This is a genomic window from Kribbella pratensis (assembly GCF_004366075.1).
GTDB lineage: Bacteria > Actinomycetota > Actinomycetes > Propionibacteriales > Kribbellaceae > Kribbella > Kribbella pratensis.
Window position 1 is genome coordinate 1,549,251 of sequence record NZ_SODU01000001.1, and the last position, 115,343, is coordinate 1,664,593.

Annotated in this window: 103 protein-coding genes (1 of these 103 only partly in view); 44 read left to right on the forward strand and 59 right to left on the reverse strand. The window is 68.9% G+C overall.

Features of this window, described 5'->3' with window-relative positions; genetic code table 11:
• A partial coding sequence (locus tag EV137_RS40425; protein ID WP_202870834.1) for a hypothetical protein occupies window positions 1-372 on the forward strand: 372 nt, incomplete at its 5' end.
• 158 nt (window positions 373-530) lie between these two features.
• Here the strand turns inward: EV137_RS40425 and EV137_RS07410 are convergent.
• The 3 genes from EV137_RS07410 to EV137_RS07415 all read right to left on the reverse strand — a co-directional run bounded on the left by EV137_RS07410 (window position 531) and on the right by EV137_RS07415 (window position 3,183).
• A complete protein-coding gene (locus EV137_RS07410) occupies window positions 531-1,964 on the reverse strand; it encodes an MFS transporter (protein ID WP_238175150.1) in 1,434 nt (477 codons plus the stop codon).
• A gap of 326 nt (window positions 1,965-2,290) precedes the next feature.
• Window positions 2,291-2,452, reverse strand: coding sequence for a hypothetical protein (locus EV137_RS40430; protein WP_166679729.1), 162 nt, complete (start codon window positions 2,450-2,452; stop codon window positions 2,291-2,293).
• Window positions 2,453-2,472: 20 nt separating this feature from the next.
• Window positions 2,473-3,183: a TetR/AcrR family transcriptional regulator gene (locus EV137_RS07415; RefSeq protein ID WP_134127369.1), complete on the reverse strand. Its 711-nt coding sequence runs from the start codon at window positions 3,181-3,183 to the stop codon at window positions 2,473-2,475.
• Between the two features lie 117 nt (window positions 3,184-3,300).
• Between EV137_RS07415 and EV137_RS07420 the strand changes: the two genes are divergently transcribed.
• Window positions 3,301-4,752 carry a DHA2 family efflux MFS transporter permease subunit gene (locus tag EV137_RS07420; protein ID WP_134127371.1) on the forward strand — a complete coding sequence of 484 codons (1,452 nt, stop codon included), beginning with the start codon at window positions 3,301-3,303 and terminating at the stop codon, window positions 4,750-4,752.
• Here the strand turns inward: EV137_RS07420 and EV137_RS40435 are convergent.
• From EV137_RS40435 to EV137_RS07430, 3 genes are all read right to left on the reverse strand, one after another.
• Complete coding sequence (locus tag EV137_RS40435; protein WP_166679730.1) at window positions 4,739-4,885, reverse strand: hypothetical protein; 147 nt, start codon at window positions 4,883-4,885, stop codon at window positions 4,739-4,741. The genes EV137_RS07420 and EV137_RS40435 overlap by 14 nt on opposite strands.
• A gap of 81 nt (window positions 4,886-4,966) precedes the next feature.
• The gene (locus EV137_RS07425) at window positions 4,967-5,323 is read right to left on the reverse strand and encodes a HesB/IscA family protein (protein ID WP_130446795.1); all 357 of its coding nucleotides are present in this window, start codon (window positions 5,321-5,323) and stop codon (window positions 4,967-4,969) included.
• Between the two features lie 148 nt (window positions 5,324-5,471).
• Complete coding sequence (locus EV137_RS07430) at window positions 5,472-6,566, reverse strand: glycerate kinase family protein (protein ID WP_134127373.1); 1,095 nt, start codon at window positions 6,564-6,566, stop codon at window positions 5,472-5,474.
• A gap of 219 nt (window positions 6,567-6,785) precedes the next feature.
• Here EV137_RS07430 and EV137_RS07435 point away from each other — a divergent pair, with 219 nt between their 5' ends.
• Both EV137_RS07435 and nfi read left to right on the forward strand, forming a co-directional pair.
• On the forward strand, window positions 6,786-7,187 hold the full coding sequence (locus EV137_RS07435) for a VOC family protein (RefSeq protein WP_134127375.1): 402 nt from the start codon (window positions 6,786-6,788) through the stop codon (window positions 7,185-7,187).
• Window positions 7,184-7,834 carry a deoxyribonuclease V gene (gene nfi, locus EV137_RS07440; RefSeq protein WP_134127377.1) on the forward strand — a complete coding sequence of 217 codons (651 nt, stop codon included), beginning with the start codon at window positions 7,184-7,186 and terminating at the stop codon, window positions 7,832-7,834. Before EV137_RS07435 ends, nfi begins: the two co-directional genes overlap by 4 nt.
• Window positions 7,835-7,840: 6 nt before the next feature.
• Here the strand turns inward: nfi and EV137_RS07445 are convergent, their stop codons facing one another.
• The 8 genes from EV137_RS07445 to EV137_RS07480 all read right to left on the reverse strand — a co-directional run bounded on the left by EV137_RS07445 (window position 7,841) and on the right by EV137_RS07480 (window position 16,092).
• Entirely contained in the window at window positions 7,841-8,476 is a 636-nt protein-coding gene (locus tag EV137_RS07445) for an SRPBCC family protein (protein WP_134127379.1), read from the reverse strand.
• Window positions 8,473-9,327 (reverse strand): FAD binding domain-containing protein, encoded by an 855-nt coding sequence (locus EV137_RS07450; RefSeq protein WP_134127381.1) that lies wholly within the window; start codon window positions 9,325-9,327, stop codon window positions 8,473-8,475. The genes EV137_RS07445 and EV137_RS07450 overlap by 4 nt, the downstream gene beginning before the upstream one ends.
• The gene (locus EV137_RS07455; protein ID WP_134127383.1) at window positions 9,324-11,735 is read right to left on the reverse strand and encodes a xanthine dehydrogenase family protein molybdopterin-binding subunit; all 2,412 of its coding nucleotides are present in this window, start codon (window positions 11,733-11,735) and stop codon (window positions 9,324-9,326) included. The genes EV137_RS07450 and EV137_RS07455 overlap by 4 nt, the downstream gene beginning before the upstream one ends.
• The gene (locus tag EV137_RS07460; RefSeq protein ID WP_134127384.1) at window positions 11,732-12,241 is read right to left on the reverse strand and encodes a (2Fe-2S)-binding protein; all 510 of its coding nucleotides are present in this window, start codon (window positions 12,239-12,241) and stop codon (window positions 11,732-11,734) included. Before EV137_RS07460 ends, EV137_RS07455 begins: the two co-directional genes overlap by 4 nt.
• 85 nt (window positions 12,242-12,326) lie before the next feature.
• Entirely contained in the window at window positions 12,327-13,514 is a 1,188-nt protein-coding gene (locus tag EV137_RS07465) for an XdhC family protein (protein ID WP_134127386.1), read from the reverse strand.
• Entirely contained in the window at window positions 13,507-14,595 is a 1,089-nt protein-coding gene (locus tag EV137_RS07470) for a vWA domain-containing protein (protein ID WP_134127388.1), read from the reverse strand. Before EV137_RS07470 ends, EV137_RS07465 begins: the two co-directional genes overlap by 8 nt.
• Before the next feature lie 7 nt (window positions 14,596-14,602).
• Complete coding sequence (locus tag EV137_RS07475; protein WP_133999108.1) at window positions 14,603-15,478, reverse strand: AAA family ATPase; 876 nt, start codon at window positions 15,476-15,478, stop codon at window positions 14,603-14,605.
• Window positions 15,479-15,516: 38 nt separating this feature from the next.
• Window positions 15,517-16,092, reverse strand: coding sequence for a nucleotidyltransferase family protein (locus EV137_RS07480; RefSeq protein WP_166679793.1), 576 nt, complete (start codon window positions 16,090-16,092; stop codon window positions 15,517-15,519).
• An 82-nt stretch (window positions 16,093-16,174) separates the two neighbouring features.
• On the opposite strand from EV137_RS07480, the gene nadA reads away from it, so the two are divergent.
• On the forward strand, window positions 16,175-17,356 hold the full coding sequence (nadA, locus tag EV137_RS07485) for a quinolinate synthase NadA (RefSeq protein WP_134127391.1): 1,182 nt from the start codon (window positions 16,175-16,177) through the stop codon (window positions 17,354-17,356).
• Window positions 17,357-17,635: 279 nt separating this feature from the next.
• Here nadA and EV137_RS07490 read toward each other — a convergent pair whose 3' ends face one another.
• The 5 genes from EV137_RS07490 to EV137_RS07510 all read right to left on the reverse strand — a co-directional run bounded on the left by EV137_RS07490 (window position 17,636) and on the right by EV137_RS07510 (window position 21,665).
• A complete protein-coding gene (locus EV137_RS07490) occupies window positions 17,636-18,823 on the reverse strand; it encodes a glycosyltransferase family 4 protein (protein WP_134127393.1) in 1,188 nt (395 codons plus the stop codon).
• Window positions 18,823-19,239: an FAD synthase family protein gene (locus EV137_RS07495; RefSeq protein ID WP_133999116.1), complete on the reverse strand. Its 417-nt coding sequence runs from the start codon at window positions 19,237-19,239 to the stop codon at window positions 18,823-18,825. The genes EV137_RS07490 and EV137_RS07495 overlap by 1 nt, the downstream gene beginning before the upstream one ends.
• The gene (locus EV137_RS07500; protein ID WP_133999119.1) at window positions 19,239-19,964 is read right to left on the reverse strand and encodes a CDP-alcohol phosphatidyltransferase family protein; all 726 of its coding nucleotides are present in this window, start codon (window positions 19,962-19,964) and stop codon (window positions 19,239-19,241) included. Before EV137_RS07500 ends, EV137_RS07495 begins: the two co-directional genes overlap by 1 nt.
• Window positions 19,961-20,398, reverse strand: a complete 438-nt coding sequence (locus tag EV137_RS07505; protein WP_238175151.1) for an adenylyltransferase/cytidyltransferase family protein — start codon at window positions 20,396-20,398, stop codon at window positions 19,961-19,963. Before EV137_RS07505 ends, EV137_RS07500 begins: the two co-directional genes overlap by 4 nt.
• 61 nt (window positions 20,399-20,459) lie before the next feature.
• Window positions 20,460-21,665, reverse strand: a complete 1,206-nt coding sequence (locus EV137_RS07510; RefSeq protein WP_134127397.1) for a glycosyltransferase — start codon at window positions 21,663-21,665, stop codon at window positions 20,460-20,462.
• Window positions 21,666-21,725: 60 nt separating this feature from the next.
• Between EV137_RS07510 and EV137_RS07515 the strand changes: the two genes are divergently transcribed.
• Window positions 21,726-23,429 (forward strand): right-handed parallel beta-helix repeat-containing protein, encoded by a 1,704-nt coding sequence (locus EV137_RS07515; protein ID WP_238175152.1) that lies wholly within the window; start codon window positions 21,726-21,728, stop codon window positions 23,427-23,429.
• Window positions 23,430-23,558: 129 nt separating this feature from the next.
• A complete protein-coding gene (locus EV137_RS07520; RefSeq protein WP_238175153.1) occupies window positions 23,559-25,145 on the forward strand; it encodes a right-handed parallel beta-helix repeat-containing protein in 1,587 nt (528 codons plus the stop codon).
• Window positions 25,146-25,251: 106 nt separating this feature from the next.
• Here EV137_RS07520 and EV137_RS07525 read toward each other — a convergent pair whose 3' ends face one another.
• From EV137_RS07525 to EV137_RS07550, 6 genes are read right to left on the reverse strand one after another with little or no spacing between them, the layout of a single operon-like run.
• Window positions 25,252-26,634: a mannitol dehydrogenase family protein gene (locus EV137_RS07525; RefSeq protein ID WP_134127402.1), complete on the reverse strand. Its 1,383-nt coding sequence runs from the start codon at window positions 26,632-26,634 to the stop codon at window positions 25,252-25,254.
• Complete coding sequence (locus EV137_RS07530) at window positions 26,631-27,476, reverse strand: ABC transporter permease (protein ID WP_134127404.1); 846 nt, start codon at window positions 27,474-27,476, stop codon at window positions 26,631-26,633. The genes EV137_RS07525 and EV137_RS07530 overlap by 4 nt, the downstream gene beginning before the upstream one ends.
• Window positions 27,473-28,351: an ABC transporter permease gene (locus tag EV137_RS07535; RefSeq protein ID WP_134127406.1), complete on the reverse strand. Its 879-nt coding sequence runs from the start codon at window positions 28,349-28,351 to the stop codon at window positions 27,473-27,475. The genes EV137_RS07530 and EV137_RS07535 overlap by 4 nt, the downstream gene beginning before the upstream one ends.
• On the reverse strand, window positions 28,348-29,442 hold the full coding sequence (locus EV137_RS07540) for an ABC transporter ATP-binding protein (protein WP_134127408.1): 1,095 nt from the start codon (window positions 29,440-29,442) through the stop codon (window positions 28,348-28,350). Before EV137_RS07540 ends, EV137_RS07535 begins: the two co-directional genes overlap by 4 nt.
• Window positions 29,439-30,656, reverse strand: a complete 1,218-nt coding sequence (locus tag EV137_RS07545; RefSeq protein ID WP_134127410.1) for an ABC transporter substrate-binding protein — start codon at window positions 30,654-30,656, stop codon at window positions 29,439-29,441. The genes EV137_RS07540 and EV137_RS07545 overlap by 4 nt, the downstream gene beginning before the upstream one ends.
• A gap of 57 nt (window positions 30,657-30,713) precedes the next feature.
• Window positions 30,714-31,709: a LacI family DNA-binding transcriptional regulator gene (locus EV137_RS07550; RefSeq protein ID WP_133781896.1), complete on the reverse strand. Its 996-nt coding sequence runs from the start codon at window positions 31,707-31,709 to the stop codon at window positions 30,714-30,716.
• A gap of 142 nt (window positions 31,710-31,851) precedes the next feature.
• Between EV137_RS07550 and uxaC the strand changes: the two genes are divergently transcribed.
• Together uxaC and EV137_RS07560 are read left to right on the forward strand one after the other, a co-directional pair.
• Entirely contained in the window at window positions 31,852-33,264 is a 1,413-nt protein-coding gene (gene uxaC / locus EV137_RS07555; RefSeq protein ID WP_134127412.1) for a glucuronate isomerase, read from the forward strand.
• A gap of 152 nt (window positions 33,265-33,416) precedes the next feature.
• The gene (locus EV137_RS07560) at window positions 33,417-34,838 is read left to right on the forward strand and encodes a right-handed parallel beta-helix repeat-containing protein (protein WP_238175154.1); all 1,422 of its coding nucleotides are present in this window, start codon (window positions 33,417-33,419) and stop codon (window positions 34,836-34,838) included.
• On the opposite strand, the gene EV137_RS07565 is transcribed toward EV137_RS07560, so the two are convergent.
• Together EV137_RS07565 and EV137_RS07570 are read right to left on the reverse strand one after the other, a co-directional pair.
• A complete protein-coding gene (locus tag EV137_RS07565; protein ID WP_238175155.1) occupies window positions 34,824-36,110 on the reverse strand; it encodes an O-antigen ligase family protein in 1,287 nt (428 codons plus the stop codon). The genes EV137_RS07560 and EV137_RS07565 overlap by 15 nt on opposite strands.
• A complete protein-coding gene (locus EV137_RS07570) occupies window positions 36,110-37,735 on the reverse strand; it encodes a Wzz/FepE/Etk N-terminal domain-containing protein (protein ID WP_133999149.1) in 1,626 nt (541 codons plus the stop codon). The genes EV137_RS07565 and EV137_RS07570 overlap by 1 nt, the downstream gene beginning before the upstream one ends.
• A 176-nt stretch (window positions 37,736-37,911) precedes the next feature.
• Here EV137_RS07570 and EV137_RS07575 point away from each other — a divergent pair, with 176 nt between their 5' ends.
• The 3 genes from EV137_RS07575 (at window position 37,912) to EV137_RS07585 (ending at window position 43,369) form a co-directional block, all read left to right on the forward strand.
• Window positions 37,912-40,143, forward strand: a complete 2,232-nt coding sequence (locus tag EV137_RS07575) for a LamG-like jellyroll fold domain-containing protein (protein WP_134127416.1) — start codon at window positions 37,912-37,914, stop codon at window positions 40,141-40,143.
• Between the two features lie 144 nt (window positions 40,144-40,287).
• Window positions 40,288-41,817 carry a WD40 repeat domain-containing protein gene (locus EV137_RS07580; protein WP_134127418.1) on the forward strand — a complete coding sequence of 510 codons (1,530 nt, stop codon included), beginning with the start codon at window positions 40,288-40,290 and terminating at the stop codon, window positions 41,815-41,817.
• Window positions 41,818-41,917: 100 nt separating this feature from the next.
• The gene (locus EV137_RS07585) at window positions 41,918-43,369 is read left to right on the forward strand and encodes a fibronectin type III domain-containing protein (RefSeq protein ID WP_238175156.1); all 1,452 of its coding nucleotides are present in this window, start codon (window positions 41,918-41,920) and stop codon (window positions 43,367-43,369) included.
• Here EV137_RS07585 and EV137_RS07590 read toward each other — a convergent pair.
• From EV137_RS07590 to EV137_RS07665, 16 genes are all read right to left on the reverse strand, one after another.
• A complete protein-coding gene (locus EV137_RS07590) occupies window positions 43,356-44,624 on the reverse strand; it encodes an MATE family efflux transporter (protein ID WP_133999158.1) in 1,269 nt (422 codons plus the stop codon). The genes EV137_RS07585 and EV137_RS07590 overlap by 14 nt on opposite strands.
• A 9-nt stretch (window positions 44,625-44,633) precedes the next feature.
• Window positions 44,634-45,380: a WecB/TagA/CpsF family glycosyltransferase gene (locus tag EV137_RS07595; protein WP_134127420.1), complete on the reverse strand. Its 747-nt coding sequence runs from the start codon at window positions 45,378-45,380 to the stop codon at window positions 44,634-44,636.
• Complete coding sequence (gene gmd / locus EV137_RS07600) at window positions 45,377-46,375, reverse strand: GDP-mannose 4,6-dehydratase (protein ID WP_133999164.1); 999 nt, start codon at window positions 46,373-46,375, stop codon at window positions 45,377-45,379. The genes EV137_RS07595 and gmd overlap by 4 nt, the downstream gene beginning before the upstream one ends.
• The gene (locus EV137_RS07605) at window positions 46,372-47,313 is read right to left on the reverse strand and encodes a GDP-L-fucose synthase family protein (protein ID WP_133999167.1); all 942 of its coding nucleotides are present in this window, start codon (window positions 47,311-47,313) and stop codon (window positions 46,372-46,374) included. The genes gmd and EV137_RS07605 overlap by 4 nt, the downstream gene beginning before the upstream one ends.
• A complete protein-coding gene (locus tag EV137_RS07610) occupies window positions 47,313-48,809 on the reverse strand; it encodes a sugar transferase (RefSeq protein WP_238175157.1) in 1,497 nt (498 codons plus the stop codon). The genes EV137_RS07605 and EV137_RS07610 overlap by 1 nt, the downstream gene beginning before the upstream one ends.
• A 159-nt stretch (window positions 48,810-48,968) precedes the next feature.
• Window positions 48,969-50,180 (reverse strand): glycosyltransferase family 4 protein, encoded by a 1,212-nt coding sequence (locus EV137_RS07615; RefSeq protein ID WP_133999173.1) that lies wholly within the window; start codon window positions 50,178-50,180, stop codon window positions 48,969-48,971.
• A complete protein-coding gene (locus EV137_RS07620) occupies window positions 50,177-51,496 on the reverse strand; it encodes an MATE family efflux transporter (protein ID WP_134127422.1) in 1,320 nt (439 codons plus the stop codon). The genes EV137_RS07615 and EV137_RS07620 overlap by 4 nt, the downstream gene beginning before the upstream one ends.
• Entirely contained in the window at window positions 51,493-52,716 is a 1,224-nt protein-coding gene (locus EV137_RS07625; protein WP_134127424.1) for a polysaccharide pyruvyl transferase family protein, read from the reverse strand. The genes EV137_RS07620 and EV137_RS07625 overlap by 4 nt, the downstream gene beginning before the upstream one ends.
• Entirely contained in the window at window positions 52,713-53,684 is a 972-nt protein-coding gene (locus EV137_RS07630; protein WP_133999182.1) for a glycosyltransferase family 2 protein, read from the reverse strand. Before EV137_RS07630 ends, EV137_RS07625 begins: the two co-directional genes overlap by 4 nt.
• Before the next feature lie 12 nt (window positions 53,685-53,696).
• Window positions 53,697-55,013, reverse strand: coding sequence for a glutamate-1-semialdehyde 2,1-aminomutase (locus EV137_RS07635; protein WP_133999186.1), 1,317 nt, complete (start codon window positions 55,011-55,013; stop codon window positions 53,697-53,699).
• A complete protein-coding gene (locus EV137_RS07640) occupies window positions 55,010-55,558 on the reverse strand; it encodes a dTDP-4-dehydrorhamnose 3,5-epimerase family protein (RefSeq protein WP_133999189.1) in 549 nt (182 codons plus the stop codon). The genes EV137_RS07635 and EV137_RS07640 overlap by 4 nt, the downstream gene beginning before the upstream one ends.
• Window position 55,559: 1 nt before the next feature.
• Window positions 55,560-56,681, reverse strand: coding sequence for a class I SAM-dependent methyltransferase (locus EV137_RS07645; protein WP_166679794.1), 1,122 nt, complete (start codon window positions 56,679-56,681; stop codon window positions 55,560-55,562).
• 14 nt (window positions 56,682-56,695) lie between these two features.
• On the reverse strand, window positions 56,696-57,355 hold the full coding sequence (locus EV137_RS07650) for a PIG-L deacetylase family protein (protein WP_134127428.1): 660 nt from the start codon (window positions 57,353-57,355) through the stop codon (window positions 56,696-56,698).
• Window positions 57,355-58,188, reverse strand: a complete 834-nt coding sequence (locus EV137_RS07655; RefSeq protein WP_133999197.1) for a sugar phosphate nucleotidyltransferase — start codon at window positions 58,186-58,188, stop codon at window positions 57,355-57,357. The genes EV137_RS07650 and EV137_RS07655 overlap by 1 nt, the downstream gene beginning before the upstream one ends.
• Before the next feature lie 25 nt (window positions 58,189-58,213).
• Window positions 58,214-59,458 carry a class I SAM-dependent methyltransferase gene (locus EV137_RS07660; RefSeq protein WP_133999200.1) on the reverse strand — a complete coding sequence of 415 codons (1,245 nt, stop codon included), beginning with the start codon at window positions 59,456-59,458 and terminating at the stop codon, window positions 58,214-58,216.
• Window positions 59,455-60,519 carry an NAD-dependent epimerase/dehydratase family protein gene (locus tag EV137_RS07665; protein ID WP_134127430.1) on the reverse strand — a complete coding sequence of 355 codons (1,065 nt, stop codon included), beginning with the start codon at window positions 60,517-60,519 and terminating at the stop codon, window positions 59,455-59,457. Before EV137_RS07665 ends, EV137_RS07660 begins: the two co-directional genes overlap by 4 nt.
• A gap of 239 nt (window positions 60,520-60,758) precedes the next feature.
• On the opposite strand from EV137_RS07665, the gene EV137_RS41325 reads away from it, so the two are divergent.
• Window positions 60,759-61,376 (forward strand): helix-turn-helix domain-containing protein, encoded by a 618-nt coding sequence (locus tag EV137_RS41325; RefSeq protein WP_238175158.1) that lies wholly within the window; start codon window positions 60,759-60,761, stop codon window positions 61,374-61,376.
• A 13-nt stretch (window positions 61,377-61,389) separates the two neighbouring features.
• On the opposite strand, the gene EV137_RS07680 is transcribed toward EV137_RS41325, so the two are convergent.
• Together EV137_RS07680 and EV137_RS07685 are read right to left on the reverse strand one after the other, a co-directional pair.
• Window positions 61,390-62,064 carry a hypothetical protein gene (locus EV137_RS07680; RefSeq protein ID WP_134127434.1) on the reverse strand — a complete coding sequence of 225 codons (675 nt, stop codon included), beginning with the start codon at window positions 62,062-62,064 and terminating at the stop codon, window positions 61,390-61,392.
• Entirely contained in the window at window positions 62,061-62,417 is a 357-nt protein-coding gene (locus EV137_RS07685) for a hypothetical protein (protein ID WP_134127436.1), read from the reverse strand. The genes EV137_RS07680 and EV137_RS07685 overlap by 4 nt, the downstream gene beginning before the upstream one ends.
• Window positions 62,418-62,583: 166 nt before the next feature.
• On the opposite strand from EV137_RS07685, the gene EV137_RS07690 reads away from it, so the two are divergent.
• From EV137_RS07690 to EV137_RS07740, 11 genes are all read left to right on the forward strand, one after another.
• A complete protein-coding gene (locus EV137_RS07690; RefSeq protein WP_133999206.1) occupies window positions 62,584-63,906 on the forward strand; it encodes a UDP-glucose dehydrogenase family protein in 1,323 nt (440 codons plus the stop codon).
• Window positions 63,903-65,141 (forward strand): glycosyltransferase family 4 protein, encoded by a 1,239-nt coding sequence (locus EV137_RS07695; RefSeq protein WP_202870835.1) that lies wholly within the window; start codon window positions 63,903-63,905, stop codon window positions 65,139-65,141. The genes EV137_RS07690 and EV137_RS07695 overlap by 4 nt, the downstream gene beginning before the upstream one ends.
• A gap of 2 nt (window positions 65,142-65,143) precedes the next feature.
• Window positions 65,144-67,063 carry an asparagine synthase (glutamine-hydrolyzing) gene (gene asnB / locus EV137_RS07700; protein WP_133999209.1) on the forward strand — a complete coding sequence of 640 codons (1,920 nt, stop codon included), beginning with the start codon at window positions 65,144-65,146 and terminating at the stop codon, window positions 67,061-67,063.
• A gap of 27 nt (window positions 67,064-67,090) precedes the next feature.
• Window positions 67,091-69,241, forward strand: a complete 2,151-nt coding sequence (locus tag EV137_RS07705; protein WP_134127440.1) for a bi-domain-containing oxidoreductase — start codon at window positions 67,091-67,093, stop codon at window positions 69,239-69,241.
• The gene (locus EV137_RS07710; protein ID WP_202870836.1) at window positions 69,238-71,175 is read left to right on the forward strand and encodes a heparinase II/III family protein; all 1,938 of its coding nucleotides are present in this window, start codon (window positions 69,238-69,240) and stop codon (window positions 71,173-71,175) included. The genes EV137_RS07705 and EV137_RS07710 overlap by 4 nt, the downstream gene beginning before the upstream one ends.
• A 68-nt stretch (window positions 71,176-71,243) precedes the next feature.
• On the forward strand, window positions 71,244-72,494 hold the full coding sequence (locus EV137_RS07715) for a Wzz/FepE/Etk N-terminal domain-containing protein (RefSeq protein ID WP_133999215.1): 1,251 nt from the start codon (window positions 71,244-71,246) through the stop codon (window positions 72,492-72,494).
• Window positions 72,491-74,209 (forward strand): Wzz/FepE/Etk N-terminal domain-containing protein, encoded by a 1,719-nt coding sequence (locus tag EV137_RS07720; protein WP_134127442.1) that lies wholly within the window; start codon window positions 72,491-72,493, stop codon window positions 74,207-74,209. Before EV137_RS07715 ends, EV137_RS07720 begins: the two co-directional genes overlap by 4 nt.
• Window positions 74,206-75,426, forward strand: coding sequence for an O-antigen ligase family protein (locus tag EV137_RS07725; RefSeq protein ID WP_134127444.1), 1,221 nt, complete (start codon window positions 74,206-74,208; stop codon window positions 75,424-75,426). The genes EV137_RS07720 and EV137_RS07725 overlap by 4 nt, the downstream gene beginning before the upstream one ends.
• The gene (locus tag EV137_RS07730) at window positions 75,423-76,631 is read left to right on the forward strand and encodes a glycosyltransferase (protein ID WP_134127446.1); all 1,209 of its coding nucleotides are present in this window, start codon (window positions 75,423-75,425) and stop codon (window positions 76,629-76,631) included. The genes EV137_RS07725 and EV137_RS07730 overlap by 4 nt, the downstream gene beginning before the upstream one ends.
• A complete protein-coding gene (locus EV137_RS07735) occupies window positions 76,628-78,247 on the forward strand; it encodes a right-handed parallel beta-helix repeat-containing protein (RefSeq protein WP_134127448.1) in 1,620 nt (539 codons plus the stop codon). Before EV137_RS07730 ends, EV137_RS07735 begins: the two co-directional genes overlap by 4 nt.
• A 4-nt stretch (window positions 78,248-78,251) precedes the next feature.
• The gene (locus EV137_RS07740) at window positions 78,252-78,605 is read left to right on the forward strand and encodes a hypothetical protein (RefSeq protein WP_134127450.1); all 354 of its coding nucleotides are present in this window, start codon (window positions 78,252-78,254) and stop codon (window positions 78,603-78,605) included.
• Window positions 78,606-78,647: 42 nt separating this feature from the next.
• On the opposite strand, the gene EV137_RS07745 is transcribed toward EV137_RS07740, so the two are convergent.
• The 4 genes from EV137_RS07745 to EV137_RS07760 all read right to left on the reverse strand — a co-directional run bounded on the left by EV137_RS07745 (window position 78,648) and on the right by EV137_RS07760 (window position 82,107).
• Window positions 78,648-79,163 (reverse strand): RNA polymerase sigma factor, encoded by a 516-nt coding sequence (locus tag EV137_RS07745; protein ID WP_166679795.1) that lies wholly within the window; start codon window positions 79,161-79,163, stop codon window positions 78,648-78,650.
• A 94-nt stretch (window positions 79,164-79,257) separates the two neighbouring features.
• A complete protein-coding gene (locus EV137_RS07750; RefSeq protein ID WP_238175159.1) occupies window positions 79,258-80,784 on the reverse strand; it encodes a sugar transferase in 1,527 nt (508 codons plus the stop codon).
• A gap of 232 nt (window positions 80,785-81,016) precedes the next feature.
• Window positions 81,017-81,292, reverse strand: coding sequence for a PspA-associated protein PspAA (pspAA, locus tag EV137_RS07755; RefSeq protein WP_133999236.1), 276 nt, complete (start codon window positions 81,290-81,292; stop codon window positions 81,017-81,019).
• Window positions 81,289-82,107 carry a PspA/IM30 family protein gene (locus EV137_RS07760; RefSeq protein WP_131462562.1) on the reverse strand — a complete coding sequence of 273 codons (819 nt, stop codon included), beginning with the start codon at window positions 82,105-82,107 and terminating at the stop codon, window positions 81,289-81,291. The genes pspAA and EV137_RS07760 overlap by 4 nt, the downstream gene beginning before the upstream one ends.
• A gap of 166 nt (window positions 82,108-82,273) precedes the next feature.
• Here EV137_RS07760 and EV137_RS07765 point away from each other — a divergent pair, with 166 nt between their 5' ends.
• The 13 genes from EV137_RS07765 to EV137_RS07825 all read left to right on the forward strand — a co-directional run bounded on the left by EV137_RS07765 (window position 82,274) and on the right by EV137_RS07825 (window position 94,704).
• On the forward strand, window positions 82,274-82,861 hold the full coding sequence (locus tag EV137_RS07765) for a DUF3043 domain-containing protein (RefSeq protein WP_133999239.1): 588 nt from the start codon (window positions 82,274-82,276) through the stop codon (window positions 82,859-82,861).
• A gap of 20 nt (window positions 82,862-82,881) precedes the next feature.
• Complete coding sequence (locus tag EV137_RS07770) at window positions 82,882-83,892, forward strand: aldo/keto reductase family protein (RefSeq protein WP_133781818.1); 1,011 nt, start codon at window positions 82,882-82,884, stop codon at window positions 83,890-83,892.
• On the forward strand, window positions 83,889-84,098 hold the full coding sequence (locus EV137_RS07775) for a hypothetical protein (RefSeq protein WP_133999242.1): 210 nt from the start codon (window positions 83,889-83,891) through the stop codon (window positions 84,096-84,098). The genes EV137_RS07770 and EV137_RS07775 overlap by 4 nt, the downstream gene beginning before the upstream one ends.
• Before the next feature lie 264 nt (window positions 84,099-84,362).
• A complete protein-coding gene (locus tag EV137_RS07780; protein ID WP_134127454.1) occupies window positions 84,363-85,079 on the forward strand; it encodes an SCO2322 family protein in 717 nt (238 codons plus the stop codon).
• The gene (locus EV137_RS07785) at window positions 85,080-86,177 is read left to right on the forward strand and encodes an energy-coupling factor transporter transmembrane component T (RefSeq protein WP_133999248.1); all 1,098 of its coding nucleotides are present in this window, start codon (window positions 85,080-85,082) and stop codon (window positions 86,175-86,177) included.
• Window positions 86,174-87,784 (forward strand): ABC transporter ATP-binding protein, encoded by a 1,611-nt coding sequence (locus EV137_RS07790; RefSeq protein WP_134127457.1) that lies wholly within the window; start codon window positions 86,174-86,176, stop codon window positions 87,782-87,784. Before EV137_RS07785 ends, EV137_RS07790 begins: the two co-directional genes overlap by 4 nt.
• The gene (locus EV137_RS07795; RefSeq protein WP_134127459.1) at window positions 87,781-88,626 is read left to right on the forward strand and encodes an ECF transporter S component family protein; all 846 of its coding nucleotides are present in this window, start codon (window positions 87,781-87,783) and stop codon (window positions 88,624-88,626) included. Before EV137_RS07790 ends, EV137_RS07795 begins: the two co-directional genes overlap by 4 nt.
• Window positions 88,619-89,146, forward strand: a complete 528-nt coding sequence (locus EV137_RS07800) for a bifunctional adenosylcobinamide kinase/adenosylcobinamide-phosphate guanylyltransferase (RefSeq protein ID WP_134127461.1) — start codon at window positions 88,619-88,621, stop codon at window positions 89,144-89,146. Before EV137_RS07795 ends, EV137_RS07800 begins: the two co-directional genes overlap by 8 nt.
• On the forward strand, window positions 89,143-89,982 hold the full coding sequence (cobS, locus tag EV137_RS07805) for an adenosylcobinamide-GDP ribazoletransferase (RefSeq protein ID WP_134127463.1): 840 nt from the start codon (window positions 89,143-89,145) through the stop codon (window positions 89,980-89,982). Before EV137_RS07800 ends, cobS begins: the two co-directional genes overlap by 4 nt.
• A 150-nt stretch (window positions 89,983-90,132) precedes the next feature.
• Window positions 90,133-91,308, forward strand: coding sequence for an ROK family transcriptional regulator (locus EV137_RS07810; protein WP_134127465.1), 1,176 nt, complete (start codon window positions 90,133-90,135; stop codon window positions 91,306-91,308).
• Between the two features lie 80 nt (window positions 91,309-91,388).
• The gene (locus tag EV137_RS07815; RefSeq protein ID WP_134127467.1) at window positions 91,389-92,474 is read left to right on the forward strand and encodes a substrate-binding domain-containing protein; all 1,086 of its coding nucleotides are present in this window, start codon (window positions 91,389-91,391) and stop codon (window positions 92,472-92,474) included.
• Between the two features lie 113 nt (window positions 92,475-92,587).
• Window positions 92,588-93,403 carry an ATP-binding cassette domain-containing protein gene (locus tag EV137_RS07820; RefSeq protein WP_202870837.1) on the forward strand — a complete coding sequence of 272 codons (816 nt, stop codon included), beginning with the start codon at window positions 92,588-92,590 and terminating at the stop codon, window positions 93,401-93,403.
• On the forward strand, window positions 93,400-94,704 hold the full coding sequence (locus EV137_RS07825; RefSeq protein ID WP_133999270.1) for a sugar ABC transporter permease: 1,305 nt from the start codon (window positions 93,400-93,402) through the stop codon (window positions 94,702-94,704). The genes EV137_RS07820 and EV137_RS07825 overlap by 4 nt, the downstream gene beginning before the upstream one ends.
• A gap of 57 nt (window positions 94,705-94,761) precedes the next feature.
• Here EV137_RS07825 and EV137_RS07830 read toward each other — a convergent pair whose 3' ends face one another.
• The 6 genes from EV137_RS07830 to gcvT all read right to left on the reverse strand — a co-directional run bounded on the left by EV137_RS07830 (window position 94,762) and on the right by gcvT (window position 102,327).
• Entirely contained in the window at window positions 94,762-95,781 is a 1,020-nt protein-coding gene (locus EV137_RS07830; protein ID WP_134127469.1) for an ABC transporter ATP-binding protein, read from the reverse strand.
• A 20-nt stretch (window positions 95,782-95,801) separates the two neighbouring features.
• Window positions 95,802-96,965: an ABC transporter ATP-binding protein gene (locus EV137_RS07835; protein ID WP_133999276.1), complete on the reverse strand. Its 1,164-nt coding sequence runs from the start codon at window positions 96,963-96,965 to the stop codon at window positions 95,802-95,804.
• Window positions 96,962-97,954, reverse strand: a complete 993-nt coding sequence (locus EV137_RS07840) for an ABC transporter permease (RefSeq protein WP_133781794.1) — start codon at window positions 97,952-97,954, stop codon at window positions 96,962-96,964. The genes EV137_RS07835 and EV137_RS07840 overlap by 4 nt, the downstream gene beginning before the upstream one ends.
• 103 nt (window positions 97,955-98,057) lie before the next feature.
• A complete protein-coding gene (locus EV137_RS07845) occupies window positions 98,058-99,815 on the reverse strand; it encodes an ABC transporter substrate-binding protein (RefSeq protein WP_133999279.1) in 1,758 nt (585 codons plus the stop codon).
• 40 nt (window positions 99,816-99,855) lie between these two features.
• The gene (locus EV137_RS07850) at window positions 99,856-100,863 is read right to left on the reverse strand and encodes an ABC transporter permease (protein ID WP_133999282.1); all 1,008 of its coding nucleotides are present in this window, start codon (window positions 100,861-100,863) and stop codon (window positions 99,856-99,858) included.
• A 351-nt stretch (window positions 100,864-101,214) separates the two neighbouring features.
• Window positions 101,215-102,327, reverse strand: coding sequence for a glycine cleavage system aminomethyltransferase GcvT (gene gcvT, locus EV137_RS07855; RefSeq protein ID WP_133999285.1), 1,113 nt, complete (start codon window positions 102,325-102,327; stop codon window positions 101,215-101,217).
• A 97-nt stretch (window positions 102,328-102,424) separates the two neighbouring features.
• Between gcvT and EV137_RS07860 the strand changes: the two genes are divergently transcribed.
• On the forward strand, window positions 102,425-103,930 hold the full coding sequence (locus EV137_RS07860; RefSeq protein ID WP_133999288.1) for a leucyl aminopeptidase: 1,506 nt from the start codon (window positions 102,425-102,427) through the stop codon (window positions 103,928-103,930).
• Window positions 103,931-104,034: 104 nt separating this feature from the next.
• On the opposite strand, the gene EV137_RS07865 is transcribed toward EV137_RS07860, so the two are convergent.
• Window positions 104,035-104,352: a hypothetical protein gene (locus tag EV137_RS07865; RefSeq protein WP_130380319.1), complete on the reverse strand. Its 318-nt coding sequence runs from the start codon at window positions 104,350-104,352 to the stop codon at window positions 104,035-104,037.
• A gap of 184 nt (window positions 104,353-104,536) precedes the next feature.
• Here EV137_RS07865 and lpdA point away from each other — a divergent pair, with 184 nt between their 5' ends.
• From lpdA to EV137_RS07885, 4 genes are all read left to right on the forward strand, one after another.
• Window positions 104,537-105,928: a dihydrolipoyl dehydrogenase gene (lpdA, locus tag EV137_RS07870; protein WP_134127471.1), complete on the forward strand. Its 1,392-nt coding sequence runs from the start codon at window positions 104,537-104,539 to the stop codon at window positions 105,926-105,928.
• A 128-nt stretch (window positions 105,929-106,056) separates the two neighbouring features.
• On the forward strand, window positions 106,057-108,018 hold the full coding sequence (gene sucB, locus EV137_RS07875; protein WP_134127473.1) for a 2-oxoglutarate dehydrogenase, E2 component, dihydrolipoamide succinyltransferase: 1,962 nt from the start codon (window positions 106,057-106,059) through the stop codon (window positions 108,016-108,018).
• Window positions 108,019-108,126: 108 nt separating this feature from the next.
• A complete protein-coding gene (locus EV137_RS07880; protein WP_134127475.1) occupies window positions 108,127-109,014 on the forward strand; it encodes a TIGR01777 family oxidoreductase in 888 nt (295 codons plus the stop codon).
• Between the two features lie 4 nt (window positions 109,015-109,018).
• Window positions 109,019-109,702, forward strand: a complete 684-nt coding sequence (locus tag EV137_RS07885; RefSeq protein WP_134127477.1) for a class I SAM-dependent methyltransferase — start codon at window positions 109,019-109,021, stop codon at window positions 109,700-109,702.
• Window positions 109,703-109,779: 77 nt separating this feature from the next.
• Here the strand turns inward: EV137_RS07885 and EV137_RS07890 are convergent, their stop codons facing one another.
• Window positions 109,780-111,408, reverse strand: a complete 1,629-nt coding sequence (locus tag EV137_RS07890; protein ID WP_134127479.1) for a protein kinase domain-containing protein — start codon at window positions 111,406-111,408, stop codon at window positions 109,780-109,782.
• 94 nt (window positions 111,409-111,502) lie between these two features.
• Between EV137_RS07890 and lipB the strand changes: the two genes are divergently transcribed.
• A complete protein-coding gene (lipB, locus tag EV137_RS07895; protein ID WP_238175161.1) occupies window positions 111,503-112,219 on the forward strand; it encodes a lipoyl(octanoyl) transferase LipB in 717 nt (238 codons plus the stop codon).
• On the opposite strand, the gene EV137_RS07900 is transcribed toward lipB, so the two are convergent.
• Window positions 112,201-113,580 (reverse strand): sulfatase family protein, encoded by a 1,380-nt coding sequence (locus EV137_RS07900; protein WP_134127481.1) that lies wholly within the window; start codon window positions 113,578-113,580, stop codon window positions 112,201-112,203. The two genes, lipB and EV137_RS07900, sit on opposite strands and share 19 nt — an antisense overlap.
• A gap of 151 nt (window positions 113,581-113,731) precedes the next feature.
• On the opposite strand from EV137_RS07900, the gene EV137_RS07905 reads away from it, so the two are divergent.
• Window positions 113,732-114,877 (forward strand): MFS transporter, encoded by a 1,146-nt coding sequence (locus EV137_RS07905; protein WP_134127483.1) that lies wholly within the window; start codon window positions 113,732-113,734, stop codon window positions 114,875-114,877.
• Window positions 114,878-114,880: 3 nt separating this feature from the next.
• Here the strand turns inward: EV137_RS07905 and EV137_RS07910 are convergent, their stop codons facing one another.
• Window positions 114,881-115,343, reverse strand: partial view of a LysR family transcriptional regulator gene (locus EV137_RS07910; RefSeq protein WP_133999317.1) — the final stretch only. Its footprint extends 506 nt past the window's final position; the window shows 463 of its 969 coding nt (coding positions 507-969); the start codon falls outside the window, past its right edge — the gene reads right to left on this strand; the stop codon is at window positions 114,881-114,883.

The window sequence follows — 115,343 nt, forward strand, 5'->3', positions numbered from 1 at the left end:
GGTCAGGTCGTCGGACGGGTCGCCGGTCAGGTCGTCCGACGGGTCGCCGGTCAGGTCGTCGGCCGGTCGGTCGTCGGTCGGTCGGTCGGTCGTCGGTCGGTCGTCGGTCGGTCGGTCGTCGGTCGGTCGGTCGTCGGTCGGTCGGTCGTCGGTCGAGTCGCCGGTCAGGTCGTCGGACGGGTCGCCGGTCAGGTCGTCCGACGGGTCGCCGGTCAGGTCGTCGGCCGGTCGGTCGTCGGTCGGTCGGTCGGTCGTCGGCCGGTCGGTCGTCGGTCGGTCGGTCGGTCGTCGGTCGGTCGTCGGTCGGTCGGTCGTCGGTCGGTCGGTCGTCGGTCGGTCGTCGGTCAGGTCGCCGGTCAGGTCGTCGGCTGAGCCGTCGGACGGGTCGTCGGACGGGTCATCGGGCGAGTCATCGGGCGGGTCATCGGTTGAATGGCCGGCTGCTGGGTTTGGCGGGGTCGGATCCGCGCTTTCCGGAAACTTTTTCGCGCTGGGTGGCGAATTGTTTCCGGAGAGCGCGGATCCGCGGGTCAGGCCTTGGCGTGGGCCGGTTCGAGGGCGACCGGCGGCGGGGCGTCCTCGGTGCCCGGGATCTCGGTGCCGTTGAGCGGGCACCGTGACGTCTCGGGGACCTTGGCGAGCGCGAGCGCACCCACGACGCAGGCCGTCATCATGTAGTACGCCGGCACCAGCGAGTCACCCAGCTTCGACGTCAGCCAGTCGTTGACCGCGGGCGCCGTACCGCCGAACAGCGACGTCGACACGTTGTACGCGATCGCGAATCCGGCGTACCGGACATGCGTCGGGAACATCGCCGGGAACGTCGCGGAGATCGTCGCGAGCTGCGGCACGTACAGCAGTCCAAGAACCGCGAAGCCGATGATCGCGCCCGCGACGTTCGTCCCCATCAGCAGGAACATCGGGACGCCGAACACGAACAGGCCGCCCAGCGACGCCCACCACAGTGGCTTGCGGCCGAGCCGGTCCGACGCGCGCCCGGCGAACGGGACGAAGATCATCATTGTCAACATTCCGATGATCGGCACGATCAGCGATTCGTCCGCGCTCAGCCCGATCTCTTTCTCGAGGTACGTCGGCATGTACGTGAGCAGCGTGTAGTTCACGACGTTCAACGCGATGACCATGCCGCCGAGCCTCAGGATCGGGGCCCAGTAGACGGCGAGCAGGTCCTTGAACTGGGTCGTCGTCTCCTGCTCCTTCTGACCCTTCGCCTCGAGCTCACGGAACACCGGCGTGTCCTCCAGCCGCGACCGGAGGTAGACGCCGACCAGACCGAGCGGTGCGGCGACCAGGAAGGGCAGCCGCCAGCCCCAGGCGTGCATCGCGTCGTCGCCGAGCACCAGCGAGAAGCCGAGCATCAGCAGCGCGCCGAGCGAGAAGCCGGCCAGCGTCCCGAACTCCAGGAAGCTCCCGAGGAACCCGCGCTTGCGGCTCGGCGCGTACTCGGCCATGAAGGTCGCAGCGCCGCCGTACTCGCCACCGGTCGAGAAGCCCTGGATCATCCGCAGCAGGACGAGCAGGATCGGCGCCCAGAGCCCGATCGAGTCGTACGAGGGGACCAGACCGGCGAGCAGTGTCGCGCCGGACATCATCAGGATCGTGATCGCCAGCACGTGCTTGCGGCCGAGCCGGTCGCCGAGCGGGCCCCAGACCAGGCCGCCGAGCGGGCGGACCAGGAACGAGACGGCGAACGTCATCAGCGCCAGCAGGGTCTGGCTCTCGGTGTCGCCCGGGAAGATCGCGGCCGAGATGTACGTCACGCCGTAGGCGTAGATGCCGTAGTCGAACCACTCGGTCGCGTTCCCGATCGCCGAGGCGGCGATCGCTTTCCTGAGCACTCCGGGCGGCTGCTCCTGTTCGGTCGTGGTCACAGGCGGCCGGTCCTGGGCGCGTTCACCCTGCGGAGGCTCGGCGCTCGCAGGCGGCGGGATCTCGGAGTCCACGGTTTCCTCCTGTCGTCATACGGCCTGACCCGAGTGCCCACCCGCAGACAATCCACACGCCCCACGGGATCAGGTCGTAGTTTTGTTGACAATCCGAAGGTTAGCCATGTGCAATCGTGAACCACAAGCGATCACTACCGCTCGATCACGCCAAATCGTTCAAGCCCGCTTCAACGCCGCACCAACTCCATTGACCGCCACTCGGGGCCGCTCGGTCCGTTAGTGCCGGAGTCCCTCGGCGTCGCTCGGTGCCGCTCGGTCCGTTCAGCGCCGGAGTCCCTCGGCGCCGCTCAGTTCCATTCAGCACCGAAGCCCCTCGGCGCCACTCAGCCCTCGGTGCCACTCAGCCCCTCGGTGCCACTCAGCCCCTCGGCGCGGCTCAGCCCCTCGGCGCGGCTCAGCCCCTCGGCGCGGCTCAGCCCCTCGGCGCCGCTCAGCCCCTCGGTGTCATTCAGTTCCGCTCGGCGCCGCTCAGCCGCTCGGTTCATTCGGTGCTGTTCGGTGCCGTTCAGTGCAGCTCGGCGAGTGAGGCGAGGCCGGCTGTGATCACCGCAATGCCGAACTCGAACCGGTCATCGCCCGCAGCGCCGGCCGTCAATGGGCCTGCGAGCGCCATCGTGAGCGGGAACCGGTCGGCCGGCAGCGAGGCGAAGTAGGACCGCAACCCGTCGAGGAACCGCTCGATATCCTCGGGGCTCCACTCGTCCGCCCGTTGCACGTTCTCCTCGAACGCCACAGCAGTCACGTACAGCGGGATCAGGTCGACCGCCCAAGCGACGGCCTGATCCGGCAGCCCGCCGGCCTTGAGGATGCCGAGCAGACACTCGGTGGTACGCAGCGCGGCCTCCCCCAGCGGCACGGCTCCGATCGCGGCCCGCGCCACACCGGGCATCGTCCGCATCGCGCGCAGCATCTCGCGCATCGCTTCCTTCAGCTGCTCCTGCCAGCGCTCGGGATCCGGCGGCGAGGGCAGGTTCATCGCCTGGGCGGCGCGGTCTACCAGGAGCTGATCGAGCTCCTTCTTGTTCGCGACATGCGCGTACAGCGAGGCGGGACCGGTGTGCAGTTCCTGCGCAATCTTGCGCATCGAAACCGCCTCGTACCCCTGGTCGACCATCACCCGCAGGGCAGTGTCGACAATCCGCTCCCGGTTCAGCGGCTCCTTGGCCGGACGCACGGGCTTGGAGGGACTGATCGGCTGCCACGGCGATTGGGTCATACGAACCACTGTAGCGAACGCCGTACTTGACGGGAACACCGTTCGAGCATAGAACAGTGTTCGTCAACGAACACCGTTCGCCAAATCAAGACCTCAGTTGACCCAAAGGAGCCACCTATGAGCGCCACCGCCGTACAGACCTCACCCGACACCACGCCCACCCCACGCGGTACGCCGTACCGCTGGCGCTGGCTCGTGGTCGCCACCATCCTCGTCGCCGAGATCATGGATCTTGTCGACGCGACGATTGTCAACATTGCTGCTCCGTCGATCCGGGCGGACCTCGGCGGCTCCGAATCGGCCATGCAGTGGATGCTGGCCGGCTACACGCTGGCCTTTGCGATCGGGCTGGTCACCTTCGGCCGGCTCGGAGACCTGGTCGGCCGCCGGCGGCTGTTCGTGATCGGCGCCCTCGGGTTCACGATCGCGTCCGCGGTCTGCGGGCTGGCCACCAGCCCGGAGTTGCTGATCGGCAGCCGGGTCGCGCAGGGCCTCCTCGGCGCGGTGATGATCCCGCAGGGCTTCGCGATCCTGAAGTCGATCTTCCCGCCGGACGAGATCGGCAAGGCGTTCGCGATGTTCGGCCCGGTGATGGGACTGTCCGCAGTCGCCGGCCCGATCCTGGCCGGCGTACTGATCGACGCGAACTGGTTCGACGCCGGCTGGCGGACGATCTTCTTCATCAACGTCCCGATCGGGATCGCCGCCCTGGCGGGCGCGCTGCGCTTCATGCCCGAGGTCAAGACCCCCGGAGCGTCCCGGCTGGACGCCATCGGCGTGATCCTGGTCAGCCTCGCCTCCGGCCTGCTGATCTACCCGCTGGTGCAAGGTCGCGAGCTCGGCTGGCCGTTGTGGACAATCCTGATGTTGACCTCCTCGGTCGCGGTCTTCGCGCTGTTCGGCTGGCGGGAGCGCCGGTCCGGCAACCCGGTCATCGACCCGTCGCTGTTCCGCAACCGCGGGTACGTCGCCGGCCTCGGCGTCATCACCACGTTCTTCCTCGCGATGAACGGCTTCATGTTGGTCTTCAACCTGTTCACCCAGCTCGGCCTGCACTACAGCCCGCTGAAGGCGGGCCTCGCGATGGTGCCGTTCTCGCTCGGGATCGCGATCGGCGCGCCGCTGTCCGCGGGCCTGCTCGCCCCGAAGCTCGGCCGCAAGGCGCTGCAGCTCGGCATCGCGGTGATGACGGTCGCGATGGTCGGCGTGTGGTTCACCCTGCACACGCACGGCGACGCGACCACGATCTGGAACCTGGTCCCGGCAACGCTGGCCACCGGCATCGGCGCCGGCATGGTGTTCGCGCCGCTGTTCGACATCATCCTGGCCTCGATCGACGACCAGGCCGCGGGATCGGCGTCCGGCGTATTGACCGCCATGCAGCAGTACGGCGGTGCGATCGGAGTCGCCGTGATCGGCACTGTGTTCTTTCAACTGCTGCCGACCCACGCCTTCCTGGGTGCGACCAAAGCCTCGGTCCTGGTCGCGATCGGGCTGTTCGTCGTCAGCCTCGCGGTGTCGTACCTACTCCCGAGGCGCGCCCGGGAGGAGAGCGTCAGTCACGGCTGACGAACCCCTCCTTCACCAACCAGTCCATGGCGACGTCGGCGGGCACACGTCCGTCGACGTCGACCTGCGCGTTGAGGTCGATCAGCACCTTCCCACACGGGGCCGATCCGTACCCAACAAGCGTTGGATTCACACATTGGAACGATCGCTACGGAAGTCTGGACATGCCGAAGCCCCTGGTCGCCTGCCGGCGGCCAGGGGCTTCGGGGTCAGCTCAGTTGAACGAGTCGCCGCAGGCGCAGGAGCCGGTGGCGTTCGGGTTGTCGATGGTGAAACCCTGCTTCTCGATGGTGTCGACGAAGTCGATCGACGCACCCTTGAGGTACGGAGCGCTCATCCGGTCGGTGACGACACTCACACCACCGAAGTCGGCCACCACGTCGCCGTCGAGCTGACGCTCGTCGAAGAACAGCTGGTACCGCAGCCCGGAGCACCCACCCGGCTGCACGGCGACCCGGAGCGCGAGGTCGTCGCGGCCTTCCTGGTCGAGCAGCGCCTTCACCTTGGCGGCGGCCCCGTCGGTGAGGAGAACACCCGTGGCAACGGCCTGCTCGGTCTGCGCTTCAGTCATTCCTGACTCCAGTCATCTGCTCAAGTGCCGACGTACAGCTGCGTCGGCACGGAAGTCTCTTGTCAACACAGGCCAACATCACCCGACCCGCGCTCATTCCCATGGTCGCACACCAATTTCGCAGATCAACTACCCCGTCAGAGGGTGGTCACCGGGCCCAGGTGCGGGCGACACGCTCCGCGACCGCGGCCAGTGAGCCGTGCGGATCCGCGAACGCCTGGTCCTCGCCGACCGCGTCGACCAGCGCGTACGCCGACTCGACACCCATCGAACGCATCTCCCGGGAGCCGATCAGGACCTTGCCCGCGAGTACGACGCAGGGGCGCATCGCGTCGTTCGCGATCTTCGCAACGCCCGCGATCACCTTGCCGTCGCGGGACTGGAAGTCGAAGGCCCCTTCACCGCTGATGACCAGATCGACCTGCGACGCCTTCTGCTTGAGCCCGGTCAGTTCCGCGACCAGATCGATCCCGGAGACCCGCTCGGCGCCGAGCAGCAGCAGCGCGTACCCGAGCCCGCCCGCGGCACCCGCACCCTTCTTGTCCGCGGTCTTCCGGTCGGCCAGCTCCGCGAAGTGCGTCAGCCAACCGTCGACCTCCGGCTTGCGCTCGTCCGAGATCCCCTTCTGCGACCCGAACACATTCGTCGCACCCCGCAACCCCAGCATCGGGTTCTCCACATCACTGGCCGCAACGAACTCGACCCCCGCGACCCGCTCCCGAGCCGGCCCCAGATCCACGGACCCCAGCCCAGCCAGGCCCGCGGCTCCGCTGTCCAGCTGACCGGACTCCGCGGTCGCACCGAGCGCGGCGAGCAGACCTGCGCCGGCATCGTTTGTTCCCGAGCCTCCGAGGCCGAGGATGATCCGCTTCGCTCCGGCGTCCACGGCTGCTGTGATCAGCTGCCCGACCCCGTACGTGCTGGCCTCCTCAGGACGCCGCTGCTTCGGCTCCACCAGGTGCAGCCCGCACGCCTGCGCGGTCTCGATGTACGCCGTCTCCCCTGCCAGCAGCACCGTCGCCGGAGTCTCCTCGCCGAGTGGACCGCGCACAGTGACCGACAGCAGCTTCCCGTCGACCACCGCGGACAGTACGTCGATGAACCCTGGACCACCGTCGGCCATCGGCGCGACCAGGACCTCAGCACCCGGGTCCCGGCGCCGCCACCCTTCCTCGATGGCCGCCGCAGCCTCCACAGCCGTGAGCGTCCCCGCGAACTTGTCCGGCGCAATCAGAATCCGCATGCGCACATCCTCCCTCACAGCACCTGCCGGTCGGGCGCCCCGTCCAAGTCCGCCAGCGTGCTTGGCGGGCCTAACGACAGGACGTAGTCATATACGTACACCGCACCGCCCGTCTGAGCAGCCCGCAAACCCCCTGCGATCACCGGACACCTCCTGTCGTTAGCGCTCAGGGAGCACGCGGATTGACGGGGCCTGGAGAGGACAGTTGGATCGTTCGGCATGAAGACAATCCTGTTCGCGCTGCGCGTGACCGACCTCGAGCGTTCACTCGCCTTCTACGACGGGGTCGGGTACGTCAAGCTCGCCACGATCCCGTTCGAGGACGGCTCCAGCCTGGTCTGGCTCCGCTTGCCGGACGAGCCGTCCGTGTCGCTCGAACTCGTCCACCGCCCCGCGGACGGCCCGGTCGAGGTGGGTGGGTTCGCGCACTTCGCGATCGAGGTCGAGTCACTCGCCGACACCCTCACCCGCCTCATGGCGGCAGGTCTGCACCCCGGCGCCGCCGAACTTCCGGGCGGTCCCGACGGCCCGAAAACCTCTTGGCTGCTCGACCCGGACGGCTACCGCATCGAGCTCGTCGAGTGGCCGCCCGGCGGCGCTCCCACCCCGGACAACCCGTGACCGAGTGGCCGGCCACACCGGCCGAGGCGATCGCCGTACAGGAGAAGCTGCGGGGGCTTGTCGAACCCACGGACGCCGGCAAGACACCGCGGTACGTCGCCGGCCTCGACGTCGCGTACGACGGTGACCGGCTGGCGGCCGCTGTCGTGGTACTGGATCGGGAGACGCTCGCGGAGGTTGATCGCGCGGTCGTGAATGGTGTGACGACGTTCCCGTATGTGCCGGGCTTGTTCGCGTTCCGCGAGGTGCCCGCCTTGCTCGCCGCGCTGGAACAGCTCACGATCACGCCGGAACTGCTGGTGTGCGACGGGCACGGGATCGCGCATCCGCGGCGGTTCGGTCTGGCGTGTCACCTCGGCGTACTCACGAAGCTGCCGGCGATCGGTGCCGCGAAGACGACGTTCGTCGGGACGCATCGCGAGCTCGCGGAGGAGCGCGGCGCGTGGGCTGAGCTGGTCGATGGCGGGGAGGTTGTCGGTGCTGCGGTGCGGACGCAGGACGGGGTGAAGCCGGTGTATGTGTCGGTGGGGCATCGAGTGCGGTTGGAGACCGCGATCGATCACGTGCTGCGACTGGCGCCGCGTTATCGGTTGCCGGAGACGACGCGGCGCGCGGACCGGGCGTGCCGCGAAGGGCTGCTCGGCTGACTCCCGTCAGCGGCGGAGCAGGCGGCGGAGGAGTAGGGCCAGGGTGGCTCCGATCAGGTAGGGGGCTGCGCGGCGCGCCAGGGCGGGGACGAGTGTGGTGCCGAGGTCCAGCGGGACAGCGTCGGTGTCCGGTGGGGCGCTGGTTGGCGATGACTGCTGTGCGGAAGGCTCGGTTGCCGCCGGGGGTTCTTCGGCAGCCGTGCTCAGCTTGGTGGTCAGGCAGGCGGTGAACTGGGCCAGGAGTTTGTCGGACACGTCCTGGATCAGTCCGCGGCCGAACTGGGCCGGGCGGCCGGTGATCGTGAGGTCTGTGTCGACGGCGACCTCGGTGACCCCGGAGTCCGTGCCGGTCAGGCGGGCGGTGACCCGAGCCGTCGCCGTACCGTTGCCGCGCTTGTCCTTGCCCTTGGCCTCGATCACGGCGTGATGGTCGGACTCGTCCCGCTCGAGGAACGTGCCGGTGCCGTTGTACTGCAGCGACACCGGCCCGAGCTTGACCTTGCACGAGCCGGTGAATTCGTCACCCTCGTGCGTCGCCAGGGTGGCGCCGGGGAAACACGGCACCACCCGTTCGAGGTCGTTGAACGCGGCCCAGGTCTCCTCCACGGGCGCCGGTACGACGAACCTGTGCTCGAGCTTCACGCCGTACCTGCCGCGGCCAGGACCGCCCGCCGGGTGAGCACCGTGGCGAGATGTCGCCGGTAGTCCGCGTCACCGTTGAGGTCGCTCCCCGGTGACGTCCCGTCCGCCGCCCGCGCCGCAGCCTCGCGAACGGCCTCCGCGGTCGCGGGCTGCCCCACCAGCGCAGCCTCGACCGCAGTCGCCCGGACCGGGGCCGGGCCCATGTTGCCGAGACCGACCCGCGCTTCCGCGATCGAGTCGCCGTCCAGCCGTACCGCGGCCGCGACCGAGACGATCGACCAGGCCTGCGCGACCCGGTTGAACTTCTCGTAGTGCGCGCCCCACCCGGTGTACTTCGGCACCCGGACCTCGACCAGCAACTCGTCCTCGCCGACCGCCGTACTGAACATGCCCTGGAAGAACTCCGTGGCGGGCACCGTACGCCGGCCGTCCGCCCCGGCGATCACGAACGACGCGTCCAGCGCGACCGCGACCGCGGGCAGGTCCGCCGCCGGATCCGCATGCGCCAGCGACCCGCCGAACGTCCCGCGGTGCCGGACCTGCGGATCCCCGACCGTTGCCGTGGCCAACGAAATCAGCCGAGCGTGCTCACTGACCAGCGGATCCGACTGCACCGTACTGTGCGGAGTCATCGCGCCGATCACCAGCGCGTCGCCGTCGTCCCGCACGCCGTGCAGCTCGTCGATCTTCTGAATGTCGACAATCACCTCAGGGGCCGCCAGCCGCAACCGCAGCGCCGGCATCAGGCTCTGCCCGCCCGCCAGCACCTTCGCGTCGTCGTGCTCGCGCAGCAACCCGAGCGCCTCGTCCACGCTCGTCGGGCTGAAGTACTCGAACGCCGCCGGAATCATGACCGCGCCTCCTTCTGCTGGGCACCTTCCTGGGCACCTTGCTGGATCGCCTTCCAGACCCGGTACGGAGTACACGGCATCTGCACATCCGTGACCCCGAGCGGCCGCAACGCGTCGACAATCGCATTGACGACAGCCGGCGTCGACGCGATGGTCCCGGCCTCGCCGACGCCCTTCACGCCCAACTGGTTCGTCGTCGCGGGCGTCTCGGTCCGCGCCGTCTCGAACGCCGGTAGATCCGGCGCCCCCGGCACCAGGTACTGGTCGAACGACCCGGTGACCAGCGTCCCGCCCTCGTCGTGCACCGCCTCCTCGAACAGCGCTTGCGCGATGCCCTGTGCGAGACCGCCGTGCACCTGCCCCTCGACGATCATCGGGTTCACCACCACGCCGACATCGTCGACGCAGACGTACGAGCGGATCTTCGTCGCACCGGTCTCGGTGTCGACCTCGACCGCGCACAGATGCGTGCCGTGCGGGAACGAGAAGTCGTCCGGGTCGAGAGTCGCGTCGGCGTCCAGGCACGCTTCGGCCGAGCCGTCCAGCTTGTGCCCCTGGAAGACCGCGAACGCGAGCTCGGCCATCGTCATCCCGGCGTCGGTCCCGCGCACGCCGTACCGTCCGCCGCTGAAGTCGAGGTCGTCCGCGTTCGCCTCCAGCAGCTGCGCCGCGATCGGCTTCGCCTTCTCGATCACCTTGTCCGCGGCGGCCAGCACCGCCATGCCGCCGACGGCCAGCGACCGCGACCCGTACGTGTCCAGCCCGCGTACGGCGACCTGCGTGTCTCCGTGCAGTACCTCGACATCCTCGAACGCCACGCCCAGCCGGTCCGCGACCAGCTGGCTCCACGCGGTCTCGTGTCCCTGGCCGTGCGGACTCGTCCCGGTGACGACCTCGACCTTCCCGGTCGGCAGCATCCGTACCGCGGCGTGCTCCCAGCCACCGCCGACGTACCCCATCGAACCGAGCCACCGCGACGGGGCCAGGCCGCACATCTCGGTGAACGTCGAGATGCCGATCCCGAGCTGCACCGGGTCGCCGGACTCGCGCCGCTTGCGTTGCTCGGCCCGCAGGTCGTCGTACCCGAACAGCTGGCGCGCCTTCGCGGTCGCGGCCTCGTAGTTGCCGGAGTCGTACCGCAGCCCGGACACCGTCGAGAACGGGAACTCCTCGTGCTTGATCCAGTTCCGCTCGCGGATCTCGAGAGCGTCGACGCCGACCCGGGCGGCGAGCTCGTCCATCAGCCGCTCGATCGCGTACGTCGCCTCGGGGCGGCCGGCGCCGCGGTACGCATCGGTCCACGTCTTGTTCGTGAACACGTTGGTGATGCCCAGGTGGTACGCCGGGAACTTGTAGATCCCGTTGTACATGAAGGCCCCGAGCAGCGGGATCGCCGACGTGACCAGGCCGAGGTACGCGCCCATGTCGGCGATCAGCTCGACCTTCAGCCCGGTGACCGTGCCGTCGGCGTTCGCGGCCAGCGTGACCTGCTGCCACTGGTCCCGGCCGTGGTGCGCGACCATCAACGACTCGGACCTGGTTTCGGTGTATTTACAGGGCTTCCCGGTACGCCGGGCCGCGATGACCGTGAGTACTTCCTCCGGGGTGAACTGCAGCTTGCCGCCGAAACCGCCGCCGACGTCCGGTGCGATCACCCGGATCTTGCTCTCGGGGATGCCGAGCACGAGCGCGATGAAGATCTTCACGAAATGCGGTACCTGGGTCGATGACCAGACGGTCATCTGTTCAGTTGTCGGATCGACGACAATCGACCGCGGCTCCATGAACGCCGGGATCAGGCGCTGCTGGCGGAACTCCTTCTCGATCACGATGCCGCCGTCGCGGGCGGCCCCGATCGCCGCCTCGACGTCGCCACCGGTGCCCGACTCGGCCGAGTCGTACGACCACACCGCGGACACGTTCGTCCCGAGGTCCGGATGCGCGATCACCTCGTCGCGGGCGGCCGCCTTGAGTTCGAGGGCTGGTTCGAGCTCCTCGTAGTCGACGTCGACGAGGTCGGCGGCGTCGTTCGCCTCGGCCGCAGTACGGGCGATGACCATCGCGACGATCTCACCGGCGAACGCGACGTGGTCGACCGCCATCGACGGATGCACGGGCGCCTTCTGGTCGGGGATGACGGCCCACGCGTTCGGCAGCGCGCCCTGCTCGTCGGCGATGTCGGCACCGGTGATCACGGCAACGACACCGGACGCCGCCTTGGCCGCCTCGGTGTCGATCGCCGTGATCCGGGCGTGCGCGAACGGGCTGCGCACCATCGCGAGGTGCTGCAGGCCGGGCAGCACGATGTTGTCGGTCCAGCGGGTCCGGCCGGTGATCAGCCGGGCGTCCTCCTTGCGCCGGCGCGAGGCGCCGATCTCGGTCGCCGGGCGTTCCTCGGTGGCGGTCATTGCGCACCTCCGACCGCGCTGTGCTGGGCTGCTGCGGGTGCTGCGGGTGCCGCAGCTGCTGCCGCCTGGACGGCCTTGACGATGTTCTGGTAGCCGGTGCAGCGGCAGAGGTTGCCCTCGAGCCCGTGCCGGATGTCCTCGTCGCTCGGATTCGGATTGTCTGCAATCAGATCGATGGATTGCATGATCATGCCTGGCGTGCAGTATCCGCACTGCAAGGCGTGGTTCTCGTGGAAGGCCTGCTGCATCGGGTGCAGCTCGCCGTTCGTCGCGAGCCCTTCGATGGTGGTGATCTCATGACCGTCGGCCTGGACCGCGAGCAACGAGCAGGACTTCACACTCCGCCCGTCCAGGTGAACCGTGCAGGCGCCGCAGTTGCCGGTGTCGCAGCCGACCACAGTGCCCGTCTTCCCCAGTTGCTCGCGCAGATACAGCACGAGCAGCGTGCGCGGCTCCACCTCGTCGGTGAAGCTGCTTCCGTCGACCTTGACCGTGATCCGGGTCATCGCCCCGCCTCCAGATGTCAGCAATCGCCGTACTTTTGATCCTGCTCCTGTTGTGATGTGGACCACAAGAGTCGGTCAGTGCTGATCAGTGGTGGATCGGCCCCGCTGCCGCGGAGAGTCGTTGCCCGGCGCCACCCCACCGCTGGGCGATGATCTCGGCGGCGATGCTCACCGCGGTCTCCTCCGGTGTCCGCGCGCCGAGGTCCAGACCGATCGGGCTCGCGAGTCGCGCCACCTCTTCCTCGGTCAGCCCGGCCTCCCGCAACCGCTTCAGCCGGTCGTCGTGCGTACGCCGCGATCCCATCGCGCCGATGTAGGCGACCTGCGGCAGCCGCAACGCGACCTCCAGCAGCGGTACGTCGAACTTCGGGTCATGCGTCAGTACGCAGATCACCGTCCGGTCGTCGATCCGGCCGGCCGCCACCTCACCGGACAGGTACCGGTGCGGCCAGTCCACGACCACGTCGTCCGCGGACGGGAACCGCGACGCGGTGGCGAACACCGCCCGCGCGTCGCACACGGTCACGCGGTACCCGAGGAACGACCCGAGCCGCGCGACCGCCGCCGCGAAGTCGATCGCCCCGAACACCAGCATCCGCGGCACCGGCGCGTACGACGACACGAAGACCCGCATCCCTTCTCCCCGCCGCTGCCCGTCCGGCCCGTACTCCAACGTCTCCGATCGTCCGTTTGCCAACAATCCACGCGCATCATCTAGCACCGCATCATCAGCCCGATCCGACCCAAGACTTCCCCGCGCCGCCGCACCCGCCCCAGCGCCGCTCGCCTCCGCGCTAGCAGTGCTAGCTCTCGGCGTCGGGGTCTCGGTGGTCGGCTCTGGACGGATGATCAGGCGGCGGCCGACCCTCTTCGGGTCGGGATGTGCGACGACCGTCGCGACCGCGACCGGGCGGCCGTCGGCGATGTCCGCTGCGACCTCCGCCAGTTCCGGGAACGTCGTACGGTCAACCTTCTCGACGAACACGTCGATGATGCCGCCGCAGGTGAGTCCGACCGCGAACGCCGACTCGTCGCTCACGCCGTACCGCTGCAGCACGGGCTCGCCCGACTCGAGGATCTCCTCGCCGAGCTGGTACACCGCGCCCTCGACGCACCCGCCCGACACGCTGCCGACCACCTCCAGCTCAGGGCCGACCAGCATCACCGCACCCGGCGGCCGGGGTGCCGAGTCGAACGTCGCGACAACGGTGCCAACGGCAACCGATTCGCCGGCCTGCCACCACGCCAGCAACTTGTCGAGCACGTCACGCATCCGCCACCACCTCCAGGAGTTCGGCGAAGCTGGCCAAGCTGTGCCCGGCAACGAGGTCGTCCAGGTGCGGCAGTACGGCGACGATCCCGGCCTGCACCGGCTCGTATCCCCGCTTGCCGCGATGCGGATTCAGCCACACCACCCGATGCGCCAACCCGGCCAGCCGCTGCAGTTGCGCACCGAGCAGCGACGCGTCGCCGCGCTCCCACCCGTCACTGCACACCACGACGACGGCCCGTCGCGCCGTACCGCGTTGACCCCAGCGATCCAGGAACACCTTCAGCACCTCCCCCAGCCGTGTCCCACCCGACCAGTCCGGTACGACGTCCCCCGCCAACCGCAACGCGAACTCAGGATCGCGGCGCCGCAGGGCCGGGGTGACGCGGGTGAGCCGCGTGCCGATCGTGAAGACCTCGACCGACCGCGGCGCCTGCTGGACCATCACGTGCGCGAGCCGCAGCAGACTGTCGGCGTACGGGCGCATGGAGCCGGAGACATCGATCAGTACGACGACGCGCCGCGGCCGGACGCTCCGGCGGCGGTAGCGGACACGGCCCGGTTCGCCGACCTGGCGCAGTTGGGCACGCAACGTGCGGCGCGGGTCGATCTCGCCGCGATGGGACGGGCGGCGACGATTCGCGCGGCGCATCGGGGTCTGCGGGCGGAGGGTCCCGAAGAGGCGGGCGAGTTCGGCGCGGTCGGCGGCCGACAGTTCGGCGACGTCGCGGTGCCTGAGGACTTCCGTCGTACTGGCGGAGACGTTGAGAGTGTGGTCGCCCTCGGTCTCGTCGGCGCCTTCGCCGAGGTTGGCCTGAACGGAGGGCTGTGGGGTGCGGCTCGGGACGACGCCGCGCGATCGGTCGCCGGTGAACCAGGCCGCGAACACCTCGTCGTACCTCGCGGTGTCGTCGGGGCCGCTGCAGAGTGCGGCGCGGCCGGCCCAGTACACGTCCGCGGTCAGGGTGGCGTCGAGAGAAGCAACGGCTTGCAGGAAGAGGTGCACCCGATCGGCCGTGACCGCAAGTCCGGCGTGCCGAAGCGCAGTAGCAAACCCTGCAAGCGCCAGATCTGGAGCTGCCATTGGGGTCTCAGCTCGCCAGCAGGCGGTCGAGGGATTCGCGGACGCGGTCGGTGTCCTCGCGGTACTTGAGGACCGCCCCGAGGGTCGCGGCTGCCGTCTCGACATCGAGTACATCGGCGCCGAGCGCATCGAGCGCGCGCGCCCAGTCGAGCGTTTCCGCGACACCGGGCGGCTTGAGCAGATCGAGCTCACGCATCCGCTGCACCGATCGAGTGACCTGCTCGGCAAGCCGCGCGGACACCGCAGGCAGCCGGGTCCGGACGATCTCGATCTCGCGTGCCAGACCCGGATGGTCGATCCAGTGGTACAGGCACCGTCGCTTGAGCGCGTCATGCACCTCGCGGGTCCGGTTCGAGGTCAGCACGACGATCGGCGGCACCTCAGCGGTGATCGTGCCGAGCTCCGGAATCGTCACCTCGTACGTCGAAAGCACCTCGAGCAGGAACGCCTCGAACTCGTCGTCGGCACGGTCGATCTCGTCGACGAGCAGTACGGCTGGACTTTCGCGGAGGGCCCGCAGTACCGGACGGGACAGCAGGAACCGTTCGTCGAAAAGGCTCTTCTCGACCTCTTCGACCGCCGCGTCGGAACTGGTCGCCTCGACGGTGCGCAGATGCAGGATCTGGCGCGGAAAGTCCCAGTCGTAGAGCGCCTGCGAGGCGTCGATGCCCTCGTAGCACTGCAGCCGGATCAGGTCCAGGTCGAGCGCCTCGGCGATGGCGCCCGCGAGCGAGGTCTTGCCGGTGCCCGGCTCGCCTTCCAGCAGCAACGGGCGATGCAGCGCGAGCGCGAGATACCCGACCGTGGCCAAGCCCTCTCCGGCTAGATACCCGGTCGCCCGCAGACACTCGGCAAGCTCAGCCGCCGAGCCGACGGCACTCACTCCTTCAGCATTCACCCACTTCCCACGGTTGCCAACCCTCACCCGTGCCCCGGCGGGAGCTCCCCGACCGTGTCGACGTCCTCCCCGTCACCCACATCCCCGCACTCGACCAGGACCACCTCGTGTTCCCGCAGGTAGCCCCGAGCCCCCTCGTCGCCCCGCGCCGACGCGATCACCCCGTCCCAATGCGCCCGCCCGATCAGCACCGGATGCCCCGGCACACCCCGGTACGTCGCCCGCACCAGAGCGTCCTCGCCGACGCGGTCCGCAACCCGCCGTACAGCGGCCGCCGTCAGCCCCGGCACGTCCACCGTCGCCACGAGTACCGCGTCCGACAACGTGTCAGTTGAGCGAAGGCCCGCACGGAGGGACGCCCCCATCCCCTCGTCCCAATCGGTTGCCTCGACAACCTCGACCGGCTCGTCGGACAGTTCCGCGCGCACCTGATCCGCGGACGCTCCCACGACCACGACAACGGGCGAGCAGCCGGCCTCGGTGAGTAGACGGGACGTACGGACCACCCACGTCACCCCGTCAGCGTCCCGGACGAGCGCTTTCGGCGTACCCATCCGCCGCCCGGCCCCCGCGGCGAGCACCAGCCCCGCGATCTTCACACCAGGACTGTACTGATTTCACACTCTGAGCAGTGACGTGCCCCACGCGGCGCACCGCGATCGGCGTGCGACGATATCTGACGTGACGACGATCGCAGACGGCTCGAAGTCCCTTCCGTTGCTGTTCCTCGGGCAGAACACCGACCCGCACTCCGAGCGCGGTGTCGAGTGCCCGGGCGCGCTCCCGCCGGCGTCCGACCCGGACCTGGTCGAGCGGGCGCTGAAGGCGAAGGCGGCGCTCGGTGACCAGGTGTTCGTGCTCGGGCACCACTACCAGCGCGACGAGGTGATCCAGTTCGCGGACGTCACCGGTGACTCGTTCAAGCTCGCCCGCGACGCGGCGGCCCGCCCGGACGCGCCGTACATCGTGTTCTGCGGTGTGCACTTCATGGCGGAGTCCGCGGACATCCTCACCAACGACGAGCAGACGGTGATCCTGCCGGACCTCGCGGCCGGCTGCTCGATGGCGGACATGGCGCGCATCCAGCAGGTCGAGGCCGCGTGGGACGCGCTCGCCGACGCCGGCGTCGCGGACGTGACGGTGCCGGTCACCTACATGAACTCCAGCGCCGACATCAAGGCGTTCTGCGGCCGCAACGGCGGCGTCGTGTGTACGTCGAGCAACGCGGAGACCGCGCTCAACTGGGCGTTCGAGCAGGGCGAGAAGGTGCTCTTCCTCCCGGATCAGCACCTCGGCCGCAACACCGCCGTACTGCAGCTGGGACTGTCGCTCGACGACTGCGTGGTCTACGACCCGCACAAGCCGAACGGCGGCCTCACGAACGAGCAGCTCGCGGCCGCGAAGATGATCCTGTGGCGCGGGCACTGCTCGGTGCACGGCCGGTTCACCCCCGAATCGGTCGACGACGTCCGCTCGCGGGTCCCCGGCGTGAACGTGATCGTCCACCCCGAGTGCCGCCACGAGGTGGTCACGAAGGCGGATCAGGTCGGCTCCACGGAGTACATCATCAATGCCCTGGAAACCGCCGAACCCGGTACGTCGTGGGCCGTCGGCACCGAGCTCAACCTGGTCCAGCGCCTCGCGAAGCAGCACACCGACAAGAACATCGTCTTCCTCGACAAGACGGTCTGCTACTGCGCCACGATGAACCGCATCGACCTCCCGCACTTCGTCTGGGCCCTGGAGAACCTCGTAGCCGGTCACGTCGTCAACCCCATCAAGGTGGACGCCGACACCCAGCACTACGCCAAGGTTGCCCTCGACCGAATGCTCGCCCTCCCCGGCAAAACCGCCCGCGACTGAGCTTCACCCCCTCCCGCGTTCCGGTCGGCGTCAGGCGGCCTGGCCGGACTGGGCGAACGCTTGCCGGAGGCTCGTTGCGAGCCGCACTGGACGGTCGAGCTGTGATGCTTCCGGGCCAGAACTCGGTCAGTTCCAGCAGACGACGTACCCCCTCCTCACCCGTCCGCTCGGAGTGCCGCGTCGATGCTCACGACAGCCTGCTCGAACGACGTCGTACAGGCGGACTCGACCGCCGCACGGGACGCGCTCGTTGCCAACCGGGCGCCTGCGGGGGTGGGGTTAGCGGGAGACGAGGGCGGGGGTGTACCAGTCGGCCAGGAGGTCGGGGAGGCGGTCGGGGCCCCAGCGGTCTACTGGGGTGATTCGGCCGCGTAGGGAGGCGAGGCCCTTCGCGAGTTCGCCTACTACGTCGCCTTGCCAGGGGACGGTGACGCCTTCGTCGGGGCCGACGATGACGGCGGGGCCGCCGCGGTTCACGCAGACCACGGGGCAGCCGGAGGCGAGGGCCTCGGTGACGGCCCAGCCGGCGGCTTCGCGGAACGCGGGGGCAAGGAGGGCGTCGGCGCGGAACATGGCCGCCAGCACCTCCTCGCGAGGCAGGGCGCCCATGAACTCGACACGATCGCGAACACCGAGCTGCCAGGCCAGGCTCTCCGCGCGTCCCCAATCGGGACCGTCGCCGATGATCCGCAGCTCCCAGTTGGCCGCCTCTGGACGGGCGAGCGCGCTGATCGCGAGCAGCACGCCCTTCCACGGGATCAGCCGCCCGACGAACAGCGCCGTCTTCACACCGGGAGCACCGAACGGCTCATAAGGACCGGACGCGGTGAAGCGCCGGATCGCCACGTTGGGCTGGACCACGATCTCGCGAGCGTACGGCGCGAACGCCTCCGCCACATCGTTGTTCTGGGCAACCATGAGGTCGGCGGTCCGCGCCATTCGCCGCCCGGTCGCGCGGCGCCGGAGCCCGGTGTACGCACGGCGTACCAGCTCCCCCACCACACCGCGCGCGCCGAGCCAGTGCGCCATCGACAGCGGCGCGCTCGTCGACCCGCCGACCGGTCCCCAGATCACCTTGGCGGACGACGGTTCGACCACGCCGGCGCCCATCCAGTCCACCGCGAAGGTCAGGTGATGGATCACGTCGAACGACTGCTCCGCATGCAGGCGCCGCGCCGTACGCCGAGCCAGTCCCTGCCACAGCGGGTAGTACCAGTACACGTCCGAGGGCCGTCGCCGCAGCCGCAGAATCCAGCGAGGCAGCTCGAGCGGTACGACGGTCAGACCGGGCACCGGCCGCGCCGCGAGCTCTTCCTCGATCTCGTGCACGAACTTGCCCCGGGTCAGCAGCCAGACGTCGTGGTCCCGCGCCGCCGCCTTGGCCCACGCCCACCCGGCGCCCGGCTCGGAGCCGCCCGTCGGCCGGCAGGCGTACGCGCTGAGCAGTACCTTCGGCCGGCCGTACATCAGCTCATCCCCTCCAGGAGCCTGCGCAGATCCGTGCTCGAGGTGGAGGCGGTGTACGGGAAATAGTGCACCTGTGCGCCGACCTCACCCAGCAGTCTTTCCAGTCTCTTCCCCTTTTCCGTTCCCTTCCAGTCATCGCCCTTGAAGAGAACGTCGTACCGCAGCTGCTGCCACATCTCGAACTTGTCGCTCGACCAGTCGCTGACCACCTCGTCGACAAGGTCGAGCGCCCGGATGACATCCATCCGTTCCTGGTGCGGAACCACCGGCGGCCGGCCCTTGATCCGGGTGACGACATCGTCCTCGACGACCCCCGCGATCAGGTGGTCGCAGTACTCGCGGGCGCGGCGCAGGATGTTCAGGTGCCCGATGTGGAACATGTCGTACACCCCGGGTGCGTACCCGACGATCGCCATCAGGCGCGCACCCCCAGCGCGGCCATCTCCCGGTACCACTTCCGGACCGCGGCCGCGAGGAACAGGACGTTCAGCACCAGCAGAGCGCCGTACAGCACGACGAACAACGACGGCGTACCGAAGGCGAGGAAGACCAGGCACAGTACGCCGTAGTCGGTCGGTGCGATGAGCAACGACTTCACCACGGAATCGCCGCGCACGTTGGGTTTCGAGGAGGCGTCGTGCCGCCGGCGGAGCTGGTCGATCAGGATCAGCCCGAAGAACAGCACCGACGACACGCAGACGTACGCGAGCGGGACCAGCAGCACCAGATCGTTGTCAAAGGCATCGAAACGGTAGAACGAGATCAGTACGGCGCTGTGCAGCAGCACGATCTTGACCGCGTCGATCATGTGGTCGAGCCACTCCCCCAGCGGGGACCCGCCGCCGCGCAGCCGGGCCAGCTGCCCGTCCGCGGAGTCCAGCCCGTACCCGAGCACGAGCAACAACGTCACCGCCAGCGCCAGGCCGAGTGACGGGCGCACGCAGGCCAGCAGCAGGATCCCGACGAGCGAGCAGAACCCGGACGCGAGGCTCACCTGGTTCGGCGTCCGCCTCCCGAGGAACGCGGCGGCCGCGAACACGCGCCCGATCCGCCGGTTCACGAATCGTGAGTACGCCGGCGTACCGGCCGACGGCTTCTGCGCCCGGGACAGCTGCGCGACGGTGTCTCGCAGCCCACTCATGCGACGTTCGAACTGCGGGACTGCCGCTGGTCGATCGCGGCACGCAGGATCGGGCTGCGCGAGCCGCGGCCGGCGGGCAGGACGGTGATCAGCCCGGCCGGAATCCCGTCGAGCTCGTCCACCCCCAGCACGCCGTCCGTGGCGCCGGCAGCGAACACGGTCTGTACTCCCAGTACGCCGGTCAGCCAGTCGGACCGTACGTCGTCCACGGCAACCACCTCGTCGACGCAGCGCAGGTGCTCGAGGATCTGTGCCCGCTCGAGCAGCGGCACGAACGGCCGCCCGCCCCACGCGTCCAGCGCCCAGTCGTCGGACAGCACCGCCACGACGAGCCGGTCGCAGTGCCGCCGCGCCCGCTCGAGCACGTCGACATGGCCTACGTGAAACAGGTCGAAGACTCCAGCGACGCAGCCGACCCGGGGCACACTGCCCACAGTTACATCCCCCAACGCGAACTCCTGAATTCCGTCTGGAACGACGCTGCCCCCTGCGTCTTCATACCCGTGGTTCCGTGCGCGCCCGGCCGCTGGCGGAGTGCCGGGCGATCGCATCGGTGTAGATCCTTTCCATGGCCACCAGGTCACGCTCCGGTGTGAAGCGCTCCAAATAGACCTGACGGGCTCGTTCGCCGAAGGCTATCGAAGTCTCGGGATCAGCCACCAACCCGATCGCCTTCCGCAATCCTTCCGGATCGCGGGGCGCGGTCAGTACACCGGATTCGCCGTCGTCGACGAGCTCCGCGAGCGCCCCGAGCCGGGACGCGACCACGGGCACCCCGTGCGCGAAGGCCTCCACCACCACGAGCCCGAAACTCTCATACGAACGGGCCGGTACGACGGCGGCGCGCGCAGACCGCAGCTGGTCCATGCCGTCCGCCCAGGGCAGTTGACCAAGCACCTGAATCGACAGGTCTTTCCGGGCGCGTTCCTCGGCCCCCGCCCGCAGCGGACCATCGCCCACCACCACCAATCGGCCGAGCGACGCGTCCCACGCCTGCAGGAGATCCGCGAACCCCTTGTCCTCGCTCAACCTTCCGAGAAACACCACCGCGTCCCCCGCGCCGCTGCGTACCGCACCCGAATGCGGTACGGCGTGCGGCTTCACCACGAACCGCTCCGGATCGAACCCGGCCGCGGCGTACCGGTCCCGCACGAGCTCGGACGGTACGACGAACGTCCCGACGTACCGCTGCCACGTGTGCAAGGCGTTGTGCACGCCGATGCTCGTCGCCAGCGGCAACGTCTGCACCCGCGAATCGCGGTAACAACCGTGCTTCACGGCCGCCAGCGGCACCTTCCCGATGCACGACTCACACGGCCCGCCGTCACGCTGCAGGACACCGTTCGCACACAGCAGCCGGAAGTTGTGCAGCGTTGCCACGACCGGGAGGTCCAGCCGGTACGCCGCCCGCAGCACTGAAGGGCTGAACAACGGGAAAGTGTTGTGCACATGCACCACATCGGGCCGCTGCGCCTGCAATAGCTGTGTTAAATCGCGTTCCGCCGAAAATGACCAAACGGAGCGAAACGGTAACAGAGCGCGATCTTTTCGCCCCATCTCGGCGATGTCGTCGCTGTTTCGGGCGTAAAGGTCGACTTCATGTCCTGAGTTACGCAACAAATCAACCGTTTGCGCGACAACCGTGTTCTCACCGCTGGGTTGACCGGTCCGGTAACGGTTGTGCAACATGGCGACCCGCATGGCACTACCTTAAGTCCCCGAGTAACTACGCCTGGTCTCGCCCGCTCCCAGGAGAGTGCATTGAGGAAGTTGTGGTTCGCAGCGCTCATCGCTGCGGCGGCGGCCGTCGTCACGGTCGCGGTGCCGGTCATCGCAGGAGAGAACAAGGCGACGACCGCGGCGAAGTCCGAGCAGGCCGCGTCTCGCGTGCTGCCCTCGCACAGCCCGGGTAAGACCACCACGGCGAAGCCCGGTACGAGCCGGCCGAAGACCACAGCTACGACCGTGCCACCGAAGAAGCCAGGTACGACGCCGCATCCGACCCGCAAGCCGACCACGTCGGCGGCGCCGAGCAAGCCGGTCGAGCCCAAGCTCCCGAAGCCGCCCGGCGTGGACTCCGACGAGGCCGGCCCGGCCGTCGCCGGGCCGTGCGTCGGCACGGTGATCAAGCCCGGTCAGAACGCCCAGTCGATCGTGAACTCCAAGCCGGCCGGTACGACGTTCTGCTTCGCGGCAGGCCTGCACCGGATCACCGACACGATCCGCCCGAAGGCGAACCAGGTGCTGGCGAGCGCGCAGCGCGCCGTACTCACCGGGTCGGTGCCGCTGAGCGGGTGGGCCAAGTCCGGGTCCGTCTGGGTTGTGCGGGGTGCGCTGCCGTCGGCGTACGGCAAGAGCGGTGAGTGCGAGGACAACAAGGCGAACATCTGCTACTTGCGGGAGCAGTTGTTCCTCGACGACACGCACCTGACGCGGGTCGCGAGTGTCGCGGCGGTCAAGGCCGGCAAGTTCTACGCCGACTACGCGGCGAACGCGATCTACCTCGGCAGCAACCCGACCGGTCACGACATCGAGATGTCGAAGACGGCGACGGCGATCGAGTCGGGCGCGAGCGGCGTGGCCGTGCGCGGCCTCACCATCGAGCACTTCGCCAGCGCACCGCAGGCCGGGGCGCTCGTCTCCGGGCCCGGCTGGAAGGTGACGGCCAACGACGTCCGCTGGAACCACGCGGTCGGTGTGATGCTGGTGAAGGCGAACAGCACCAAGGTCGACAAGAACCTGATCCACCACAACGGCCAGCTCGGCCTCGGGCAGTACAGCTCGGCCGCGGCCGCCGTCACCCGGAACGTGATCAGCTCCAACAACACCGACGGCTTCTGGATCGCCGACTGGGAGTCCGGCGGCATCAAGTCCACCCGCTCCTCGGGCACCGTCAGCGGCAACGTGATCAAGTCCAACCTGGGCATCGGGATGTGGGCCGACGTCGCCGACGACGGCCGGGTGATCAGCGACAACCAGATCGTCGGCAATGCGGCGGACGGCATCCGGTACGAGATCAGCCGCAACGGCACGATCGAAGGCAACACGGTGACCGGCAACGGCTTCGGCACCGGCCGCGGATCCGGTACCTCGCTGTGGGACGGGGGCGGGATCAACGTGAACACCTCGGCCGGGGTCACCATCAAGGGCAACCGGGTGTCGGGCAACGTGAACGGCGTGACGATCCAGTCCCGGACCCGCGGCAGCGGCCCGTGGGGCACCTACCTGCTGCGCGACGTCCGGGTCAGCGGGAACACGATCGAGATGACCGGCGGGACCCAGGCCACCGGCATGGTCCAGAACTCCGGCGCCACGGTGCCGGCCGGTGAAGTGGTCTTCAGTGGCAACAAGTACGTCCTCGACGACCTCGGCACCCAGCGGTTCGCCCGGTTCGGCACCAAGCTCACCGCCGCCGGCTGGCAGGACGCCGGCCTGGACACAGTCGGCAGCTTTCTCGCGAATTGACCGCTTGCCTTTCGCAACATGTTTGTGCGCTACGTATTGCCATGACTACGTGACGTAGGGGTAATCTGCGTACGAAGCCGCGCCATGGGGGGTGCGCTCAGGGCTACCTGTGCCACCGGAGGCTCCGCTATGAGAACAGCAGTCGTTGCAGTTGTTGCAGTCGGCACCAGTCTGGTTGCCGTCAGCCCCCTGCCTGCGCAGGGCGCCCTCACTCCACCTGCAACCATTCCACCTACCGCCGCTCCGTCCGCCACCGTTCCGCCGGCCGATGGCACGTTCCGGACCGGTCCCGCGGTGGCGCCCGCCTGCAGCGGTGTGCCGATCCGTACCAGCGACAACGCCGCCCGGATCGTCGAGGACGCCCCGACCGGGACGACGTTCTGCTTCACACGCGGCTGGCACCGGATCACCGAGACGATCCACCCGAAGGCGGACCAGGTGCTCGCCGGCAACGACGGCGCCGTACTCACGGGATCGATCAGACTCACCAAATGGACGCCGAACAACGGCGACTGGGTGACCACCGGAGCTCTGCCACCGGCGTACCCGCAGACCGGGCAATGCGAGGACAACACGGCGAACACCTGCTACCTGGGCGAGCAGCTGTTCCGGGACAGCAAGCACCTGACCCGGGTGGCAACCCGCGACAAGGTTGCCCCTGGCACCTTCTACGCCGACTACGCGGCGAACGCGATCTACCTGGGCAGCGACCCGGCCGGGCACTCGATCGAGATGTCGAAGACGCAGACCGCGATCGAGTCCGGCGCGACCAATGTGACCGTCCGCGGGCTGACGATCGAGCACTTCGCCACCCCGCCGCAGGGCGGTGCGGTGGTGCTCGGCCTGGGCTGGAAGGTGATCGCCAACGACATCCGCTGGAACCACGGGGTCGGCGCGATGCTGGTGAACGCGGACGGCGCCGTACTCGAGAGGAACCACATCCACTCGAACGGCCAGCTCGGCATCGGCCAGTACAGCACGCTGAAGGCAACCATTGCCGCCAACGAGGTCAGCTACAACAACACCGACGGCTTCTGGATCGCGGACTGGGAGTCCGGCGGGATCAAGACCACCTGGTCCAGCGGCGGCTGGGTGAGCGGCAACCTGATCCAGTACAACCGCGGCGTCGGGCTGTGGAGCGACGCGTACGACGACAGCCGCACCTTCAGCAGCAACCAGATCCTCGACAACGCGGCGGACGGGATCCGCTACGAGATCGGCCGCAACGGCGTCATCGAGGACAACGTGGTGAGCGGCAACGGCTTCGGCACCGGCCGCGGATCCGGTACGTCGCTGTGGGACGGCGGCGGGATCAACGTGAACACGTCGTCGAACGTCCAGGTCCGCGACAACGTGGTGGCGAACAACGTCAACGGGATCGCGATCCAGTCCCGCACCCGCGGCTCGGGCCCGTGGGGCACCAACCAGCTCCGCGACATCGTTGTCTCCGGCAACCAGGTGACGATGCGCGGCGGCACCACCGCGACCGGCATGGTGCAGAACGCCGGCGCGGTCATCCCGCCCGGCGAGGTCACCCTGAACGACAACACCTACATCCTCGACAGCCTCGCCGCCGAACGCTTCCAGAAGACCGGTGAGTGGTACACGGCGAAGGCGTGGCGCACCACCGGCCAGGACACCACCAGCGCCTTCACCCTGGGCAAAGCAATCCTCGACGCCACCGGCATCCTCACCATCCTCCCCACAACCAACTGACCCACTCACAGCCGGATAACGCCTCGTCTGCTCGACGCGGGGCCGGCGGACGACGGTGCCTCTGATCGGGCTGATCCCCACCCCACTCGTCGGACAGGAGAGCCGGTTAGTGGGCCAGGCTGCTGACGTGGTCAATGAGGAGGTCGCGGAAGAGCTGTGAGTCGCGGAGGTCGGGGGTGAAGATGGTGTCCACCGCGAGGAGGGCGTCTACCAGTTTGGTGGGGTCGGTGATGCCTGCGACTGCGGACTTGAGGCGTTCGGACTGGGGGTCGTCGAGCTCCGGGGTCCGTTGGACGTAGACCATCCACGCGGCGACGGCGAGTGCGATCATGCGGGGCTCGGCGCCGGCTGTCAGGCGGTCGCGGACTGTGCCGAGCATCCGGACCGGGAGCTTCACCGAGCCGTCCATCGCGACCTGGCGGGTGCGGTGCTTCAGCGCCGGGTTCTCGAACCGTTCCAGCACGGTCGCGCCGTACGCCGCCAGGTCCAGCCCGTCGGGCGGCGTGAGGGTCGGTACGACGTCGTCGGTCATCAACTGCCGCGCGAGCCCACCCAGCTCCTCGTCGCGGACCGCCTCGGCGATCGTCTCGTACCCGCGCAGCGCACCGAGGTACGCGAGCATCGAGTGCGTGGCGTTGAGCATCCGCAACTTGGCCTGCTCCCACGGCGCGACATCACCGGTGAGTACGGCGCCACCACGCTCCCAGGCGGGACGTGCACCCGCGAAATCGTCCTCGATCACCCATTGCAGGAAGGGTTCCGCGACGACCACGGCCTCGTCCCGTACGCCGAGCAGCCGAGCGGCCTCGTCACGGTCCGCGTCGGTCGTCGCCGGCACGATCCGGTCCACCATGCTCGCCGGGAACCGCGTCCCCTCGAACGACGAGGGAACCTTGCCCAGCGCATCGAAGTACTCCGTCACCAGTGTGCGCAGGAAGGGCCCGTTGGCCACCAGGTTGTCGCAGGAGACGATCGTCAACGGCTCTTCGCGACGGGCGATCGCCGCCGCCAGCTGGCCGACGACCGTGCGCGGCGGGCGGCCGGTCAGGTCGGCCTGGATCTCGGGGTCGTCCAGGTTCAGCCCGGCGCCGGCGGCCCGGTACCCCTTCTCGGTGACGGTCAGCGTCACCACTGACACCGCCGGGTCCGCGATCCGCGCGACCACCGCCTCCGGGTCCTCGGGCACGGTCAGTACCTCGCGGACGCTGCCGATCACCTGAACCGACGGCTCACCGAGACCACGCTCGAGGACGGAGTACAGCCCGTCCTGCGGCGCCAACTGGTCCCGGACCGTGGTGGAGCGCTGGCTCACGCCGGTGATACCCCACCGCGTCTCGCCGGTTTCGACCGCCGCCCGTTCGGTGACGACGGCCTGGTGGGCGCGGTGGAACGCACCGATCCCGAGATGGACGATGCCGACCGACAACGCCTTCGGGTCGACCGCGGGGGCGACGGGGAGGTTGGTGAGACTCAGCCTGCTCGAACTCATTCGGAGGGTTCTTCCTTCACTCGGGCGACCAATTGGGTCGGGTTGACGAAGCGCAGTGCCACCACCAGAAGTACCAGCATCATCGCGGTGTAGATCACGGCCATCGCATCGACGGACTGTTGCGCCCGGATCCCGGCCGCGGACATCGAGTAGTACAACGCGACCACGAGCGTCTGGGAGTCCGGCCCGGCGGTGAGGAACGTCAACTCGAACATTCCGACGGTCCGGACCAGCACCAGGATCGCCGAGGCCAGCAGGCCGGGGACGAGCAGCGGCGCGAGGATCTTCAGGAACACCGCGCGGGTCCCGGCGCCGAGCATCCGGGCCGCGTCCTCGATCCGTGGGTCGACCTGCTCGATGAACGGCGTCATCGTGAGGATCACGAACGGCACCGACGGCACCAGGTTCGCCAGCACGACACCGGACAGGTGCCCCGCGAAACCGAACTTGTAGAGCACGGTCGCGAGTGGGATGCCGTACGTGATCGGAGGCATCAGGATCGGCAGCAGGAACGTCAGGTACACCAGCCGCTTGCCGGGAAAGTTCTTCCGGGCCAGCACGTACGCCGCGGGGGCGCCGACGAGCACCGACAGTACGACGACCAACGCGGACACGAGCAGTGTGACGACGATGACGTGGAACAACGTGAACTCTCGCCACGCGTCGCCGTACCACTGGGTGGTGAAACCGCTCGGGAACCACGTGTCGAACCACTTCTTGCCGAACGAGCTGACCAGCACCGACAGCACGACGCCGGCGAGGTTGACGAAGAAGAACACGACGACGGCCCAGATCACCCAGCCCAACGGGGTGGCGCGAACAGGCCCGAACTTCCGGCTCATCCCTTGCCTCCCGTCGATCCGGTGTAGAGCCGCGACCGCCACACCAGCACGATCGCCACGACGACCAGCTCGACCGCGCCCATCACCATCGCGATCGCCGACGCGTAGGAGTAGTCGTACTGCTCGTATGCCGCCTGGTATGCCGCCAGCGAGATGACACGGGTGGATCCGGCCGGGTTGCCGACCAGCACCGCGGACGGGAACACCGAGAACGCGAGTACGAATGTCAACAAAAAGGTTGTCGCCAATCCGGGTGCCAACAGCGGCAGGGTGATCCGCCGGAACCGCTGCGCGCGGGAGGCGCCGAGAGTCGCCGCGGCCCGTTCGAGCGTCGGGTCGATCCCGGACAGGTACGACAGCACGAGCAGGAACGCGAACGGGAACCCGGTGATGACGAGCGAGAAGAACACGCCCCAGTAGTTGTTCGTCAGGCGGATCGGATTGTCAACAATGTGCAGGCTGAGCAGCACGCGGTTGAGCCAGCCGGTCGGGCCGAGGTAGTTCAGCAGTCCCTGCGCGGTGAGCACGGTCCCGAGGGTGATCGGTACGACGAGGATCGTGGTCAGCAGCCGCTTGCCGCGGAACCGGCCCCGCAGGCGGAACGCGATCGGCACGGCAGCCAGCACGTTCAGCAGCGCCGCGGGGAGCGCGATCTTCAGCGTGGTCGCGATCGTGTCGCGCTGGTACGCGTCGCCGAAGAACTTGTCGTAGTTGGCCAGGACGCCACCGCCCTGCGTGGGCTGGAACGACAGGCTGAGCCCGTACAGGAACGGGTAGACGAACAGCAACAGGACGAAGATCGTGGCCGGGAGCAACAACCACAGGCGGCGGTCGACACCGCGCTCGGCCAGCCGGTGCTGCCAGGTCGCGCTCATGACGGATACACCAGGAGCCGCCCGGGAGTGACGGTCAGCGCCACCTGCTCCCCCGCCTCGACCCGCCGCTCCGTCCGGACGTGCAACCGCACCGGATCCTGCGCCACGCCGTCTTGGACACCGCCGTCCAGAACCACCTCGACCGCCCGTTCGCGGCCCTGGTACTCGACGACCTCGACAAGCCCTTTCACACCTTGATCCGCGAGCTTCACGTCCTCCGGCCGTACGGCGGCGATCACGTCGTCCCCAGGCGCGACAGGCCCCTGCGCGGCCCCACGGATCGCCGTACCGCCGAGATCCACGGTCACCTGGTCACCGTTCAGCTGCGACGCCTTCAGCGGCAGCAGATTCCGGTAGCCCATGAAGTCGGCGACGTGCCACGTCGACGGCTTGGTGTGCACCTCCTCGGGCGTGCCGATCTGCTGCACCTTGCCCTGCCGCATGACGACCAGGCGGTCGGCCATGCTGAGCGCCTCTTCCTGGTCGTGCGTCACGTACACGGTGGTCAAGCCGAGCGACTGGTGCAGCCGGCGGATCTCGGTGCGCATCTCGAGCCGGAGCTTGGCGTCCAGGTTGCTCAGCGGCTCGTCCATCAGCACGAGCGAAGGCTCGAGTACGGTCGCGCGGGCGATCGCCACCCGCTGCTGCTGACCGCCGGACAGCTGGCCGGGCAGCTTGCTCGTGTGCTCGGTCAACTGCACCATCTCGATCGCCTCGGTGGTCCGCCGCTGCACGTCGGACTTCGGCAGGTTGCGCATCCGCAGCCCGAAGGCGATGTTGTCCCGGACGGTCAGGTGCGGGAACAGCGCATAGTTCTGGAACACCATGCCGAAGCCGCGCTTCTCCGGCGGAAGCGTGTCGACCCGCCGATCGTCCTGCCAGATCGAGCCTGCGGTCAGCGGGAGCAGGCCGGCCAGGCAGTTCAGCGCGGTCGACTTTCCGCAACCGGACGGACCGAGCAGGGCGATGAACTCGCCCCGCTCGATGGTCAGGTCGAGCTCGGACAGCGCCGCCGGGGTGTCCGGCGGACCGAAGCGGCGGGTGACACCGTCGAGCCGGAGCTGCTCGAAGTTCGAGGTCGACGAGGTCACGACTTCTTCACCTTGCTGCCGCCCACCTCGCGGTCCCACTTGTCGAAGGCAGCCACCAGCGCCTTCGCGTCCAGCGGTACCTCTGTCGGATTGTCGGCAATCAACTTGTCGTACTCCGGCCGGCCGAACTCCGAGATCGCGTCCTTGCTCTCCTGCGGCGCCTGCGTCAGCTCGACACCCTTGATCGCCGGCCCCGGGTAGAAGTAGCCCTTGTCGTACGCCTTGGCCTGCTGCTCAGGCGTCAGCATGAACTGCAGCAGCTGCAGGATCGCCGCCTGCTTGTCGGTCGACACACCCTTCGGTACGACGGCGTAGTGCGCGTCGGTGACCCAGTGGAAGCCCTGGATCGGCGTGATCGCGGCCTCCTTCGGGACCGTGCCGAGGACGCGCGGGTTGATGTCCCAGCCCGTCGTACTCGCGATGATGTTGGCCGAACCGTTGGCGAGCGCCTTCATCGTGTCGGCGGTGCCGGACGGGTAGAAGTCGACGTACTGGTTGAGTTCCTTGAGGTACGCCCAGGTCTTGTCCCAGCCGTTCACCGGGTCCTTCGGGTCCTTGTCGCCGAGGATGTACGGCAGGCCCATCAGGAAGGTGCGGCCGGGGCCGGAGTTCGCGGGCCGGGCGTACATGACCTTGCCCTTGTTGGCCTTCGCGTAGGCGAGCAGGTCGTCGGCCGTCTTGGGCGGCGACGGGACCTTCGACGGCATGTACTCGAGCAGCGGGCCGGACGGGTAGTAGGTGACCGTCACGCCTTCCTTGCCGCCCAGTTCCTGCATCTTGGCCGCAGGCGGCAGGTAGTCCTTCATACCGGGCAGCCGGTCGGAGTACTTCGTCAGCAGATCGGTCCACAGGCCCTGCTCCCGGCCGGCGGCGAGACCGTCGGTGCCGGTCAGCACCAGGTCGAGGTCGACCCGGTTCGCGTTCTGCTGGGCCTTGATCTTGCCGGCCAGTTCGGGCGCGGGTCCCTTCGAGTACGTGACCTTCGAGATCACGTCAGAGTGCTGCTTGACGAAGTCGTCGATCATCGGTTGGGTCAGCTGCAGATTGCCGGCCACGTCGAGGACGTTCAGCGTCACGGCCTTGGCCGGCTTGTCCGGCACGTCGCCACTGCTGTCGGCGGCGGGTTTGTTCGGCGCCGGGGCGCCGCAGGCGACCAGTACGGCCGACACGGCCAACAGGCCGGTGGCCGCGATCAACTTCCGCTGCAGATGCATCGGGTGTCTCCTCGGATCAAGGGCGGCCCGGCACAGCGTCACGACTGGCCGGGTTGATCACTTCTGTGGTGCTGGTCCGGTCGAGTCCCGGACGATCAGTTCCCCGTGCAGTTCCCCGTGCTTCGGACCTTCGGCCGCGCTGTCGGGGTCGTCGAGCATCGCGAGCAGCAGTTCGACGGCGATCCGGCCGGCCTCCTGCTTCGGCAGCCGGACCGTGGTCAGCGCGGGCCGCGCCATCCTGGACATCGCGATGTCGTCGACCCCGACCACGCTCAGGTCGCCGGGAACCGAGATGCCGCGACTGTGCAGGCGGGCCAGCAGACCGATCGCGACCAGGTCGTTGTAGGCCACGACCGCGGTGGCGCCGGTCGCGACCACCTGGTCGGCGGCCGCCATGCCACCTTCGTACGTCGGCGCGAAGTTACCCACCGGCGCGAGCTCGGCCCGCAGTGCCTCGACCGCGTTCCGCAGGCCGAAACCGCGGTGCTGGGTCGACCAGGATGTCGCCGGCCCACCGACCCACGCGATCCGGCGGTGGCCGAGGGCAACGAGATGCGCGACGGCCTGCCGCATCCCGTCCTCGTTGTCGTAGGCAACCCCCGGCAGACCGACAGCGGTGCGGTTGACGAGTACGACGGTGGTGTCCTGGGCGATCGCCGCCAGCTCCTCGTCACTCGCCCGCGGCGAGCACAGGACGACACCGTCGACCTGCTTGGACAGCGCCCGAACCAGCCCGGCTTCGGCCGCCGGGTCCTCGTCGGTGTCCGCGACGAACACGGCGACGTCGTGGTGGCGGGCACGCGCCTGCACGCCCTTGGTGAGACTGGCGAAGAACGGGTTGGCCAGGTCCGGCACGACCAGGCCGATGGTGCCGGTCCGGCCGGTGATCAGGCCGCGGGCCGCGCGATTCGGCTCGTACCCGAGCTGCTCGACCGCGGCCGCGACGCGGGCCCTGGTGGTCGCATTGACCATGCCGGGCAGCGAGAGCGCACGCGAGACCGTCGACGGCGATACGCCGGCCAGCCGCGCCACATCCCGGATCGTTGCCGCCATGGTCATCTCCTCAGGGGTCGCGGATGAGTCTGCAATCGGTTGCAGTTTGTGTCAAGCGGTCACCCAACGGACGCTGCCTTGTGCTGACAAGCGGCGGCTGCAATCCTTTGCAGAACACGTTTCAGCCCACATCGGAGGACCCATGCCGAAGGCCCTGCAGCCTCATCCGGACCGCGCCCTGCCGGCAGGCGCCGCGCGGGACGTCGCCCGCCGGATCCACGCCTCGACGAAGGACCTGCCGCTGCTGTGCCTGCACGGTCACGTCGACATCGGGCTGTTCGCCGACGACGCACCGTTCGGCAACCCCGCCGAGCTGCTGGTCGTACCGGACCACTACGTGACCCGGATGCTGATCTCCCAGGGCGTCTCCCCCGACAAGCTCGGACTCCCCCGTCGCGACGGTCGTCAGACAGCCGAGCCGCAGGAGATCTGGCGGGAGTTCTGCACCAACTGGCACCTGTTCCTCGGCACGCCGAGCCGCTACTGGCTGGAGCACGAGTTCGCCGAGGTCCTCGGCCTCACCGTGCACCCGTCCGCTGAGACCGCCGACGAGCTGTACGACCAGATCATGGCCCGCATCGCGGAGCCCGAGTTCCGGCCGCGAGCGCTGCTGGATCGCTTCAACATCGAGCTGATCTCCACCACCGACGCGGCGACCGACGACCTCGCCCAGCACGCGAAGCTCGCCGCGGACCTGCCGGGCCGAGTGGTCCCGACCTTCCGGCCGGACGCCGTCGCCCACGTCGACCGGGACGGCTGGCCCGCGCTGATCGCGCAGCTCGGCGCGCTGGCCGACGTCGACACCTCGACGTACGACGGGTTCCTGCAGGCGATCCGGCAACGCCGGCAGGCGTTCGTCGCGGCCGGTGCGCGCGCCACCGACCACGGTCACCTGAGCGCGGCCGCCGTACCGCTGACCGATGCGGAGGCCGGGCGGATCTATGCCCGTGCGTTGAAGGGTGACGGGACGGCCGAGGACGCGGCGGCGTTCGCGGGACACATGCTGTACCAGTCGGCGGTGATGTCGGCCGAGGACGGACTGGTGATGCAGCTGCACCCCGGCGTACTGCGGGACCACGACCCGGCGATCTTCGCGACGTACGGGCCTGACCAGGGACACGACATCCCGGTGGCGACCGAGTTCACGCGGTCGCTGCGACCGGTGCTCGAGCGGTTCGGGCACGCCGAGGGCTTCCGGCTGGTGCTGTTCACCGTCGACGAGACCGTGTACTCACGGGAGCTAGCACCGCTAGCAGGCGTCTACCCCGCCGTGCGGCTCGGTGCGCCGTGGTGGTTCCTGGACAGCCCGGACGGCATGCGCCGGTTCCGCGAGCTCGTGACCGAGACGGCCGGTTTCTACAACACCTCGGGCTTCGTCGACGACACCCGCGCGTACCTGTCGATTCCCGCGCGGCACGACCTCGCTCGCCGGATCGACGCCGGCTACCTGGCCGACCTCGTCGTACAGCACCGGCTGGACGAGGACGACGCCCTGCAGATCGCGAAGGCACTCGCGTACGACCTTGCGAAGGACACGTACCTGTCGAACCGGTAGTCTCACGCAGATCTTGTTCGCCGGGGGCGGGTGAAGGGACCTGGATGAGGCGTGGGGTTGTCGCGGCTGCTGGTGCCGCGCTGTTGCTGTTGTCGGGCTGCACGGATTCAGAGGGCTCTCCCGAGCCCTCCAGGCCCGCGCCGACAGTCACGGTGACGGTTCCGACGGCTCCTCCGGCCGCGGCTGCCGCTGTGCTCGGGCCGACGGGCCCGAGTACAGCGAAGCCCTGTAGCGGAACGGCTATCGAGGTCGGCGTCGACCCGCAGCCGATCATCGACGCCACCCCGGCAGGCACCACGTTCTGTTTTGCGAAGGGTGTCCACCGCCTCACGCGAGCGATCCAGCCCCGCGAGGGCGATACGCTCGCGGGCGCGCCGGGCGCCGTACTGAGCGGTGCCGTCCGACTGACCGGATGGAAGCGGGCCGGGAACGCCTGGACAGTGCAGGGCGTGCTGCCCGCCGCGTACCCGCTCAAGGGCCAGTGTGAGGACGACAAGACCAAGCCGTGCCAGCTCGGCGAGCAACTGTTCCTCGACGGCAACCACCTGACCCGCGTGATGAGCCTGAGCCAGGTGAAGCCGGGCACGTTCTTCGCCGACTACCAGGCCAACGCCCTCTACCTGGGCGACGACCCGACCGGACACGTCACAGAGATGTCGCGCACCCAGACCGCAATCGACAAGTCGGCCGACAACGTGACCGTGACCGGCCTGACGATCGAGCACTTCGCCAGCCGCCCGCAGGCGGGCGCGTTGCAGGCCGGCAAAGGCTGGAAGGTGACCGCCAACGAGGTCCGGTGGAACCACGCCGTCGGCATCATGGTGATCGAGGGCGACAACGCCGAGGTCAGCCGGAACACGGTCGCGGACAACGGACAGCTCGGCATCGGCCAGTACAAGTCCGCCGGCGTCCGGATCAGCGCGAACCTGGTCACCCGCAACAACACCGACGGGTTCTGGATCGCGGACTGGGAGTCCGGCGGGATCAAGTCCACCAGGTCGTCCGGCGAGGTCAGCGGCAACGACATCGTCGCGAACCGCGGCATCGGGATGTGGAGCGACATCGCGGAGTACGACCGCCGGATCACCGGGAACCGGATCCGCGACAACGCCGCGGACGGCATCCGGTACGAGATCAGCTACGCCGGCGTCATCGACCAGAACGTCGTACAGCACAACGGTTTCGGCACCGGCCGCGGCTCCGGCGGCTCGCTCTGGGACGGCGGCGGCATCAACGTCAACACGTCGTCCGACGTACAGGTCCGGGGCAACCTGATCCAGGACAACCGCAACGCGCTGTCGATCCAGTCCCGCACGCGCGGCGAGGGTCCGCGCGGTACCTACGTCCTGCGCAACGTCCTCGTCGAGGGCAACCTGGTCGTGATGACCGACGCCGCCTCGTCCCTCGGTGTGGTGGAGAACAAGCGCTCCCCCGCGCAACCTGGCGCCATCACGTTCCGCCGCAACAGCTACCGCGTCTCCGGGGGCGCCGATCGCTTCGCGTACCGCGGCAAGACGATGACCTGGTCCGAGTGGCAGCAGTCCGGCTTCGACCAGGACTCAGTGAGTAGCTGACACGCGTCTTCGCTGCCGTAGCCGGTCGCCGTCGCAGATCGCGGCGGCCACCAACAGGTGCACGGTCATCGAGGACAGGTCTGACAGGCCGCTCTCGTTGAGCGAGGCGGCCGTGACGTACCCGAGCAGCAAGGCGCCACAGGCCCGGACGTACGGCGTCGGCGCGCGCAGGACCGACACCCACGCCGCGATCAGCGCCACCGCGACGATCGCCACGGCCAGCAGCCCGGTCTCCCAGTAGAGCCCGAGCCAGCTGTTGTCGATCGCCATCACGTCGACATCGCCTTCACCACGGGTGAGCAGCACGCGCTTGTTGCCGAGTCCGTGGCCGATGATCGCGGTCTGGATCGACACCTTCTCGTCCAGGACCGCCTGCCAACTCGTCGTACGGCCGCTCAGCGACGTGATCTGCTGCGTGCCCTGGCCGCGCAGCAGCCAGGTGTGCAACGAGCCGATGGTCAGGAACGCGACGCCGAGCAGCCCCGGTACGGCGAGGCACGCGATCCGGCCGAGCCACGTCTTCCGGGTGATGATCAGTGCGATCACGAGCCCACCTGCGACCGCGGCGGCCGACGTACGGGTCCGGCTGGCCGCGATCAGGACGCCGCCGAGGCCGATCAGCACCACCGCGGGCAGCGTGGCCAGCTTCCGGCAGACCAGGCCGATCAGCGCCAGCCCGAGCAGGATCGCGCCGACCTCGCCGACGCGCGGCGGCAGCATCGGGATGATGACGCCCTGCAGCCGGTACCCGGCGCCGAGGGACCGCAGCGGCCGCCACGCCTGCGACGGCGCATAGGCCAGACTCAGTACGACGGTTGCCGCCAGCAACAGGTGGGCCAACAGATGCGCGCGGACCAGCCGCTCCGGCACCTGCACCAGCGGCCCCCATAACAGGAACAGCAGCACCAGGCCGATCAGGAAGCGCGCCAACCGCGTCAGCGGCCCCATCGGCTCGGCCAGCAGGAACGCCGTCGCACACGCGAACAGCACATACATCACGTACAGCCAGCTGGCCGGATTCACCCGGGTCCGGAACCCGGGCTTTGTCGCGGCCAGTGCGACCATGAAGACCGCTCCGAGCAGCAGCCCTTTCGCGATGCTGTTCGTGGACCCGGTCGTGCCCTGCGGGGCGGCCACCCGCGACGACCAAGGCTGCACGCCGAGCACGAACAGGCACCACAGCATCAGCCAGAACCAGGCCGGCCGCTCGCTCTCGCCGGCGACCGTGCCCGGCACCGCGGGGGCCAATCGCGTCCCGGAAGCCATGGACATCAGCGCATCGTCGGCGTACCCGCGTCCAGCGGCTTGTAGTTCAGCGGGATCCCGAGCGTCTCGTCCTGCGTCGACGTGCCGATCAGTACGACGCCCAGCACCGGAGCGCCGGCGAACTGCAGGGCGCCCGTCAGCCGCGCGACGTCCATCTCCTTGTCGAGACCGACCTGCACCACGAGCACCGACGCATCGACCGCCGCGGCGAGCGGCGTGATGCCGTGCCGCCCGACGGAGGCCGGGCCGTGGACCACCACGGAGTACCCGGGCGGCAGGTCGGCGACGATCCCCGGGACCAGCGACGGGCCTACCGCCTCGGCCGTCTCCTCGTGGTTCAGCCCGGGCGGCAGCACGTACAGGTCCGCGACGGTCCCCGGCCGGAACAGCTTCCGGGCTCGGATCGCACGGGTCGCGGCCGGCTCGTTGACCAGGTCGGTGAGGCCCTCGTGCCCGGTGAGATGCGGGAGCACCGGCGTACCTTCGATGTCAGCCAGCACCAGCAGCGTCTCGCGGCCGTCGCGGGCGTTCGCCTCGGCCATCGCCAGCGCGATCCCCGCCGAGTTCGGAGTCGGGGACGCCGACACGACCAGCAGCGCGCCCGGAGAGCCGGCCGCGAACGCGCGCGGGTTCAGCTCGCGCCGCGCCAGCGCACCGCTCGCCTCGGCGCCGAGCGCGGTGATCTCGTACTGCGGGAGCTCCGGAGCGGATCGCTGCCACACCCGTCGCCGATACCCCTCGGATGCGGCGATCACCGGCGCGGACGATGCCCGTGCCGCTTGGTCGCGAGTCAGGATGTACGGCGTCAGATGCGACCGCAGGAGCGCGAGGCCGAAGCCGAGGACCAGTCCGAGGATCCCGCCGACGAGGATGTCGCGGGCAACCATCGGCGACGAGCTGGCGGTGTCGGTCGTCGCCGGCGTGACCAGCTGGCTCCCGGAGCCGACCGTCGACAGCGCCTTCAGCATCGCGGCGGCGTCGTCCGCGGCCTGCCGGGCCTCGGTCGCCAGGCCGACGCGCTGGTCGCGCAGTGCTGCCGCGGTCTGGTTGTCGCCGCGACCGACGGCTTCGTCGATCTGGCTGACCAGGCTGCGGGACTGCGTGGTCGCCGTCTTCGACCGGGCCTGGGCCTGCTCGGCCAGGTTGGTCAGCAGCGCCTTGGCCTCGGAATTGCGCTGCGCCAGGTAGATCGCGGAGATCGCGTTCGCCCGGTCGACCGCCTTCTGCGCGGTCGGGCCGTCGGTGGTGACCAGGTAGGCGTTGTCGGTGACGGCCTTCACCCGCGTCACCGCGGCCAGGTCCTGGATGGTCTGGTCGTTGTCCGGCATGCCGAGCGCCTTGACGACGGCCTTGAGCAGCGTCGGGCTGGCCATCACCCGCGCCTGGGTCTCGGCCGGGAGGTCCATTCCCAGCGGGCCGCTCTTGTCCGCGGACGTGGACAGCTTGCCGACGAGCGCCGGCGGCACCGCCGGACCGATCACCAGCTGGCTCGAGGCGGTCCAGCGCTCGGTCTGGGAGAGCGCGAACACGGAGGCGCCGAGCAGTCCGAGCAGGATGCAGCCCAGGATCAGCCATTTCTGCCGCAGCAGTGACTGAGCGGTTTCCCGCCAGACCACGGTGCCCGGTTCCATGCCCACCTCCAATTCGGCGCAGCCTCACTCTGTTCGGCGCCGGCGACCCAGGATATCCACAGGTCCGGACCGGGTGCTCACGCGATGTGCTCGCTGTGCCCTACTCTCTTCCGGGGGGATATCTGAGGTATCAGGCGCCTCGTGCGCCGATCATGTCCAAGGGGGGACATCACCACATGACGAAACGACGGCTGTTCACACGGCTGGGGGTCGTAGGGACGGCACTCGCCGTCGCAGCAACCGTGCTGAGCGCGGCACCGGCGCAGAGCGTCGAGGCTTCGCTCGCGGCAACCAACAGCTCGACCTGGCAGACCAACGCCAGCGTCCAGGGTCTCGCGGTCGCCGCGGGCACGGCGTACGCCGGAGGACGCTTCACCAGCGTCCGCCCGCCGGGCGCCGCGCCCGGAACCGGTGAGATCGCCCAGGCGTACCTGGCGGCCTTCGACGCGGCCACCGGCGCACTGGTCAGCACGTTCAACCCGGTGCTGAACGGCCAGGTCTACGCGGTCGCCGCCTCCGCGGACGGCTCCCGGATCTTCGTCGGCGGTGACTTCACCACGGTCAACGGCCAGACGCGGAACCGGATCGCCGCCTTCGACACCGCCACCGGCGCCTTGGTGGCGAACTGGAAACCGTCCGTTTCGTACCGCGTCAAGTCCATCGCGGTCTCCGGTACGACGGTGTACTTCGGCGGCTCGTTCGGCCTGGTGAACGGCGTGGACCGCCTGCGGCTGGCGGCCGTCACCACCGACACCGGCACGTTGTTGCCCTGGGCGCCCGCGGTCAACGGCGACGTGTACGCGGTGGACGCCGCCGATGACGCGTCCAAGGTGTACGCCGGTGGTCAGTTCAGCACCGTCAACGGCACCATGCAGAACACCGTGACGAGCCTCGATCCGGTCACCGGCGCCGTCCTGCCCTTCCCCGGTGCATCCGCCGTACCGCCGCCGAACGGGTCGTGCACGACCCGGGTGAAGACGATCGACGCCAGCGGCGACACCGTGTACTTCGGCAACGGCGGTGACGGCGGCGGGTGTTTCGACGGCACCTGGGCGGCCGACATCGCGACCAACACGCTGAAGTGGAAGAACCAGTGCCTGGGCGCGACCGAGGCGGTCAAGGTCGTCAACGGCTGGCTGTACAAGGGCTCGCACGCGCACGACTGCGCCAACCAGGGCGCCGGCGGCTTCCCGCAGGGCTTCGGGTACCACTTCCTGCTCAGCGAGAAGCTGACCGACGGCACGCTCGGGCCCTGGTTCCCGAACACCGACGCCGACCCGAACAGTGTCACCAACGTCGGCCCGCTGGCGTTCGCGACCGGCGGCAACGACCTGTGGGTCGGCGGCGACTTCCTGAACGTGAACGGCACCGGCCAGCAGGGCCTGACCCGCTTCACCAACGCCGCCCCAGGCGCGGCCCCGGCCAAACCGGCCAAGCTGCTCCCCTACAGCGTCCAGCCCGGTGTCGTGCAGATCCACTTCCCGACCGTGGTCGACAACGACGACAGCACGCTGACCTACCGGCTGCTCAAGGGCTTCAGCAACACCACGATCGCGACCTGGACGGCCAGGTCCACGCCGTGGGACCGGCCGTGGCTGAGCTACACCGACACCTCTTCGGCGCCGGGTGAGGTCACCAACTACCGCGTCGAGGTCACCGACGGCAGTACGACGGTCCGCGGCAACTACTCCGACCAGATCACGGTCGCCTCGGCCGCGTCGACGGCGTACGACCAGATCGTCAACGCGGACGGGCCGCAGGCGTACTGGCGACTCGGCGAGCCGGCCGGTACGACGACCTCGGTCGACGCCTCGGGGCAGAGCAACAACGGCACGTTCACCGGCGTGACGCTGGGCGGCGCCGGCGCGATCGCGGGCAACACCGCGATGACGACCAGTTCGACCAGCGGACGGATGGTCGGCGAGAAGGCGTACAGCATGCCGCAGCAGTTCACGGTCGAGGCCTGGGTCAAGCAGAGCGGGTTCAACCGCGGCGGCCGGATCATCGGCTTCGGCAACTCGAAGACCGGGAACAGCGGCGGTGGCGGCGACCGGATGCTGTACATGCGGACCAACGGCTCGATCGTCTTCGGCGTGAACGACGGCTCGCAGCGGACATTGACCAGCCCGTCCGGCAAGAACGACGGCCTGTGGCACCACGTGGTCGGCAGCTACGACGGCACCGGCAGCACTGGAATGATGAAGCTGTACGTCGACGGCGTACTCAGCGGGAGCGCCTTGGTCGGCTCGGCGTCGGTGTACTACGGCTGGTGGCGGGTCGGGTACGACCTCACCAACTCGTGGCCCGGTGGTGGAGCGACCCAGACCGGAATGGGTATCGACGAGGCGGCCGTCTACCCGTACGCACTCACCCCCGTACAGGTCCAATCCCACTATGCAGCAAGGTGAAAAGGCGTCTTTCTGCAAGATCTGACACAAACTCATAACGCGGGTGGGAGGTCCGCTTCCGGTGGGCCTCCCACAGCGGTAATGTCCGCCGCTGGTGCGTGATGAGGCACGCACTGTTACGCCCCCGCCTGTCGAAGGACATAAATGAAGAAGTTAGTGCTCGCCCTGCTCACGGGTGCGGCTGTGCTCGCCGCCGCGTTGATTCCCTCCGGACCTCCGGTGCAGGCAGCGACGCCGGGCTTCGCGTCCGCGGTGTCCGCGATCAAGCAGACCTCGTGGCAGACCAACAACAGCGTGAACGCGCTGGCGATCGCCGGGAACACCGTGTTCGCGGGCGGTCTCTTCACCAGGCTTCGGCAGCCAGGCAAGGCGTCCGGACAGGCGCCGGAGGCCCTCCGCTCGTACGTCGCGGCGTTCGACCGCACCACCGGGAGGCCGACCGCGTTCGCGCCGGTGCTGAACGGACCGGTGTATGCCATCGCCACCAGCCCCGACGGCAAGTGGGTGGTGATCGGCGGTGACTTCACCACGGTCAACGGCATCCGGCGCAGCAAGATCGCGATGTTCTCGGTGGCCACCGGCAAGCTGGTCGCGGCCTGGGACCCGGTCGTGGCGGCCCGGGTCAAGGCGCTGGCGATCTACGGCAACAGTGTGTTCATCGGCGGCGCGTTCCGCGCGATCGACGGCGCGACCCGCAACCGGCTGGGCGCGGTCCGGCTGATCCAGGGCGACCTCCTGCCGTGGAACCCGAACGCGAACAACGACGTGTACGCCGTCGACGTCGCCGACAACGGCACCCGGGTGTTCGTCGGCGGACCGTTCAGCACGATCAACGGCAAGGACCACTACTCGCTGGCGATGCTGAACAACACCACCGGCGCGGCGTTCGCCTTCCCGGCGGCGGCCGCGATCCCGAAGCCGACGGCGACCTGCACCACGCGGGTGAAGGATATCGACACCCTGGGCGACAACGTGTACGTCTCCAACGGCGGCGACGGTGGCGGCTGCTACGACGGCGTACTGGCCGCGCAGGTGTCGACCGGCAAGCTGCTCTGGCAGAACAAGTGCCTGGGCGCGACCGAGGCGATCAAGGCAATCGGCAGCTGGCTCTACAAGGGCTCGCACGCGCACAACTGCAGCTCGTCGCCGAACGGCTTCCCGGACGGAACCGGCACGCACTACCTGCTGGTCGAGAGCACGATCAACGGCAACCTCGGGCCGTGGTTCCCGAACACCGACGCGAACCCGAAGAGCACCACCCAGGTCGGTCCGCTGGCGATGGCCGGCACCGCCACTGACCTGTGGGTCGGCGGCGACTTCCTGCACGTGAACGGCACGATCCAGGTGGGAATCACCCGGTTCACGAACACGCCCGGCGGTGCGGCTCCCGCCGTACCGAAGGCTCCGACGCTGACCGCGACGTCGTCGGGGCGCGTGTACGTGAGCTACACGGACTCGTACGACCTGGACAACCTGACGCTCACGTACAACGTGTTCCGCGGCTCGCTGAACGTCGGCTCGAACAAGTACACGACGTACTTCTGGCAGCCCCGTAAGACCTACCAGGTCGTCGACCGCGGCCTCGCCCGCGGCTCGTCGTACACGTACCACGTGGAGGTCCACGACGGCCGCAACATCATGAAGGGCGCCAACGCCACCGTAAAGATCCCCTGACTTGCCCCTTCCGCATCGGAACCCTCAGTCGTAGCTTGGTGACCAAGGGGGATCGATCATGGGGACACGACTGTTAGTTGCGTTAGGCATCAGTGGGCTCGTGCTGGGGGTGGTGCCGGCAGCACCCGCGACAGCCACCGGGGCAGGCCTGAGCGCCGTCGCCGTATCGACGTGGCAGACCGACGCCAGTGTGCTCGGCCTGGCCGTTGCCAAGGGCAAGGCGTACGTCGGGGGCCGCTTCCTGACCGTACGCCCGCCGGGCGCGGCCGCCGGGACCCACGAGACGAGCCGGACCTATCTGGCCGCGTTCAGCCAGAGCACGGGCGCGCTCGACGCCGGGATGAACCATGTCCTGAACGGGATCGTCTGGGCGGTCGTCGCGTCGGCCGACGGCTCCAGGGTGTACATCGGCGGGGACTTCACCCGCGTCGACGGCCAGGTCCGGAACCGGATCGCCGCGTTCAACACGGCGACCGGCGCGCTGGTCGCGGCCATCGCGCCGCAGGTGTCGTACCGGGTGAAGGCGCTCGCGATCGGCGGATCCAGCCTGTACTTCGGCGGGTCGTTCGGGATCGTGAACGGCGTGACCCGGAACCGGGCCGCCGCGATCAGCACGGTCACCGGCGCCCTGCTGCCGTGGAACCCGAACGCTGACAACGATGTCTACGCGATCGACGCGGCCGACGACAACTCGAAGGTCTATCTGGGCGGGACGTTCGCCAAGATCGGCGGAACGAGTCACTGGGCTGTTGCCAGCGTCAACAACTCGACCGGCGCACCGCTGCGCTTCGCCGCGGCGTCGGCCGTACCGTCGCCGTCGAGCGGGTGCACGTCGCGGGTGAAGGACATCGAGACGTCCGGCAGCCGGGTGTACTTCGCCAACGCCGGCGACGGCTGGGGATGCTTCGACGGGACCTGGGCGGCTGATGTTGCCACCGGCAACCTGGTCTGGAAGAGCACCTGCCTGGGCGCGACCGAGGCGATCACCATGGTGAACGGGTGGCTGTTCAAGGGGTCGCACGCGCACAGTTGTCCCGGTGCCTTCTCGGACGGCAGCGGCACCCACTTCCTGCTACTGCAGAATCCGGCCAACGGTTCCCTGGGACCTTGGTTCCCGAACACGAACGCAGGACCGCCGACATCGGTCGGTCCACTCGTGTCGGCAACTGGCGGCAGTGATCTCTGGATCGGTGGTGACTTCACCAAGGTCAACGGCGCCGGCCAGCAGGGCCTGACCCGGTTCACCAATCTCGGCGCCGGCGCCGCACCGAGCGCCCCGGCGTCGCCGACACTCTCCAGGCCGGCCATCGGTCAGGTGAAGGCCACTGTCCAGGCCTCGCTGGACAACGACGACATCCGCCTCACCTATCGCCTGCTCCGCGGGACGACCGTCGTCGCCGTCACGAGAGTCAGTTCCGCGTTCTGGTCCCGCCCCACCGTCACGCTCACCGACGCCACAGCACCGACCAGAACGACCCAGAACTACCGCATCGAGGTGTCCGACGGGAGTCACGCCGTACGAAGCGGCTACTCCACCGTCACCGTCCGCTGACCCGGCGGTGGGCGGCGATCGCTCGGTGGGCTTCGTTCCACCACAGCAGCAGGGTGGCGAACGAGGCGCCGGCCAGGCCCCACGCCGCGCCTTGGGGACCCCAGAGGAAGGCGCCGCCGACGCCGCAGACGATCAGGACGACTGAGGAAATCAGGCGGACGCGGAGGCCGCGGGTAGCGGCGGTGAGGGCTCGGAGGATGGCGAAGGCGCCGGCGTTGGAGGCGCCCAGGGCCTGGAGCAGGATGACGGGGACCAGGACGCTGTGGGCCTGGTTCCAGACGCCGGGGCCGAGCAGTTCGCGGCCGACGACCGGAGGTAGCAGGAGGAAGATCGCGCCCCACGCCAGTGCGCCTGCGCCGACGCCGAGCGAGATGGCGAGGCCGGCGAGCCACAGGCGCCGGTACGAGTGCCGCAACGCCCGGGCCGCCTCGGGGACGGAGATCATCCGGATACCCTGGTTCAGCACGTTGACCGGGCCGAGCAGTACCTGTGCTCCCCGGATGCCCGCCGTCGCGACGAGGCCGGCGGCGGCCGTGATGCCGAGCATGTAGAGCTGGATGGTGCCGGAGACCGCGAGCATCTCCCCGACGTACTTCGGGCTCAGGTCCCAGTTCCGCTTGACCCATTCACGAATCAGCTGCCGGCGCGGCGCCACGCCCGCCTGGAAGCGGCCGGCGATCGCCGCGATCACCGCGCCGAGTCCCCATCCGAACGTGAGCGTGAACGCGGACGTCGTACCGGTGAGATAGAGGCCGCCGAAGATCGCCAGCATCGCGAGCAACCAGATCAGGTCGTTGACGAACGCCTTCTGTCCCTCGCCGACGACGAAGAACGCCCAGCGCCACGCGTCCTGCAGGAGCAGGCCCGGCATGGTCAACGCGAAGGCAAGCAGCACACCACGAGACGGAACGGCCGGGACAGCCGCGATGGCAAGACCGAGCAACGACGCCAGGACTCCGGTGAAGAGCGCCGTCGCCGTACTGGCCCGGACTGCTCGTTCCCATTCCGGGCTGCGAACGCCGGAGTGGCGTACGGCGAGGGGCTCGGTCGAGATCGCCCGCGACACGTTCAGGGCGATCGTGTAGCCACCGAACGCGAGCGCGTAGACACCGAAGTCGGCGACGGTACTGGACCGCGCGACGACGACCCCGACGGCGAGGTTGCTGAGGCTCGACAAGCCCTGATCGGCAAGACCCCAGCCCGCGCGACCAGCCGGTCCGGCCAGCCGACGTAGTTTCGGCCGCCGGAACTTCACCAGCTCACTCTAAACGGGGCGTGGCGGATGGCGGAGGATGCCCAGGAGGAATCGCGGGATGCCCAGCACGTAACGCTTCCAGAGCCGGCGCGGCTCCTTGTACAGCCGGAAGCTCCACTCCAGCCCGGAGCGCTGCATCCAGTACGGCGCACGGTCCAGCCGGCCGGTGTGGAAGTCGAACGCCGCACCGACCCCGATCAGGATCGTCGCGTTCAGCCGGTCGCGGTGGTCGGCCATCCAGCGCTCCTGCTTCGGCGCGCCCAGCCCGATCCAGACGATGTCGGGCCGCGCCTCGTTCATCCTGGCAACCGTCTCCGCGTCCTCGGCGTCGGTCAGTTCACGGTACGGCGGGCATTCGACGCCGACGACCTTCAACGCCGGATGCCGCTCCTGGAACCGCTCGCGCAGCTCCTCCGCCACGCCCTCGGCACCGCCGTAGAAGTACTGCGTCCAGCCGCGGTCCGCCGCCTCCGCCAGCACTCGCTCGAGCAGATCCGGACCGGCCACGCGGCCCATCTCCTCGAACCCGGCGCGCTGGCCGGCCCACACCAGTGGCATCCCGTCCGGAACGGTCAGGCCGGACGTGTTGTAGACCTCGGTCAGCCGAGCGTCGGCACGCGCGTGCAGCAACGCGTTCATGTCGGACACGCACACCAACTGACGTTCACCGTCGTCGATCCAGCGCGCGAACGTCTCCACCGTCCGGTCCAGATTCGTCACGCTGACGTGGATCCCGAGAACGTCGACCCTACTCATGCGTCCTCCCCGTTCAGCAGTGCGAGGTCGGCGTCGACCATGATGCGGACCAACTCGGGAACGTGCACCTGCGCCTTCCAGCCGAGGTCGGTGGCGGCCCGCGACGCGTCCCCGATCAGCGAGTCCACCTCGGTGGGACGTTCGTAGCGCTGGTCGTGGTCGACGTACTTCTCCCAGTCCAGCCCGACGTGCTCGAACGCCAGCGAGACGAAGTCGCGGACGGAGTACGACGTACCGGTCGCGATCACGTAGTCCGCGGGGGTGTCGTGCTGCAGCATCCGCCACATGCCCTCGACGTACTCCGGGGCGTAGCCCCAGTCGCGGCAGGCGTCCAGGTTGCCCAGGTACAGGCGATCCTGGCGACCTGTCTTGATCGCGGCCACCGCGCGGGTGATCTTCCGCGTCACGAACGTCTCGCCGCGCCGCGGCGACTCGTGGTTGAACAGGATCCCGTTCACCGCGAACATGTCGTACGCCTCGCGGTAGTTCCGGGTCATCCAGTAGCCGTAGAGCTTCGCGGCGCCGTACGGCGAACGCGGGTGGAACGCGGTGTCCTCGTTCTGCGGGGGCGGGGTCGCGCCGAACATCTCCGACGACGACGCCTGGTAGAACCGGCAGTCCAGCCCGATCATCCGGATCGCCTCGAGCAGCCGCGTCGTACCCATCCCGGTGGTGTCCCCGGTGTACTCCGGCTCGTCGAAGCTGACCCGCACATGCGACTGCGCGGCCAGGTGATAGACCTCGGACGGCTGGATCGACGCGAGCAGGGTGACGAGTCGCGACCCGTCGGTCAGGTCGCCGTAGTGCAGGAAAAGCCGCTTGTCCCGGGCGTGCGGGTCCTCGTACAGGTGGTCGATCCGCTTGGTGTTGAAGGTGCTGGCGCGCCGGATCAGGCCGTGCACCTCGTAGCCCTTGGACAGCAGCAGCTCGGCCAGGTACGAACCGTCCTGGCCGGTGATGCCGGTGATGAAGGCCCTCTTGATGTTGGGGGTCATGCCACATGCTCCTGGTACCAGGCGTAGGTGGCGGCCACACCGTCTTCGAGGGAAATGGTGGGCTTCCAGCCGAGCGCCAGCAACCTGCTCACGTCGAGCAGCTTGCGCGGGGTGCCGTCCGGCTTGGAAAGATCGTTGCTCAGGGCACCGGTGTAGCCGACGGTCCGGGCGACCAGTTCGGCCAGCTCGCGGATCGTCACGTCGGCGCCGACACCGACGTTGATCGGCTCCGGTGCGTCGTAGTGCTCCAGCAGGTGCAGGCACGCGTCGGCGAGGTCGTCCACGTGCAGGAACTCGCGCCGCGGTGTACCGCTCCCCCACAACACCACCTCGGGCGCGGCAGCGGCCTTTGCCTCGTGGAACCGGCGGATCAACGCGGGGAGGACATGCGACGACGTCGGGTCGAAGTTGTCGTGCGGACCGTACAGGTTCGTCGGCATCGCGGAGATCCAGCGCAGGCCGTACTGCCGGCGTACCGCCTGGACCTGCATGATGCCCGCGATCTTGGCGATCGCGTACGCGTCGTTGGTCGGCTCCAGCTCACCGGTCAGCAGGCTCGACTCGCGGATCGGTTGCTCGGCGTACTTCGGATAGATGCACGACGACCCGAGGAACAGCAGCCGTGGCGTGCGGACCTCGAGCGCCGCGTCCATCAGGTTCACCTGGATGCGCAGGTTGTCGCTGAGGAACTCGGTCGGGTGGTCGCGGTTCGCGAGGATGCCGCCGACCCGGGCCGCGGCATCGATCACGACCGCCGGCCGGTGCTCGCGCAGGAAGTCGAACGTCTGCTGACGGTCCCGCAGATCGAGCTCCGCCGATGACGCGCCGATCAGGTGCGTGTACCCGGCCGCCTCGAGGCGACGCCAGAGGGCCGAGCCGACGAGGCCGCGGTGACCCGCGACGTACACCGGTGCCCCAGAATCCAACACAGGGTCCATCAGTAAGCTCCCGCGCCGTAGATCACCGCGCGCACGGTCTTCCAGAGAATCAGTAGATCCAGCGTCATCGACCAGTTGTCGACGTACCGCAGGTCGAGGCGGACCGACTCGTCCCAGGACAGGTCGCTGCGGCCGCTGACCTGCCAGAGGCCGGTCATGCCAGGCTTCACCAGCATCCGCCGCGAGTCGTCGGCGGCGTACAACGCGACCTCTTCGGCCAGCGGCGGCCGCGGACCGACGAGCGACATGTCGCCGCGCAGCACGTTGAACAGCTGCGGCAGTTCGTCGAGCGAGAACCGGCGGATCCAGCGGCCGAGCGGCGTCATCCGCGGGTCGTTGCGCATCTTGAAGATCACGCCGTTGCCGTCGCTCAACGCGTACAGGTCGCTGAGCCGCTGCTCCGCGTCGACGTACATGCTGCGGAACTTGAGCATCGTGAACTCGGCACCCGCGCGCCCGACCCGCTGCTGCCGGAACAGCACCGGACCGGGGCTCGACAGCTTCACCGCCAGCGCCAGGCCGATCAGCAACGGCGAGAGTACGGCGACGATGCCGAGGGCAACGACCCGGTCGAAGACCGCCTTCATCAGGTGCGGTCCGCCGCTGACCGACGGCCGCTCCAGGTGCAGCAGGGACAGGCCGGCGACCGGGCGGACGGAAATCCGCGGGCCGGCCACCTCGATGATGCCCGGGGAGACGATCAGCTCGATGCCGCGCTGCTCCAGCGCCCAGGACAGCCGGCGCAGCAACTGGCCGGCCAGCTCCGGGTCCGTCGCGATCGCGACGACCTCGACCGCGTGCCGGTCGGCGGCGGCCAGGATGTCCGGCTCGGCGAGCTCCTCGGGCTGCATCGGGCCGTTCTTGTCACGGGTGCTGTCACCGCGCGGGCGACAGGTCGCGACGACCCGGAAACCGTCGGTCGGCCGGCTCTCCAAGTGCTCACACAGCGTCGCGGCCGGGCCACTGCGCCCGACCACGAGAACCCTGTGCATGCAACGACCCCTGACCCGGTGCCGGTGCAGGTCCTTCCGCAACGCGTACCGCAGCAGCAGCGCGGCCACCACCATCACCGGAATCGCGAGCACCACGAAGCCACGGGCGATCTCGGCCTTGGTCACGTACGACGTCATCGCGACTGCCGCGGTGAGTCCGACGCCGGCGCGCAGCAGCGACCGGAACTCGTCCGGCCCGGCCCCGTAGAACCGTGAGTCGTACCCCTTCGACAAGGCGACCGCGGCTACCCAGGCGAGCGGCAGCACACTGCTCACCACGAGGTAACTGGAGCCGACGTGGTACCCGAACCGGGTCAGCAGCGCGATCGAGACACCGAGCATCGCGGCGAGCAGATCGCCGCCGACCGCGGCCCAGCGGTACACGCCGACCCAGCGCGGCTCGGTCGAGCGCGACGGCAGCGGAACGATCGCCGGAACCTCGTGCGGGACGACCCAGAGCGGCCGACGGCTGTCCACAGCGTCCGGCGCTTCTGCTCCGCTCACAGCGGCCCTCGTTCCCTCCCGCAACTGCTTGGTCACTTACAGTGTCCGCGGCAGCGTGCAGTGTGTCCTTGTCAACCCGCGCGTCGGCGTTGAGTGACCGAACATTACTACGCGGGCAGGCCTCGGGCGACGAGAGGTGCCAATCCTTGGGGAGATCTTTCAATCAGGCTGATCCGTCAACTTTCCCCGCCGGATCTCGATGTTCTCGAGGAAGCTGACCAGGCGTTTCCCGACCACTTCGGACGAGAACTCGGTCTCGGCCCTGACTGTGGCCGCAGCCGACATCGCCTGCAGCCGGGCCGGGTCCTCCAAGACCTCGATCAGTACGCCGGCGGCCGCCTCCGCGTCGTCCAACGGCCAGAACTGTCCCTCCTGGCCGGGCCGCACGATCTCGGGGATGCCGCCGACCGCTCCGGCGACGACCGGCAGTCCCCCGGCCATCGCCTCGAGCAGCGCGATCGGCAGGTTCTCCATCGTCGCGGTGTGGCAGTAGAGGCGGTGTCCGGCCATCAACGACGGCGGATCGGCCTGGTACCCCAGAAACCGCACCTGGTCGCCGAGGCCGAGGGCCTTGGCGAGCCCCTGCAACGCGCGCCGGTCCGGCCCGTCGCCGACGACGGACAGCGTGTACCTGTGGCCCCGGCGTGCGGCGGCGGCCAGCACCTCGAGAAGGTAGCGATGGTTCTTCCGCGGCTCGACAGCCCCGACCGTGATCAGGTCCGCGGTGTGCGCTGCCCCCGCACCTTGCAGCGGAATATTGACCGGATTCGGTATGACGATGCCGGGCACGTTGCGGATCGCGGGCATCCGCTCCTCGAGAACCGAGCGCGCGAACTCGGACACGTAGACGATCCCGTCCAGTTCGGTCAGGACCTGCTCCTCGAACGACCGGATCGCGCCGAACATCGTCCCGGACGGGTCGATGTCGCCCTTGCCGGCCCACTCGTCGGCCTGCGAAAGGTTGAAGTGCGCCGCCATCACGACCGGCTGCGTCGTCCGCACCCGCAGGGCGACCGCGGCCGAGACCGGGCACTGCGCGTACACCACAGCTGGTCCGGCACCCGACAGGTGGGCGGCCAGCGCACGCTCCAGGTAATAGGCGTGCCAGTACCGGTACCACCACACACTGGCCTGCGGACTGAAAAGCCGGATGGCGAACCTTGCCCCGAAGACCGGCGGGAGCAACGGGTCCTTCGACGAGAACGGGTTGACCACACTGGTCGGCCGCGTCGCGGCGTCCAGGTACTGCCCCACCGTGCGCACATGGGTCTGGACGCCGGATCCGCCGTTGCGGCGCATCAGCATCGTCATCACGATCTCGGTGTCGAGGCGGTCGGGGCGCCGTGACTGCTCAGCAGTTGCGTTCGTCATGCGGCCGCTCCCGTCGTCTTGAAGTGTTTCCCAGGCCGGATCAGCTCGCCCGCTGCTTCGAAGTACTCCCGCCGGGCGCGCAGGAACTGCCACCACCAGATCGCCGACCCGACAGCGGACGCGATCGCCGTCCCCCAGACCGCCCCGAGAGCACCCCCGGTGACAGCTCCGACGGTGCCGAGGAGGATGAACAGGGCCGACACGACCAGCTGGCAGCGCATCGTCCGGTCGGCACGTCCGAGGGCCCGCAACCCCGCGGAGGGGCCGATCTGCAGGCAGCCGAAGGCAGAGCTCACCATCACCCCGAGCACGAGCCGGTGCGCATCCGGCCAGACCCCGTCGAGCAGCATGCTGCCGATCCCGAACGGGAAGATCACGATGACCACCAGGCCCCACGCGAACGCCACCGAGGCGAGGCCCGCGCTGATGCCGAGGCAGAGTCGCAGGAGCGGGCCGGATCCCTTGCGCAGCGCGCGGGCGGCCTCCGGGACGGAGACCTGGGAGATGCCCATCAGCAGCGCCGCGACCGGGCCGATGAGCATCTCGGCGGCCCGGATCGCGCCGACCGCGGCCAGCCCGACCGCGGCCGCGACGACCGGCGCGCGGATCTGCCCGCCGGCGCCCATCACCACGTTCTCGACCAGGAAGCGCGTGCCGAGATCACGATGTGCGCGCAGCCAGGACCGCGCGGCATGAACCCGTGGCACCGTCCGCGCGTAGATCATTCCCGCCACCGCGGCCACCAGGGCTGTGGCGCCGAACCCGATCAGCACCAGCATCAGACTGGTGTTCCCGGTCAGGTGGACGACCATCAGCAGGCTCAGGAACAGCACCGTCCACACCACGTCGACGAGGAACGCCCTCGCACCGCGCTCGGCCGCGAAGAAGGCACACCGCCAGCTGTCCTGCAGGGTCAGCGCCGGCATCGCGATGCCGATCGCGAGGAACGCGATACCGGCCTCCGAGCCGGGTTCTGCGGCCTTCAGGATCAGGCCCAGCCCGACGCAGATGACGCCGATGGCCGTACCCGTGAGCAGCGCGACGCCGGTCGCCGCAGACGCCGCGGTGCGCCAGACGTCGCCCGCTGTCCCGGAGAACCTGATCATCAGGGCGTCGGTCGCCAAGGCCCGCGAACAGCTGAGCGCGATCGAATAGGCGACGAACGCGAGGCCGAGCGCCCCGAGGCCCTCGGCGCCGAGGACGTTGGCCACGAAGACGCCGAGCAGGAAGTTCTCCAGACTCGACACCGCCTGATCGGCGACGGCCCAGCCGAGCCGGCCGGCGATCTGCTGCCGCCACAGCGCGATCCGGCTCATGTGGGCACACTCCCCACCCGCGCCGGTGGCCTCGCGAACACCTCGGCCGACAGGGCACTGAACTGGTCCTCCAGCGCACGCTTGAGCTCGCTGTTGCGCTCCGCCAGTTCCCCGACGATCCGTTCGCGGTCGTGTGTCAGCACAGTGAGTTGCTCGATCAGCCGGTCGACGTCGAAGTCACGGATGTCGTGGACGTACTCGCCTTGCCCGAGCAGCCGCATCACGGCGTCGTGCTTGCGCCCGTACCCGATCGCGATCGTCGGCGTACCGCACTTCAGCGCGGCGATCACGTTGTGGAACCGGGTGCCGACCATCACGTCGACGCCGGCGACCTGGTGGATCAGCTCGTCGAACGTGTCGCAGCGGTCGTAGCGGGCGTTGCCCGGACCGGCCTCCGCCAGCAGCTCCGGCACTACCGGTTCGTCCGCCTCGTCGCCGACGAAGAGCTGCACCTGATAGCCGCTCGCCACCAACCGGCCGACCAGGCGCCGCATCTTGTCCAGGTACGTCGTGTGCAACTCGTCGGATCGCGCGCGGTCGTCGGCACTGCCGTAGTACGCCATCACGCCGACGCCGATGATCCCGGTCGGCCCAGGTGCCGCTGCCGGAGCAGGAAGCGCGAAGACCAGATCCGGATAGACCCGATCGCGCGTGGACGCCAAGCCGGTACGACGGGCCGCATCGAGCGATTCCTCGTCCCGGAAGGAGCGGTAGTGCGCCAACCGGGCGCCGATCCTCAGCAGCACACGTGTCACGCGCTGCCGGACCACCGTCGCGCCGACGCTGACGAACGCGACCTTCGTACCGGACAGCCGGCCGGCGATCGACAGCACGGCCAACGAGTACGGCAGCTGCCACGGCCGCTGCGGCACGGTCGACTCCAGCACGCCCATGCCGGGGACGATGACGACGTCATGGCGCGTGACCCAGCCGGCCGTCCGCCAGGTGTCGACGAGGGCGCCGAGGGCGATGCGCGGCACGGTCAGGACCGCACGGGCGAGCCGGGACTGCGGCGCTTGCTTGTCGTGCAGCCAGTGCAGCTGCACCGCCGGTATCCCGTAGCGCGCGGTCAGTGCCTCGGGTCCCGAGCACATGCTGTCCACGACCGCGTCCGGGTACTCCGCACGGAGATACGCGAGCACCGCCTCGAGTGTCGCGTCGTTGCCGAGGTTGCCGGAGCCCAGCCGGCCGAACAGGCCGATCCTTCGCGCGCTGGTCACGGACGGCCGCCTGCTCCGGCGACGAGCGCCCGGCTGGCGAGCACCCGCGTGCCGATCTCACCGAAGCTCTCCGGTGCCTGCGGCCCGGAGCGTCCCGGCAGCCGCCGAGCGGCACGATTGCCGGCCCACGAGATGATGTGCCGGTAGCACGTGCGACGCTCCGCACCACTGAGCGGAGCTCGTCGAACGGCAGCGAACCAGCTCCAGAGGTACTCCGCGAACAGCCGCGCCTTGAAGGTCCGGAACCAGCTGTCCCGGCTCGGGTCGAGTCGGGCGGCAACAGTGCTGATCGACGCGAGCGAGACCCGGTCGTCGTGCTGGCGGCGGAAGTAGAGCCATTCGGGCACCTGCACGAACCGGCCGTGCAAGGAGATCTCCGCGGTGTAGGTGTAGTCGGCGTGGTAGAAGCTGCCGTGCGGCTTGATCTTGCGCAGTACGTCGGAGCGGATCACCCCGTAGAAGTCGTCCGCGGCCAGCGCTCCGGGCAGGTCCACGCCGAACAACATGCTGCGGAACCGCTCCGGTGCCTGCGAGGAGTCGGTTGTCAGCGGGTACTCGAGCGCCTGGATGACCTCGCCGTCGCCGTCGATCGCCGCGCCCCACGCGTGGGCGAGAACCGCGTCGGGATGCTCGTCCAGCAGGGCGACGCAGCGCTCGAAAAGATCGCGCGCGTACAGGTCGTCGGCCGCGACCCATTTGAACAGTTCGCCGCGGCTCTGGTCGAAGACGAACTGGTGGTTGGGTGCGGCACCGATGTTGTGTTCCTGGCGGAAGATGCGGATCCGCGGGTCCCGCGCCTGGTACTCGCGGCAGATGTCGTCGGTCGCGTCGGTCGAGGCGTTGCTCGAGATCACCAGCTCGAAGTCCTCGTACGTCTGGCCCAGAACGGCGTCGAGCGCCTCCCGGAGATACTCCTCACCGTTGTAGACGGGCAGTCCGACGCTGAGCCTGGGAAGAGCTGAAACCATGGTCTTTCCTTCCTAGACGAACCGGCGGAAGACCGGCTTGACGGGACGACCGCCGATGAACGCCTGGACGTCCTGGGCGTCGAGGGCCTGGCGGTAGACCGCGCAGGCGCCGGCGACGACCTCGACGGTGCGGTCGATGTCGGCGTCGGTGAGGGCGCTGCTGACGACGAACGACGGGCCGATGACGCCGCCGAGGATCAGCTCGCGGAGGAACAGCGTGCGGTAGTCCTGCGACGGGTTGAAGTCCTGGTCGAGCGTGGCGAACACCGCGTTGCTCGGGCGGCCGCGGACGAGCACGTGGTCCTGTACTCCGGCGGCCGCGGCGACTTCGCGAACACCCCGTGCCAACCGCTCGCCGCGCTCGTGCAGGCGGGCGGGAATGTCTTCCTCGGCGTACACGTCCATCACCGCGACAGCTGCCGCGAGGGCATGCGTCTCGGCGCCGTGCGTGGTCGACAGCAGGAAGACTCGCTCGTGGCTGTCGCGCAGTCCCCCGCGCTCCAGATACTCGCGCTTGCCGGCCAGGGCCGACACCGCGAAGCCGTTGCCGAGCGCCTTGCCGAACGTCGAGAGGTCGGGCGTCACGCCGAACAGACCCTGGGCACCGGCCGCGGACAGCCGGAACCCGGTGATCATCTCGTCGAAGATCAGCAGTGCGCCGTGCCGGTGGACCAGGTCGCGCAGGCCTTCCAGGTAGCCGGCCGGCGGGTCCTGCTGAGTCGCGGCTTCCAGGATCAGGCAGGCGATCCGCCCCTCGTGCCGCCGGAACAGTTCCTCGGTGGCGCCCAGGTCGCCGTACGGGAAGGTGACGGTGAGGTCGGCGATCTCGTCGGGGATCCCGGCCGACATCGGGGTCCGGGTGATGAACCAGTCGTCGATCGAGAAGAAGGCCTGATCGCCGCAGAGCGCGACCAGGGGCCGCCCGGTGACCGCACGCGCCAGCTTCACCGCGGCGGTCGTCGCGTCCGAGCCGTTCTTGGCGAACTTCACCATCTCGGCGGTCGGGACGGTGGTGAGGAAGCGTTCGGCGGCCTCGAGCTCGATGATGCTCGGCCGCACGAAGTTGCTGCCGCGGTCGAGTTCACGGCGTACCGCCTCGAGCACCTTCGGGTGCCGGTGGCCGAGGCTGACCGCGCGCAGGCCGGAGCCGTACTCGATGTACTCGTTGCCGTCGACGTCCCAGACGTGCGCGCCGTCGCCGTGGTCGATCACCGGCGCCAGGTGCTCGGGGAACTGGTCCTCACCCTTGGCGTAGGTGTGCGCGCCGCCGGGGACCAGGTCGTGCAGTCGCTTGTTCGCGGCAACGGACTTCTCGAAAGACTTGTTCATGTGAGCCTCGTGGTGGCCAGGGCGAGTGATGCTGCTGCTTTGTCCCGGTCGGACATCAGCGTCACCGGCAGCGGCCACGGGATGTCCAGGTCGGGATCGTCGAAACGGATCGCCACGTCCTCGGACGGGTCGTGGGCACGGTCGATGCGGTACGAGACGTCAGCGGGTTCGGTCAGGGCCTGGAATCCGTGCGCGCAGCCGGCCGGCACGTACACGGTCACCTGGTTGTCGCCGGTCAGGTCGAACGTCTCCCGGTTCCGGTACGTCGGCGAGCCGGGACGCAGGTCGACGACGACGTCGAACACCGCGCCGTACGAGCAGCGCACCAGCTTGGCCTCACCGCGGCCGGACCTGGTGTGCATGCCGCGGACGACGCCCCGACGCGAACGGGAGATGCTGTCCTGGACGAAGCCGTCCGGGTCGAGACCGGCCTTCGCGATCACGTCCCGGTCGAACGTGCGCGAGAAGAACCCGCGCTCGTCGCGGTGCGGCGCCGGACGGAACAGCAGGACGCCGGCGATGCCTGGGACCTCGACGATCTCCATGTCAGCACTCCCTCTCGTACGGTTCCGGGAGTGGGACGAGGTACGTCGTACCCCAGCCGCCGTCGGCCTCCAGCTGGGCGATGATCTCGTCGGCGATGTCCCACGTGAGGACGAGGACGATGTCCGGCCGTGCGGCCTTCAGTTCCTCGATCGGACGGATCGGCACCATGCAGCCACCCGGTACGCGGCGGCCGTGCTTGCCGGGGGCAAGATCCACGGTGAACGGCAGCAGCTCCGTCGTCACCTTGCTGAGGTCGAGCAGCACCGGCGCCTTGGAAGGTGCGCCGTACCCGAGGACGGTGCGGCCGGCGGCCTTGTGCCGGGCCAGCTCGTCGTGCAGCGCCCCGGCCGCATGCCACGCGGCCTCCTGCAGGCTGCCGAGCTGTACCTCGTCGGCGATGCCTGCGGCATCCTCGTCCTCCAGCACCACGTCGACCGAGGCGTCCGGTTTCGCATCGGCAGTGTGCCGGAGCATCACCATCAGGCTGCCGCCGAACATGTCGACCTGCTTCACCGACTCGACCGCCAGCCCGTGAAGGGCGGCGAGGTTCCGCAGTGCCCGCAGCGAGACGTAGGCCCAGTGCCCGTGGCGGATGGTGTCGAACTGGTTCCCGACGAACAACGGCAACAGGTGGTGGAACTCCATCACCAGAAGGCCGCCCGGCGCGAGCCGTTCCGCCCGCAGCTTCAGCATCTCGCCGTACTGCGGCTCGTGCACGATGCCGTGCACATCGATGACCAGATCGGCCTTCTCGCCGTCACCGGCCAGTCGTGAGCCCGCGGCGTACAGGTGCTCGAGCCAGGAACCGCCATGGTGGCTGGCGAACTCGAAGACGACGCTGTTGTGCAGCTGGGGGTACTCGGTGAGCAGCTCCTTCACCGACTTCTCGGCATGCGCGATGCTCGTCGCCGACTCCACCGCCAGCGGCTCCTCCGGCAGTTGCGCCTCGACGGGACCGAGCTGGACCAGCGTGCAGGACCGGCACAGCCACAGGTCCAGCGGCCAGCGCGGATCGGGCCCCGGTGTGTCCGCGGGCGGGAAGTAGTCGGCACACGGCTGCGGCCCTAGATCGACCACAGGTACGACGTTCTCCGCTGCGCACCCACGACACTTGAAGCTCACTGCATCCCCCTCGTTCACCATGTCAGCGTGGCTTTCCCGGTCGTGAAGGCTTCGGCGTACGGCGCTCGGCACTCCATGCCGCGGAGCCGGGCGAGCCCGGCGAACACCTCTTCGTCGAACCAGTCGTGCGGGACCTGTGACGGGTACGCCTTGTGCAGCAGCGCCACCTTGTCGCGCAGCTGCTCCTCGGTGAGTTCGACGTACAGCCACGGCCGGCTGAGATCGCCGTCCCACTTGGGGATCTCGTAGTGCAGCACCAGATGGTTGCGCCAGACCGTCGGCGCCAGCTCGGCGATCAGCCGGTGATCCTGATGTGCGTCGTTCTTGCTCGGGGCAAGCACCAGGTCGGGCCGGCGCCCGGTGTCACCGGCGCGAGCGGTTGCCTCGAGCAACTCCTTGGTCTCGTTCCAGTACGCCGGCAGCCGTCCGTCCGGCAGCTCGGCCGATGTCACGGTCACCTCGCACTCCGGCAGGAACAGCTCCGCCGCGCGGCGGGCCTCCTCCAGACGCACCGGCGTACCGGTCGCGATCACGAACTCGGCGGTCAACTGCGGCACCGACTCGGCCAGCTTGAGCAGCGTGCCGCCGCAGCCGATCTCGATATCGTCCGGATGCGCGCCGAGAGCGACCAGGTGGACCGGTCCGTCGATGAGGCCGAGCTGGAACGGCAGCATCAGATCGCCACCACCACAGGCGCCTTGTCCACGAGCTTGCCGTTCTGCTGGCGGGCCTCGTGGCTCCACAGCGCCCACGGCTTCTTGCCGGACCGGTACAGCTCCTCGAGCTGGCTGCGCTCCTTGAGCGTGTCCATCGGCGCCCAGAACCCGTGGTGCGGGATCGCCTCCAGCTTGCGCATCGCGGACAGCCGCGGGAACGCGTCGCCGACCAGGTCCTCGTCCTCGTGCAGGACGTCGAAGATCTCCTTCTTGATCACGAAGTACCCGCCGTTGATCCACACGTTCAGATCGGCGGCCGAGCGCAGCCCGGTGACCCGCGAGTCGTTGTCGAACTCGACCACGTGGAACGACGCCTGCGGCGGGACCGCGAGCAGGCTCGCGGTGATGTCGCTGGTCATCACGTGGTCGACGATCTTGTCCATCGGCGCGTCGGTCAGCACGTCGCCGTAGTTCGCCAGGAACGCGTCGTCGTCCTCCAGGTACGGCCGGACCCGGCGCAGCCGCTCACCGATGCTGGTGTCGATCCCGGTGTCGACGAAGGTGATCTTCCACTCGCTGATGTCGGAGTCGAGCAGCTCGATGCGCTGCCCGCCCTTCGTCATCACGAAGTCGTTGGAGACCGTCTCCTCGTAACGCAGGAAGTACTCCTTGACCGCGGACCCCCCGAAGCCCAGGCAGAGGATGAACTCGGTGTGGCCGAAGTGCGCGTAGTACCGCATCACGTGCCACAGGACCGGCCGGTCGCCGATCGTCATCATCGGTTTCGGTGCGGAGTCGACTCCGCTGCGCATCCGCAGCCCGAACCCCCCGCAGAAGATCACGACCTTCATCTGACTTCCCTTCCCCCCAACACGTTCAGATCACTTCGAGGCGCGGGATGGGTACGACGAACTTCGCGCCCCACTCCCGTGCGTAGCCGAGCTGATGGACGATCTCCGCGCGCAGGTTCCACGGCAGGATCACGATGTAGTCGGGACGCGTCTCGGCCAGGCGCTCCGGGGCGTGGATCGGGATGTGCGTGCCGGGCAGGAACATCCCGTGCTTGTGCGGGCTGCGGTCGACCGTGTACGGCAGCAGGTCCTCGCGGATGCCGCAGTGGTTGAGCAGCGTGTTGCCCTTGCCGGGAGCGCCGTACCCGGCGACGAACTTGCCGTCGCGCTGTGCCTGGATCAGGAACTCGAGCAGATCGGACTTGATCTTGAACACCTCGGCCGCGAAGCCCAGGTGCCCCTCGACGCTGTGCAGTCCGGCGTCCTCCTCGTCCTGCAGCACCTTGCCGACCAGCTCGGTGGGCTCACCCGCGGTCTCGGTCGGCGTGCTGAAGACCCGGAGCGAGCCGCCGTGGCTCTGCAATTCCTGGACGTCGACAACCGTCAGGCCGGCCCTGTTGAGTGCGTCGGCCGCGGTCTTGAGAGTCAGGTACGAGTAGTGCTCGTGGTAGATCGTGTCGTACTGGCGGTTCTCGATCAGCCGGAGCAGGTGCGGGAACTCCAACGACACCAGGCCGTCGTCCTTCACCAGCGCGCGCAGGCCCTTGGCGAAGTCGACGATGTCCGGGACGTGGGCGAACACGTTGTTGCCGACGACAAGGTCCGCCTGGCCGTGCCGTTTGGCAGCGTCGGCCCCGGTCGCCTCGCCGAGGAAGTAGCTCTCGGTGCGGATGCCCTTCTCGTTCGCGATCTTCGCGATGTTCGCGGCCGGCTCGATCCCCAGCACCGGGATGCCTTCGGCAACGGCGTGCTGCAGCAGATAGCCGTCGTTGCTGGCTGCCTCGACGATCAGGCTGTTCTCGTTCAGCTGCAGCCGCTCCTGCATGTCGACGACGAAGCGGCGGGCGTGCTCCACCCAGCTGGTCGAGTACGACGAGAAGTACAGGTAGTCGCTGAAGACGTCGTCGGCGGCGACGTACGCCGGGAGCTGGACCAGCAGGCAGTTGTCGCAGATCCGCACGTTCAGCGGGTAGAACGTCTCACCGCTGTCGATCTGGTCGGCGCGCAGGAAGCTCTCGCACGGCGGCGACATGCCGAGGTCGACGAACGTCCGCGTCAACGGTTCGCCGCAGAGGCGGCAGGCGACCGAGTCCGTCTTTGGGTCCGTCATCGGTTCAGCTCCTTCGGCCCGGGGAACTGCTCGTCGGTCTGACGGCGCAGCTGGTCGTCGACCAGGCCGGCGCCGAGGAGTTGCTGGATGCGGCGCAGCCGGACGAACTGCGCCGAGTTGAAGTCGTCGAGCGTGAGGCCGTGCCGCCGGTAGGCGTCGTACAGCTCGTCGACGCCCTTGCGGACCGTCCACTCGAGCCGCAGGTCCGGGAACGTGTCGTTCAGCTTGCTGAAGTCGACCTTGTAGTTGCGCAGGTCCGGGCCGGCGCCGTCGGCGATCGACAGGGTCGACCCCGGTACCGCCTCACGGACCATCTCGGCGATGTCGCGGACCTGCACCACGTCCTCGGAGCGGCCGACGTTGAACGCCTCGTCGTGGATCGTCTCCCGCGGCGACTCGAGCACCGTCAGGAACGCGCGGCTGATGTCCTCGATGTGCACCAGCGGCCGCCACGGAGTGCCGTCGCTCTCCAGCCGGACCTGGCCGGACGTCAGCGCGATCGCGGTCAGGTTGTTGACCACGATGTCGAGCCGCAGCCGCGTCGAGGCGCCGTACGCCGTCGCGTTCCGCAGGTACGTCGGGCTGAACGTGTCGTCGGCGAGCTTGGACAGCTCCTGCTCCGCCAGCGCCTTCGTCTCGCCGTACGGCGTGACCGGGAACATCTCCGCGTCCTCGGCGACCGCCTCCGACCCCGCGGCGCCGTACAGGCTGCAGGAGGACGCGAACAGGAACCGCCCGACACCGGCGTCCTTCGCCGCGCGGGCGAGGTTCAGTGTCCCTTCGAGGTTGACCGAGTACGTGGCGTCGCGGTTGAGGTGCCCCAGCGGATCGTTCGACAACGCGGCCAGACAGACCACCGCGTCGTACCCCGTCAGCTCCCCCGCCGTCACGTCCCGCATGTCACGCGGCACGCGCTCCCCGATCGGCTCCGGCCCGCCCAAGAGGTCGCACCCCTCGTACAGCCCGGTGTCCAACCCGTCCACCTGATGCCCCGCAGCCCGCAGGAACGGCACCATCACCGCCCCGATATAACCGCGATCCCCGCTGACCAGAACCCTCATCCGGCGTCCCCTCACCCCAGCCCACACCCCAAGCACAGCCTCTGTCGCCCATACAGATCCGCGGGAAGCCGTCCTGATACACGCAATCTCACGTATTCAGACACCGAGCCTCGGCGCCCACAGCGGCAGCCGCCCACACCAGCAGGAAGAGGTCACGGTCCGTACGCACCACCTGACAAGAAGCGGCCCTGGGTGCCAGGCCAGGTTGCGATATGTCGTCTACGACATATACTGAGTAAATGATGGACCGGCTCTACGCGATCGAACTGGAACCGGAAGTTCGAGCCTGGCTAGAGAGCCTGCCTGCTAAGCACTTCCTCAAGGTCGAGGAATACGTCGGGCTCCTCGCCGAGCAGGCAGCGTCCTTGGGCGAACCTCACGGTCTTCCGGAAGACGTGAATGCGAGAGGAAACCGAGGTCAAGCGGGCGCTGGTGGCCAAGCAGATCTGCGAGGCTCAACACGGACCAGCGCACGAGGAGTTCGTTCGGATGATCGAGAGAGGAGAGATCGAGCAATGAGTCACAGCCGCTGGAAGACTGTGCGTCAGCGGAAGCTCGGCGCGGGCGCCGTTGAGCCTGAGGATGTTGTCCAGGCACGGCGTGAGATCCGCTTGTCGATGGCTCTCGCCAAAGCCGTGTACGAACGGCGGGTTGAGCTCGGTCTGACTCAGAGCCAACTGGCTGATCGCGCCGGGCTGACGCAAGCCAAGGTCTCGCGGATCGAAGGTTCCGACACCGTTCCCACCCTGCCGTTGCTCTCGAAGCTTGCTCTCGCGCTGGACGCGTCGCTCAACATCGCGCTCGACGGCGACGAGAGTCGCATTTCGTTCACGCCCCACACAACGGACGCGGCCTGAGCACAAGCCCGGCTCAGCGTTCCTTCGACTTCGACGCACCAGGACCGGGCGCCCGATTGACATTCGCCTCCGGCGCCGAGGCCGGTCTCGGCGCCGTGCCTGCCGGCGGGCTGTCGCGGAGGATCTGGGCAACCTTCAGCAAATCGCCCGGTACCGCGATCCGGTGTGGGGTCGTCTGCACGCCCTCCCGCCGGTCCGGGCCGATTGCCGGCCGTCCTCCTCCGGTGAGCCCGTAGAGCTCGCGGTCAGGTTCTCCGCGGCTGCGCCCCAATCGTTCCCCGGCGACTGCCGCCGGATCGTCGGAGCGGTGACCGAAGGCGATCACATGGCGGTACGGTTTCGCCTCCGGGTCCTGCACAACACGTCCGTCCTGGACAGTCGGCAGCGGCTCGAACTCCCGGTAGATCAGTCGGTGCGACGCGCCCCGTGGAAATCCGCCAGGCGTGAACTCCGCTACGACCGGAACCTTCAGTTCGGCACAGTCCCGTAGGTCGTGGGACTGCGGCCCGTAGCCGAGTTGCTTGCCCTCGTAGGCGTCCTGACGTCCCGATTGCAGCGCCTTGATGGCGTTGATCACGCCGACGTATTCCCGACCGGCGGGGCTGTTGGGGTCGCGCCTGTACTCCGCACTCAGCCGGTCGATCCCCTGCCGGAGATCCTCGTCGAAAATGAGGTGGTAGCTCGTCATGGACGGCTGTCGGGGTCATCGGCCGGCCCCGGCGGGACATCGAGGTCCCAGCCACCTTCGCGGGCCGCATCTTCGAACGACACGTAGTCTTCCGGGCCGGTGTTGGCGAGTCGCCGGCGTACACCTTCGAGTCGCCGGCGATCGTCCTCCGCGTCTTCCTTGAGAGTTACGTACTCGGCCCACTGGTCGAAGGAGATCACGACGCCTTCCGGGCGGCCTTCGGAGCCGTAGAAGAGCGGCTCGGTTGCGCCCTCGTGCCACGACTGAACCGCGTTGCCGAGGGCGCGGCCGGCGGTGGCCGTGTCGACGACACGGATGATGAGGCCGTTCGGGAGGGTGTAAGGCGATTCCATGACTGCTCCTGATCGGGACGTGAGCACGTTCTGTGATCAGGATAGGTTCCGGGGGGATTTTCTCGGGGGAGATTTCCACAGGGGTGTATCAGGAGGGTGGGGCGGGCGCTCTCATGGGCGCTGTGGGGACGTGGGGAGACCGCGTCATGAGCCTGTGGGGGGCGTTATGAAGGTTGCCGTATTCGGCTTGGGGTATGTGGGGTCGGTGACGGCGGCATGTCTGGCGGCTGCTGGGCATGAGGTGTGGGGCGTGGATGTCGACACTGCGAAGGTCGAGCCGATCGCCCAGGGTCACAGCCCGGTCGTCGAGCCGGGGCTGGACGATCTGGTCGCGGCGGGTGCCACGTCGGGACGGTTGCACGCGACAACCGATCCGCGGCTCGCGCTCGAGCGGGCCGATGTCTCGCTGATCTGTGTCGGCACGCCGTCGACGCAGGCGGGCAGTACGGATCTGACCTACATCAAGCGCGCGGTGCGTGACATCGCCGAGGCGGCGCAGGTCGTCCTCCGGCCGGAGTCGGGTTTTCACAGCATCGTCATTCGCAGCACGGTCCCGCCGGGCACCGTCGACGAGGTGGTCGCCCAGGTGCTGGCCGAGATGCCGCCGCCGGACGGGCTCACGTTCGGTACGGCGATGTGCCCGGAGTTCCTGCGCGAGGGCTCCGGTCTCGCGGACTTCTACGAGCCGCCGTTCGTCGTGGTCGGCACCCGCAACCCGAAGGTCGGTACCGCTCTGACCGACCTGTTCGCGTTCCTCGGCAAGGACGTCCAGGTGGTCGACGTCCGTACGGCGGAAGCACTCAAGTACGCCTGCAACGCGTTCCACGCCACCAAGGTCTCGTTCGCGAACGAGATGGGGCGGATCTTCCGGCACTTCGACGTGGACTCGCGCGAGGTGATGAAGATCTTCGTCCAGGACACCAGCCTGAACATCTCGCCGTACTACCTGAAGCCAGGGTTCGCGTTCGGCGGCTCCTGCCTCCCGAAGGACCTGCGCAGCGTTCTGCACCTCGCACGGATCAACGACACCGAGCTCCCGCTGCTGGCCGGCACGCTCGCCACCAACGAGCGGAGCGTCCGCGACGTCGTCGACCGCGTGATCGCCGGCCCGGGCCGCGAGATCGCGCTGCTCGGCCTCAGCTTCAAGCACGCCACCGACGACCTGCGCGAGAGCCCGAACGTCGAGCTCGCCGAACGGCTGATCGGCAAGGGCTACAACCTGCGGATCTACGACGCGATCGTGAACCCGGGCCGCCTGGTCGGCGCGAACCTGCGACACGTCACATCCAAGCTCCCGCACCTGCAGCGGGTTCTCACCGACGACCCCGACGCGGCGCTGGCCGGCGCCGACGTGGCGATCGTCGCGGCGACCGACCGGCCCGCTGTCGAGGCGCTGCTCAGAACACCACCGGCGCGAACCATCGACCTGAGCGGACGGCTCGGGGCCGATGTCGAGGCGCTGCACGGATACGAAGGAGTGGGCTGGTGAGCGGTCCGCGCGTCCTGATCATCATCCAGAACCTCTGGGTGCCGTTCGACCGCCGAGTCTGGCTGGAGTGCCAGGCGCTGGTGGCGGCCGGGTACGACGTCACGGTCGTCTGCCCGAAGGGTCCCGGCGATCCGTCGTACGAGGTCATCGACGGGGTGACCGTGCACAAGTACAACGCGTACGCGCCGGGCGGCAGCAAGGTCAGCTTCGTCTGGGAGTACGCGTACTCGTTCCTGGCCACGCTCCGGCTGGTCTTCCGGGCCCGCAAGGCCGGGAAGTTCAAGGTCCTGCAGGCCTGCAACCCGCCGGACATCTTCTGGCCGATCGCGATGCTGTTGCGCCGGCTGGACGGGACGAAGTTCGTCTTCGACCACCACGACCTGTGCCCGGAACTGTTCCAGTCCCGCTTCGGCGGCACGACCAGCCTTCCGTACAAGGGATTGCGCTTCCTCGAGCGGATGACGCACCGCAAGGCCGACCACGTGATCTCGACGAACGACTCGTACCGCCGGATCGCGATCACGCGCAGCGGCAAGGCGAATCACGACGTGACCGTGGTCCGCACCGGGCCCGACCCGGACAAACTGCTCCGCGGCGCAGCGGACGAGTCGCTGCGCCGCGGTCACCGCTACCTGGTGACCTACATCGGCGTGATGGGCCCGCAGGACGGCGTCGACATCGTCGTGCGCGCTGCCGATCATATTGTCAACAATCTGCAGCGCACCGATATCGCCTTCACGCTGATGGGTGGCGGCGACTCGTTCGACGACGTGGTCGCGCTGCGGGACGAGCTCGGGCTGACCGAGTACGTCGAGTTCACCGGCCGGGTGCCGGACGAGACGGTCCTCGCGGTGATGTCGACCGCGGACCTCGGCCTGTCGCCGGATCCGAAGAATCCGCTGAACGACGTGTCGACAATGAACAAAACCATGGAGTACATGGCCTTCGAGCTCCCCGTCGTCGCCTTCGACCTGATCGAGACCAAGGTCTCCGCCGCGGACGCCGCGGTGTACGTCGAGCCGAACGACGTGGCGCAGTACGGCGACGCGATCGTCGCACTGCTCGACGACCAGGTACGCCGGCGCCGGATGGCGAAACTCGGCCGCGAACGCGTCGAGCAGGTGCTCGCGTGGAAGCACCAGCAGAAGGCGTACCTCGAGGTGTACGACCAGCTCACCGGACACGTCAGCCACCTCGGCACCGTGGCCGGTATCCGCAACGCGACGGGGTCCTGACTGTGTGCGGCATCGCCGGCTGCTACCAGCAGCGCGACGGCTTCGCGCTCGCGGAGGCGATGAGCGACCGCATCGCCCATCGCGGCCCGGACGCCGATCGGCTGTACGCGTTCGACGAGGGCGACGTCCGTGCCTACCTGGCACATCGCAGATTGTCGATCATCGACCTGTCGTCGGCCGCGGACCAGCCGTTCAGCAAGCGCGGTCTGACGATCTGCTACAACGGCGAGCTCTACAACTACAAGGAACTCCGGGCCGAGCTCTCCAAGTCGGGGGTGCATTTCCGGACCAACGGCGACACCGAGGTGGTGCTGGAGGCCTGGCGTCGCTGGGGCCCGGACGCGCTCAAACGTTTCCGCGGCATGTTCGCGTTCGCGATGCTGGACGAGGACAGCGGCAGCATGTATCTCGCCCGCGACCCACTCGGTATCAAGCCGCTGTACTTCCTCCGCCGTGAGGGCGGCGTGATCTTCGCGTCCGAGCTGAAGGCCCTCGTCGCCGCGGTCGGCACCGAGCTGCGCACCGAACCGGGCGCACTGATCGCGTCGATGCTGTATTACTGGCTGCCCGAACAGCGCTGCGCGATCGACGGCGTCGACAAGCTGCCGCCGGGTTCGTGGGCGGAGTTCCGGCCGGACGGCAGCAGCCGGCACGAGACGTACTGGCGGGTGACCGACGTCGCCACGGAGGCCGCTGCCGGTCCCCGCGCCGACCTGCGGCAGGTCATCGAGGAGTCCGTTGCCGCGCACCTCGTGGCCGACGTGCCGGTGTCGACGTTCCTGAGCGGCGGCCTCGACTCCAGCCTCGTCACCGTGCTGGCGAAGCAGATGGATCCCGGTGTCGACTCGTACACGATCACCTTCCGCGCCGAGGACCAGAAGCTCGAGGCCATGCCGGACGACGCGGTCTACGCGCGGAAGGTGGCCCGCCAGTTCGGGATCGACCTGCACGAGATCGAGATCGCACCCGATGTCGTCGAGCTACTTCCGCGGATTGTCGACATTCTGGACGAGCCGATCGGCGACCCGGCCGCGATCAACACGCTGCTGATGTGCGACACCGCACGCGACGCGGGCGTGAAGGTGCTGCTGTCCGGAATGGGCGCCGACGAGCTGTTCGGCGGGTACCGCAAGCACCTCGCGTGCGTGATGGGAGCGCAGTACCAGCGGCTCCCCGGCGTACTGCGGAACGGTGTGATCGGCCCGGCGGTACGGCGGCTCCCGGTGACCGCGAACGGTCGCGGACTGCGGTACGCGCGCTGGGCAAAGCGGTTCGAGACTTTCTCGAACCTGCCAGAGGAAGAGGCGTTCCGGCGCAGCTACACGATGTACGACGCCGATCAGCTCGCCGGCCTCATCAGCCCCGACCTGGATCCGTACGTCGGGAAGCTGCTCGCCGAGCACAGCGACATCTACCACGACACGACTCTCACTGATCACGTCAACCGGATGTGCCTCGCGGACTCGCGGATGTTCCTGCCGGGACTGAACCTCGCGTACACGGACCGGTCCAGCATGGCGGCGTCGACCGAGGTACGGACCCCGTTCGTGGACCCGGTCGTCGCGCGGGCGGCGTTCTCGATCCCGGGCAGCGAGAAGATCCACCGCCGGGTCAGCAAGCTGGCGTTGAAGAAGGCGGCCGAGGCCTGGCTGCCGAAGGAGATCATCTACCGGCCGAAGGCGTCGTTCAGTGCGCCGCTGCGGGCGTGGGTGCGGAACGACCTGCGCGAACTGGTGGACGACGTACTGCTGCGCGGGGAGCTGGTCGGGAGCGGGTTCCTGCGGCAAGCCGCCGTACAGAAGCTGGTCGACGACGAGCGGGCCGGGCGCGAGGACTACTCCAAGCAGATCTGGCAGTTGCTGACCCTGGAGACCTGGACGCGGCACATGCGGTCAATGGGCGTCACCATCACCTCACTCTGAAGACTCTTCTCTTTCTGAAGGACTGGCATGAAACAGGTTGCGCAGAACTACAAGTCCGGCGAGCTGGCGGTTCTCGACGTACCGCCGCCGGCCTGTGCGCCGGGTGGCGTGCTGGTTCGTTCGCTCTATTCACTGATCTCCACCGGGACCGAGCTGATGAAGGTCGGCGAGGCGAAGCTGTCCCTGGTCGGCAAGGCGAAGGCCCGGCCGGACCAGGTGCGCAAGGTGCTGGACTCCGTTGCCCAGCAGGGCGCGCTCAACACCTACAAGAAGGTGATGAACAAGCTCGACTCGTACACGCCGCTCGGGTACTCGCTGTGTGGTGTGGTGGTCGAGGTCGGCGCCGGCGCCGAGGAGTTCAGTGTCGGACAGCTGGTCGCCGCGGCGGGGAACGAGTTCGCGCTGCATGCGGAGTACAACTGGGTGCCGTTGAACCTGTGCGTGCCGGTGCCCGACGGCGTGCCGCCGGAGCAGGCGGCGTTCTCCACCGTCGGTGCGATCGCGATGCAGGGCGTGCGGCAGGCAGAGGTCCAGCTCGGGGACACAGCTGTGGTGATCGGGCTCGGGCTTGTCGGGCAGCTGGTTGTGCGGCTGCTTGTTGCCGCTGGGGTCCGGGTGTTCGGGATCGACACGGTCGAAGACCGGTGCCGGATGGCCGAGAAGGCGGGGGCGCTGCACTGCTCGTCGCCCGACGAGGCAGGGGTCGCGACGCTCGAGCGAGCGCTGCTGGAGGTGTCGAACGGTCTCGGCGCCGACCGCATCGTGCTGGCCGCCGGCGGTCACTCGAACGGTCCGGTCGAGACGGCCGCTCGCCTGGCCCGCGACCGCGCCCGTGTCGTCGACATCGGCAAGACGAGACTCGACCTGCCCTGGAACGCGTACTACGACAAGGAGCTGGACGTCCGGTTCTCCCGTTCCTACGGTCCTGGCCGGTACGACGACCGCTACGAGCTCCAGGGCATCGACTACCCGGCCGGCTACGTCCGCTGGACCGAACGCCGCAACCTCGAGTGCTTCGTCGACCTGATCGCCCGCGAACAGATCGACATCGGTTCGCTGATCGCCAGCACCTTCCCGATCGCGGACGCCACGGAGGTCTACCAGAAGCTCAGCAGCGGCGCCTATCCAGGCGTCGGCTTCCTGTTCGAGTACCCCGACGTACCTCAGGCAGCTGCACCGACGGCGACGACAACCGCGGCACGTCCTGCCGCACCCACGAGTGGTGGCGTGCGGATGGGGTTCATCGGGGCCGGGAACTACGCGTCGAGCATGTTGCTGCCGCATCTGCAGAAGGACGAGCGGGCCGTGCTGGCGCGGGTGGCCACCAACAAGTCGTTGTCGGCGGCCAATGCCCAGCGGCGGTTCGGATTCGAGGCGGTTTCCACGACCGCGGACGAGGTCCTGGAAGACGCCAGTCTGGATGCCGTGTTCGTGGTGACCCGGCACAGCTCGCACGCGGAGCTTGCCTGCCGGGCGCTGGAGAGCGGGAAGGCCGTCTTCGTCGAGAAGCCGCTGGCGCTGACCGACGAGGAGCTGGACCGGATCGTCGCCACGGTGCAGGCCACCGGCAACGATCGGCTGATGGTCGGGTTCAACCGCCGGTTCGCGCCGTTGCTGACCGATCTCAAGGACCGCTTCGGCAACCCGGGCGGCAGCTTCTCGCTGCGCTACCTGGTGAACGCCGGCAAGCTCGACTCCACCAGCTGGTACCTCGACGCCGGCAAGGAAGGCACCCGGTTCGCCGGTGAAGGCGGCCACTTCATCGACACGCTGACCTGGTGGCTGAACAGTCTTCCGACCGAGGTGTACGCCGTACCCGGGCCGGACACCGGCGACGTCGTCGTCACGCTCCGGTTCGCGAATGGTTCCGTCGGCACGATCAGCTACGTCGGCGGCGGCAACGCGCGCTTCCCGAAGGAAACGATCGACATCACCGGCGCCGGCCGCAACGCCCGGTTCGACAACTTCCAGAGCGCCTCGCTGTGGACCGGACGCAAACCGTCCACCCGCAAGTCCCGCAGTACCGACAAGGGCCAGCGCACCGAACTCGAACGCTTCGTCGCCGCCGTGCAGTCCGGTGGCCCGATGCCGATCCCGTTCGGCGCGCTGGTCGCCACCACCCGCGCGACGATCGCCGTCGACCGCAGTCTCGCAAGTGGCAAACCGGAGCACGTGTGAGCCGCCAGCCTCTGGGCTGGTACGTCCGCCGCCTCCGCCGGATGTCCCCCACCGAAATCATCTGGCGAACCCGCGATGCCGGACGCCGTACTGCCTGGGCCTACCAGCACGTCAGGCCCGGGCAGGACGCGGCGATCCACCTCCCGCTCCGCAAGGACCTGACCTTCGGTACGACGCTGCCGCCGAGAACCGCGAGCGCCGTACCGGACGACGCCCGGAAGGCGGTGATCGAGACCGCCGACGCCGTCCTGGCCGGGAGCCTCGAGGTCCTCGGCGTCGAGCGCACCGACCTCCGCGCACCGGACTGGTTCCGCGACCCGGTCACGGGCCGCCGGTCCGACCCGGCGCAGTACGTCTTCAAGCTGAACCACCGCAACGAAGCAGCGGTCGGCAACATCAAGCAGGTGTGGGAGCTGTCCCGTCACCACCACCTCACCCAGCTGGCTGCGGCCTGGTACCTGACCCACGACGACCGGTACGCCGAACGCGTCGCCGACCACCTCAACGACTGGTGGCGGTCGAACCCGTTCCTGTCCGGCGTGCACTGGGCGAGCGGCATCGAGCTCGGCCTGCGCCTGATCAGCTGGACCTGGATCCGCCGGCTGCTGAACGACTGGCCCGAGATCACCGACCTGTTCGAGCACAACGAGTTGGCGCTCCAGCAGATCTACTGGCACCAGCGCTATCTCGCCGCGTTCCGCAGCCACGGCTCCTCGGCCAACAACCACGTGATCGCAGAAGCGGCCGGCCAGCTAGTCGGCGCCTGCGCGTTCCCCTGGTTCACCAAGAGCGCCCGCTGGCGTGCTGATGCCGCAGCCCTGCTGGAGAAGGAACTCGACGCCAACACATTCCCGTCCGGCGTCAACCGCGAGCTGGCCACCGACTACCACCGCTTCGTCTCCGAGCTCGGTCTGTACGCCGCCTTGGAGGCCGACTTCGCGGGCCATCCGCTCAGCCCGCAGACCTGGGCCCTGCTGACCCGCACCGTCGATGTGGCCGCAGCGATCGTCGACACGACCCTGCGGCCACCACGCCAAGGTGACGACGACGAAGGCATGGCGCTGGTCCTCGACCCACCAGACATCAGCAACTGGTCGGCGTACCTCTCCCTCGGCGCTGCCGTGGTCGGCGCCGCGCCCTGGTGGCCGGACAGCCCTCCAACAGCGACCTCGGTCATCGTCGGCTCGCTGGTCAACGCCCAGCAGCCAGACCGGCCTGCCGAACGACCGGACCACTTCCGGGACGCCGGTCTGACCATCCTGAGGAGTCGGGACACGGGTCGGGAGATCTGGTGCCGTGCGGACGCCGGTCCGCACGGTTTCCTCTCCATCGCCGCCCACGCCCACTCCGACGCGCTCTCGCTCGAGGTGCGCGTCGACGGCGTCGACATCCTCGCCGACCCGGGGACGTACTGCTATCACGGTGAGGAGGAGTGGCGGGACTACTTCCGCTCCACGATCGCCCACAACACCCTCGAGGTAGCGGGTACCGAGCAGTCCACCTGGGGCGGTCCGTTCCTCTGGCTGCGCGGCGCGACAGGCACAGTACGCCGGCACGACGAGAACAGCTGGGATGCCGAACACGACGGCTACGCTCCCGTGACACATCGACGGACCGCCGTACTGGACCACGGCGTGCTGTGCGTGGAGGACCACCTCGACGCCGCAACCGACGTACGGATCGCCTGGCATCTGGGTCCTGAGGTGTCGGTGGATCTGGACGGCACCACCGGACGCCTGGAATGGTCCACCGGCTCAGCGGTCGTCGAACTGCCACCAGGACTGTCCTGGACACTGCACCGCGGTGAGACCGACCCGATCCTCGGCTGGTACTCCGGGCGTTTCGGCCACAAGGTGCCCTCGGCGACCCTGCTCGGCAGCGGCCGATCGGAGGCGCCGACCCCGATGGTGACCAGATTCCGGCTGTCTACCTGAACCCGTGTATCACGGCGGACGCTCGCCGCTCCTTTGTACGGAGAGCGCCTGCGGCTGAGGAGGTACCCGTGAGCACGCAAGAACTCGACGTCAAGAAGGCGTTTCGGGCGATCCTGCGGCATCGGCGGCTCGTCGGCGCCGTGGCGGCCGTCGGACTGCTCGGCGGGATCGGCGCAGGTCTGCTGATCCCCCCGCAGTACTCGGCCTCGTCGCTGGTGCTGCTGCCGGCACCACCGAAGGTGGAGGGCCAGGCGGCATCGAGCGAGCAGAACATCGACACCCAGGTCTTCATCGCGAGCAGCGAACCTGTCCTCAAGAGCGCCGGCCAGAACGTCAGTCCGGTCCTCGGCGTCGAAGAGGTCAAGAAGCGCATCAAGGTGCAGTCCGCGACCGCCGACGTGATCCAGATCAAGAGCCGGGGCGTCAGCCGGCGGCAGGCGACCAGTCTGGCGAACGCGGTCGCCGACGTCTACCTGGTGTTCGTCACGACGGAACAGAAGCTGCCCGGTGATCTGGGCAAGAAGACCGGTGCAAGGGTCCTGGAGCGGGCGACGACGGCCAGCGGCGGAGGGCTGGCCCCGCACCTCGCTCTCTACGGACTCCTCGGTCTGGTCGGCGGCGCACTTCTCGGTGCGGTCGCGGCTCTGGTCATCGCCCGCAGCGACCGGCGGCTCCGGCTGCGGGACGAGATCGCGGACGCGATCGGCCTCCCGGTCCTGGCGTCGGTCTCGTCGTACCGGGCGAAAGGCGTCTCCGACTGGAGCAACCTGCTCGACCGGTACACGCCGCCGGCCGTCGACGCGTGGAGTCTTCGCAAGACGCTGCACCACCTCGGCCTGGACCCGAAGGAGAACACTTCGACCTCGCTGACGGTGATCTCGTTCACCGAGGACGAGGCCGCGCTCCCCTTCGGGCCGCAGCTGGCCGCGTACGCCAAGTCGATCGGGATCGCCACCTCGCTGGTCGTCGGCAACTACCACGAAGCGCCCGCCGTCGTGCCGGGGACGGTCGTGGGATCCGGCAACCGGGTCCAGCTGGACATCCTGGTCGTCGTCGTGGACCGCGACGAACCGCAACTGAACGGCGTGCTCGGCACCTCCACGACTGTGGTCGCGGTGGCCGCGGGCGCTGTGACCGCCGAGGAACTCGCCCGGCTCGCGGTCGCCGCCGACGACGCCGACCGCACCATCGACGGCATCATCGTGACGGATCCCGATCCGTCCGACCGCACCATCGGGCGGGTGCCGCGCTCCATGCGGCGGTCCGGCGCCAGCCTCCCGACCCTGCTCAGCGGCGCGGCCCGGAGGAGAGCCCGATGAGCGAACAATGGAAGGCCGAGCAGCCAGGCCCCGAGACCGTCTGGTCGGACGACGACGAGCTGTACGGCATCGACGAACGCACCGACAGCTATCCACCGGACGGGCTCGTCACCCTCCGCTTCCTCAAGGACGCCGTCCGCCGGCACGCCCGGCTGTGGATCGCCGTCGCGATCCTCGGCCTGGCCCTCGGTACGGCGGTCCCCTTCGTCATGCCGCCCGCGAGCCAATCGTCGGCCAAGCTGCTCCTGACCCACCGCGAGGGCGACAACCTCGAGACTGCGATGGCAACCGACGCCAGCCTGGTGACCACCCGGGCCGTGGCGCAGGTAGCCATCCAGAAGCTCGGCCTCGCCGACACGCCCGACCAGCTGCTGAAGCGGTACTCCGCGACGGCTCTGACCGGCCGTGTCCTCGAGATCGACGCCAAGGCACCGACGAGCGCCGAGGCGACTGCTCTCGCCGACACCATCGCCAGCGCCTACCTGGTGTTCCGCAACCAGCAGATCGCCGAGCAGGCGGCGCCTCTGCAAGCCGATCTCGCGGCGGCTGCCACCGCGGTGAAGCGTGCCGAGGCGGCGGTCCGGGCAGCGGGCGGCGACCCCAGCGACGCGTCCGCACCCACCACCACACTGACGGCCAGGCTCGGCCAGGCGCGGGAGAATCAGCGCTACATCGAGCAGCAACTCCTCGACCAGCAGGTGTCTGCCGCACGGATGACCAGCAGCCGCGTCCTCGACCAAGCCTCGCCGGTCCGGGTGTCGCGGCGGCACACGCAAATCGTCGCGACCGGCTCCGGACTCATGGTGGGTCTGTTCCTCGGGATCGGGTTCATCGTCGTCCGGGCGATGATCTCGGACCGGCTCTGGCGGCGGCAGGACGTTGCCCAGGCACTCGGCGTACCGATCCGGTTGAGCATCGGACGCCCGCGGCTCCGCCGCCGGCCGACCATCCGCCGGCTCCGCGCACCGGAGCCCGACCTCGGACCAGTCGTGCGGCACCTGGGCTGGACCGTCACGGGCGAGGACGGGCTAGCACCGGCCCTCGCCGTCGTGAGCATCGACACGACGAAGGACTGTGCACGCCTGGTCGCCCTGCTCGCGCGGTCCTTCGCCGAACACGGACAGCGGGTTCTGGTGGCGGATCTGACCGACACCGGTGACCTCGCGGCCAGATTCGGCATCAAGAAGCCGGGCACGTTCGAGGCACCGGTAACGGACGCCGACCTACCGGTCAACGTCCATCGCCCGGCGTCGGGCACCGGCGCCCTCGAAGGTCTTCGCCTGCACGAGGAAGCGGACGGGGACACCGACGAGGAGAAGGCTCTGCGCGCGGTCTGGGCAGCCGCCGACGTCGTACTGGTCCACGCGACCCTCTCCCCCGCGCTGGGCGCCGACTACCTCAGGGCCTGGGCCTCCCGGGCGGCGCTCGTGGCGACCGCGGGCCGGTCCAACGCGACGACCCTGCACGCCACCGGCGAGATGATCCGGCTCGCCGGCCTCCACGTCGAAACCGCCGTACTGCTGCGCGCCGACCGCACCGACGACAGCCTCGGGCAGTGGGAGACGGAGACCGAGCACGCCGAGCAGACCAAGTCGACCGAACACGCCAAGCAGACCGGGCAGAACGGGCAGAACGGGCAGAACGAGGAGCGCACTCAGGTCGGAGCGGCCGGGCAGGCTGCGGCCGGGTCCGGTTTCGGAGTGGTCGCCCCATGACCGCTCCGCCGCTCCTCGGCACCGCGCCGGCCGTCCGGTCGGTGCCAGGGCCGCGGACGGTCCGGCGCCGGATCTACACCTGCTGGGGGCTGCTGGTCCTCAACGTCATCCCGTTCTATCCCGGCGCGGGGCACCTGCTGCCCATCCCGGGGATCATCGGCAAGCTGATCACCCAGGGATCCCTCGGCGTGGCCCTGATCCTTGCCATGAGCATCAACCGCCGGGGATCGATCCGCCGGAGCACCTTCATCCTGCTGGTGACCGTCATGGCCGGGGTCGCCGTGATGGACAGCCTGCGGAGCGAGTTCATCTTCGGCAGCCTCTACCGGGTCTGCCGCCTGATCGCGTTCCTGCTGACCCTGTTGCTGCTGACCCCCTGGTGGGGCCGGCGCGATCTGCTCCTCGTCAAGGCACATCTGACCATCGTCGGGATCGTCCTGGGCTCCGTTCTGGTCGGGTACGTCGTCGCACCGGGCGTCGCGATGGGGACCGAAGGCCGCCTGGGCGGCGCCATCTGGCCGATCCCCCCGACGCAGGTCGGCCGGTACGCCGCGACCGCGATCGGGCTGACCGCGATCCTCTGGATGTCCGGCACGATCCAGCGGAGGACGGCCTTGATCACCGCGACGGTCGCCCTGCCGATCCTGTTGCTCAGCCACACCCGCACGGCGCTGGTGTCGATGGCGGCCGGCCTCCTGATCGCCGGGCTCAGCCTCTTCCGCACCCGGGCCCGCGTCCGCCGGGCGTTCGCCACCGGAACGGTCATCGTCTCGATCGGCGCACTCAGCCTGTCCTCGGTGCTGACCACCTGGATCGCCCGCGGTCAGGACACCTCGCAACTGTCGAACCTGACCGGGCGCACCGTGGTCTGGGACCAGGTCCTGTCCCAGCCGCGGGGGTGGTTCGAGCTGTTGTTCGGCATTGGACTGACCAACAAATCGTTCAACGGCCTGGCGATCGACAGCAACTGGATCTCCACCTACTACGAGCTCGGGCTGGTCGGTGTGGCGATCAACATCGCGATGCTCCTGTTCCTGCTGATCACCGCCTCGTTCCGCCCGCACGGCGTCCACCGGGCGCTCGCGCTGTACCTGGTCGGCTACGCCATCGTCTCCAGCTTCACCGAGACCGGTCTCGGCGACGCGTCGCTCGCCCTGCTCGAACTCGCCCTCGCCGCATCTCTGCTCCTGCCGACCCTCAACAGAGGCCCGCGATGAGAATCCTCGTTCTGCACAACCGCTATCGCTCGGCGGCTCCCAGCGGGGAGAACCGGGTCGTCGACCAGGAGAGTCACGCCCTCCGGTCCCTCGGACACGAGGTGGAACACTTCGAACGGCGCAGCGACGACATCGAGAGCTGGTCGCCGCTGCAGAAGGCCGCCCTGCCGGCGACCGTGGTCTGGAGCCGCAGCTCGCACCGGGACCTGAGCGCGGTACTGCGACGGTTCGAGCCTGACGTGGTACATGTTCACAACACTTTTCCTTTGCTCAGTTCCTCCGTGCTGTACGCGTGCCGTGACGCCGGCGTACCGGTGGTCGCGACCCTGCACAACTACCGGCTGGTCTGTGCGACCGGCGACTTCTTCCGGGACGGCAAGATCTGCCTGGAGTGCGCCGACGGCAGTTCCACGGCCGCCATCCGGCACCGCTGTTACCGCGGCTCGGTACTGGCGACCGCACCCGTTGTCGTCGCCGGGCGCGTGCACCGGAACGCGTGGCGCTCGCTGGTCTCGGCGTACGTCCTGCCGACTGCTTCCCAGATCCCGTTGCTGGCCGCAATGGACTTCGATCCGGAGCGCGTCTTCGTCAAACCGAACCTCGTGCCGTACGACGGACCTGTGTCTGGACCTGCATCACGCGAGCACCAGGTGGCCTACGTCGGCCGCCTCGACGAGGCCAAGGGCCTGCCGTTCCTGATGCGCACCTGGGACGAGTACCGCTCGACGGCGGGCGATCAGGGGCTGCGGCTGGTCATCGCCGGCGGCGGAGCGCTGGAAGCAGAGGTCTCACGCTGGGCGGAGCAGCATTCGTCGGTCGAGGTGACCGGAATGCTGAGCAAACAGGAGTGTTTCGAGCTCATCGCCCGCTCGCGCGCCGTCCTGCTGCCCTCACAGGTCCAGGAGACGTTCGGGCTGGTGCTCGTGGAGGCGATGGCCGCCGGGGTCCCCTCGATCGCGGCCGCTCACGGCTCGTTCCCCGAACTGATCACCGACGGCATGGACGGCTCGCTGTTCCGGCCCGGTGACGCCGCCGAACTGCTGACCGCACTCCAGGACGTCGACCGGTCTCCGGAGCGGTACGAGAAGTACGGGCTGCAGGCAAGGGCGACGTACGAGAACCGGTTCCATCCCACCCAGAACATCGGGCACCTGCTCGAGATCTACCGGTACGCAGTGGAGCACCCCGCTGTGCGACGCCGATGAACACCCGCCGCCTGCTGGCCGGCTCCGGGGCTCTGTTGCTGGTCGCCGGCCTGGTCACCGCCGGGTTCGTCGCCAGGAACCGCGCCGCGGTGACCCAGGCCTCGGTCGGCGTCTCCGTCTCCGGAGCACCACCCGCCGCGGCGCCGGGGCCGTCGGCGGCCGCGCCCGCACCGGCATCTCCGCCGGCCCGGATCTGCGACAACCCGACCATCCTGGCCGGTCCCGCGCGGCCACCCAGTGGCGCCGTCGTCGTGCAGCGAACGCAGAACCTGATTGCGCTGACCGAGGACAGGCCCGCCGGTACGACGTTCTGGCTCGTCCCGGGAGTGCACACCCTGGGCACCGGCCAGTACGACCAGGTGACGCCGAAGGCCGGCAACACGTACGTCGGCGCGCCGGGAGCGATCATCGACGGGCAGCACCTGAACCTGTACGCGTTCAGCGGGCCGGCGGGCGGCGTCGTCATCCGGAACCTCACCATCCAGAACTTCGGGCGCCACGGTTCCAACAACGACGAGGGCGTGGTGAACCACGAGACCACGGCGAGCTGGACGCTGCTCGGGAACACGATCCGGGACAACGCCGGGAACGCGGTCATGGTCGGCACCCGCAACCTGTTGCGCCACAACTGCCTGGCGCACAACGGGCAGAGCGGCTTCGGCACCTACAGCGCCATCGCGGGCGTTTCGAACATCACGCTCGACAGCAACGAGATCACCGGCAACAACACCGACGACTGGGAGCACCTCAGGCCGGGGTGCGGGTGCACGGCCGGCGGGAAGTTCTGGGAGGTCACCGGAGCGGTCGTGCGGAACAACTGGGTACACGACAACAAGGGCGCCGGCCTGTGGGCCGACACGAACAACGCGGGATTCCTCTTCGAGGGCAACTACATCGAAGGCAACGACGCCGAGGGCCTGATCTACGAGATCAGCTACAACGCGGTCATCCGGAGCAACACGTTCGTCGGCAACGGCCACGTCGAGGGTCCGGCCAACGGCAACTTCCCGACCGGCGCCGTCTACATCTCGGAGTCGGGCAGCGACCGGCGGGTCCGAGCCGGCTCCGGCAAGACCTTCGAGATCAGCGACAACGTCTTCAAGGACAACTGGTCGGGCGTCGTGCTGTGGGAGAACTCCGACCGGTTCTCGGGATCACCGGCGGAGGGCAGCCAGGCCGACACCCTGGTCAATCCTCAGCTGGTCACCGCCAAGACCTGCACCCAGCGCAACATCAAGAAGCAGCCCTACTTCGACGACTGCCGGTGGAAGACGCAGAACGTCCACGTGCACAACAATCTCTTCAGCCTCGACCCGAGCCGGCTTCCGGCGACCTGCAGCTCGCAGACCGGCTGCGGCTACAACGGTCTGTTCGCGAACTTCGGGACCTCCCCCGCGTGGTCGCCGTACAAGGGCACCGCGATCGAGGAGGCCGTCGCACTGCAGCAGAACAACAAGTTCTCCTCGAACATCTACTCCGGTCCGTGGAGCTTCGTCGTTCCAGCGCAAGGTGCCCGGGCGAACTGGGCCACCTGGCAGGGCGCGCCGTACAACCAGGACACGGACAGCCTGATCAAGCTGCCGGCTCCCGCGAGCGGCTCGACCGGGGAGCGCTGAAGCGATGATCGGGCCTCCTGAACGGGCCGCGTGTGAGCAGATCGCGCTGCTCCGGTCGGTCGGGTACGCCGCGTTCGGCCGGCACGAACGCGGCCTCGACGTGCTCGACCTGGTCTTCGACAGCCTCATCGACCAGCCCGGAGACGACGTACGACGGCTGCGCTTCGCCGGGCACGGGGTGACGCTGGACGTGGAACGCACGACGCTGACCGTGGAACTACGGGTCTTCCCGGCCGGTCCGGTCGTGGTCGAGGCGCGCGGTAGCGACGGGCCTGGCAACGCGCAACTGGTGAGCTTCCTGCTGCGGTGGCCCGGTAGCGCACAACGGCCGGTCCGGACCGCCTGGATCATGCTCTGACCAGAGCACGATCGGTGGCGGCCCGGACCGGGGCCTGCTGCCTCAGGAGGCAAGCAGCAGTCTGAGTTTCTCCAGGCAACGGCCGCGGATCGGGCCGATGCTGCCGATCGGGATCCCGATCGTCGCGGAGATCTCGGCGTACGGCGCCGGCGGGTCGGACATCAGCATGCCGAGCAGCTGCTGCCAGCGGTCGGGCAGCTTCTCGAGTGCCCGCCGTACGTCGTCCGCCCGTTCGCCGGCGATCAGGTCGGAGTCCAGCTCCGGCTGGTCGCCGGCCACGTCCTCGAACGCCGTTGCTTCGTAGGTCAGCAGCACGCGCTTGCGGAACGCCAGTACCCGCAGGCATTCCCGGCGCGTGGTGACGACCAGCCAGGCGCCGACCCGTTCGGGATCGACGCGATTGATGTGCTCGAGCAACCGCAGCCAGACCACCTGCGAGACGTCAGCGGCGTCGCTGTCGCCCAGCCGGAAGCTGCGGGTGACGGCCCAGACGAGCCGCGCATAATGATCGACCAGCTGACTCCAGGCACCCTGGTCCCCTGCCGCGGCCCTGACCACCAGGGTCGCTGCCTCGGATCGGGCAACGGCCGATCTTTCCAGTACTACAGTCACGGATTCCCCCCTCGGGAACACAAACACCGCTCAACACCACTCAGTACGCGCCGTCGCTCCCCAGCACGGCGCGTGCGGTCTTCCACAGAATCAGAAGGTCCAGCGCGATCGACCAGTTGTCGGCGTACCGCAGGTCGAGCCGCATGGACTCCTCCCAGGTCAGGTCGCTGCGACCGCTGACCTGCCACAGGCCGGTCAGGCCCGGCTTCACGAGCATCCGTCGCGCGTCGTCGATCGCGTACTGCGCGACCTCGGCGGGCAACGGCGGACGCGGGCCGACCAGTGACATGTCCCCCCGGAGCACGTTCACCAGTTGCGGCAGCTCGTCGATCGAGAACCGTCGCAGGTACCGCCCGACCCTGGTCACCCGCGGGTCGTCGCGGAGCTTGAACAGGACCCCGTTGCCGTCGTTCAGCGCGTGCAGCTCGGCCTTGCGTGCCTCGGCGTCGGCCACCATCGTGCGGAACTTCAGCATCTGGAACTGCTTGCCGCCGCGGCCGACCCGGGTCTGCCGGAACAGCACCGGCCCGCGGCTGGTGAGTTTCACCAGGATCGCGGTGACCAGCAGGATCGGCGCGACGCCGAGCAGCATCAGGCACCCGACCACCCGGTCGAAGATGCTCTTCAGCAGGTGCGGTCCGCCGGAGACCGACGGCCGCTCCAGGTGCAGCAGCGACAGGCCCGCGACCGGCCGGATCGAGATCCGCGGACCGGCGACCTCGACGATGCCCGGCGAGACGATCAGCTCGACACCGCGCTGCTCGAGTGCCCAGGACAGCTTCCGCAGCGTGTGTCCGGCCAGTTCGGGGTCGGCGGCCACGGCCACGACCTCGACGGTGTACTGGTCGACCGCGGCCAGGATGTCCATCTCGGTCCGGCCCAGGCGCTCCGGTTCCGGCTCCTCGAAGACGTCGCCACGCGGCAGGCAGCTGGCCACCACGACGTACCCGTCGGCCGGCCGTTCTTCCAGGTGCCGCTTCAGCGTGGTCACCTGGTCGTTGCGTCCGACAACGAGTACCCGGCGCATGCACCGGCCGGCGAACCGCCGCCAGGAGATCTGCCGGTGCAGCATCCAGCGGCCGAACATCGCCGCCGCACACGTCATCGGCACCGCCAGCACCACGAACCCTCGAGCAACCTCGCTCTTGGTCGCGTACGACGAGATCGCCACGATGGCAGTCAGGGCCACCGCGGCCCGGATGACCGAGCGGAACTCCTCCGGCCCGGTGCCGAAGTACCGGGTCTCGTAGCCGCGTTGCAGCGCCACACAGGCCACCCAGGCGACCGGCAGCAGCACCCCCAGCACGACGTATCCAAGATTGATCTGAGCCCCGAACCGGGCCACCAGCGCCAGCGAGGCGCCGATCATCCCGGCGCCGAGATCAGCCGCCAGCGACGCCCGCCGGTACTTCGCCACCCAGCGCGCCTCGGTGTGCCGGGCAGAGCGCGGCAGCACAGCCGGCACCGCGTCCGGAACCACCCAGACCGGCCGACGCCGGTCCCCCGACGGCGCCGGCCGCAAATCAGCTGGTTCGGCGAGTCCTTCAGACATGACGAATTCGGTCACGTACAGCCACCCCCCACAGGTGTACAGCGAAACCCGTGACCAACCCACACCCCGTCACGGACCTCGTCCATCGCCGCCCCCACAACGGCGTGAACCAGACAGTACTACGCGAATGCCGCCTGGAACAGCACTGACGACGAGTGTTTACCCCCGCGCCGTCGCCGTAGGAGAAAAAGACCCCCGGGACCAGTTTCGGTCCCAGGGGTCTCGAAAAAACGGCTACTGCAAGTGATCAGCCGGCGATCAAGCCGTCGCCGCTGATCAGTTCACGCATCTCGGCGAGCGAGCTGTCCGACGGGGGCAGGATGGCGTCGGAGTCGTGCAGCTCGGTGTCCGGCACCTGCTCGCCGGAGCGGACGAAGTCCAGTAGCGCGGCGAACGCGGTCTGGTACGCCGTCTCGTCGCCGGACGACACCGCCTTCTCCAGGTCGCCGTCCACCGCGTTGAGCGCGTCCAGCTTGTCGTCGGCCAGTCGCCACTGGCCTTCACCCATGATGCGAACGATCACCGAACATCTCCGTCCTGAGGTCGCGCCGGCTCGGCTGCCGGCTGCTGCACTGGCTGGGCGGACTGCGGCTGGGCCTGCGCGGCCCCCTCACCGGAGAGCTCCTTCGGCGCACCGCCGCCGGCCAGCTGGGCCTTCATGGCGGCCAGCTCGTTCTCCACGTCGGAGCCGGACGACATCCGGTCCAGCTCCAGAGTGATGTTGTCCTTCACGGTGCCGCTCGCGTCGTCGAGCGCGCCGGAGGCGAGCAGTTCGTCGATCGCGCCGGCCCGGGCCTGCATCTGCTGGGTCTTGTCCTCGGCGCGCTGGACCGCGAGACCGACGTCGCTCATCTCCTCGGAGATACCGGAGAAGGCCTCGTTGATCCGGGTCTGCGCCTCGGCCGCGGTGTAGGTGGCCTTGATGGTCTCCTTGCGGGTCCGGAAGGACTCGACCTTGGCCTGCAGCCGCTGGGAGGCCAGCGTCAGCTTCTCCTCCTCACCCTGCAGCTGGGCGTGCTGGGTGGTCAGGTCGTCGATCTGGCCCTGGAGACCGGACTTGCGGGTCAGGGCCTCGCGGGCCAGGTCCTCGCGGCCCATCGAGAGCGCCTTCTGCGCCTGCTCCTGCAGCTTGGCCGACTGGGACTGCAGCTGTGACGCCTGCAGTTCCACCCGCTTCCGGCTGGTGGCCACGTCGGCCACACCCCGCCGTACCTTCTGCAGCAGCTCGAGCTGCTTCTGATACGAGTAGTCAAGGGTTTCGCGAGGATCCTCGGCCTTGTCCAGGGCGGAGTTCGCCTTGGCCTTGAAGATCGTCGACATCCGCTTGAAGATGCTCATCGATATCCGTACCCCTTCTGTGCCGGACTGACGACCCGGCGTGCGTGCCTTCCACCCTATGTCCCACCGGGTCACCACACCATCAGGACCGGCCCGGATAAAGTAGGAGGAAGGTCCGGGGACCACCCCGAGTCGCGACCTGCCCTGCGAATGAGGTTCTGACCCCGTGTTCCGTCGTACCAAGTCTGAGACAGATACCACCGTACCTGCCGAGTCCCAGGGCAAGCCGGGCGGCAAGGGGCGTCCGACGCCGAGCCGCAAGGAAGCGGAGGCCGCCCGCAAGGCCGCGTTCAAGAAGCCGCGCAACCGCAAGGAGGCCTCGGCGATCCGGCGGGAGAAGGTCCGGACCGAGCGCGCGAAGATGCAGACGGCCATGCAGACCGGCGACGACCGGTACCTGCCGGCCGCCGACAAGGGCCCGGTACGGCGGTTCGCCCGCGACTACGTCGACGCGCGCTACTCGGTGATGGAGTTCGCGCTGCCGGTCCTGCTGGTGGTGTCGCTGATCGGCGTCGTGTTCTCGCCGCAGTTCCCGTGGCTGGCCGGGATGGTGAACCTGCTGTTCCTGTTCATGATCCTGCTGATCGCGGCGGACTGGTTCCTGCTCACCTCCGGGCTGAAGAAGCAGGTGGGGATCAAGTTCCCGAAAGAGTCCACCAAGGGGATCGGGTTCTACGCCGTCCGGCGGACGATGCAGATGCGCCGCTGGCGGCTGCCGAAGCCGATGGTGAAGCGCGGCGAGAAGCCGTCCTGAACGAGCGGTAGGGTCAAACCATGGACTTCCGGTATCTGGGTAACAGTGGTCTCAAGGTCAGCGAGATCTCGTACGGCAACTGGCTGACGCACGGCTCCCAGGTGGAGAACGAGCAGGCCAAGGCCTGCGTGCGGGCGGCCCTGGAGGCCGGCATCACGACGTTCGACACCGCCGACGTGTACGCGAACACCAAGGCCGAGTCGGTGCTCGGCGAGGCGTTGGCCGGCGAGCGCCGCGAGTCGCTGGAGATCTTCACCAAGGTGTACTGGCCGACCGGTCCGGGCGGGCCGAACGACACCGGCCTGTCCCGCAAGCACATCCACGAGTCGATCAACGGGTCGCTCAAGCGCCTCGGCACCGACTACGTCGACCTGTACCAGGCGCACCGGTTCGACACCGAGACGCCGCTCGAGGAGACGATGGAGGCGTTCGCCGACGTCGTCCGGCAGGGCAAGGCGCTCTACATCGGCGTGTCGGAGTGGACCGCCGAGCAGCTGCAGGAGGGCCACCGGCTGGCCCGTGAGCTGCGCATCCCGTTCGTCTCGAACCAGCCGCAGTACAGCATGCTGTGGCGGGTGATCGAGGCCGAGGTGGTGCCGGCGTCGGAGGAGCTCGGCATCGGCCAGGTCGTGTTCTCGCCGATCGCGCAGGGCGTGCTCACCGGCAAGTACCTGCCCGGTCAGCAGCCGCCGGAGGGTTCCCGGGCGACCGACGCCAACGGGTCCAACTTCATCAAGCGGTTCCTCACCGACGACGTGCTCACCCGGGTCCAGGAACTGAAGCCGCTCGCCGAGGAGGCGGACCTCTCGCTGTCCCAGCTCGCGATCGCGTGGGTGCTGCAGAACAGCAACGTCTCGTCCGCGATCATCGGCGCCTCCCGGCCCGAGCAGGTCACCGAGAACGTGAAGGCCTCCGGCGTCACGCTGGACGAGGGTCTGCTGAAGCGGATCGACGAGGTGCTCGGCCACATCGTCGAGAACGACCCGGCCAAAACCGCGCAGAACGCCCCGCAGAAGCGGCCGAACTCGTGAGCTGGAGCTGGCGGTTCGAGACCGCGACCGGTGCCCTGGTCGACCCCGGCGAGGTCGGCGGGGCCGACTTCTCCGCGCAGGGTGACGCGGAGAGCTGGCTGGGCGAGGTCTGGCGGGACCTGGCCGACCGTGGCGTCGGTCAGGTGTACCTGCTGGAGGACGGCCGCGAGGTCTACGGGCCGATGAGCCTGTCCTCCGCCGAATAAGCACCGAACAAGCACCGAACAAGCGCAGAGTAAGCTGCTTTCGAACCACACGCCTGCGTCACAGGGAAGCCGGTCCGAGTCCGGCGCTGACCCGCAACCGTAGGCCACCTGACAGCGCTGACAGCACTGACAGGTGGCAAGCCGGAACACTGTGACGCAGGCGGTCAGGCTCGACTACCCGCCGTGGTCCGCGGGTGGAGCCCCTACCCTGCCGGTGCAGGCGGGACCTCCTCCACCGGGCTGCGGCCCGACCGAGGAACCACCATGACTGCACACCGGACCGTACGACTGGTCCTCAGCCTGCTGGCGGGTCTCCTGCTGGCTGGGACCGTTGCCACCGTCTCAGCGACCGCCGCACCGACAGAGGACGGCTACCGCTTCTGGGGCTACTACCAGTGGAGCAACGGCCAATGGGCCTTCTCCCAGAAGGGCGCCGACGCCTTCGTGCCCGCCGACGGCGCCGTGGAGGGCTGGCGGTTCGCCGTCGGCGGAGCCAAGCCCCGGGTCCCGCGGGCCGCGGGCGACTTCGACGCGATCTGCGGCAAGACCCCGGCGGAGACCGGCAAGAAGCGGGTCGCGCTGGTCGTCGACCCGGGTACGCCGGGGGACGCGGTCGCCGGCGAGACGCCGGGTGAAGCCAAAGGCACCTGCGTGGTGACCGCCCCGAAGTCGACCGGCGCGCAGATCCTCGCCGCGGCCGGACCGGTCCGGATCGAGAAGGGCCTGACCTGCGGCATCGCGGGCTACCCGTCCAAGAGCTGCGGCGACCAGGTGAAGAACATCAAGGTCCCGGCCACCGAGCCTCCGGTCACGTTGCAGATCGGTGCAGCGGTGGGCTCGACGGCGACACCCGCCGCCTCCACACCCTCTTCAGACAGCAGCGGTACGCCGTGGACCGGCATCATCATCGCCGTCATCGTGGTGCTGCTCCTGGCGGGCGGCGGATTCATGCTGAACCGCCGGCGTACTGCGGCCAACTAAGTGCGCGCCGTACACCACCTGACACTCCCCCGGGCACTCCACCCGGGGGCCTGGTGGTTGTGGGCGCTCTGCATGGCTGTCGCGGCCAGCAGGACACGCAATCCGGTCCTGCTGGTCCTGATCCTCGCCGTGACCGGATTCGTCGTTTCAGCCCGCCGGAGCGACGCACCGTGGGCACACAGCTTCACTGCGTTCCTCAAGCTCGGCCTGCTGGTCATCGGCGTCCGCGTGGTCCTGCAGGCGCTGCTGTCCACCCGCTCGCAGGGAAACACGCTGCTGTTCACGCTGCCGCAGATCCCCTTGCCTGACTGGGCCGCGGGCGTGAAGCTCGGCGGCGACGTGACGGCGGAGGCTCTGGTGACGGCTCTGTACGACGGTGGTCAGCTGGCCGTCATGCTCTGCTGCGTGGGTGCGGCCAACGCACTGGCCAGTCCGCGGCGGTTGCTGAAGTCGTTGCCAGGGGCCCTCTACGAGATGGGGGTCGCGTGCGTGGTCGCACTGACCTTCGCGCCGCAACTGGTGACGGACGGCCGCCGCGTGCGCGCAGCACGACGGCTCCGCGGTCGTACCCGCGCCTCCTTCCGTACGACGGCCATGCCTGTCCTGGAAGGTGCATTGGACCGATCGGTGGAGCTGGCGGCCGCGATGGACTCACGTGGCTACGGCCGTACTGCGCAGGCTCCTCGTGCGCAGCGTCGACTCACCGCACTGTGCGTGCTGCTGGGACTGCTGGGGATCCTGCTGGGCGTCTACGCGTTGCTGACCGACGCCATGGCGTTCCCATTAGCTGCCGGTGCGCTGGCGGCTGGTGTGCTGCTGGCAGTCGCAGCCATGGCAGTCGGGCGGCAGCGGGTCAGCAGGACGCGCTACCGACCCGACCCGTGGGCGTTGCCCGAGTGGATCGTCGTTGCGGCCGGTGCTGTGGCCGCGGGTGCCATGGTGACCGCAGCGGTCCGTGGTGTGAACGGTCTGCTGCTGGCCGGCCCGTTGGTGGTCCCACCAGTACCGGTGCTGCCGGTCGTCGGCGTCCTGATCGGACTGGTGCCCGCCGTGGCCGCACCACCCCTCAAAGCGCCACTGACCAAGGCGGTCAAATGATCGAGTTCGACCAGGTGACGGTGACGTACGACGGGGCGCTCCAACCGGCTCTGCGGGACGTCAGCTTCACGGTGCCGGAGGGCGAACTGGCGCTGGTGATCGGGCGAACCGGGTCCGGCAAGTCCACGTTGCTGCGGGCAATCAACGGCTTGGTGCCGCACTTCACCGGAGGCACGCTGGCCGGGCGGGTGCTGGTCGACGGGCGGGACACCCGCGAGTACCGGCCGCGCGATCTCGCCGACGTGGTCGGGATGGTCGGACAGGACCCGATGGCGGGGTTCGTCACCGACACGGTCGAGGACGAGCTGGCGTACAGCATGGAGTCGCTCGGTGTGGCGCCGGACGTGATGCGGCGGCGCGTCGAGGAGACGCTGGACCTGCTCGGGCTGGCCGACGTACGGGATCGAGCTCTGACGTCGCTTTCTGGTGGACAGCGGCAGCGGACTGCCATCGGAGCAGCTCTCACGTCGCATCCCGCCGTACTCGTGCTGGACGAACCCACCTCCGCGCTGGACCCACAGGCGGCCGAGGAGGTGCTGGCTGCGCTCCAGCGGCTCGTGCACGACTTGGGTGTCACTGTGGTGATGGCCGAGCACCGGTTGGAGCGGGTGATCCAGTACGCCGACCGCGTGATCGAAGTACCCGGTGGCGCCGCTGCTGTGTCGACGGGCCTGCCGGCCGAGCGCATGGTGACCGCACCGGTCGCACCGCCGGTCGTGGAGCTGGGACGGCTGGCCGGATGGTCACCGCTCCCCCTGTCGGTACGGGACGCCCGACGCGCTGCAGCAGGTCTCCGCTCCCGGCTCGACTCTCCGCAGCCTGCACGCGCGGGAGTACCACTCGGTGCGGAGCTTGCCCAGTGCAAGGACCTGGTGGTGAGCTACGGCAGCGTCACTGCGCTCCGTGGTGTCTCGCTGAGTATCAAGGCCGGTGAGGTCGTCGCACTGATGGGCCGCAACGGCGCGGGCAAGTCGACGTTGCTGAACTCTCTCGTCGGCATCCTCTCTCCTCGCTCTGGCACTGCGACCGCCGCAGGAGTCGACCCACGCCGTACCAACCCGAAGCGACTGGTCAAGGCAGTCGGACTGGTCCCGCAGGAGCCCGCAGACTTGCTGTACGCCGCTACGGTCGCGGACGAATGCTCCACCGCGGACTCCGACTTCAAGGTGACCACAGGTAGCTGCCGGGCGCTCCTGGAGCGACTGGCACCCGATGTGCCTCTGGACATGCATCCGCGCGACCTGTCGGAGGGACAGCGACTGTGCCTGGCGTTGGCCGTCGTACTGTGCGGCGCGCCGCCACTGCTGTTGCTGGACGAGCCGACGCGGGGCCTGGACTACGGCGCCAAGCGGCGGCTGGTCGCAATCCTGCGCGAGCTGGCCGCTGCTGGGCACGCAGTGGTGTTGTCGACGCATGACGTGGAGATGGTCGCCGAAGTCGCCACGCGGGTGATGGTGCTCGCCGACGGCGAGCTGGTGAGTGACGGCGAGACGGCCGAGGTGATCGCCGGGTCGCCGGCGTTCGCGCCGCAGGTGGCGAAGATCCTTGCGCCGCTACCGTTCCTGACCGTCGGCGAGGTCGCGGACGCACTGGATCGGGCGTCGTGAAACGCAACCGGCTCAAGCCCCCGACTGCACCACTTCGCCTGATCCGGCTGAAGCCCCGGAGTACGACCGCGTTGCTTGTCGCCTCGCTCGCGGGCGTGCTCGGGTTCGCGTGGCCGCTGTTCTTCCAGACCTCGCAGGCAGGCGAGTCCGCGATCGGTCACACCACAGACGCGCCGTGGCTGTTCGTGTTGCTGCTGCCGTTGCTCGTGGCCGTCGTACTGGCGGAGCTCTCCGAGGCCGGGATCGACGCGAAGGTGATCTCACTGGTCGGCATGCTTGCCGCGGTCGGCGCGGCCCTGCGAGCGTTGGGCCCAGGTACGGCGGGACTCGAGCCGGGGTTCTTCCTGCTCGTGCTGGCGGGACGGGCGTTCGGCGCCGGGTTCGGGTTCGTGCTCGGGGCGGTGTCGTTGCTGGGCGGGGCGCTGATCAGCGGTGGGGTCGGGCCGTGGATGCCGTTCCAGATGTTCGCGTGCGCGTGGGTCGGGTGTCTTGCGGGTCTGCTGCCGCGGGTCGGCGGGCGGTTGGAGTTGCTGCTGCTGGCGGCGTACTCGCTGGTGTCGGGTGTGCTGTACGGCGTGATCATGAACCTCTGGTTCTGGCCGTACGCGACGTTCGGCAGCGACTTCTCGTTCATCCCGGGCGACACACTGGCCGCCAACCTGCACCGGTACTTCTTGTTCGTGGTGGCGACGTCGCTGGGGTGGGACATTCCGCGCGGCATCCTGAGCGCGGTGCTGGTGCTGCTGCTCGGGCGGCCGATCCTGAACGCTTTCCGGCGTACGGCGCGCAAGGCGGCCTTCGAGGCGCCGGTGGTTTTCGAGCCCGGGAGGACGAATGCCTGACCGAACCCTCATCCTCGGCGGAGCCCGCTCCGGCAAGTCCGTCGCCGCCGAACGCCTGCTGTCCGCGGAGCCCGACGTCCTGTACGTCGCGACCGGCGGAAACGACTCCGGGGACGCCGAGTGGGCGGACCGGGTCGCGAAGCACCAGGCCCGCCGGCCGGCCTCCTGGGGTCTGGCGGAAACGATCGACCTGGTGCCGCTGCTCGAGTCCCCCGGTCCCCCGCTCCTGATCGACTGCCTCACCCTCTGGCTGTCGCGCACCATGGACACCGTCGACGTCTGGTCCGATCTCGACCGCGCGGGCCTCGTCGAGCAAGCCATCGCCGGCCTCGCCGACGCGTGGTCCGCGACCGCCCGCCGCGTGGTTGCCGTCAGCAACGACGTGGGTTCGGGCATCGTCCCCGCCGACCCCGGGACCCGTCTGTTCCGCGACCTCATGGGCCGCCTCAACACCACCATCTCCCTGGCGTCCGACCAGGTCCTCTGGACCATGGCCGGCCGAACCCTCCCCCTCACATGACCGAGCCCGGCGAACCGGAAGCCGCCGCCGGGCCCGCAGACGCCAACGTCCGACGGGCCTGGAGCGATGCCGCGCGACTCTCGCTCGGCACGCTCACGGTCCTGCCCGCGGGCGTGCCATCACGAGTTGATCGAGAGGTCGGCGGGCGCGCGATGGTGCTGGCCCCGGCCGTCGGAGTGCTGGTCGGCGGGATCGCTGCCGCGGTTGTCGTGCTTGCGCAGCTGGTGAAGCCGGACGCGGACCTGCTGGCGGCCGTACTCGGGGTGCTGGTTGTCGCCGGGCTCTCGGGCGGACTGCACCTGGACGGCCTCGCCGACTTCGCCGACGCCCTGGGCAGCCGGCGGGACCGCGAGACGATGCTGCGGATCATGAAGCAGAGCGACATCGGCCCGTTCGGTGTCGTCGCCATCGTCGGCGTACTGCTCCTCGACGTCGCCGCCCTCACCGCCTGCCTGCAAGCGGACTTCGGCTGGCAGGCGCTTCTGATCGCCACCGCCGCGAGCCGCCTCACCCTCCCCTGGTCCTGCCGTACGTCGATCCCCGCGGCCCGCCCCGACGGCCTGGGATCGTTCGTCGCCGCTACCGTCCGCCCACTCACGGCAACCCTCACTACAGCCGCAGTACTCGCCGCGGCCATCGCGCTCAGTTGGCTCGCGTCCCCCGCCGTACTCCGTTCGTCCGGCACCGCAGGCGCCGTACTCCTGGCCGTTCTGACCAGCCTGCTCATCGGCCGCCGAGCTGTCCGGGCGCTCGGCGGCACCACCGGCGACGTCCTCGGCGCGATCGTCGAAATGGCTCTCCCGGTGGCCCTTGTGACGCTCGCCTTGACCGTGTGAGCGCTCACCTCCACCACCTCGTGGCCGGGGTGGTCTACTCTCGCCGACGAGACGTTTCAGAGGGGTAGTGACGGCGAGGTTGCGGAAGATGTTCGTGGTTCACCACCGGTGGGCGGCCGGGCACGCCCCGCGATCCGTTATCTTTATGTAATGAACGCAACTCGCCCGGCTCCCGGCTCGCAGGCTTCGCTGCGCGAAGCCAATCGTGCGCGCGTTCTCGGCGTCGTCCGGCAGCACGGCCCGCTCACGCAGGTCGAGATCGCCGCCGCCTCCGGACTCTCCGCCGCCACCGTCTCGAACATGGTCAAGGAGCTCGATCAGGCCGGCATGGTCGGCCTGTCCCGCAGCATCCGCAACGGCCGCCGCGCCGTACTGGTCTCCCTCGCGTCCGGCGGTGGGCTGCTGGCCGGTGTCGCGTTCGGCGAGCGCGACGTCCGCGTCGCGGTCGCGAACGGTTCCCGCGAGATCCTCGCCCAGCAACTGATGCCGCTGCAGGCCGATCACGTCGCCGACGAGGGCATGGAGCGCGCCGCCCGGCTGCTCGCCGACCTGGCCGAGACGGTCAGCTCCGGCGTCGAGGACATCTCCGCCATCGGGTTCGGGCTGCCGATGCCGGTCGACTCCGTCAGCGGCGAGGCGGGGTCCGACGCGGTGCTGCCCGGCTGGCGCGGCGTCAACGTGACCGAGGCGATGTCCGGGTACCTGCGCGCCCCGGTCGCACTCGACAACACCGCGAACCTCGCGGCCCTGGGCGAACTGCGGGCCGGCGCGCTCCGCGGCGTCCGGAACGGCTGCTACCTGAAGTTCTCGTACGGCGTCGGCGCGGGCATCGTGATCAACGGCGACGTGTTCCGCGGTTCGACCGGTACGGCGGGCGAGATCGGGCACGTCACGATCGACGAGAACGGCCCGATCTGCCGCTGCGGCAACCGCGGCTGCCTGGACACGTTCGTCGGCTCGCGCGCGCTGATCAGCAGCCTGGCCGCGTCGCACGGACCGCTGCGGCTGAAGGACATCGTGACTCGCGCACTCGGCGGCGATCTCGGCTGCCGCCGGGTGATCGAGGACGCCGGCCGCCGGGTCGGCGTCGCCGTGGCAGGCGTCGTCAACCTGCTGAACCCGGAGGCGATCGTGGTCGGCGGCCTGATGGCCGAGGCCGGCGAACTGATCCACGCCCCGCTCCGCGAGGCGCTCGACCGGTGCGCGATCCCGAGCGCCGCGGCGAGCGTCGAACTGCGCCCCGCCGAGCTCGGCGACGAGGCGGACATCGTCGGCGCGATCCACCGCGCGTCGATGCTGAGTCATACCAATATCTCCATTTCTTGAATTCAAGTCTTGACGCCAAGACGCCGGCGGGCTTGACTGCGGGCAGGCCAATCGGGGCCGTCTCGTCAAGGAGCCGCCATATGTCCTTCTCAGCACTTCGTCTCGTCGGCCTCGGGCTTGCCGTCTCGGCCCTCGCCACCTCCTTGGTGGCCTGTGGCAAGGACGACACAGGCTCCGGCTCGGGCAGCGGCTCAGGCGGCGCGAAAAAGGTCGCGCTGTTGCTGCCCGAGTCGAAGACCACCCGGTACGAGGCGCTCGACCGCCCGCTGTTCACCGAGGCGCTGAAGGCGGCCTGCGGCGACTGCCAGCTGATCTACAGCAATGCCGATCAGGACGCCGCCAAGCAACAGCAGCAGGCCGAGGCCGCGCTCACCCAGGGCGCGAACGTCCTGGTTCTCGACCCGGTCGACGGCAAGGCCGCCGCCGCGGTCGCCGCCTCCGCGAAGGCCCAGAGCGTCCCGGTGGTCGCGTACGACCGGTTCATCGAGAACGCCAACTACTACGTGTCGTTCGAGAACGAGGCGGTCGGCAAGCTGCAGGCGCAGACCCTGGTGGATGCGCTCAAGGCGGCCGGCAAGACGTCCGGCAACCTCGCGATGATCAACGGCTCGCCGACCGACCCGAACGCCGCCGACTTCAAGAAGGGCGCGCACAGCGTGCTCGACTCCAGCGGGTTCAAGATCGCCGCCGAGTTCGACACCCCGGACTGGAGCCCGGACAAGGCGCAGGGCTGGATGGAGGGCCAGCTGAGCGCGATCAAGAACGGCCTGGTCGGTGTGTACGCCGCCAACGACGGCACCGCGGGTGGCGCGATCGCCGCGCTGAAGGGCGGTGGCGTGAAGCCGCTGCCGCCGGTCACTGGGCAGGACTCGGAACTGGCCGCGATCCAGCGGATCATCGCCGGCGACCAGGCGATGACCATCTACAAGGCGGTCAAGCCGCAGGCAGAGGCCGCCGCCAAGGGTGCGGTTGCGCTGGCGAACGGCGGCAAGCCCGAGTCCACCACCGAAAAGAACGGCGTACCGTCGACGATCCTCGACCCGGTCGCGGTGACCAAGGACAACATCAAGGACACCGTCGTCAAGGACAACATCTACAAGGTCACCGACATCTGCACCGCGTCCTTCGCTGCCGCCTGCACCGCCGCAGGCCTGTCCGCCAACTGACCCGCCCCTCGGCGTAGCCCCCCGCAGTGAGGTGCGGGGGGCTGCGCCGACCTCTCCCCAACCGCGCCCCCGGCGAGGATCATGGCGTGAAATAAGTCCAGGAGGCTCAACACGTGACTGTTACCCCGACTCCCCTCGACGTCGGCGCCGGTACGGTGCTGACGCTGCAGGGAGTCTCCAAGCGTTTCGGCGCCGTGCAGGCTCTGAAGAACATCGAGCTGGACGTCCGTGCCGGTGAGGTGCTCGCTCTCGTCGGCGACAACGGGGCCGGCAAGTCCACGCTGGTCAAGACGATCGCCGGCGTCTACACGGCCGACGACGGGTCGATGGTGTTCGACGGCCGACCGGTCCGGGTCGGTAGCCCGGCCGAGGCGCAGCAGCTCGGCATCGCCACCGTGTTCCAGGACCTCGCGCTGTGCGACAACCTCGACGTGGTCGCGAACCTGTACCTCGGCCGCGAGCTGCGCAAGAACGGCGCCCTCGACGAGGTCGAGATGGAGCGCTCCTCCTGGGAGCTGCTCCGGCAGCTGTCCGCGAAGATCCCCTCGGTCCGGATCCCGGTCGCCAGCCTGTCCGGCGGCCAGCGGCAGACCGTCGCGATCGCGCGCAGCCTGCTCGGCCGGCCCAAGGTCGTGATGCTGGACGAACCGACCGCGGCCCTCGGCGTCGCTCAGACCGCCGAGGTCCTCAACCTGGTCGAGCGGCTCCGCGAACGCGGGCTGGCCGTCATCCTGATCAGCCACAACATGGCCGACGTGATGGCGGTCGCGGACCGGGTCGCCGTACTGCGTCTCGGCCGCAACAACGGCGTCTTCGTGGTCAGCGAGACCAGGACGCAGGACATCATCGCCGCGATCACCGGCGCTACCGACAACGCGGTCTCCGAGCGCGCAGCGCGCCGGAGCCGGGAAGAGGGACCGGCCTCATGAGTCTCCAAGGATCGGGGACCCGCCCCCAGGACATCACGGGTACGACGGCGGCGCCCGAGGAGAACGGCGCGGCCCAGCTGCCGGCCGATCTCCAGGACGAGCGGCTGATCGCCGGGCACGGGATCAGCGGCGCGGTCGGCGCCTTCACCGCCCGGCTGCGGTCCGGCGACCTGGGCTCGGTCCCGGTGGTCGTCGGCCTGGTCATCATCTGGGCAGTCTTCCAGATCGCGAACAGCTCGTTCCTGTCCAGCCGCAACCTGGTGAACCTCACGCTGCAGACCACGTCCGTCGGCGTGATTGCCCTCGGCATCGTTCTGGTCCTGCTGCTCGGCGAGATCGACCTCTCGGTCGGTTCGGTGAGCGGCGTGGCAGCTGCGGTCGTCGGCGTCACGTTCGTCAACAAGGGCTGGCCGATCGTCGCGTCGCTCGTCGCCGCCGTCGCGCTCGGTGTGCTGATCGGCCTGTTCTACGGCCTCCTGTACACGCGCTTCGGCGTACCGAGCTTCGTCATCACTCTCGCCGGTCTGCTCGGGTTCCTCGGTCTCCAGCTGCTGGTGCTGGGCAAGGACGGCACGATCAACCTGCCGTACGACTCCGCGCTGGTCGGATTCGCGACGCGGAGCTTCCTCTCCCCCGCGATGGCCTACGCACTGGTCGCCCTGGTCGTGGTGGCCTACGCGCTGAGCCGCTGGCAGGGCCGGACCGCCCGCGCCGCGGCCGGTCTGTCCGCGGCGCCGAACTCGGTGATCGCGATCAAGGCCGCCGGCCTCGCGATCGTGCTGCTGATCCCGATCGCGGTGCTCAACGGCGACCGCGGCGTCTCGTCGATGTTCCTGCTGTTCCTCGCCCTGGTCGTGGTCACCGACCTCGCCGTACGACGGACGCGCTGGGGCCGATCGGTCTTCGCCGTCGGCGGCAACGTCGAGGCAGCGCGCCGGGCCGGTATCAACGTCCGGATGATCTACCTGACGGTGTTCGCGGCCTGCACCACCTTCGCCGCGGTGGGCGGCATCCTCGCGGCGGCCCGGCTGGTGGCCGTCGGCCAGGCCAGCGGTGGCACGGACGTGAACCTGAACGCGATCGCGTCCGCTGTCATCGGCGGCACCAGCCTGTTCGGCGGCCGTGGTTCGGCGTACTCCGCGCTGCTCGGCGCGCTGGTGATCACCTCGATCTCCAACGGTCTCGCCCTGCTCAGCCTGGACTCCAACGTCCGCTACATCGTCACCGCGGGCGTCCTGCTGATCGCCGTCACCATCGACTCCCTCAGCCGCCGCAGCCGCCAGGCCCACGGCCGCGCATAGCCAATCCGGACACAAGTAGGCCCTCCGTCGCCTTTGACGGAGGGCCTACTTGTTGTCTTACGCGGTTTCGGCGATCAGATCGGCCTTCGGTTCCGCGAAGTGGCAGGCGGCCGTGTGGCCCGGGCTCGACTGCGGCTTGATCTCCAGCAGCGGCTCCTGGGTGGCGCAGATGTCCTCCGCCTTCCAGCACCGGGTCCGGAACCGGCAGCCGCTCGGCGGGTCGATCGGCGAGGGTACGTCGCCGACCAGCCGGATCCGCTCCTTCGGCGGGACGCCGCGGATCGTGCCCAGGTCCGGCGCGGCCGACAGCAGCGCCTGCGTGTACGGGTGCTGCGGCGCGTTGTAGATCTGGTCCCGGCTGCCCTGCTCGACGATCTTGCCGAGGTACATCACCGCGACCTCGTCACAGAAGTGCCGGACCACGCCGAGGTCGTGCGCGATGAACACGAACGCGATCCCGAGGTCCCTGCGCAGGTCCTCGAGCAGGTTCATCACCTGGGCCTGGATCGACACGTCGAGCGCGGAGACCGGCTCGTCGGCGATGATCACCTCGGGCTCCACCGCGAGCGCCCGGGCGATGCCGATGCGCTGCCGCTGACCGCCGGAGAACTCGTTCGGGTAGCGGTTGTGGTGCTCCGGGTTCAGGCCGACGCGCTCCAGCAGTTCCTGGACCCGCGCGAGCTCCTTGCCCCTCGGCACCAGGTTGTGGACGCGCAGCGGCGTACTGATGATGTTGCTGACCGTCTGCCGCGGGTTCAGTGAGCTGTACGGGTCCTGGAAGACGATCTGCAGCTGGCGGCGGAACGGCCGCAGCTCCCGCTCCTTCAGCTGCGCGATGTCGGTGCCCTTGAACACGATCTCGCCGGACGTCGGGGTCAGCAGCCGGGTGATCATCCGGCCGGTGGTCGACTTACCGCAGCCCGACTCGCCGACCAGGCCGAGGCTGGCGCCGGCCTTCAGGTCGAAGGTCACCCCGTCCACGGCCTGCACGACCTTCTTGGTCCGGCCGAGACCGGCCGCTTCCTTGATCGGGAAGTGCATCTTCAGGTCGCGGACCTGCAAGAGAGTTTCGCTCATGGTTCCTCAGTCCTCTCTCGTCAGCCCAGTCTCGGCGCGACCTCGGCCTCGTAGATCGAGGCCTTGTCGCGCAGGTGACAACGGGAAGTGTGCGCACCGGCGCCGTCGACCGGCAGCAGGTCCGGCAGTTGCGTCGTACAGAGCTCGCCCTTGACCCGGTCCTTGTACGGGCAGCGCGGGTTGAACGAGCAGCCGTCCGGAAGGTTCAGCAGGCTCGGCGGCAGGCCCTTGATCGGGCGCAGCTTCTCGTTCGCCGAGGAGACGGTCGGGATCGACTCGAGCAGGCCCCAGGTGTAGGGCATCCGCGGGTTCGCCAGCACGTCCTCCGCGGTGCCGTACTCGACGCAGCGCCCGGCGTACATCACCAGCACGTCGTCGGCCATCTCGGCGACCACCCCGAGGTCGTGGGTGATCAGCACGATCGCGGAGCCGAACTCCTTCTGCAGGTTGTTCAGCAGGTCCAGGATCTGCGCCTGCACGGTCACGTCCAGCGCGGTGGTCGGCTCGTCGGCGATCACCAGCTTCGGGTCGTTGATCAGGCTCATCGCGATCATCGCGCGCTGCCGCATACCGCCGGAGAACTCGTGCGGGTACTGCGAGAACCGGCGCTGCGGGTTCGGGATGCCGACCAGGTCGAGCATCTCCAGCGCCCGCTTCTTCGCCACGTCCTTGGACACCTTGTGGTGCACGCGGTAACCCTCGACCAGCTGGTTGCCGATCGTGTAGAGCGGGTGCAGCGAGGACTGCGGGTCCTGGAAGACCATCGACACCGCGTCGCCGCGGATCTTCATCAGGTCGTTCTCGGACAGGCCGATGATCTCGTCGCCGCCGAGCCGGATCGACCCGGTGATCCGGGTCCGCTTCCGGTCGTGCAGGCCCATCACGGCCATGCTCGACACCGACTTGCCGGACCCGGACTCGCCGACGATGGCCAGCGTGCGGCCGAGCGGGACCGAGTAGCTCAGCCCGTTCACCGCGCTGACCATGCCGTCGGCGGTGGGGAACTTCACGGCCAGGTCCTCGACCACCAGGTACGGCGTCTCGCCGCTCGGGTTGATCGAGCCCTGCCGGCGCTCGCGGGTGGCGACCGACGGACCACGCTTGGCGGCCGCGGTGTCGCCGGCCGGCGTTTCCACCATGCTGTCCTGAACTTCCTTGGCGTCGTCGTTGGCTGGGTTCGTCACGAGAGCCTCACCCGGGGGTCGATCAGTGAGTAGGCGATGTCGACGAGGAAGTTCATCGCGACCAGGATGACCGAAGAGACCAGGACGGTGCCCATGATCACCGGCAGGTCGTAGTTGCTCAAACTGTCCAGCACCAGGTTGCCGAGGCCCTGCAGGTCGAAGATCCGCTCGGTGAAGATCGCGCCCGAGAGGCTGCCGGCGATGTCCAGACCGAAGATCGTGATGACCGGGATCATCCCGGAGCGCAGCCCGTGCTTGTACGTGACCACTCGATCCGACAGGCCCTTGGCCCGCGCGGTCCGGATGTAGTCCTCGCTCAGCGCCTCCACCATCGAGCCGCGCGAGTACCGCGCGTACTGCGTGCAGCTGTAGAGGCCGAGAACCAGCCACGGGGTCAGCAGCCCGGTGAACCAGGCCACCGGATTCTGTGTGATCGGTGTGTATCCGCCGCGCGGCAGGATCTGGTAGAGGATCGTCAGGTAGAGCGAGATCATCAGCGCGACGATGTAGTACGGGACCGAGCTGAGGATCAGCGTGCTGCTCATCAACGCACGGTCGCCCAGCGTCCCGCGTCTCTTCGCGGCCATCGAGCCCACGAAGACGCCGATGGTGAGGACGATCACCGCGTACCCGGCGACCAGCGACACCGTCACCGGCAGCCGTTCCTTCAGCATCTGGGTCACCGGCCGGTCGTTCTTGAAGGAGAAGCCCAGACACGGCACCGAGCACTTCTGCTTCACGCCGGCCGTCTCGAAGGTCCGCCCGGCGAAGATGCCGGCCGTGTACCCGGCGAACTGCTGCACCAGTGGCTGGTCCAGGTGCAGATTCTCCTTGATGTCGTTGTATCGCTCCTGGGTGCAGTTGCGATCACCACAGATCGCGCCGGCCGGATCGGTCGGCGCAACGAAGAACAGCGCGAAGGTCACGATCAGCGTGACCAGCACGACGCTGAGCGCGCTCACCAGCCGGCGCGCCACGAAGTAGAGCACGAGGGATTCTCCTCACCGAGGGGTGGTGACCGGACGAGTTCGACACTGTCCGGTCACCACCCGTGGTCAGATGATCAAACCGCTAGGACTACCTGGCCCCGGATCAGGGCTGCTTCAGGAAGATGGAGGTGAACTCCGGCAGACCCTGCGTCGGGTCGTTGATCACGTGACCCAGGTTCTTGCCGACCGGGTATCCGCTGTAGCTGTAGTACAGCGGGATCAGCGGCAGGTACTTCTCCATGATCAACTTGTCGACCTTCGACCACTCCTTGAGCTGCTGGTCGGCAGTCAGCCCGTTGACGCGATCGATCTCGGCGTCCAGCGTCTTGTCCTGCAGCATGCCGATGCTGTTGCTCAGCGCAACGGCGTCGGACTTGAACAGCACCGGGAACCAGCTCGCGCCGGACGGCCAGTCCGAGCACCAGCCCGACGGGCCCTGAGCGATGTTCACCGGCGCGGCCGGGTCGTTGCGCAGGGTCCGGATCTTGGCCTTCGGAACACCAACGGCCCGCACCTTGAAGCCGGCGGCGGTGTAGACCTGGGTCCGCAGCTGGTTGACCTGCGTGGCGATCTTGTCGTCGTTCGAGTAGTACCAGCTGAGCTCGAAGTTCTCCTTGCCGAGCTCCTTCAGCTTCGCCTTGACCTCGCTCGCGACGGCCGGGTCCTCGGCGCCCTTACCCGTGCCGACCAGGCCCGGGAGCTCGTACTTCTCGTAGCCGGGAACAGCAGGCGGCAGGATCGTCGAGGCCGGGATCGCGGTCTGCGGCGTCAGGCCGGCGACCTTGCGGTAGGTGTCGAACGGGTACGCCTTGGCGATCAGCTGCCGGATCTCCATCGGGATCTTCCGGGTGTCCAGGCCCCAGACGTTGGTGCAGGGCTGCGGACCGGTGACGATCTGGCTCTGGTCCTTGACCTCGGGGACGAGGCTGGAGTCCAGGTCGGAGTAGTTCAGCGCGTTCGCGTCCGGGCCGTTGCTGGCCAGCACCTGGCGCTGCACCTTCAGCGTGTCCTGACCGAACTTGAAGTCCCAGGCATCCGGGTACTGGTACCGCACCGGGTCGGTGTTCGGGTCCCAGTGCGGGTTCCGCTTGAGCTTCAGCTCCGAACCCGGGGTGTAGGAGTCGACCTGGTACGGACCGGTGGTCATCGGCTTCAGGTCGTACGACTTCTTGGTGTCCTTCGCCTTCGGGATCGGCGTGAACATCGGGAATGCCGCGTAGTAGGGCAGGTCGTCGAACTTCTTCGCCAGGTGGATGACCAGCGTGTGGTCGTCCGGCGTGTCGACACCGGCGTAGTTGTCGCCGTTCGCGCCGTACGGGCCCTTGTAGGTCTTGCCGTCCTTGAAGTACTCGTCCTGGTACGTCGGTCCGGCGTCGTACAGGTCGTGCGCGAAGGACCGCTTGATCGCGTACGCGTAGTCGGCCGCCTTCACCGGCGTGCCGTCCATGTACTTGATGCCCTGCTTGAGCTTGAAGGTCCAGGTCAGGCCGTCGGCGGACTTCGTGCCCAGGTCCTCGGCGAGGTCCGGAACGAGCACCGGCTTGTGGCTGTCACCGTCCAGGCGGTACTGGGTCAGCGCCCGGTACATCAGCTTGCCGATCTGGTTCCCGTCGATGAAGTAGATGTTCGTCGGGTCCATGGTGTCCGGCGTGACGTCGGACAGGACGGTGGCGACACCACCCTTCTGGGCACCCTCGATCTCCGGTGCCGGGCCCTTCGCGGTCGGGTCCGTCGCCTTCTCCTGCGCCGTACCCGCGTTGCCCGCGTTGGCCCCGCCCTTGTTGTTGGACGACGGGGTGCCACAGGCCGCGACGGCCAGCATGACCGTCGCCGCAACAGCGGTGACTTGTTTCCACTGCATTGTTGTGTTTCTCCTTTTCTGCCGCTGGGGCAACGCCGGGCTACCGGCGAGTCTTGGGGTCGAAGGCATCGCGTACGGCGTCACCGAGCAGAGCCAGTGCCAGCACGAGCGCGGTGATGCCGAGCACCGGAAGCCACAGGTACAGGGGATCCGCCTTGAACCAGTTGGTCGCGGTCGCGATCGTCTGGCCCCAGGACGGGACCGGCTCGATCAGACCGACGCCGAGGAAGGACAGGCCGGCCTCCGCGGTCACATACGCCGGCAGCGACAGCGACGCCGAGATCACGATCGGCGCGACCAGGTTGGGCAGCAGTTCCTTGAACAGGACCTGCCGGGTGGGGACGCCGATCGCCTTCGCGGCCAGCACGAACTCACGCTCGCGAAGGGACAGCACCTCGCCGCGGATGATCCGGGCCAGTCCGGCCCAGCCGAAGAACGACAGGACGAAGATCAGTACGAAGAACCGCGTCGAGGCCTGTTCCTCCGGCGAGAGGTTGAAGGACCCGCCGCGCATGCTCTCGACGATCGGCACCATCGCGATCGCGAACAGCAGGTACGGCAGGCTCAGCACGAAGTCGACGAACCAGGAGATGATCCGGTCCACCCAGCCGCCGAGGAAGCCGGCCAGCAGACCCATCACGACGCCGACGACGGTCCCGGACAGGGTCGCGACGAACGCGATGATCAGCGACGGGCGCGCGCCGTACACCCAGCGGGCGAAGTTGTCCCGCCCGGTCTTCGGCTCGACGCCGAACCAGTGCTGTGCGTTGGAGGCGAAGGTCGGGAAGCCGTACTCGTCGACGAGGTCGGGGTGGAAGGTACCGATGTCGCCGCCCTCGATCTTGGTCAGCACCGGAGCGAAGATCGCGATCAGGATGAAGAAGAGCACCACGAACGCGCAGATCACGGCCACCCGGTCCTTGCGGAGCCGGTCCACCGCGACCCGGGTGGGGGACTTTCCGTGCGGGACGGCAGAGCCCCGAACGGGTTCCGCCGATGCCGGGTGCTCCTCGATCCCAACAGTCGAGTCTGGCGACCCAATACTCATTCGCACTCCGTCAGTTCAGTCGGCCGGATTTCGGTCCGCGGATCCGGCACTAATCGGTGGATGGCGTGCCGACCTTTGCTCGCTTGCTGGCTGGCGTCAAATCCCCTTGACACGGGATTCCGCCGTAGCCGCGGGCTAGCCTGCCCGACACCGTGACACCAAACCAGCAGTGCCCGGCAGCAGTGCACAAATCGTTACCGGAACCGGTAGTCGAACGGAACATTTGCCCCATTTCGTCACCGTTCGCAGTCAATCCTGCGCAAAACGCGTCGGCACAGCACCGACAGTGGCCAATTTGTGCCAAGATCTCACGCAATGTAACGAAAAGACACATTCGGTCGCGGCGGGCCGCTAGCGCACATGGACGGTCACGAAGGGCGGTTTGACGACGTCGAAGGTTTCCCCGCGGCCCCGGATGTCGACGGTTACCTGATCGCCTTCTTTCACCGACGCGTCCAGGAGCGCCAACGCAATACCTTTCTTCAGCGTCGGCGAGAACGTTCCGGAGGTCACTTCACCGAGGGCCGTTCCGGATTGATCCAGGACCGACATGTGCGGCCGCGGAATACCCCGTCCGGCGGCCCGCAGACCGCGCAGGATCCGGGCCGGTCCGCGCTCCTTCTCGGCGCGCAGGGCCGCGTCGCCCCAGAAGTGCTCCTTCTTCCAGCCGACGGCCCATCCGGACCGCGCCTGGACGGGCGTGATGCCGGGCGCGATGTCCTGGCCGTGCAGCGGGTATCCCATCTCGGTCCGCAGCGTGTCCCGCGCGCCCAGTCCGGCCGGGACGATGCCGTACTGCTCGCCGGCCGTCAGCAGCGCGTCGAACACGGCCACGGCGGCAGCGTTCGGTACGACGAGCTCGAAGCCGCGCTCGCCCGTGTAGCCGGTGCGGCACACGACCACCGGCGTACCGCCGAAGTCGGCCGTGGCGAAGGACATGTAGTCGTGACCGGTCGGCAGGCCGATCGCGGACACCACCTCGTCGCTCTTCGCGCCCTGTACCGCGAGGATCGCGTAGTCGTCGTGGACGTTGGTCACCTCGACACCGTCCGGGGCGTCGGCCTGGAGCAGCCGGACCACCTCGGCGGTGTTGGCGGCGTTCGGGATCAGGAACACGTCGTCGTCGGCGTGCAGGTAGGCGATCAGGTCGTCGACCACTCCCCCGTTCTCGTTGCAGCACAGCGTGTACTGCGCCTGACCCGGCGCGATCTTGCCGAGATCGTTGGTCAGGCACGCGTTCACGTACGCCGCGGCGCCCGGGCCCTTGACCGTCGCCTTGCCGAGATGGCTGACGTCGAAGACGCCGACCGAAGTACGGACCGCGGTGTGCTCGGCGACGACGCCGGAGTACTCCAGGGGCATCTCCCAGCCGCCGAACTCGGCGAACTTGGCGCCGAGCGCGACGTGGCGCTCGTGCAGCGGGGACTTCTTCAACTCGGTCGACGGCGTCGGTGATGGGGTCATGGAGCGGAACTTACCCGACGCGTAGCATGCTCAGGCAGCACGCACGTACCGTGACGACCGGCCGTCTGCCCGCCGGTCAAGGAGGACTGAGGATTTCGTGACCACCATCACCCTGAGCAAGTCAGATGCCGCCGGCGTCAAGAGCGACGCCGTGGTCATCGGCGTGGTCAAACTCGGCGGCGGCGTCACCCTGCCGGCCGGCACCGAGTCGCTGAACGCCGCGTACGGCGGGAAGCTGGTGGAGGTGCTGTCCGGTCTCGGCGCCACCGGCAAGACCGGCGAGGTGACGAAGGTACCCGGGCCGCTGCTCGGCAAGCCGGGCAAGTCCCCGACGCTGATCGCGGTCGGTCTCGGGACGGCCCCGGACGGCGTGCTGAAGACCGAGGATCTGCGGGCCGCGGCGGGCACCGGTGTGCGGGCGGCGAAGATCTCGCAGTCGGTCGCGTTCGCGCTGCCGGCCCCGGACGCCGAGTGCGTCCGCGCGGTCGCCGAGGGCGCGTTGATGGGTCGCTACGCGTTCACGGCGTACAAGTCGTCGGACGGCGCGAACGAAGCGCCCGGCAACCTGACCGTGCTGACCGACCTGGCCCGGAACAAGGACGCCAAGGCCGCGCTCGAACGCGCCCAGGTGACCGCGGAGGCCGTCGCGCAGGTGCGGGACTGGGTGAACACCCCGCCGTCGGACCTGCACCCGGCCGAGTTCGCGGACGACGCGGTCAAGCTCGGCAAGGAGTACGGCGTCAAGGTCGAGGTGCTCGACGAGAAGGCGCTCGCCAAGGGCGGGTACGGCGGCATCCTCGGCGTCGGCCAGGGCTCGAGCAACCCGCCGCGGCTGGTCCGGCTGACCTACACGCCGAAGAAGCCCGTCACCCACCTGGCGTTCGTCGGCAAGGGCATCACGTTCGACTCCGGCGGCCTGTCGCTGAAGACGTCGACCGGCATGGTGAGCATGAAGTCCGACATGGCCGGCGCCGCCGCGGTGATCGGCGCGACGTTCGCCATCGCGCGGCTCGGTCTCCCGGTCCAGGTGACGACGTACGCCGCGATGGCCGAGAACATGCCGTCGGGTTCCGCGGCCCGGCCCTCCGACGTCCTGACGATGTACGGCGGCAAGACCGTCGAGGTGCTGAACACCGACGCCGAAGGCCGTCTGGTGCTCGGCGACGCGCTGGTCCGGGCCAGCGCGGACCAGCCCGACCTGATCATCGACGTGGCCACGCTGACCGGGGCGTGTGTCGTTGCCCTCGGCACCAAGGTGGCCGGCGCGTTCGGGAACACCGACGCGGCTCGCGACCGGGTGCTGGACGCGGCGGTCGCGGCCGGTGAGTCGATGTGGCCGCTGCCGATCCCGGCCGAGATGCTGGACAAGCTGAAGTCGCACTCGAAGGTCGCCGACCTGGCCAACATCACCGGCGAGCCGTGGGGCGGCGCCCTCGCGGCGGCCGCCTTCCTCGGCGACTTCGTTGCTGACGGCATCGACTGGGTCCACCTGGACGTGGCCGGTCCTGCCTTCAACGACGGCGGCGCCTCCGGCTACACGCCCACCGGCGGCACCGGTTACGCCGTTCGCACCCTGGTCGAACTCGCCGCCTCAGCGAGCTGAGCTCAGTTGAGCTGTTCCCGGGCGCGGCGCTGTTCCCGGGCGCGGTGACGGTTCGGGGAGTTCTACCTAGCTGCGACGGCGCGTAGAGCTCCCCACACGACCACTCAGGCGAGGCCGTTCTTCTTCATCCGGGCGTTGTACTCGCGCATCCGCGGCGGGTAGCCGACGACGGCCGCGTCGTACGACGGAATGCCGAGGCGGTTCGCGAAGTCGTGGGCCCACTTCACCGACGGGACCCGGCGGCGGGTCCACTCACCGTCGACCGCGACCAGCAGCAAGGTGTACTCCGTCACCGCCGTCCGCGGCTCGACGAATCCCTCGACGCCCTGACGGGTCTGGGCGAACTCGCGCAGGTGCGCCTGGTCGGGAGTGTCCGACCGTCGCATCGTTCCGGCCTTCTGCCGGCGACCGAACCACTTCATGGGAGTAAGTGTCCACTATCTGTGCAAGTCCGGGCCGAAATCCTGGATAACGGTTGCGGCCGGTCCGGATGGGCGCGTCGTGACCGGCCCGGGGGTGGATCCGCGCGCGATCGGTGGAAAGATGACGCCGGGCCGGTACCGCGACCCGGGCCGCCCGACTCGGACCACACCCACGGAGGAACCTGTGACTGACAGTGGTACTGACGCCGGTACGACGTACGACCTGGTGATTCTCGGCGGCGGCAGCGGTGGCTACGCCGCCGGACTGCGCGCCGCGACGCTCGGGCTGTCCGTAGCCCTGGTAGAGAAGGACAAGGTCGGCGGGACCTGTCTGCACCGTGGGTGCATCCCGACCAAGGCGCTGCTGCACGCGGCCGAGGTCGCGGACTCGGCGCGCGAGGGTGAGCAGTTCGGAGTCCGGACGACGCTCGAGGGCGTCGACATGGGCGGCGTGAACAAGTACAAGGACGGCGTCGTCGACCGGCTGTTCAAGGGTCTGCAGGGCCAGTTGAAGGCCCGCGGCATCACGGTGATCGAGGGCGAGGGGCGGCTGACCTCGCCGACCACGGTCCAGGTCGGCGGCACGACGTACACCGGCCGTAACGTTCTGCTTGCCTCCGGCTCCTACTCGCGTTCCCTTCCCGGGCTGGAGCTCGACGGGCACCGGGTGATCGCGAGTGAGCACGCGCTGACGCTCGACCGGGTCCCGGAGTCCGCGGTGATCCTCGGCGGCGGCGTGATCGGCGTCGAGTTCGCGTCCGCGTGGACGTCGTTCGGCACGAAGGTGACGATCGTCGAGGCGCTGCCGCGGCTGGTCCCGGCCGAGGACGCCGACTGTTCCAAGACGTTGGAGCGCGCGTTCCGGAAGCGGAAGATCGCGTTCAAGACCGGTACGCCGTTCGAGTCGGTCGCGGTGACCGACTCCGGCGTACGGGTGACCGTCGCGGGCGGCGAGGTGATCGAGGCCGAGCTCCTGCTGGTCGCCGTCGGCCGGGGACCGAACACCGCCGGGCTCGGGTACGAAGAGGTCGGGGTCGCGCTCGACCGCGGGTTCGTGACCGTCGACTCGACGCTGCAGACCAGCGTGCCGGGTGTGTACGCGGTCGGCGACATCGTGGCGGGGCTGCAGCTCGCGCACCGCGGGTTCCAGCAGGGCATCTTCGTCGCCGAGCACCTCGCGGGTCTCGCGCCGACGCCGATCGACGAGGCCGGCATCCCGCGCGTGACGTACTCCGAACCGGAGGTCGCGTCGGTCGGGCTGACCGAGGAGCAGGCCCGGGAGAAGTACGGCGACGTGGAGATCCTCAACTACAACCTCGGCGGCAACGGCAAGTCGCAGATCCTGAAGACGGCGGGCTTCGTGAAGCTGGTCCGCGCCAAGGACGGCGCCGTGGTGGGCCTGCACATGGTCGGTTCGCGTGTCGGCGAGCTGATCGGCGAGGCGCAGCTGATCTACAACTGGGAGGCGTACCCGGCGGACGTGGCGCCGCTGGTGCACGCGCACCCGACCCAGAACGAAGCCCTCGGCGAGGCCCACCTCGCCCTCGCCGGGAAACCTTTGCACTTCCATGACTGATCCTGCTGGATCGCACCAGTAAGTTTGAGCTGCAGGAGCGTGAGGGATGGCCGTGACCCGGATCCCGAGCGCTCCGGCGGCACCGTAGGCTGACACTCGACCGATCAGACGAAGGAGCAACGACCGTCATGCCGACCTCTGTATCCCTGCCGGCCCTCGGGGAGAGCGTCACCGAAGGAACCGTCACCCGCTGGCTCAAGCAGGTCGGCGACACGGTTGCCGTGGACGAACCCCTGCTGGAGGTCTCGACCGACAAGGTCGACACCGAAATCCCGAGCCCCGTCGCCGGCACCCTTCTCGAGATCAAGGCCGCCGAGGACGAGACCGTCGAGGTCGGCGCCGAACTGGCCGTGATCGGCGACGCCGGCGAGGCCGGCTCCGCTCCTGCGGCTCCGGCCGAGCCAGCGGCAGACCCCGCGCCGGCCGCCGAGTCCGCTCCGGCCGAGGCTGCTCCGGCTGAGTCCGCCCCCGCTGAGTCCGCGCCGGCTCCGCAGACTGCTCCGGCCGCCGAGTCCACTCCGGCTGAGGCCCAGGCCGCTGAGGCCTCGTCGACCCCGTCCGGCGGCGCCTCGTCCGATGGCGGCTCCGGCGGCGCCGCGTCCGGTACTTCGGTGACGCTGCCAGCGCTGGGCGAGAGCGTGACCGAGGGAACGGTCACCCGCTGGCTGAAGCAGGTCGGCGACGACGTGGCCGTCGACGAGCCGCTCCTCGAGGTCTCCACCGACAAGGTCGACACCGAGATCCCGAGCCCGATCGCCGGCAAGCTCCTGGAGATCAAGGTCGCCGAGGACGAAACCGTCGAGGTCGGCGCCGAACTTGCCATCGTCGGCTCCGGCGACGCCGCTCCCGCTGCCTCCTCCGCCCCGGCTGCTCCGGCCGAGTCCGCGCCGGCTCCTGAGGCCGCTCCGGCCCAGTCGGCTCCGGCTCCCCAGGCTGCCCCGGCCGAATCCGCTCCGGCCCCGCAGGCTGCCCCGGCCCCGCAGGCCTCGGCACCGGCACCGGCTCCTGCTGCCGCACCGGCCCAGGCTCCGGCGCAAGCCCCCGCTGCTGCCCAGGCCCCGGTCCGGCAGGCTGCACCCGCACCGCAGTCCGCTCCGGCACCCGCGGCTACCCAGGCGCCGGCCGTCTCCGCTCCGGCTGCCTCGCCGAACGGCGCCGCCTCCGACGGCCCGAACTACGTCACCCCGCTGGTGCGCAAGCTCGCCGCGGAGCACGAGGTCGACCTGAACGCCGTACAGGGCACCGGTGTCGGCGGCCGTATCCGCAAGCAGGACGTGATCGCCGCCGCCGAGGCGAAGAAGGCTGCCGCGGCCGCGCCCGCTCCGGCAGCCCAGGCCGCCGCCCCTGCCGCCGAGTCGAAGGCGCCGGTGGTCAGCCCGCTGCGCGGCACCACCGAGAAGATGAGCCGGATCCGCAAGGCGATCGCTGCCCACATGGTCAACAGCCTCAAGGTCTCGGCCCAGCTGACCACGGTGGTCGAGGTCGACGTCACCGAGATCGCCAAGCTGCGCAACAAGAAGAAGGCGGAGTTCGAGGCCCGCGAGGGCGTCAAGCTGTCCTTCCTCCCGTTCTTCGCGCTCGCCGCGGTGGACGCGCTCAAGCAGTACCCGAAGCTGAACGCGTCGATCGACGAGGAGAAGGGCGAGATCACCTACCACGCCGCCGAGCACCTCGGCATCGCGGTGGACGTGGAGCGCGGCCTGATGGTTCCCGTCGTGCACAACGCCGGCGACCTGAACATCGCCGGCCTGGCGAAGAAGATCGCCGACCTCGCCGACCGCACCCGCAACAACAAGGTGCTGCCGGACGAGATGGCGGGCGGCACGTTCACCATCACCAACACCGGTAGCCGGGGCGCGCTGTTCGACACCCCGATCCTGAACCAGCCGCAGGTCGGCATGCTCGGGACCGGCGCCGTCGTGAAGCGCCCGGTGGTCATCACCCACCCGGAGCTCGGCGAGACGATCGCGATCCGGCAGATGGTGTACCTGGCGCTGACCTACGACCACCGCCTGGTCGACGGCGCCGACGCGGCCCGCTACCTGACGGCGGTCAAGCAGCGGCTCGAAGAGGCCCAGTTCGACGTCTGATCCGATCGGACACCGGCGCCGGTGCCTGTCTCCCCGGAGGCGGACACCGGCGCCGTTCGCTTTCGATCCGGCTGACCGGGCGGCGAACCCGACAAGGAGCACAACGGGATGAAGTACGTACTGGCCGGCGCCTCCGGCTTCCTCGGCAAGGCCCTCACCCGCGACTTGGTTGCCAACGGCCACCAGGTGCTCCGGCTGGTACGCCGGCCGGCGTCGGGACCGGACGAGGTGCGCTGGGACCCGGCCCGGGGCGATCTGGACCCGGCTGCTCTGGACGATCCCGACGTCCTCGTCAACCTGGCCGGTGCGAACATCGGTCGCCCGTGGACCCCGACGTACCGCATGACGATCCGGGAGAGCCGGGTCTCGACCACCGCGACCCTGGCTGCGGCGGCGACGCGACTCGACCGCCGGCCGGTGCTGCTCACGCAGAGCGGGATCGGCGGCTACGGCACCGACCTCGGCGATCGCATCCTGACCGAGGACTCCGAACTCGGCGAGGGCTTCCTGTCCGACGTCGTCCGGTTGTGGGAGGGCGCGCTCGAACCCGCCCGTGAAGCAGGCAGCCGGGTGGCGGCGCTGCGAACCGGCGTCGTACTCGACAGCAAGGCCCCGGCGTTCCGGCTCCTGTCCCTTCCCTTCCGCATCGGTCTCGGCGGCCGTCTCGGGCCGGGAACCCAGTACTTCCCGGTGGTCTCGCTGACCGACTGGATCCGCGCCGTTCGGCACGTCGCCGAGAACGACAGCGTCAGCGGTCCCGTGAACATCACTCTGCCGACACCGGCAACCAACCGCGAACTCACCGAAGCCCTGGCAACCGCCCTGCACCGCCCGTCCAGCGTCCCAGTGCCCGCCTTCCTCATGAAGGCCGCGCTCGGCGAGTTCGCCTGGGAACTCCTCGGCAGCAAACGGGCCCTCCCCACCCGACTCCAATCCACCGGCTTCACCTTCCACCACCCCACCGTCACCGCCGCGATCTCCGCCGCCCTCGCCTGACGCCGTGACACAGACGCCGAAGACCAGCGCGCGGTACGACGGTCTCGCCGAGTGGTACGACGAGCACAACGCCGCCGCTGCCGACTCCAACCGTGAGCCGCTGCTGGATCTGCTGGGCCCGGGAGACGGCCTGTGCCTGGACCTCGGGTGTGGGACCGGACAGAACCTGCAGACGCTGCGCAGCACGGGACGCACCGTCGTTGGCCTTGAGTACTCGGCGGATCAGTTGGGACTCGCCCGGCAACGCGCGATCGATGGCGAGGCGCTGGTCCAGGGCGACGCAGCCGATCTGCCGTTCGCCGACGAAGTCTTCTCTACTATCGCCATCCTGTGGCTGTCCACCGACGTCGAGGACTTCGCTGCAGTCCTGCGCGAGGCGGCCCGCGTCCTGCATCCGAGCGGGGTGCTTGTGTTCTACGGGGCCCATCCGTGCTTCAACGGCCCGCACACCGAGAGCCGTCCCGATGACGGGCGCATCGTGCATCCGACGTACCGCACTGTTGGCTGGCATCCCCCGGCGCCCTGGTGGGGCGAGGGCGGTATCCGCGAACGCCTCGGCATGCGACACCTGCCGCTGGCCGACCTTCTCAACGCGTTTACCGCCGCAGGCTTGACGATCACCCGAACCGTGGAGCCGCGCACTGACCCGGTGCCCTGGGTCCTCGCCCTGCGCGCCGAAAGGCGCTGACTCGCCGGACCACGAGCCGCTTGGTTGGATTGCCAGTTCGACGCACTGAACCGACCGAGCTGAAGTCCGTTCGGCGGTCACAGCTGGGTGATTGTGGTGATGCGCCAGGTGTGGGTGGGTTGACGGGTGGCGCTGCGTGAGGGGGCCGCGGTGCGAGGGGTGGTTGTCAGGGTGATCAGTCTGGTGGCCGGGGTGCCGGGTGGGAGTGGGGTCTTGGCGCCGGTGTGGTCGACTGCCTGGCCGGCTGTGAGGTGGTCCGTGGTTTTGAGGGTGACGGTGGTCGCGGTGCGTCGGGTGACTGCGGTGCTTTCGATCGTGATTCGGAGTCCTTGGACGCGGACGTTCTGGTTGCGGTAGGCGGACAGGAGGGCTCGGTCGGCGCGCCAGGGGGCGCTGCCGGGGACGTAGATGCGGTCGAGGGCGTCCAGGTCGAGGGTCCAGAAGGCTTGGGCGCGTTGGACATCGAGCGCTTCGAGCCTCTGGATCCAAGTGGCCAGCTCTGCTGAGGACGCGGTCGGGTGGGCAGCCGTTGGGTGGGCAGTTGTCGGGTGGGCGGTGGGCGACTGAGTGGGCGGGGATACAGAGGGTAGTTGGGCTGTGGACTGGGCAGCGCTGGGGTTTGGTTGGGCGGTCGCTGGGGTGTCGATGGTGCGGAGTGTGGCGATAGCGATCGCGAGCACGATGATCGCGGCCAGCGCGGCCGCGGCGAGCACGCCGTACGCGGGGTGTGGGAGTCGATGGAGTGCGAGGGCTGCCACGAATCGTGTACGGCGGGACTTGTTGCGGCGGTTGGGGCGGATGCGCTTCGAGCGGGCCTTCGCGGATGGTGCGGTGGGGTGAGGCCGCTTTGGTTTCGTCAGCGGTGTGGCCGGTGGGTCGGCTGGAGGCGGAGCAAGCGGTGCACGGGAGGCGGCGGGAGCATCGTCGTCGTCTGCAGATCCTCCCGCGGACGTCGGAGGGTGGCGTGGAGCGCTCGGAGTTGGCGTGGCGAGGTGGGGCCGTGGGGGTGCCGGGGCGTGGGGTGGTGCGGGTGCCGGCAGGTGGGGTGGTGGGGTGCTCGCGGGTGCTGTGGGTGCAGTGCTGGTGAGGGGCGCGAGGTCTATGGGGGTGGCAGGGGTGTGGGTCAGGAGGCGGTGTGGGAGGGCTCCGAGGGGCGTCTTGGTGATGAGGGTGGGTGGGAAGGCGGTGGGGTCTGCACTGACCCGGTCGGCGAGGATGGCGAGGGCTTGGTGGTCGGTGGCGGGGTCGGCGGGGCGGAGCGCGGCGTCGGTGAGGATTGGGCGGCCGTCGGCGTCGAAGAGGACGTTCTCGGGGCTGATCGAGCCGTGGGTGAGGTTCGAGGCGTGAAGGTAGGCCAGGGCCTCGGCCAGCGGAGCGAGGAGGGTGACGAGTTCGCCGCGGGACAATGGGCCGCGGCGACTAAGGAGCGCGGCGAGGCTGCCGGCTGCCAGGTGCTGCGTGATCAGGACCCAGCCGGTGTCGGTCTCGCGGAACTCGTGGAGCTGGGCGACGTGCGGGTGCCGGAAGCGGGAAAGCAGGCTCAGGTCCTCGCGGAGCCGACCCCGGTCGGGGTATGCACTGTGCGGGACGTGTTTGAGCACGGCGTTGCGGCCCGAGGCGCGGTCCCGGACCTGCCAGACGGTGCCGGCGGGCCCGGACCCGAGCTCGCGGCGCAGGCTGTAGCCGGTGAGATCTGCGAGGTCCATGTCCAAGAGGATGCACCGATCGCGACCTCGCCCGTCGAGGTTATCCACAGCCCAGGGCGCCGGCCCCGATCAGCCGCCGCCTACACTCGAAGGCGTGAGGGCTATCAGGTACGTGGAGGCCGGATTCGGCGCCGGCGCGGTGGACTACGAGACCGCGTGGGCCGAGCAGCGACGACTGCACGCGGAGGTTGCCGAGGGCACCGGCTCGGACACGGTGATCCTGCTCGAGCACCCGCCGGTCTACACCGCGGGCAAGCGCACCGAGCCGCACGAGCGGCCGATGGACGGTACGCCGGTGGTCGACGTGGACCGCGGCGGCAAGATCACCTGGCACGGCCCCGGGCAACTGGTCGGGTACCCGATCGTCAAACTCGCCTCACACGTGTACGTCGTCGACTACGTCCGGCGGCTCGAGGAGGCGCTGATCGGCGTCTGCGCCGAGCTCGGCGTGAAGACCGGCCGGGTCAAGGGCCGCAGCGGCGTCTGGGTCGGGGCCGACGACCGCGGCCGGGAGCGGAAGATCGCCGCGATCGGCATCCGGGTCGCGCAGGGCGTGACCATGCACGGTTTCGCGCTGAACTGCAACAACGACCTGGCCTGGTTCGACCGGATCGTCCCGTGCGGCATCTCGGACGCCGACGTGACCACGCTCTCCAAGGAGCTCGGCCGCGAGGTGACGACCACCGAGGTCCTCGACTCGGTACGCCGGCACCTCGACGAGCTCCTCGCCTGGAACGAGTACGAGCGCAGCCCGGACATCGACCACCACGAAGAACAGCCGACCGCGATCACCTACGGGTTGACCGTCTGAGCCTCGAGCCCCACCTCCGCGCGCCAATCGGCGTGCAACGAGCGCAACTGGTCGGCGATCTCCGGCTGAGCTGACAGCTGGTTGGTCTGCTCACCGATGTCGTCGGCCAGGTTCGCGAGGAACCAGCCCTCTCCCATCGGCGCGTGCTCGTAGTCACGCAGATGCCTCGTGTTGGCGTCGTCAGCCACCCAGCTGAGCTTCCACTCCCCCGACCGCACCGCCCACTGGAACCCGCAGTCCCAGTGCAGCTTCTCGTGTGCCACCTCTGCGGTCCCGGCCAGCACGGGCAGGATGTCGACGCCGTCGGCACCCTCCACGGTCGCGCCCGCCGCCGCGGCCAGCGTGGGAACCAGATCCATCGTGCTGACAAGGGCGTCCGTACGACGTCCCGCAGGCAACTGGTCCGGCCAGCGCCAGAGCATCGGGATGCGGATGCCGCCGTCCCACAGCGTGTACTTCGTCCCACGCAGCGGCGCGTTGTCGCCGAAGTTGCAGGTCGATCCGCCGTTGTCCGTCACGTACACGACGATCGTGTCGTCGCCGGCCACGTCGAGCAGTCGCCCGATCTCGGCGTCCATCAGCTCCAACTGAGCGAGGTAGTACTCGCGCCCGTACGGAAGATTCGGCACGATCACGTCGTCGTACCACTCCATGAACGGACCGTCCGCGTCCGGCGACCAGTCGCGGAACGCCGGGAGCCCCCGCGCCTCCAGCTCTGAGTCCGGGAGCTGCCAGCAGAAGTTGTGTACGGCGTTGAACGCCACCATGCAGAAGTACGGTCGCTCGTCCTCCGCGTCCATGAACTCCGCCGCGCGGCGACCGAACTCCGCGGTCAGGAAGCCCTCGTGCTCAACTGGCTCGTCCCCCGACAGCAGAGGCTGCACAGCCATGTGGTGCGCGGCCGGCTGACCGTACGACTCGACCGACTCGTCAGAGTGATGCAGGTAGTTCAGCCGCCCGAAGGACTGGCCTGCCAGCCCGTACAGCGTCTCCTCGAATCCGTGGTGCGGCGGACACGCCCTGTCCCCCACGTCCTCTTTCCCGTAGTGCACCTTGCCGAAGTACCCCGTCCGGTACCCCTGGTCGCGCAGGATCTCCGCGAGCGTCGGTACGTCGTCCGGCGGGAACGCGGCCGAGTCGAACCATTGGCCGCCCCACCGCTGCTGGTACCGCCCGGAGATGATCGAGGCCCGTGACGGGCTGCAGATCGGCGCGGTCACGTAGGCGTCGGTGCAGCTCACTCCCTCCGCCGCGAGCCGGTCGAGGGCCGGAGTGCGTACGTCGGAGTGCACTCCGAGTCCACCGCGGTCGGCGTACCCGTGGTCGTCGGAAACGATCAGCAGAATGTTCGGAGCGGGCAACAGCTCATCCTCTCGAAAGGCGCGCAGGGGCCATCTCACCAGACATCTAGTACAGCGGCCAGCCCCGCCTGGTCTCGGCCGTCGACCCACGATCGGGGGTGTGCCGAAGTGTCTGCGGGGTGTAGCCGCAGTTCGTCGCTACCTTGGGGGTGTGTCCAAATTTCTTGGGTTCTTGCTCGGCGTAGCTGTTGCTCTGGCCGGTCCGGCCGTGTTCGGAGTCCTCTCGGCGCCGGGTGGTATCGAGCTGAACGCGAAGGGGATGGCGCTTGCCTTCGGCATCGGCGCGCTGATCTTCTGGGCCGTGGTGTCGTACTTCTCCGGCGCCGGTGCGCTGGGGGCGTTCGTCGCCTTCGGTGTCCTGCTCTACTGCTGGCTCTGGATCCCGAACCGGACCACGAACTTCCTGAACGACGTCCCCGGCGTCACCAACGGGATGATCGACGGGTCGAAGCAGTACACGCTGAACGGCGTCGTGCCGATCCTCGGGGTGATCTCGCTGGTGTACGCGATCCAGCTGATCGTCCACGGCGTCCAGCGCCGGCGGCGGGAGCGGGCCGACGCCGAGCGGCGGCAGCGCGAGCAGGAAGCCGCGCAGGCGCAGCAGGAGGCGGACGTCGCGGCCGTCTACCCGGTTGCCGGAGGCACCTATCAGGCGCCGGCGGCGTACGCGAGTCACACGCGGTACGACGATCTGTTCGACGAGCCGGAGGCGGCACAGCCGCGGAACCAGGGCGACGACCAGACCCGGCAGTTCCCGGCCGGCGAGGCGGAGGAGTTCGAGCATACCCGCCAGTTCCCCGAGGCAGATGCCGAAGGCAACTACCCCGGCGAGGACACAGTCATCGCCCCGCCCCCGTCAGCCGAGGAAACCCAGCCGGTGGAAACCAAGCAACCGGTCGAGGAAACCCAGCCGGTGAAGGCAGAGCCGCAGGCCGCCGCGCCGGTCGAGGAAACTCAGCCGGTCGAGGCCAAGCCGCAGGCCACCGCGCCCGTCGAGGAAACTCAGCCGATGGAAGCGACGCCCGGGGCCGTTGCGCCGGTGGAAGAGGCTCAGCCGGCGGAGGCGAAGCCCGAGGCCGTCGCGCCCGTTGAGGAAACTCAGCCGGTTGAGGAGACTCGACCGACGGAAGAGACTCGGCCGGCGGAAGAGACTCGGCCGGCGGAGGAGAAGAAGGCTGAGCGGAGTGTTTCGCCTCGGGAGCAGGTGGGGTCTCAGTATCGGGAGCGGATGGAGAACCCGGAGGACACCGGGGAGTTCCACCTCGCGTTCGAGAACCCGGTGGTCAAGCCCGCCTAGAAGTCAGGCGACGTGCATGCGCTGCTGGTGCTGATCCCGGCGCGCATGCTCGGTGATGGCCTCGTCGTACGCCGCACTCGCCATCTGCAGCACGTCGCCCGCCATCTGGGCCCGAGGTGAGTCCGTGCTCCACGCGAGCACCAGCTTCCGATGAATCGGATCGCCCACGAGGGTGCGCGTTGTGACGTCGGCCGACAGCATCCGGTACGACGTGGGCGAGATGAGCGCCACGCCCTGGCCACTGGTCACGAACCCCATGAGCACCGACGTGTCGACGGAATGGTGCTCCACCCGAGGCTGGAACCCAGCCGCCTCACACGCCGCCCGGAACAACACGTGGAACCCGCTGTCGTCCGGCGGCTCCCCGATCCACTCCTCGCCCGCCAGCGACGCCAGCTCGATCTCACCCCGCGCCCGCGACGCTTCCGCCACAGGATGGTCCGCGGACAGAGCGACGTACGCCGAC

What these genes read in the sequence shown, in the direction of transcription:
- EV137_RS40430 (WP_166679729.1), bottom strand. Translation starts at nt 2,452, where the DNA reads ATGAACCGAGCGGCTGAGCGGCGCCGAGCGGAACTGAATGACACCGAG.
- EV137_RS07415 (WP_134127369.1), bottom strand. Translation starts at nt 3,183, where the DNA reads ATGACCCAATCGCCGTGGCAGCCGATCAGTCCCTCCAAGCCCGTGCGT.
- EV137_RS07420 (WP_134127371.1), top strand. Translation starts at nt 3,301, where the DNA reads ATGAGCGCCACCGCCGTACAGACCTCACCCGACACCACGCCCACCCCA.
- EV137_RS07425 (WP_130446795.1), bottom strand. Translation starts at nt 5,323, where the DNA reads ATGACTGAAGCGCAGACCGAGCAGGCCGTTGCCACGGGTGTTCTCCTC.
- EV137_RS07430 (WP_134127373.1), bottom strand. Translation starts at nt 6,566, where the DNA reads ATGCGGATTCTGATTGCGCCGGACAAGTTCGCGGGGACGCTCACGGCT.
- EV137_RS07435 (WP_134127375.1), top strand. Translation starts at nt 6,786, where the DNA reads ATGAAGACAATCCTGTTCGCGCTGCGCGTGACCGACCTCGAGCGTTCA.
- EV137_RS07450 (WP_134127381.1), bottom strand. Translation starts at nt 9,327, where the DNA reads ATGATTCCGGCGGCGTTCGAGTACTTCAGCCCGACGAGCGTGGACGAG.
- EV137_RS07455 (WP_134127383.1), bottom strand. Translation starts at nt 11,735, where the DNA reads ATGACCGCCACCGAGGAACGCCCGGCGACCGAGATCGGCGCCTCGCGC.
- EV137_RS07460 (WP_134127384.1), bottom strand. Translation starts at nt 12,241, where the DNA reads ATGACCCGGATCACGGTCAAGGTCGACGGAAGCAGCTTCACCGACGAG.
- EV137_RS07465 (WP_134127386.1), bottom strand. Translation starts at nt 13,514, where the DNA reads ATGCGTGACGTGCTCGACAAGTTGCTGGCGTGGTGGCAGGCCGGCGAA.
- EV137_RS07470 (WP_134127388.1), bottom strand. Translation starts at nt 14,595, where the DNA reads ATGGCAGCTCCAGATCTGGCGCTTGCAGGGTTTGCTACTGCGCTTCGG.
- EV137_RS07490 (WP_134127393.1), bottom strand. Translation starts at nt 18,823, where the DNA reads ATGTACGGCCGGCCGAAGGTACTGCTCAGCGCGTACGCCTGCCGGCCG.
- EV137_RS07495 (WP_133999116.1), bottom strand. Translation starts at nt 19,239, where the DNA reads ATGGCGATCGTCGGGTACGCACCCGGGGTGTACGACATGTTCCACATC.
- EV137_RS07500 (WP_133999119.1), bottom strand. Translation starts at nt 19,964, where the DNA reads ATGAGTGGGCTGCGAGACACCGTCGCGCAGCTGTCCCGGGCGCAGAAG.
- EV137_RS07510 (WP_134127397.1), bottom strand. Translation starts at nt 21,665, where the DNA reads ATGCGGGTCGCCATGTTGCACAACCGTTACCGGACCGGTCAACCCAGC.
- EV137_RS07520 (WP_238175153.1), top strand. Translation starts at nt 23,559, where the DNA reads ATGAGAACAGCAGTCGTTGCAGTTGTTGCAGTCGGCACCAGTCTGGTT.
- EV137_RS07525 (WP_134127402.1), bottom strand. Translation starts at nt 26,634, where the DNA reads ATGAGTTCGAGCAGGCTGAGTCTCACCAACCTCCCCGTCGCCCCCGCG.
- EV137_RS07530 (WP_134127404.1), bottom strand. Translation starts at nt 27,476, where the DNA reads ATGAGCCGGAAGTTCGGGCCTGTTCGCGCCACCCCGTTGGGCTGGGTG.
- EV137_RS07535 (WP_134127406.1), bottom strand. Translation starts at nt 28,351, where the DNA reads ATGAGCGCGACCTGGCAGCACCGGCTGGCCGAGCGCGGTGTCGACCGC.
- EV137_RS07545 (WP_134127410.1), bottom strand. Translation starts at nt 30,656, where the DNA reads ATGCATCTGCAGCGGAAGTTGATCGCGGCCACCGGCCTGTTGGCCGTG.
- EV137_RS07550 (WP_133781896.1), bottom strand. Translation starts at nt 31,709, where the DNA reads ATGGCGGCAACGATCCGGGATGTGGCGCGGCTGGCCGGCGTATCGCCG.
- uxaC (WP_134127412.1), top strand. Translation starts at nt 31,852, where the DNA reads ATGCCGAAGGCCCTGCAGCCTCATCCGGACCGCGCCCTGCCGGCAGGC.
- EV137_RS07565 (WP_238175155.1), bottom strand. Translation starts at nt 36,110, where the DNA reads ATGTCCATGGCTTCCGGGACGCGATTGGCCCCCGCGGTGCCGGGCACG.
- EV137_RS07570 (WP_133999149.1), bottom strand. Translation starts at nt 37,735, where the DNA reads ATGGAACCGGGCACCGTGGTCTGGCGGGAAACCGCTCAGTCACTGCTG.
- EV137_RS07575 (WP_134127416.1), top strand. Translation starts at nt 37,912, where the DNA reads ATGACGAAACGACGGCTGTTCACACGGCTGGGGGTCGTAGGGACGGCA.
- EV137_RS07580 (WP_134127418.1), top strand. Translation starts at nt 40,288, where the DNA reads ATGAAGAAGTTAGTGCTCGCCCTGCTCACGGGTGCGGCTGTGCTCGCC.
- EV137_RS07595 (WP_134127420.1), bottom strand. Translation starts at nt 45,380, where the DNA reads ATGAGTAGGGTCGACGTTCTCGGGATCCACGTCAGCGTGACGAATCTG.
- gmd (WP_133999164.1), bottom strand. Translation starts at nt 46,375, where the DNA reads ATGACCCCCAACATCAAGAGGGCCTTCATCACCGGCATCACCGGCCAG.
- EV137_RS07605 (WP_133999167.1), bottom strand. Translation starts at nt 47,313, where the DNA reads ATGGACCCTGTGTTGGATTCTGGGGCACCGGTGTACGTCGCGGGTCAC.
- EV137_RS07615 (WP_133999173.1), bottom strand. Translation starts at nt 50,180, where the DNA reads ATGACGAACGCAACTGCTGAGCAGTCACGGCGCCCCGACCGCCTCGAC.
- EV137_RS07620 (WP_134127422.1), bottom strand. Translation starts at nt 51,496, where the DNA reads ATGAGCCGGATCGCGCTGTGGCGGCAGCAGATCGCCGGCCGGCTCGGC.
- EV137_RS07630 (WP_133999182.1), bottom strand. Translation starts at nt 53,684, where the DNA reads ATGGTTTCAGCTCTTCCCAGGCTCAGCGTCGGACTGCCCGTCTACAAC.
- EV137_RS07635 (WP_133999186.1), bottom strand. Translation starts at nt 55,013, where the DNA reads ATGAACAAGTCTTTCGAGAAGTCCGTTGCCGCGAACAAGCGACTGCAC.
- EV137_RS07640 (WP_133999189.1), bottom strand. Translation starts at nt 55,558, where the DNA reads ATGGAGATCGTCGAGGTCCCAGGCATCGCCGGCGTCCTGCTGTTCCGT.
- EV137_RS07650 (WP_134127428.1), bottom strand. Translation starts at nt 57,355, where the DNA reads ATGCTGCCGTTCCAGCTCGGCCTCATCGACGGACCGGTCCACCTGGTC.
- EV137_RS07655 (WP_133999197.1), bottom strand. Translation starts at nt 58,188, where the DNA reads ATGAAGGTCGTGATCTTCTGCGGGGGGTTCGGGCTGCGGATGCGCAGC.
- EV137_RS07660 (WP_133999200.1), bottom strand. Translation starts at nt 59,458, where the DNA reads ATGACGGACCCAAAGACGGACTCGGTCGCCTGCCGCCTCTGCGGCGAA.
- EV137_RS07665 (WP_134127430.1), bottom strand. Translation starts at nt 60,519, where the DNA reads ATGAGGGTTCTGGTCAGCGGGGATCGCGGTTATATCGGGGCGGTGATG.
- EV137_RS41325 (WP_238175158.1), top strand. Translation starts at nt 60,759, where the DNA reads ATGATGGACCGGCTCTACGCGATCGAACTGGAACCGGAAGTTCGAGCC.
- EV137_RS07680 (WP_134127434.1), bottom strand. Translation starts at nt 62,064, where the DNA reads ATGACGAGCTACCACCTCATTTTCGACGAGGATCTCCGGCAGGGGATC.
- EV137_RS07685 (WP_134127436.1), bottom strand. Translation starts at nt 62,417, where the DNA reads ATGGAATCGCCTTACACCCTCCCGAACGGCCTCATCATCCGTGTCGTC.
- EV137_RS07690 (WP_133999206.1), top strand. Translation starts at nt 62,584, where the DNA reads ATGAAGGTTGCCGTATTCGGCTTGGGGTATGTGGGGTCGGTGACGGCG.
- EV137_RS07705 (WP_134127440.1), top strand. Translation starts at nt 67,091, where the DNA reads ATGAAACAGGTTGCGCAGAACTACAAGTCCGGCGAGCTGGCGGTTCTC.
- EV137_RS07720 (WP_134127442.1), top strand. Translation starts at nt 72,491, where the DNA reads ATGAGCGAACAATGGAAGGCCGAGCAGCCAGGCCCCGAGACCGTCTGG.
- EV137_RS07725 (WP_134127444.1), top strand. Translation starts at nt 74,206, where the DNA reads ATGACCGCTCCGCCGCTCCTCGGCACCGCGCCGGCCGTCCGGTCGGTG.
- EV137_RS07730 (WP_134127446.1), top strand. Translation starts at nt 75,423, where the DNA reads ATGAGAATCCTCGTTCTGCACAACCGCTATCGCTCGGCGGCTCCCAGC.
- EV137_RS07735 (WP_134127448.1), top strand. Translation starts at nt 76,628, where the DNA reads ATGAACACCCGCCGCCTGCTGGCCGGCTCCGGGGCTCTGTTGCTGGTC.
- EV137_RS07740 (WP_134127450.1), top strand. Translation starts at nt 78,252, where the DNA reads ATGATCGGGCCTCCTGAACGGGCCGCGTGTGAGCAGATCGCGCTGCTC.
- EV137_RS07760 (WP_131462562.1), bottom strand. Translation starts at nt 82,107, where the DNA reads ATGAGCATCTTCAAGCGGATGTCGACGATCTTCAAGGCCAAGGCGAAC.
- EV137_RS07770 (WP_133781818.1), top strand. Translation starts at nt 82,882, where the DNA reads ATGGACTTCCGGTATCTGGGTAACAGTGGTCTCAAGGTCAGCGAGATC.
- EV137_RS07780 (WP_134127454.1), top strand. Translation starts at nt 84,363, where the DNA reads ATGACTGCACACCGGACCGTACGACTGGTCCTCAGCCTGCTGGCGGGT.
- EV137_RS07790 (WP_134127457.1), top strand. Translation starts at nt 86,174, where the DNA reads ATGATCGAGTTCGACCAGGTGACGGTGACGTACGACGGGGCGCTCCAA.
- EV137_RS07800 (WP_134127461.1), top strand. Translation starts at nt 88,619, where the DNA reads ATGCCTGACCGAACCCTCATCCTCGGCGGAGCCCGCTCCGGCAAGTCC.
- cobS (WP_134127463.1), top strand. Translation starts at nt 89,143, where the DNA reads ATGACCGAGCCCGGCGAACCGGAAGCCGCCGCCGGGCCCGCAGACGCC.
- EV137_RS07810 (WP_134127465.1), top strand. Translation starts at nt 90,133, where the DNA reads ATGAACGCAACTCGCCCGGCTCCCGGCTCGCAGGCTTCGCTGCGCGAA.
- EV137_RS07815 (WP_134127467.1), top strand. Translation starts at nt 91,389, where the DNA reads ATGTCCTTCTCAGCACTTCGTCTCGTCGGCCTCGGGCTTGCCGTCTCG.
- EV137_RS07825 (WP_133999270.1), top strand. Translation starts at nt 93,400, where the DNA reads ATGAGTCTCCAAGGATCGGGGACCCGCCCCCAGGACATCACGGGTACG.
- EV137_RS07830 (WP_134127469.1), bottom strand. Translation starts at nt 95,781, where the DNA reads ATGAGCGAAACTCTCTTGCAGGTCCGCGACCTGAAGATGCACTTCCCG.
- EV137_RS07845 (WP_133999279.1), bottom strand. Translation starts at nt 99,815, where the DNA reads ATGCAGTGGAAACAAGTCACCGCTGTTGCGGCGACGGTCATGCTGGCC.
- EV137_RS07850 (WP_133999282.1), bottom strand. Translation starts at nt 100,863, where the DNA reads ATGAGTATTGGGTCGCCAGACTCGACTGTTGGGATCGAGGAGCACCCG.
- gcvT (WP_133999285.1), bottom strand. Translation starts at nt 102,327, where the DNA reads ATGACCCCATCACCGACGCCGTCGACCGAGTTGAAGAAGTCCCCGCTG.
- EV137_RS07865 (WP_130380319.1), bottom strand. Translation starts at nt 104,352, where the DNA reads ATGAAGTGGTTCGGTCGCCGGCAGAAGGCCGGAACGATGCGACGGTCG.
- sucB (WP_134127473.1), top strand. Translation starts at nt 106,057, where the DNA reads ATGCCGACCTCTGTATCCCTGCCGGCCCTCGGGGAGAGCGTCACCGAA.
- EV137_RS07880 (WP_134127475.1), top strand. Translation starts at nt 108,127, where the DNA reads ATGAAGTACGTACTGGCCGGCGCCTCCGGCTTCCTCGGCAAGGCCCTC.
- EV137_RS07890 (WP_134127479.1), bottom strand. Translation starts at nt 111,408, where the DNA reads ATGGACCTCGCAGATCTCACCGGCTACAGCCTGCGCCGCGAGCTCGGG.